This window comes from Priestia sp. GS2 (assembly GCF_036409025.1).
GTDB lineage: Bacteria > Bacillota > Bacilli > Bacillales > Bacillaceae_H > Priestia > Priestia aryabhattai_A.
This window is the reverse complement of record NZ_JAZGJX010000002.1, coordinates 1-114,266: the sequence shown is the minus strand read 5'-3', so window position 1 is coordinate 114,266 and position 114,266 is coordinate 1. Positions and strand designations below refer to the sequence as shown.

Sequence of the window (114,266 nt, the reverse complement as noted above, 5' to 3'; positions counted from 1 at the left end):
AAGGCTGAAGGACAAGCTTGATGTAATACCATAACCGGAGCCTTGCATAATTTTAGGTAGCCATGTGTTTAGGCCGTAAATCATAAGGAGGCAGCTCGAGACAATAAGCCAAAAACATACTGTGCTAACACCTCGTTTGTCAGAAAAAAGCTTTTTAACAGGAACTCCTTTTGCTTTTTCTTTCACGGTTTCATATTCAAAATCATCGGTAGATTGATAATTTCCTCTAGGGCTAACTCTATTAAGAATGTTCGCAATTTTATCACCCTGGTTTCGCAGAATGTAAAATGATAGCGATTCTGGAAACTGCTTCAAAAATAGTGGTAGGGTGAGCAGCGGGATAATCCCTAGCCAATATAAAAAACGCCATCCTAAGCTTTCCATTAAGTACATCCCAATAAGTGAAGCTAGTATTGCTCCAATTGAGTAGCCGCAGTACATGGTAGCAACGGTGAGAGCACGATTTTTTTTAGGTGAGTATTCAGTCATAACTGCAATGACAGCTGGCATTAGGCCACCCATTCCTAGCGCTGCGATGAACCTCATAATGGTAAAGGTAAGTGGGTTTGGTGCAAGCCCTGCTAAAAGAGAAAAAATGCTGAATATAGCCATGCAAATCGCTAAAATCTTTTTTCGACCAATTACGTCTGCCAGAGAGCCGAGTAGGAAAGAACCAAGCATCATACCCACAAGCGTATAGCTGCCAATCGCTCCTGCTTCTACGACGCTTAGTCCGTAATCCTCCATCATAAGTGGTAAACCTATTCCGTAAAGTGCAATATCAAAGCCGTCAAACGCAATGGCATAAAAGCACCATAGAAACACGAGTAAGTGAAACTTATTAAATGTACTTTCAGCAATAACTTGAGAAGTTTGAACAACGCGCATAAAATTCCTCCTGAAATTTTTTTCGTTTAAGTTGCTTTTAAATATCCTTAGAAAACCCAACAATTTATTTTATTGTATGTATCCTACCATGACTAAAGAGGTATAGTGTAACTGATAAAACGCATCAATTGATATAGCCAAAAGATATAACAAATAAAAAACGACTATCGATTTGAACTTTTAACCATTTGAAGTTAAAATACAAACGGATATTATACAGAAAATTTCAAACAAAAAGGAGTCGCATTTATTTAATTATGAAATTACAGCAGCTCAAATATGTTATTGAAGTTGTGAGGTGTGGGTCGATTAATGAAGCAGCTCGCAGGCTCTACATCTCACAGCCAAGCTTGTCAAAAGCAATAAAAGAGTTAGAAAAAGAAGTTGGAATTACGATTTTCACCCGTACTTCAACGGGTATTGCCCTTTCCTCAGACGGAGCTGAGTTTCTAGGGTATGCAAGGCAGGTTGTTGAACAAGCAGAGTTGTTAGAACACAGATACTTAAATGCAGCGCCTTCTCCACAGCTGCTTTCCATTTCCACTCAGCACTATGCGTTTGCCGTCAATGCGTTTGTGGATATGATTAAAAAGTACGGGCAAGACAAATACCAGTTTACGATGAGAGAAACGAGAACCTATGAAATCATTGAAGACGTAAAGAGCTTAAAAAGCGAAATTGGCATTTTATACGTTAGCTCGTTTAATGAAAAAGTAATGCTGCAGCTTTTGAAAGAACAAGGGTTGGAGTTTCATGAGCTGTTTCAAGCTACTCCTCATATCTTTGTGAGTGTCCAAAATCAGCTTGCTAAAAAGAAATCCGTGACGCTTAAAGATTTAGAAGAATACCCACGGTTGAGCTTTGAGCAAGGAGAATTTAACTCGTTTTACTATGCTGAAGAAATTTTCAGCACGATTCCAAGTAAACAAAGCATTCAAGTCAGTGACCGAGCAACGTTATTTAATTTGCTTATTGGCTTAAACGGCTACACCATTTCAACAGGTATTGTAAGTGAAGATTTAAATGGATCAAATATTGTATCGGTACCGCTTGATGAAGGTGAGTTCATTAGAGTAGGATGGGTTGTTCACAACAAAACTCAACTTAGTCGCATGGCTCGAATTTATTTAGAAGAGCTTCATAAAGTAATTGAAAAGTATCACCAAAAATGAACTAGAAGCGATTGGCTTCTAGTTTTTTTGTTTGTTTTCTTGTAAGAGGAAAGTTCAGCTAGGGTAACCGCGTTTGTTCTTAGTTTCTCATAAATTCCCTTTTTATAGTTCAATGATACTTGTAGAACTTTGTCGGTTTTTGGGGATTAATAACTAATCTTTAGAAAAACATTAAATCCTTAGAACTGTATTTCTCTTTCGCTCTATTCATAATTCTCAATCTAATATAAATTAAAAAAGCAGAAAATTAATGAAAGGTTGTAATTAAATGGATAGAATTACAAGAGTTGAAAAATTTTCTAAGCAAAAAGCAAAAGAGAGAAAGAAGCTTATCAAAATTGGTGGAACAGGGTTAGCCATTGTAACAACAATTACTGGATGCAGCGTCTCAAACGCGTTAAACAGCGAACAGACAGAGGCAACAGTCGCACAAGTACAAAAAAGTGCTCAAGATCAGAAGCCTAGCATGAACCCTAAAAAGGTAGTAAACCTGCCAGAAAAGGAGATACCATTTTCTTATAATCAAGCAAACCAACCACTAGAGCAAAGGGTAGTCCATTCTCCTAAGCCGGACGAGCAGGTGCTAGCACAAGAAATCACTGCCGCGTCTAGTGCAAAAGAACAAGATACAGTGAAAGAAGTCACAATTAAGCAAGATCCAGTGGAGCCTGCAGTAAAAGTAGTACCAGTACCGTTAAGCTATCAGGAACAAGAGCCTGTACCTTCGCCCGTAGAAGAAGAAATGAACGTACAAACACCCGTACAAGAGTTACCAACAGAAGAGCTACAAACAGAATTTGAAGAGAGTATAGTGCCAGTTGAAGAGCCACCAATTCAAGAGGAAGCCGCTTTACAAGTAGAGAAAGAGCCAGCACCTGTTCAAAAAGTGGAGTCTAAAGAAGAAGAAGCTTTAGAAGAGGATCAAAGTGCTCCAATTCAGGAAGAGCAAGAATCCTTACAAGAAGAAAAAGTGGCGCCTGTGCAGCAAGAACAAAGTAATTCGTCAATACCTGTTGAAAATAACGTAAGGCAGGAGCAAATTTTAGAAGTTCTTGGAGTTGTAACTGGTTTAGTCGATGCTCATTGTATTGAACTTGACGTTCAAGGACAGATGAAAGCGTTTCATGTTAAAAGCGACATCGATTTACAAAACGAGATTCGCCAGTATGAAGCAGGAACAGCACTGGTTGTTCGTTATGTAGCAAGTCCAAATGGACAAAATCAAATTCGTGATATTGTAGAAGTTGTAAGTCCTGATACGGGCGATCAAACAGTATCTATTGAAGCTGATTATTTTGAAATGGTGAATTGGAATACGGTTCAAGTTTACGTAAACAATCAGCCAACAACGTTCAAGCTATCAGACTATTTGGCACATCATAAAGAGAAATTTGCTCCTGGTACAAAAGTGTTACTGACAGGAGTAAAAACCTCGCAAGGAACAATGATTGAAAGCATCAGTCCATTGTAAAATGTCTATTTGTATAACTAGAAGAATGCGTTAGCATTTGCCTATAGTAATAGATCATATATTCTTTACGGTTAATTCTATTTTCGTGTGGTAGCTAACTATCACACGAAAATAGAAGGCAAGATTACATCTATCTAAATGAACCACATTTTTATCCTCTCAAACTACTTATATTAAATTCCCATTTTTTATTTTTCTCTATGCTATCTAGCATCGTTTCGGTTAAAACAATACAATTTTCTTATCATTTTGCTGTTGCGTACCAAAATGGACTAGGCTATAATGACTTTATCGAAAGCGCTTTCGATAAAGTGGAGACAAGCATGTCTAATGTAAGAAATCCATGGACATAGCGATTTTTTATACCATTTTATATCTGAATTTTTAGAAAAATATAAAGCTTATTTTATCTCAATCACTAAGATTAACCAGAGAGTAGGGACCACATACGTAGAACTTTATAGGTAATAGAAATGTTAATTAAAATGTAAGCGATTACTATATTTTAATAGAAGAGAGGAAATCATAAATGGAAAGTCCTTCTTTAAAACGAAAGGTTTTCGGCTCCATATTATCAGCAGCGTTAATTAGTTATTTGTTTACCCCGGTTGGTCATGCCGAAGAGGAAGAACAAGCTAAAGGGCAAAAAGAAAAAAATAAGCCAATGTGGACTCAAGTGTGGGGAGACGAGTTTGACGATGGAAAGATTGATCCTACGAAATGGACGTTTGATTTAACAAACGGTGCTTCTGTGGGCATACCTGGGTGGGGGAACAATGAGCTCCAGTATTACACCAATCGTTCAAAAAATGTTCGAGAAGAAGGTGGTAATCTTGTCATTCAAGCTCATAAAGAAAGCTACCAAGGCTTTGACTACACATCTGCTCGTGTAAAGACGAAAGGGTTGTTCAGCAAGAAATACGGGAAGTTTGAAATCCGTGCTAGCGCCCCAACAGGTAAAGGCTATTGGCCTGCCGTTTGGATGCTTCCGGAGCATAATCGTTACGGAGGCTGGGCAGCTTCGGGTGAAATTGATATTATGGAAGGCTGGGGTAGCAGGCCAAATACTATTGCGGGCACCATTCACTATGGTCAGCAGTGGCCAAACAATACGTATAGCGGTGAAGAATACACATTTAAAGATGGAAGCACAATTGAAGATTTCCACACATATGCCGTTGAATGGGAGCCTGGTGAAATCCGATGGTACGTGGACGGTGAGCTCTATAGCGTGCAAAACGATTGGTACAGTCAAAGTGATGGACAGCCAGATACCAATGCTTATCCAGCGCCGTTTGACGAAGAATTTCATCTCATTATGAATCTAGCAGTTGGTGGGAATTTTGATGGGAATCCAACGGCAGAGACCCAGTTCCCAAAAGAAATGAAAATTGACTATGTAAGAGTCTATGAGTTAACGGGCAGAGAGTACCGTGAGCCAACTCCTCCAGTCATTCCAAAAGAAGAATATTTGTCAGGTGCTAAGCTTCCTCAAGCAGACGGAAACTTAGTTTATAACAATCAGTTTACAGAAACAAAAGCAGGTGACCCTGGCATGGGAATTGAAGGTACTGCTAACTGGTCCCTTCATAAAGAGCCGGATGGAGATGCAGTTTTATCAGTAGAAGAATTAAACAATAGCCGCTTTTTAAAGGTAAATATACTTCGTCCTGGAGGTCAGCTTTACTCGGTGCAGCCTCAGTCTATTGTGTCACTAGCGAAAGGCCGCTTTTATAAGCTAACGTTTGATGCTAAAACGGAAGTAGCTAGAAGCATGAAGGTACAAGTAACAGGAGGAGCATCAGTTGGATACGCAGGATATTCACCAGCTTTAAATGCTCAGCTGACAAACCAAGTACAAAGCTATGAAGTTTTGTTCCAAATGAAAAAAGAATCCGATAATGCAGCGCGCGTTGAGTTTAATCTTGGAACAAACGACCAGCCTGTATGGATTGGAAACGCAAAGCTTGTAGAGGTTGAAGGAATTCCGTTTAATGACGATATTCCAAAGGTTCCTTTAAGTGATGGAAATCGAGTATACAACGGTACATTTAGCGTGGGAGAAGCAGATGGAATGAGCTATTGGCACGTTGTACAAGCGAGAAAAATAAATGCTTTAGCAACCGTTGACCCTAATGAACGCCAGCTTCATATTGATGTGAAAACAAGCAGCAAATATGCAGATGATTTGAAGTTACTTCAAAAAGGTATTTTCCTGAATGCAGGACAAGGGTATGAATTAAGCTTTGATGCAAGTATTCAACCAAAAGGTGATATGTTTGTTGCGCTGACAGACGAAGATGGAAACGTGTATGAGAAGCAGAAAGTAAAAGTATCTTCCAGAATACAGAAATATCACTTCGCTTTTAAAAATTTACAGCTACCTCATGACGATAAAAATGCTCAGCTTGTCTTTTACTTAGGAGATGTAAAAAAGAGTATAACAATTGACAACATTCATTTACGTTAAGAGGACTCTTCAATTAAAAGAAAGCCTAGGTATAAGCAGGCTTTCTTTTTTTTATTTAATGATGCTATAGTTAACGATAGATTGAAAAGGCATTCATGAGAATGAAGAGGTGGAGTGCATGAGGTTTTTAAATCATTCTTTAGCTCAAGAAATTGTAAATCGAACGAAGAATATTATTCATCGCAACATCAACGTGATGAATGAAAAAGGCGTAATTATCGGCTCAGGGGATCATCATCGAATTGATTCTATTCATGAAGGTGCTGTGCGAGTAATCGAAACACAAAAAGGCTTTGAAATTACGAGTTCTGATTTAACGCATTTTCAAGGAGTAAAAGCAGGAATTAATTTGCCCATTACCTTTCATGATAGGGTTGTTGGTGTGATTGGTATTACAGGTGAACCAGAGGAAGTGAGGAACTACGGTGAGCTTGTGAAAATGGCTGCTGAAATGATTCTACAGCAGGCAGTATTAATAGATGAAATTCAATGGGACGAGCGACTGAAAGAGGAATTAACGAGTCAATTGCTTCACGGCACGGAAACGTTAGATTCCTTTTACTTTGAACGAGTAGAGCGTTTAGGGATTCAGTTGGACCTCCCACGTATAGCAATAATCTTAAAAGCGGAAAATCATTCAAATGGCTATAAGTGGCTGCGAGGAAAGCTCGAAAACGATGACTTGTATGTTGTTCAACCAACTCATATTGTAGTGCTGAAAAGAATTGATATAACGAAGGAACAAGAAGACGGTGCTTTTAACAAAATCAAGAGCTGGATTCAACGTAATCAGCTAGAAGGCAAGATGGCAATTGGAAGGTTCTTGCCTTCAGTGGAAGGAATCGCTACATCTTATCAAGAAGCGCTCTATACGTTAGAAGTAGGTGAAAAATTACACCCTGATCAATCACTTTATCGCTATGAACATTATAAACTAGCTGTTTTTTTAGCTAAAGCGAAAGAATTTGGAGTAAAAGGCGAGCTAAGTCAATCACTTGAAGCGTTAAAAGACTATGACGAAAAAGGCGATTTGTTAGAAACTTTAAGCGTATATGTTGAAGAAAATGGTGATGTAAACAAAGCAGCAAGCAGGCTTTTTATCCACCGGAATACGCTGCGGTACCGATTGGAACGCATTTCGGAGCTAACAAATAAAGATCCCCGCAAACTCAGTGACTTGGTTGAGCTGTACGTAGCAATCCTACAGTATAAAATTCAATAAAGTTGTTCCGATGCACAAAAAGGCTTGCGAAAGACAGGCCTTTTTTTGGTTTCATGAACAATGTAGTCAGTTTAGAAAACGCTTACAATTAGTGTATAACATTCAAGGGGGAACGGGAAATGGATGCTACTATTGAAGTAAGCGCGTTAGGCGCAGTGGTTGCGCTTGTTGTTGCAATTGTATTGATCTTAAAGAAAGTATCTCCTGCCTATGGAATGATTGCCGGTGCTTTAATTGGTGGTCTAGTAGGAGGAGTGGATATAACGAATACCGTGGCGCTCATGATGGAAGGAGCGCAAGGAATTATTCCAGCAGTACTGAGAATATTAGCTGCAGGTATATTAGCAGGTGTGCTCATCGAATCAGGAGCAGCTGCTGTTATTGCAGAAACAATTGTAAAAAAACTAGGGGAAGCGAGAGCTTTGCTTGCGCTGGCGCTTGCAACAATGATTTTAACTACGGTTGGTGTATTTGTTGACGTAGCGGTTATTACGGTGGCACCAATTGCACTTGCAATTGCTCAAAAAGCCAAGCTGTCAAAACCAGCGATTTTATTAGCAATGATTGGAGGCGGGAAAGCTGGGAACATTATGTCGCCAAATCCCAATGCTATCGCAGCTTCAGATGCTTTTAATGTGCCGCTCACATCCATTATGGCAGCGGGCATTATCCCAGCAGCTTTTGGAATTTTTGTGACATATATCATTGCCAAAAAGCTTGTGAAAAAAGGGTCTCCTGTACAGCTTACCGAAATAGAAGTAAACAATGCAGATAAGCTACCAGCATTTTTACCAGCTATTATAGCGCCGCTTGTGACGATTGTTTTACTATCACTGCGACCGCTGTTTGACATTAGTATTGATCCAATGATTGCGTTGCCGGCTGGAGGAATTGTCGGTGCGCTTGTGATGGGAAGAGGCAAAAAGCTAAATGACTATGCTGTTTCAGGGTTAGGGAAAATGACGGGTGTGGCCATTATGCTTCTAGGAACGGGTACGCTTGCTGGAATCATCGCTAACTCAGGTTTGAAAGATGTATTGATTGAAGGATTAAGTGCGCTTGGTTTACCAGGCTACGTGCTGGCGCCAGCATCAGGAATTTTCATGTCTGCTGCAACGGCTTCAACAACTGCAGGCACAGCTGTGGCCAGCCAGGTGTTTAGCTCCACAATTTTAGAGATGGGCGTTTCAGCGCTTGCCGGAGCAGCTATGGTACACGCAGGTGCGACGGTTTTAGATCACTTACCGCACGGTAGCTTTTTCCACGCGACGGGGGGAAGCGTTCATATGGAAATTAAAGAACGCCTTAAGCTTATTCCATACGAATCAGCAGTTGGTTTAACGCTAGCCATTTTATCAACGCTCATTTACGGTGTGTTCAAGCTATTTAGCTAATATTAAAGTGTAGGGAGAGAGTGTAATGAAGATTGTCATTGCTCCGGATTCATTTAAAGAAAGCTTATCAGCTTTAGAAGTGGCTGAAGCAGTTGAAAAAGGTTTTAAACAAGTATTGCCACAAGCAAATTATGTGAAAATACCGATGGCTGATGGAGGAGAAGGAACGGTTCAGTCACTGGTTGACGCAACGGATGGAGAAATTATTTTAAAAAAGGTTACGGGTCCTTTAGGCGAACCGGTTGAAGCTTTCTTTGGCATTTTGGGAACGAAGAAGACGGCCGTCATTGAAATGGCAGCCGCATCAGGACTGCATCTCGTACCCCCAGCTAATCGAAATCCGCTTATGACAACAACAAAAGGTACAGGTGAGCTCATTTCAGCAGCGCTAGATTACGGCGTAAACCATATTATTATCGGGATTGGTGGAAGTGCCACAAACGATGGAGGCGCTGGAATGGCCAAAGCGCTTGGTGCACAGTTACTAGATGCAGAAGGAAACGAAATTCTAGATGGTGGAGGAGCACTCGGAAACTTAGCTTTTATTAATCTAGCAACGTTAGATTCGCGTCTTCAGCACGTCAAAATTGAAGTAGCGTGTGATGTTGATAATCCTCTTACCGGAGAGCGAGGAGCATCTGCCATCTTCGGTCCACAAAAAGGAGCAACACCAGAGATGGTTGCGCTGTTAGATCAAAATTTAAGACATTACGCAGCCGTTCTTGAACGAGATCTTGGTCAAAAGATTGATGACGTACCAGGAGCTGGTGCAGCAGGGGGATTAGGCGCAGGGCTGCTTGCTTTCTTACAAGCGGAATTAAAAAGGGGCGTCGACATCGTCATTGAGGCAACAAGTTTACTAGAAGCCGTGCGTGATGCTGATGTAGTCATCACGGGAGAAGGAAAAATTGATGGGCAAACCATTTACGGCAAAACTCCCATTGGCGTTGCCAAAGCGGCCAAAAAATATGGCGTTCCTGTCATTGGAATTGCTGGCAACGTTGGAGCTGACAGCCAGGTTGTTTATGAACATGGTATCGATGCATTATTTAGCATTGTGCCAGGAGTAACAACGCTGGAAAATGCTTTTGCGAATGCCAGCGAGTATGTGGAAAGAGCCGCAAAGAACGTGGCAGCTGTTTTTATAATTAATAAAAAAACCTGAATTTTAATCATTCAGGTTTTTTGCCTATTTGATTTATTGCCAAATAGCATACTATAAAAAAACTAGAAAGGCCAAAGCTAATCCAAATAGCCGTCAAATTAGAAACACCGTAAATAGGAATATTGCTAAATAATCCACCAGCTAGTGAACAATAGGGAAGGTATTTAGGAACTGTTTTTTTATAAAAGATAACCACCAGCATTGTCGGAATTGCAGCAGCATATATTTTACCGAAAAAGAAGATAATTGATACTAGAGTAGGAGATAACGCAATTGAAGTGAAAAATAAAGCTAGACAAAGTGCTCCTGCTGCTAAGTAAGTTTTCTTTAGCTGTTGTTTACTGTCCCAGTTAAAATAAACAGCAAGTATGTTTCGGACAATCATAATAGATGTGGCATGCAATTCTGCACCAGTAGTAGAAGCAATAATGCTAAAGCAGCACCCGATAAATAATATAATAAGAAAGGCAGAGTCCACTTTCTCAACTAATTGGTTAAGAATAGAGTTGACACCTTCAAAACCTTGATTATGTATGGTAATAAGAGTAATTGATGTGAATGCTAATGGAATAGCAGACCAAATGATTCCTGTCATAAAGAAGGAAGACCTAATCTTGGAAGGTTCAATAACGTAAATTCTTTGCCAAGTTGATCGGTCTATTAGTAATTGTCCAATTGATACAATGAGTCCAGTTAGTACAAATAACAAGATATAAGTATCTTTAAAATATAATAAGTATGGATGATAAAGAGTCAGGCCATCATAAACTGGGTAAATACCTTCTTTAATAAAGAAATAAACAGGTATTAAAATAATAGCAGCGAAAACAATCGAAATGTGAATCGCCTTGAATTTATGTATTCGCTTCATACCACCTAATCCAAATAATACATAACAATATAGTAAAAATATAAGCAAACCTATATATGATGGGATCTTTAGCAGTAAATGTACTATGATTCCAATACTCAAAACTTGAATAAGAAGATAATCAAAGCTGGTAATAACTAAAACTAGCATCGCAAACCAGTATGACCTTCTATCTAATCTTTCATAAAGAATATCCCCAATGGTCAATGCGTTTGGGAAGCGCTTTTGTATAGAAGGAGCAATGAGTCCGAATAGAAATAAAGCGATTGCTCCCATAACAGCATAACCTATCCCTCCTAGTAATCCATATTTCACAAGCGTTTCGGGTGCTGATAAAATCGTATTGCTGTTAATCCATCTAGATAGCAAGGATACGACTCCATAAGCAAGTCCGAATTTAACAATACCTTGTATATAAACGGAATAACTTGAAGTATTCATTGCATTTTAACCTTCAACTTTGCTCTATATTCTGTTGGAGTACAGCCAAGCTGCTTTTTAAATAACGAACTGAAGTAATGTTGACTGCTAAACCCACATTCTTCTGCTATACATAAAATAGATTTTTCATCGTCTTGTATAAGCAATATTTCTGCTTGTTTGATTCTGAAGTTATTTAAGTATTCGGAAAAACCAATATTCATTTCATCATGGAATTTCCGACTAAGATATGTACTATTGACATGAATTTGTTGAGCAACACTAGACAGAGAAAGTTTTGTAGCATATTGATTATGAATAATGGCTAATGTTTGATGAATAATATGTGATTGAATAGTTGAATACCTGTAAGGGTTTAATACTTTAATAAGTTCTTCCTCTATGATTGGTTTTGTAATATAATCTTTTGCACCTAATCTCAGCGAATCCTTTGCATAATCAAAAGATTGAAAAGCGGTTACCATAATAATATCGAGCTTATACTGTGTCTTAATTTCTCTACCAAGTTCAATGCCAGATTTTCCAGGCAGTTGAATATCTAGCAAGACGAGATTAACAGGGTAGTACTTTAAAATTTTCATAGCTTGAGAAGCATCTGCGGCTTTATGAATATTCCAGTATGAAAAATTTTCATTGATGATATATTCTAATTGCTCTAGTTCAAGTGGCTCGTCATCAACTAATAATATGTGCATTGAAACTCCTCCCTCATAGTGTAAAATGGTGTCTATCTTTTACTTTCGGCCATAGGACTTGAACACTAACACCTTGATTTTCAGCATATAAATGTATAAAGACGGTATCAAGAGGAAATAACATTTGTAATCTTTTCTCAATGTTTTCTAAGCCTAACCCTTCTTTTGACTCAGAATTTGTGCTTGAAGTAGCTACACTATTCCATACTTTTAAAAAAACTTGGTCTCTTTCTTCTTTCAGTGTAATAATTAGCTTTCCTGGGCCAGGATTCTTTTCAATACCATGTTTAAAAGCGTTTTCAACAAGTGTTTGTAATAAGAAAGGCGGAATTTGAAAAGGTAAACAATTCTCTTCAATATTCCAAACATATTCTACTCGATTTCTAAAACGTAAGTGTTGAATTGATAAATAGTACTGAGTATATGTAATTTCTTGTTCTAGTGAAATTAGAGGATCAACAGTTGTGTATTTAAGCTTGAAATATTTAGAGAGTATTTCAATAGAAGTAATAAGTTCCTCTTTCTTGTTTAAACGCGCAAGACTAAGAATCACATTGAGCGTATTAAAAAAGAAATGGGGTTGAATCTGCTGGTTCAATTGGTTATACTTTGCAAGCTGAAGCTCTTGCTTTAATAGTAGCTCTTTCTTTTCTTTCTGTAATTGATCTAGCCTTTTTTCAAAAATAAATAAAAATAGTAAACTAAAAGCCCCGATAATAGGGGCTAGTACTGATAGCATAATATAGAAAGAAAATGATTCTAATGTAAACATGTATAGGCTCCTGTAAGAAGAGATATCTTTATTTTAATAGAAAATGATTATTATGAAAATAGGTTTATACATAATGACATTTTGTTAAATGATTCTCTCCACCAATCATAGGAGGGGCAACTAATTTACATTGATCCGTTGCAGCTGGACACCTAGTATGAAATTTACATCCTTCAGGAGGATGTAATGGTGAAGGGATATCTCCTTTTAATAAAATTCGTTGTGCCCGTTTTTGAGCATTAGCACTTGGTATAGCGGAAAGTAACGCTTTAGTATAGGGGTGAGACGGGTTATCAAACAGCTCAGCTTTTGTAGCTATCTCAACAATCTCTCCTAAATACATAACAATCACGCGATCGGATATGTGTTTAACTACGCTTAAATCATGAGAAATAAATAAATAAGTAAGTTTGAGCTCTTTTTGTAAACTTTTTAATAAATTTAGAATTTGAGCTTGAATAGAAACATCTAAAGCTGAAACGGCTTCGTCACAAATAATTACTTTAGGATTTACAGCTAATGCGCGCGCAATGCCAATCCTCTGTCTTTGACCACCGCTAAACTCATGTGGCAGACGATCTAGAGAGGTTAATGGAAGCCCAACGTAATCTAATAGTTCTTTTAGTCTTTTTTCGTGTTGTTCGAATGGTACAACTTTTTGAATTATCATAGCTTCTGTCAAAATTTTTCTTACTGTTTGCCTAGGGTTTAAAGATGCAAAGGGATCTTGGAAAATAATTTGAAGTTCCCCGCGAATTTTTCGAAGTTCTTTCTTTGATAATGTGCTTAGATCAAGCCCTTTATAGTTAATGCTTCCAGCTGTCGGTTTATCAAGTTGAAGGATAGCTCTCCCGGTTGTAGATTTTCCACATCCTGACTCTCCTACAATACTCAATGTTTCCCCTTCAAATAATGAAAAACTAATATCATCAACAGCTTTAATTTGTTGAGGAGGCTTAAATGGCAATCCGTTTTTTAGTGTAAAATACTGTTTTAACCCGGTTACTTCTAATATTGCTTGCTTTTTGATAGGAGATGATACATTCATTTGATATCTACCTCACTTTTCTTTACACTATCTTGAAATAAGAAACATCTAATTTGGCTATTATCTTCTAAAGTGTATAGCGGAGGTTTCTGGTTTTGACACTCTTGTGTTGCGAAATAGCAGCGAGGTGCAAAGCTGCAACCTTTTGGCAAGTTATAAGGTGAAGGAACAGTTCCAGGCATTGTTTCAAGCTCTACTTGTTCTTCTTCAAGTTTAGGCAAAGAGGCAATAAGTCCTTTAGTATAAGGATGTTTTGGATTGGAAAATAACTGCTCCGTATTACTATACTCAACGACTTTTCCTGCATACATCACAGCTACCTTGTCACACAGCTCTGCTACTACACCAAGGTCATGCGTAATAAAGATAATTCCCATCTTTAAATCTTTTTGGAGTTTTTTCATCAATTCTAAGATTTGAGCCTGAATAGTTACATCTAAAGCTGTAGTTGGCTCGTCCGCAATTAGAATTTCAGGGCTGCATGACAAAGCCATTGCAATCATTACACGTTGACGCATCCCACCGCTTAATTGAAAAGGCTCTTGTTTTGCCCGTTCAATAGGTGAGGGAATTCCTACTAGTTCAAGCATTTCAATTGCTTTTTTCCAGGCTTCTTTTCTTCCAAGCCGTTGATGTAGACGTAATGACTCAGCTATTTGTTCTCCGACAGGAATTACCGGGTTAAGAGAAGTCATAGGTTCTTGAAAGATCATTGAGATTTGATTGCCACGAACATGGCGAAGTTCTTCTTCAGACATTGTTAAAATATCTTTCCCTTTAAGCTTAATAGAACCTTCAACAATTTTTCCCGGTGGTGTAGGTACGAGGCGTAAAATGGAAAGGGAGGTCATGCTTTTTCCACACCCTGATTCCCCAACTATACCTAATGTTTCTCCTTCATGTAGAGTAAGGTCTATCCCATCGACGGCTTTTGTAATACCTTTTTTGGAAAAGAAATGTGTATGCAGGTTTTTAATTTCTAAGATAACGTTCTGTGTCATTTAGCTCACTCCTATTTCAAATCGATTCGCTTATTAAAGAAGCGATACGAGATATCGACTAACAGGTTTACAAATACGAATACTAAAGAAGCTACAAGAACGCCACCTTGTACTACAGGTAGGTCTCGGGTTCTTATTGCATCTACGATCATTCGACCAAGCCCATTAATAGCAAATACCGACTCAACTAAAACTGTCCCTCCCAACAAAGCTCCAAATTGTAGTCCGACTACGGTGATTACGGGAATGAGAGCATTACGTAAAGCATGCTTATAAATAATAACGGACCCTCTTAACCCTTTAGCGCGAGCGGTTCTTATATAATCTTGGCGTATGACTTCTAACATGCTAGACCTGGTCATTCTAGCTACAATTGCTGCTCCACCTAATCCCAGTGTTAAAGCTGGTAGTAGGATATGCAAAATGCTATCCCACCCTGAAACTGGTAGCAATTGAAGTTTAATGGAGAATACATAAATTAATAGCAAACCTAACCAAAAGCTAGGTAAAGAAATTCCTAATAAAGCAATTACCATAACTCCAATATCAGTTAAAGAATAAGGCTTGATAGCTGAGATAATACCTGCAGTCATTCCTAAAACAATTGTAATTACAATGCTATAGAAAGCTAATTCAATTGTAATTGGAAGCCTTGTCATAATCTCTTGAAGAACAGGTTGATTATTCTTTAAGGAATTGCCCATATCTCCTTGAAGCAAGCTGAGAATATAGTCGCTGTATTGTACATAAAGTGGTTTATCTAATCCAAGGTCGGTTCTCAGCTGCGCTACTGTTTCTTTGGAAGCTCCTTCTCCTGCTAAAATAACGGCTGGGTCACCAGGGACCATTTGCATAATTAAAAATACGACTAAGGTTACACCAAAGATAACAGGTATAACTTCTATGAGTCTCCGGAAAATATAGAAAATCATGTAACGTCCTCCTTAAGATTTTAATCTAGGGTCTAACGCATCTCTTAAGCCATCACCAAACAGATTAAAGCCAAGAACTAATGTTGATATAGCTAGCCCTGGAAATATAGCAATATAGGGAGCGCTAAAAAGAAAATCCCTGCCGCTAGAAAGCATTGTGCCCCATTCTGGTGAGGGGGGCTGAGCTCCTAAGCCTAAAAAAGATAAGCCAGCTGCAGATAAAATAGCTGTTGCTAAGCGCAAGCTTCCTTGGATAATAATTGGTGATAATATATTTGGCAAGATATGCTTGAAAATAATTGTACGGTCGCTAGCACCTAAGCATCGAATAGCATCAATATACTCAAGTTCTTTTGTTTCTAAAGTAGATCCTCTGACAATCCTTGCAAATAAGGGGATAGAAAAAATTCCAACAGCAAACGTTACATTAATAAGGCTTGGACCCAGGGCGCTAATAATAGCTAAAGCTAGTAGAATGCCTGGGAAAGCAAGCATGATGTCAAGTATTCTACTAATTAAAGTATCAAGCCAACCGCCAAAGTATCCTGCTAATAAACCCATGATAATACCAAAGAATGCGCCAAAAGCTACCGCTGCAAAACCAACCCCCATTGAGAGTCGAGAGCCGTAAAGAATACGAGCTAAAATATCTCTCCCTTTATCATCAGTTCCCATCCAATGTTCTAGGCTAGGGCTTTGCAATTTTTTACTTAAATCGATTTGATAAGGATCATGTATAGATAAGATGGGAGCTAGTAGTGCCATTAAAAGATAAAATAAAATAATAATTCCACCTATAACAGCTCCTTTGTTTTTAGAAAAATCTCCCCAAAATTCAAGGGATTTTGACCAAAAAAGCTTAGACTTAGTGGGTTTGATTATAGAAACGTTTTCTTGCATCTTTAGCGGTGAGCTCATTTTATTTCCTCCTTTTAAAACAAATTCAATTGATTAGTTCAAAGATAGAGGAAGTAAATAAGGAAAAAAAGACAATTTGTTAAAAAAGTCAAAATAATTAAAAAATAGGTAAAGATATTATAAAAAATTCTCTTAGTTCTTTTTTATAATGCAAATAGACAGTTGAAATTATAATTTCGAAAAGGTGGGAGATAAGGAGTGAAAAAAAGCATAAGGAAACAAATGTTTATTGTTTTAAGCTTTATATTTGCAGTGTTATTATTACAAGCTTGTTCTACTGGAACTACTGAAAGTCAACCATCGACTCAAACCACTGAAGGAAGAGAAGGGGGTACATTAAAAGTAGTAAGAGCTACCGATGCTACAAATCTTGACCCTCATTTCATTACGGATATCTCTTCTGCTAATATTATTTATCAAAAAGTTTACGAAACGCTTGTGGGATTTGATAAAGATATGAAAATAATTCCAGGATTAGCTGAGAGTTGGAAGCAGGTTGACAATGTAACCTGGGAATTTAATTTAAAGAAAAATGTTACATTTCATGATGGAACTACCTTTAACGCAGAAGCTGTAAAAAAGACATTTGACAGATTGCTAGATCCTGATACAAAGTCTCCCCAACGAGAAAAGTTAGGTATGATTAAGGAAATTAAAGTTATAGATGATTACAAAGTCCAATTCGTTTTAGATGCCCCCTATGCACCTTTATTGTCAATATTAGCTAGCAATGAAGGAAGTATCATAAGTCCAAAGGTGATTGATGAAAACCCGAAAAGCTTAACAACTACACCAATAGGAACAGGTCCATTTAAGTTTGAGTCTTGGAAATCTGGACAATCAATTAAACTTGTAAAAAATGATAGCTATTCTGGAGAAAAACCAATTATTGATGGTATCGAGTTTTTAGTTGTCCCTGAAGATTCTACACGTCTTGCTATGGTCGAAACTGGTGAAGCTCATATTAATGACCAAGTGCCTGTTACAGAAATTGAACGTATAGAAAGTTCGGATGCGTTAAACCTCTATCGTACAGACGGATTAGCAGTAGAATACATTGGCTTTAACACGGCTAAAGAGCCTTTTGATAATGCAAAAGTAAGAAAAGCTCTCTCAATGGCAATAAAGAGAGAAGCCATCATTGACGGTGTTTACAACGGGGTTGGAACGTTAGCTAACTCATCGATGAGTCCTAAAGTGTTTGGCTATAGTCAAGCTACGAAGCCATATAGCTATAATCCAGCTAAAGCTAAAAAACTGCTCGAAGAAGAAGATTTGGATAATAAGCTGGAACTTACCTTAATTACAAATGATAAGAAAGAACGTGTGAATTTAGCTGAAGTCGTTCAATCACAGCTAAAGGGAATAGGAGTAAAAGTTAATATTCAAGTTATGGAATATGGAACATATATCAACGCTATTAACAAAGGAGACCATGATCTTTTTGTAGGTGGATGGGGAAATGCTACGGGTGATGGTGACTACAATCAATACAATCTATTTCATTCTAATTCTCATGGATCTCCGGGTAATCACTTCTACTATGATAATAAAAAAGTAGATGAACTAATTGTTAAAGCACGTAAAGAACCTAACTCAGAAACAAGAAAACAGCTATATGAAGAAGTTGCTTCTATTGAAATTAAAGATGCTGTTTATGTTCCAATTCGAAACTATGAACATTTAGCAGTCTACAGTAACCAAGTAAAAGACTTTTGGTTGAGCCCAGTAAACTATTTAATGGTTAATCAAGCAATAATTGAATAAGTGTAGTAATATTTTTAAATTTAAAATATGGATGGGGGAATTTTAATGAGAAATTTTTGGCTGAGAAATGTAAGAGTTGAAAGCGGCTTTAAAAAAGATAGAGGGACAGTAGTAGGGACAAAAACTAAGCTTGTACATGTAAAGGTTGAAGGAGATTCGATTGTTCATATTACAGAAGATGACACAGAACTTAACTCAACTTCCTATACAGTCACCGATATGAAAGGTAAATTGTTAATGCCTTCGTTCCGTGAAATGCACATCCATATTGATAAGACTTATTATGGCGGCCCTTGGAAAGCTTGTACACCAATTACAAAAGGAATTTTTACAAGAATTGAAGAAGAAAAGCAATTACTTCCACAGCAGCTGCCGTTCGCGCAAGAAAGGGCAGAAAAAATGATTGAATTATTGCTGAGCAATGGTCACACGCATATACGTACACATTGCAACATTGAACCCACTTCAAAATTAAAACATTTAGAGGTTACAATTAAAGCTTTAGAAAAGTATAAAGATTATTTAACATACGATATTGTTGCCTTTCCACAGCACGGGCTGTTAAAAAGTAATTCAGTGGAATTAGTAAAGGAAGCAATGAGAAATGGAGCTACGATTGTTGGTGGGGTTGATCCTGCCACTGTGGATAGAGACCTCGATAAATCATTGTGGACGACAATGGATATAGCTGTAGAAAATAATGCTGGAATTGACATTCACCTTCATGATCCAAATACATTAGGAGCCTTTACATTTGAGAAGCTTGCTAAGCTTACAGAAGAAGCAAATATGCAAGGAAAAGTAACAATGAGTCATGCAATTGGTCTTGGGGATTTAGAGGGAGACAGTTTAACAGAGATTATGACATTGTTAAGAAAGAATGAGATTGATATAACAACAACAGTTCCAATTAATCGTCCTACAATTCCTATTCCAACATTAGATAAATTCGGTATAAAAGTATCGGTAGGTCATGATAGTTTAACCGATCATTGGTCACCTTTTGGAACAGGGGATACTTTAGAAAAACTTAATATTTTAGCAGAGAGATTTAGGTTAATTGACGAATATTCTATTAATCGAGTATGGAAGTATGCATCTGGAGGAATCACTCCCTTAGACGATGAAGGAAACCAAGTTTGGCCTAAAGTAGGAGATAAAGCAGACTTTTTATTCACAGAAGCAAGCTGTTCAGCAGAAGCAATTGCTCGTCGTACAAAAATTCATTCTGTTTATAAAAGTGGTAGAGAAATAAATACTCACCAATTTGAAGTTGCAACAACTAAATAAGAGAGGAATGATAGTATGAAGTGGATAAAAAATGTGAAATTAGAAATCGGTAATATAATTGATGGTGAACGTATTGAGACAAAAACAGGTTTTTATCATATAGGGATAAAAGATGGAAAGATTGCAGAACACCTTCATCATACTATGCCTATCCCTGAAACTGCTGAAGAAGTATACGATGCTAAAGAATATCTAGCTATTCCAACGTTTAAGGAAATGCATAATCACTTAGATAAGACATATCTTTCGTTAGAATGGAAAGCATCTAAACCTGTTAAAAATCTAAAGGAAAGACTTCAATATGAAGCAGAAGAATTAAAGGATCTTGCACCTACTACTAAACAAAGAGCAACAGCAATGATTGAAGAAATTTTGTCACATGGGGCCACACATATTCGAACTCACGTCAATATTGATCCTTATATAGGCCTTAAAAATTTAGAAGGAGTAGTCGCTGCGCTAGAGGAATACAAAGGTGCTGTTACTGCAGATATTGTTGCTTTTCCGCAACATGGATTATTTAATGGTTCTGTACCAGCATTAATGAGAGAAGCAATGAGAAGTGGCGCCACAGTCGTAGGTGGATTGGATCCATCTGGCATTGACCAAAATATTGAAAAATCATTATATGAAACCATGGCTATCGCAGCGGAATTTGATGCTGAAGTGGATATTCATCTTCATGATGGAGGTGATGTGGGAGTTTATACAATTAACAAATGGTTAGATATTGTTGAAGAAACAAAATGGAAAAGGGCATCTGCTATCAGCCACGCATTTTGTATAGGAGAAATTCCTACATTACAACAACAAAATTTAGCAAATCGCTTAATGAAAAACAATGTGTCAATTATGTCTACTATTCCACTAACAAAATCCCTGCCGCCAATTGAATTATTAGACGAACATGGTGTATCAGTTCATTTTGGTTGTGATGGTTTTTATGACTCATGGAGTCCTTTAGGACATGGAGATTTGATTGAAAAAGTACAAAAGTATTGTCAAATTACCAAAAGAATTGATGAAGTATCGTTGAGAGATAGCTTAAAGTGGGTTACCGGAGGGATAACGCCTTTAGCCAAGGACGGAACGTATCAATGGCCTAAAAAGCAAGATGATGCTAGTTTTATTTTTGTAAACGCTACTTCTTCGGCTGAAGTAGTTGCTAGAAGAAAGCAACGTCTTGCAGTTATGAGTAGAGGTGAGTTTGTATTTGGAGAGTTGGAAAAAGCAGGTTTACATGTTTAATTACCAATGGACAATAGTTCTCTAATTCAAAACTTGCTAGGATAAAAGGATTTTAGTGAGAGCACATCCACATGTTCGTCCGTGTAGAACATATGGATGTGTTCTTTTTGATGGAGATTAAAACCCATAGGAGGATACTAAAGAGCAGTAATTTTGTTGGTAGTTAGTTCTTTTTTAAATATAAATTTAAGCTTATAATAGACTCAACTTAACGTAAAGGAGAGAGCCGTATGGATAAAGTAAACGAGTTAACGTGTGAAAAAAGATCATACTCGAAAGAATTCACGCTCCATCAGCATGATTTTGGACAGTTTCTTTTTCCACTTCAAGGCTCTCTTGATATGGAAATGGCGTTTCAAGAAGTAACGCTTAGCCCTAATCAATGCTTTTACCTACCTCCGGGAGTGAATCATAATTATCGCTCCAGAGATCGAAACGAATTTTTAATCTTAGATATTCCAACTCAGTATCTGCCAAGGGGTACAAGCAGCATGTATATGACGCTTGACAGTCAGTGGTCAGCTATTCGGTATTTATTGTTAGAAGAAGCGAAAAATTCTGTTGATCAGTCTGCTTTAGTTGATTTAACGAGATATGTAACTAAAAAGCTCCAAACGTCTAATCCCCCTTCAATTGACTATATTCATCAGCACTTTAAGGATCCAATCAAGCTAGAAACCCTCGCGGCAATCGAGCATTATCATCCCGTTTATTATTCGACATGGTTTAAAAAGCAAACGGGAAAGAGCGTAAAGGATTATTTATCGGAGCTTCGTTTGAATGAAGCAAAGCGCCTGCTGATATCAACGACACGGTCGATGTCCCAAATTAGCGAAGAGATCGGCTTTGCGAACTCTTCTTCCTTTACAAGATGGTTTGTCAGCCATGAAAGCATGTCGCCACAAAAATATCGAATTCTTAATAATAGATAAAAAGAAGATTAAACTTGGTAAAGAAAATGGATAGTGGATTCTTTATTATAAGAGTAATCGTTCTTTTTATCTTTTTTATTGAGGTGAGCCAATGTGAAAGCAGCTCCTTTTTTTATTTTACTAGCCGGTATTCTATGGGGTACAACTGGTACTACTCAGGCGCTAGCCCCGGACTCAGCACATCCAATTGCTATTGGCGCAACAAGGCTTGCGGTAGGCGGTGGGTTTCTATTACTTCTTCTTCTAATGAGAAAAGACTTACGTTTTAAAGGATGGCCACTAAAAGCTACTCTTGTCGCGGCTCTTAGTATGGCGTGCTATCAACCGCTATTCTTTTCAGCAGTTTCAATTACAGGCGTTGCGATTGGCACGGTCGTGGCCATCGGGAGTGCACCTGTTTTATCTGGGCTTATTGAATGGTTTTATTCAAACAAGCGGCCAAGCATCATCTGGTGGTGCTCTACGTTTTTATCTATCTTAGGCTGCGTGCTGTTATTTCTGAACAAAGAATCGGCAAGTCTAAATATAACGGGAATTTTCATGGCGCTTGGAGCAGGCCTATCCTTTGCTTGCTACACCCTTGCAAGCAGAGGGTTAGTGGAAAAGTATTCGTCACTATCAGCCGTTGCGGTTGTCTTTATTTTAAGCGCGCTTTTTTTATCACCGCTCCTATTTTTATTTGATATGTCATGGTTTGTAAGCTTGAGAGGTATTGGTGTAAGCCTTCAGCTTGGCGTTATGGCCACAGGGATTGCTTATTTTCTATTTGCCAAAGGGCTTGCACACGTTTCATCTTCAACCGCAGTTACTCTAGCATTAGCGGAGCCGCTAACTGCGACGATGCTTGGCGTTTTAGTTGTAGGAGAAAAGCTGACGATGGCGTCTTGGAGCGGAATTAGCTTGTTGTTAATAGGAATTGGGATCCTGATTTGGTCAACACGTGATGTAAGCAGAAAATCTGAAATGGTCACAATCGAAAAATAATAAAAAGGTGGTTCAAGCTAAATGGCAAACATTGAAGACTTTTTAAAATTAGATTTACGCGTTGGTACAATTCTTGACGCCAAACCGTTTCCAGAGGCCAAAAAGCCGGCGATTAAGCTTGAAGTTGATTTTGGAGAAGAGATTGGAGTGAAGCAGTCATCTGCGCAAATTACGCATCGCTATAAGCCAACTGAGCTTCTGAATCGTCAGGTCGTCGCGGTTGTAAACTTTCCGCCAATGCGAATTGCAGGATTTAAATCAGAAGTGCTCGTTTTAGGTGGCGTTCCAGGAGAAGGAGACGTGGTGCTGCTACAGCCGGATGAAAAGTTGCCAAATGGAACGAAGATTTCATGAATAAGAAAAGACAAGCTGAAGGTAGCTTGTCTTTTTACAGCTTTCTTTTATGGCTTAACGAGCTGCATCAATAGCGGTCGCTCATATAGATTTGAATCAATTACGTCAAAGCCGACGAAGTGTTGATAATCAGCGTCTGCAAAGCAAAATTTAATTCCGTTAAAAACAAATGTTGCATGAGCCTCTTGAGATGATAGGCAAAATGAGAACATCTCATCATGCATTGTATAGATATGCTCAGCACCAGAAAGTGGCGCTATCTTCTCTGCAAGCATTCCGAAAAGCTCAATGCCAATAATTCGGCCCTCACTATCAATATCAAGCAGTAAACTAGGATTTACTTCTAATTCTTCCGTTTCTTGAATTTGATAAGAAGCCGAAGCAGGGAAGAGATAAAGGTAAGCTAACTTTGCGTCAGTATCATATGTAATTCTAGCGTCCATGTCTATTTCTCCCATCTATTCTCTGTGTTTATTATTGGTATAAAGATCGGCTGATGAAACCCACTCAACAAATTGATGATATGGATAATACGTCTTGCCTTTCAGCTCAATTTTAGGAGCATCTGGGTATTTATTTAGTAGCTCCTGCATTTCTTCTCGCGTTAAGCTAAAGTGATAGTGAAGATCACGCTCCTTAATTAAATAAGGGTAGGTTGTTTTCTCTTTCGGTTTACCAAAATTTTTTAAACCATCTCCAATAAAGTAACCAAGAGCAGCTAGCCCTATAGCAATCCAAAAAAAGCTGATATCCATGATTTTTAACCTCCTAATCTTTATAGTTATTAATAGTCCATTACACCTTAGTAAGTTTTTGATCTGCGATAAAATTCATTAAAATAACTGTTCCTGATAAATTTAATAGGATACTATTTCCTGAAATACACCAGTTAGATTTAAAGTTAACGCCAAAATCAAACAAATTGCCCCCATCATTATACAAAGTTATCTTGAACTACGATTATTCAATTTCTTCACCATTAACAAAAAGTAAATATAAGTATATTTTAACATAATTTAGATTGTTTTATGTTTCTTTTATAATAGCAGAATAGTCATTCATAAATTTTAAATTTAGGATAATTTAATCAATCTTGCCGAATAGTCTATAGATTTTAGTCAGAATATGGTAGCCTCTAAAATAATAGAAATTTTCAAAAAAGAGGTGGTTTTTGTGAAAATTAGTAAATTCATGATGGCTCTCGTATTTACGTTAGTGATGTCTAGCGCTTTTAGCAACAGTGCTTTTGCTGCTTCCACTAAGACCGTTCCATCCAGTTATAACGGAGCCATTGTAAAAAAGACTTTGATTGATACAAGAGCACAGTGGAGTCAGGATGAACACACCTATTATTTAAAACCTGCCAAAGCCAGAGCATTTGCTTCAAAAATTGAAAGGGGAACTGCGACGCAGGTTTCTCAGTATATTACAAGTACTTTAGTGGGGATTAAGTTCACTACCCCTGGTGCATTAATCGGTGGGGTTACGTTATTAGATAATTTGAGAAGAAGTGAATTGGCAAATGAAATTAGAGCTAAGTCAGAAAAGGGCCCTGTTAAGTTTACGCTGGTTAAGCATCGCTATGGATGGGGATACGGAGCTGTTACAAGTTGGAACGGTAGCTCCATTGATATTAGTGAACCAAAACCCTATGAACTTAAAGGCTATGCATTTATAGAGTAATAGTGGAGAGTGAATGATTGTGATTTACGTTGTTATTTCAGTCGTGACAGGGATACTAGCACTCATCTACAGCTTACGGTTGAAAGGAGACAAAGTAAAACGAATTAGTTTAGTTTTCACAGCAGGTTTTTGTTTGATGATGGCGTTGCTGATCCACTATAACGTAGTAGATGGTGTATACTTCTTGCTAAACGTTGTTTTCTATGGAGTTATTTCAATAGTGGCTCAGGGAATTTTGAAAATGGGAAAGAGTAGCTGAAAAGCTACTCTTTTTGGTATGTTTCTTTTTTCTATCTATCTCTTTCTGTGTAAACCCACAAGTTGTATAGTGCCCAAATAAGAGGGGAGCGAGCATCATATAATGAAGTTGACTCAATGGCAAATAAAACAATAGAAGAGCTCCAATTAGTAAAAAAGGGGGGGGGAAGGATAGCATACTTCTTCCAGTTCATTTCCTTAACCTTTCATCTATCATTATTAAAAATCTTTTATCAATAAAATTAGTCCAATGATGTATAAACTAACGCTAATTAACCATTTTACGCTTAGCGGAAGCTTTACGTTTTCAAACTTCACGGCAATGTAATAAATCATGAGGACTCCTGTGAGGTAGACCCAATTTATTTTCCATTGGTCAGGGAGCAAATTAAAACTAATCCAACCAATCCCTAAACCAAACACGTCTCGGAGGTAAGGCGACGTTCTCTGGGTTTTATATGTTTCTTTTCGTTTAGGTACATGACTCTCTTCCATATGTTTCTCCTACCTTTTCTCGACCTTAAAATACATATAAGCAAAGAATAAAAATAAACAAAGCATAGTAGGGAAAATTATATATGAATCAACTACTGCACTGACGGTAGGCTGTAAATAATGGTTATATAACATATAGATTATACCTGTAAAAGCGATAAGCACTTGGTAAGTTATTTTACGACTGAACACGTATAAGACCACCTTTACATATCTTTAGTACGATACTATTATAACATTAAATACCTTTTATATTAAAATATGGTAATTTATTTTCGTGAAAAGGAGGAAGAATGATGTATTCACCACAAGAAGCTTTGCTTTCTAGTTCCATCTATTTTATGTTCATGGCTTTTTCATTTATTATTAGTTTTTTAATAGGCAGATATATAATCTTAAGAACAAATCGAACACTAGGAGAAGCTCAGGGAATGGCTTTGTTTAGCCATTTTTTATTGTTTTTAATGAACGTGGGAGCCTGGTGGTTTCCACATGCCTTTTATAGCTTGCTGATTTTTGAATTCTTCTTTACTACCTTTATCAGTATCGTAGTTTTTATTGTCAGTGAGTTAGTTCTTTATATTTGGCTAAAAACGATTTATAGAAAGGTCATACATAAAGGAGAAGTTTTTAAAAAATGATTTTTCAAACGGATTAAAACATATATAATAGCTAGGAAAATAGTAAATTAAAAAGGAACGAAACGATGATTGAGATATTTTGGTATATTTATTTAGGGATTTTAGGAACTGCGCTAGTTGGCTTTTTAATTCAAGGAAAAAAGACCGTTGCGTACGTAACCGATTTTCTTATTTCAATTGTGACATGGCTTGGGCTGTTTGGATATGTCACAGGAACTGATTTATTCACGCCTTTTATTTGGAAGATGGTTTTCGTTGGAGGATTGATTTGGGACATTACGTTTACCTTCGTTAAAGGTATAAAGCACGAAGAACTTGAAGAGTTATCCACTCCTGTACAAGCAGCACTATTTATTGGAACAGGAATTATCACGGTAGGTCCGCTTTACTACGGATTGTTTCAGTATGCCTTTTAAAACGCAGAGTAAGAGAAAAAAGAGTTGAGGTTCATTTCAACTCTTTTTTTATTGCTATAAAAGCTCTTTTTCCTCTAGATATTCTTTCAATACGCGAAGTCCAACTCGCAGCTCTTCCAGCGAATTAGTGGAAGAAAGAGCGACGCGCAGGTATTTATTAGGCGTAGTCTGTCCACTTAAGAAACGGTCGGAGTGATAAATGCGAATTCCACGCTCGTGAAGATCTGCTTCAAGCTGGAGTGCGTTATGATAAGGGTTAATTGACAGCCAGCGGAAAAAGCTCAGCGGATGCTCGTAGTGTTTGCGAGCTGGAAAGTATTCAAAATAAAGATCGTTGGCTTCTTGAACAAGCTGTTTTTTCTTCGAGATAATGTCATGAGCTTTTCCAGATAAGATAAGCTCCGTCACGATTTCAGCGTTTAAGGATGACGTTTTGACATTGATATTAAAAATAGCGCGCAAAATCTTCTCTTTAAAACGCTCACCGTATACCATATAAGCAACGCGAAGGCCTGAGTAAAGCGCTTTTGAAGTGCTGCAGATGTACACGGTTTGTTCAGGAAGTAAGTTAAACATGGGCTGTTTATAATCGGTGACTACTCCTGCTGTGAAAAAAGCGTAGATATCATCTTCAATGATAATTAAATCATGTTTTTTGATAACGGATGCCAGTGCTTTTTTACGATTGTCTGTCATCATCACGGTCGTTGGGTTACAGCACGAAGGCATGAGAAATACGCCGTGAATAGAGGTGTGGCTACATTGTTTTTCAAGTTCTGCTGGAGACATTCCGCATTCATCACCAGCAATAGGAACAAGCTGAATATGATACATCTTGGCAATTTCAATAAAGTTTGAGTACGTATATAAATCCGTAGCTATTTTTTGACCAGGCTCAAACAAGGCGGTTAAGCTGATGGCCAGCGCATTTTGAGCGCCTGATACGATGGAAACCTGTTCGGGGGAAGCGTTCACGCCGAGGTTTTCCATCCAGTTCACGGCGGCCATCTTCTGATGGGGAATTCCAGTAGGATCGTTGTAGTTTAAAAGCTGGTCGAAGTAGCGCTTTTCCATTACGGTTGAGAGCACTTCCTTTAAATAAGGGCTCGTTCGTTCAAATGAAGCTACAAATCCAAGATCAATGTTGCACGTGAGCCTATCTGCTGAAATCGTAATAGAGCGAGTGGCGTTTGGAGAAATGAACGTACCGCTTCCCGTTACGGCATAAATCAGGCCTTTCATTTCACAAATTTTATAAGCTCTTGTAATCGTTGTGAAGTTTAGATCAAGAAAATCAGCTAGCTCACGCTGTGGAGGTAGCTTTGTTCCTGGAGCTAAAAAGCCGTTGGTGATATCTTCTTCGAGTAAGTGAGCTAAGGATTGGTAGTAAGGACGCTTTAACGACGAGCGATCAGGCTTCCATGACATGGGATAATGTTCAAATGAGTTTACAGGCATGACGCCACCTCCAGTTCAGACGTTTGGTAATTCTTATTTTAGTATAGCCCAAACCATCGTGCCGGAGAGAATTGTAATCCATACAATTCTTTTATTTTTTGTATGGATTGGGTGTGTTAAAACTAAAATAAGTTACTCAAGCAAGGATGTGAAATCAATGAGCCATCAAGAAAAAATACGCGCACTTCGCGCAGCATTCCCGCACACTCTGCCGATTTTTGCAGGCTTTTTGTTTTTAGGAGGGGCGTACGGCATCTATATGAACTCCCTAGGGTTTCATCCCATATATCCAATTCTCATGAGTTTATTTATCTTCGCAGGATCAATGGAGTTTGTTGCAGGGGGGCTGTTGCTGGCGACGTTTAATCCAGTCAGTGCATTAGTACTTACGCTTATGGTTAATGCTAGACACTTATTTTATGGGCTTTCTCTATTAGAAAAATACAGCGGCGTTGGGAGAAAGAAAGGCTACTTAATCTATGGTCTTTGCGACGAATCATTCTCCATCAGTCAGGCAACGGATGTACCTAAAGGAATTGATAAAGGCTGGTTTTTCTTTTTTATTACGCTGTTGAATCACTGCTACTGGGTACTCGGCTCAGCACTTGGCAGTATCTTTGGCTCGTTTATTACGTTCAGCACGGAAGGAATTGAATTCGTCATGACCGCGCTGTTTGTCGTCATTTTTATGGAGCAATGGAAAAAAGGCAAGCAGTACCACAGCGCACTGATCGGAATTGGTTTTTCGAGCGTAAGCCTGTTTGTTTTTGGCCCAAATAGCTTTATTATTCCAGCTATGATTTTGATACTAGCGGTATTAACGCTCATTCGCAAGCCTGTTCAAAAAGCAGAGGTGACAATGTAATATGACTATTACCCAGCAAGTTATCATGATTATAATGGTTGTTCTCGGAACGATGATTACGCGCTTTTTACCATTTTTACTTTTTCCAGCCAATAAGCCAACCCCTAAGTATGTTCAGTATCTCGGAGTTGTTCTACCGGCAGCGGTCATCGGATTGTTGGTTGTGTATTCGTTAAAGGATATCAGCTTTATTTCAGGAAGTCATGGGTTACCTGAAATGCTAGCAGTTGGCTTTGTGGTACTGCTTCATGCATGGAGAGGAAGCATGCTGCTTTCGATTGGGGGAGGAACGCTTTTATATATGGGATTGGTTCAGCTGGTGTTTTGAAGGGCGCCAGTTTTGTGTCATTTTTTTGATATGAGGCTACACTTTTTGTTCATTGTGGCATGAATAAATAAAAAGTAAGTTGATTAATAGTTCAGCATTTTGGTGCGATGTCGTAGAATAGAGAAAAGCAACTATTACAAACAATGGAGAAAGAATATGAACCATAAATTTGAAAAGCTATTTAACTTTCGAGATGTTGGCGGAGTAATGACAGAGAATGGCGAAAAGCTTAAAGAAGGAGTTTTGTTTCGCTCAGAAGATCTATCAAAGCTAACGAAACAAGATATTGAGACCTTTCGTCAGCTGAATATTAAAGCACTTTGTGATTTAAGAATGCCATCTGAACAAAAATCAAAGGTTAGTCGAGTGGGACCAGGCCCTGGTATGGAGCTATTATCGGTATCTATCCATGACAAGAGCCAAGAGTTTACCCATCTTGAGTTTTTTAAGTTTCTTGTGAGCAAGTCGACTAGCGTTGATTTCGAAAAAATCATGAGAGATATGTATGAGCACATGGCTTTTGGCTGTCATGACGAAATAAAAGAAATTATTTGCTTCTTATCTCATACAAGTCGGATACCTGCTCTTATTCATTGTACGGGTGGTAAGGATCGAACCGGGTTTATCGCGGCTATTATTCAATTATATTTGGGCGTTTCATATGAAACAGTAATAGCTGAATACTTAAAGTCAAATGAGCTAATTGCAGAAAAAATGAAAAGAACTGAGTCGTTTATTCGATGGATGAGCTTATTTCGAATTTCCCCTGAACAAATCAGGCCCGTTCTGGAAGTGCGTCGTGAGTACTTGGAAGATGTTTATCAAAAAATCATGAAGCAGTACGGAGATATTGAAACGTATTTAAAAGAAGGGTGCGATATTCCGAGAAGTTGTTTAGAAGAGCTGAAAAGAAAGTTTCTTTCATCCAGCGAAGGCCAATAACAAAGCAAAAAGAAGCCGAACTCCATTTGAGTTCGGCTTCTTGTGATTTCTATTACTGTTCAAGCTCTACTTTTTCGTTGACGGCTTGTGGCTTAAACGCAGAAAGTAGGATCACAATTCCGCTGATGATTCCAATCCATACAAGTATGGATAGTGGACCATCCCACGTGATGCTCTTTCCAAAAAAGAAGAGATCTCGTAACCCTTCAATCATGAATCGCATTGGCAACCATGAATAAATCCAGTCTCTGTAAAAAGAAGACATCATTTCTGGAGGCAGTGAAAGCAAAGGTGCTCCAAAGAAAAGCATTAGGGCAAATAAGGGTATTCCTTTTATGCCTACTAGTGAAAGAACGGCCGAAATCATTAAAATGAAACTAAAGGACGTAATCGTTAAGAATAAGGCTGCGTCTGTAAACTGTGGAATATGGAAACCAATCATGTGAGCAGCTAACCAGGTTAAGCTAAATCCAATTACAAGTGCTATGAAAGCGCCCATGAATAGTTGGATTAATTTAGCTTTTACAACATCTTTACGGTTTCTAGCCTTTAATTTACGAGTTGCGATGAAAAGAATAGCGGCACTTGCTAGGCAAGCAATCCATAAGGGTTGAAACAAAGAGATTGGAGAATTGCCGTTTGCGCTATTTTTGCCGGTTTCGTGAACATTTTTCATCGTTTTACCAATCGGGTTCGCGAACAGTTCAACTTGCTTTGGCGTTAACGTTGCCCCTTGTTTTTCTAATTCAGTAATGAGCTGAGTGCGTACAGTTGTGTTTATCTGATCAACTACATTGTTTACTATTTGTCCTGCAGCTGTGGATGCCATCGTGTTCATCCCTTGATTAATAAAAACCTCTAATTTAGCTGTTTCCGGGGCAGGTGTCTTGAAAGAAGCTTGCTTTGCGCTGAAGTCTTTAGGAATGACGAGTGCTGCGTAATAGTCTCGATTTTCCAATCCTTTTTGCATATCATTTTCATTTTCTTCAACAATCCACTTCACAGCCGGTTCACTTTCAGCTGTAGCTTTTGAGCTTTTTATCACCATGTCTACAACTTTCTGTCCCATATTTACCTCGGGTTGATTAGGGAGCTGAATTCCTTCATCTGCGTTCACAATCGCGATCGGTAAGTTCTTAAGTTCAGGCTGAACGGATGGATATAATGTTTGTGAAAAAATAAAGATAATGCCAAACACAATAAGAGGTGAAAATAAGAGCAGTTTGTTCTTAAACATGTTTCTTCCTCCTTACACTTTTGATAAAATAATGAACAACCTGTTGTTTATTATGATTCTATTCGAATTCTATACTTTGTATGAGGCGTCATCAATAATCAAAATTCAAGGATGTGTTGGTTACGGGACACTACTTAGCAATCTGTTGGATAAAATAAAGGGGGACATACGATGAAAAATCAGCATTTGGACTTACGAATTGTTCGGACAAGAGAATCTATCCAAAATGGATTCATTGAATTGATTGAGGAAAAAGGGTTCGACGCTATTTCAGTGAAAGATATCACAACGAGAGCCAACATCAATCGAGGCACATTCTATGCGCATTATGAGGATAAATTTGATTTAATGAAGAAATGTGAAGATGAAGTAATGCTAGAGCTTTCAACTATTGTAAAAGAGAACTTCCCAAGCGTTGTTGCTTCTCTAGAGAAAGATTCACCAATAGCGGTCCCGTCTACCATCGCAATCGTAATCTTTGAATATCTAAACAAAAACAGTAGTTTCATGAGAGCGTTATTAGGTCCAAACGGAGATTTATCTTTTCAGACGAGGTTAAAAAAGTTTATGTGGAAAGAAATCTTTGAAAATGAAGCCTTTGACTTTGTTCGGAAAGAAAATTTTCTTGTTCCAGGAGACTACTTGGCTTCTTACATAGCTTCTGCGCATATTGGAGTAATCCAACAGTGGCTTAATAGCGGCCGAAAAGAATCGCCAGAAGAAATGGCTAAAATCTTTTCAATCATTACTTTTAACGGTCCTTTTTTTGCTGCTGGTTTGAAAAAATAAGGTGCCAGAAGGTCTATCTAAGAAGGATCTTCATCTCAAAAAAGCTAAACTGCTGTTAGTTTAGCCTTTTTTTTAAAGATGTTTAATCGGTTAGCCGAAAGATGCAACCCCTCTTTCAAAAGCAGCTAAATGATTGACAGATGCGTTTCGTAGCTGTGAAAAGACCGTTCGTGCATCACTTGGAATATCGTATGTTAAAAAGCGTTCGTACATCTTAATATTATCAATCTCTGCTTGAACACCTGCTGAATATGCAGCTTTGAGGTTTGCTGGAGTTTTGACAAGGTCTTGAGAAGTATCATCAGGAATCGGTGCTTGGTAGCGATCAAATAGTGGCAGTAGTGCATCAATATGGCGTAGTTCCGCTTCCTTGATTTGAACGAATGTTCGTACGGGCCCAAACGTTTGAATAACGTTATTATATCTAGACTGAGCTAGGTACTCGTCTTGAAGTGCATATGTCAGCATTTCTGATAACGATAGCGATGGTGCATTTAATGCCCCTTTAGCACCGTAATTATCAAGCTGCCTTTGAGACGAAGAGGGCTTTGGGTTTTTCATAAAATATAAGAACCATACGGCGTGATTCTGCTCATCTGAGGCTGCTCGTCGAAAACGATCTTTTATCGTAAGGTCTTGCGCTTTGTCTGAAATATCTAAGTAAGAATCCACAGCTTCTTGCTCGTCTTTAAACGCAAACTCAATGCCATCTTTATAATTGTTGGGACATTGTTCAGTGATTTGATAAGAGGGCTGTCTTCCAGCTAACGCTATATAAATTCTGGTGAACTCTTCAAGGTGTCGTTTTTCATCTTTTTGAATTTCACGTATTTTGTTGCGCTCTTCTTTTGTCGGTGCTAGGTTAGCTAACTTTTCGTAGCATGAAATAGCACTATACTCTGCATTGATAGCTTTTTGAATATCGCTTAAAAGCTTTGTATCTGAGGTGTTTCGATAAAAATCATGAAAGTATGAATACATAGATTGTCCTCCTTGTATTTGCAATTCATACATTTTATGTATGTAAAGCGGGCTAGTGTGCATGACTATGTTCTAAGACGTAATGATTAGTTAATTCGTATGATGTTTTTTTCTAATGCTTAATGCCTTTTTCCTGTTTTTACATATCATCCATAATTTTCAATTTATGAATGATATACTTTTTAAGTTAAGAAAAAACGGACGAGTGAGGCGAACAAGATGAAGAAATGGTTACTTGTAACAGCTGCAAGTTTACTACTAGCAGCTTGCGGTAAAGACGAGAGTGCAGAACAAGCGAAAGAAACAGCGGCTGCGGAAGAGCAAAAGAATGAAGAAAAAATAGAAAAAGAAGCTGAAAAGGAAAATTCAAAAGAAGAAACCTCAAAAGTGGAACTATCCCAAGAAGAGACAGACCAGCTTCGAATCCCAACGGTTTCAATTGATTCACCATATTACGAAAAAGATCTTACAGAACAAGAACTAGTTGAAAACTATATGGACGAGACGGGAAGAATTTACTTTAGCTTAACGGAAGAGCCAATCCGAACAATTGTCAGCAGTACGTCATCTTCAAAGGTTTCAAACATCACAAACTACAGTGATGTGTTTATTAATCCAGAAAGCCAACAAGCATATCAGCTTCAAAATCAAGCCGAAAGGGATCAAATCTATAAATTAATTTTAGCCAATCAGCCAACGCAGCTCCAAGGCACGGATCCTTCTGAGTATAGAACATGGGAACAAGCGACGAACTTAGAGCGAGGCATGATGCAGATGCTTTATTTAGTCGGACCGACAATGAATGATATTAAAACTGCGATGGACCGTGACTTATATGATCACCCGGCGTTTGTAGTAGGACAAGAAGAGCTAGAAAAACTAGGCGCACCGCTTGTTTTTGCACCGGCTCCGCAAACTCCGCTAGACTATGAGCTTTTTGAAAACATGAAAATGGTTCAAGCAATGTGGGGACAGGTAGGTAAATTTGAGAATCCTGCTGAAAATAAAGCGGAATTTGAAAAGGTATATGCCCAAGCGAGACAAGAAACCAACAATTTATTCGCGCGCATTAACTATGCGTTAACGGAAGGCGGCTTTAGTGAATAAGCAAATTTGATTTATCAAAAACAAAAGCTGAACCTCATGTAGGCTCAGCTTTTTGTGTTGACACTTTTTAAGTAAAGCAAAGATTACTTAATGGAAAAACCTTCGTCTTCTTTCATGCCAGTTCGATCTTTGAACTCATCAAGCAAATCACGTACTTCATCAGTCGTTTCTGTGCTCATCAGTAAGTTTCGTAACTCACTTGCACCTCGGAATCCACGAACGTAGATTTTGAAGAAGCGACGAAGCGGTTTAAATGGACGTGGCTCTAATTCTTTCGAATATTTATCGTGAAGATCTAGCTGCAAACGAAGAAGGTCTAATAGCTCTTCGCTTGTATGCTCTTTCTTTTCTTTTTCGAACGCGAATGGATTATGGAAGATTCCGCGTCCAATCATAACTCCATCAATACCGTACTTCTCCGCAAGCTCCAAGCCTTGTTGACGGTCAGCAATGTCACCGTTAATCGTAAGAAGCGTATGAGGTGCAATTTCATCACGAAGTTTTTTGATTTCTGGGATCAGCTCCCAGTGTGCGTCCACGTCACTCATTTCTTTTTTCGTACGAAGGTGGATAGATAGGTTAACGATATCTTGTTCTAAAATATGCTTTAACCAGTCGTACCACTCGTCGACTTTTGTATAGCCAAGGCGCGTTTTTACGCTGACAGGAAGTCCGCCAGCTTTTGCTGCTTGGATAATCTCTGCCGCAACGTCTGGACGACGGATTAAGCCAGATCCTTTTCCGTTTCCTGCAACGTTTTGCACAGGACAGCCCATGTTAATATCGATGCCGCGGAAGCCCATTTCAGCCATGCCAATACTCATTTGACGGAAGTATTCAGGCTTGTCTCCCCAAATATGCGCAACGATTGGCTGCTCGTCTTCAGTGAACGTTAGGCGTCCTTTTACGCTATCTTTTCCTTTGGGATGGCAGTAGCTTTCCGTATTTGTAAACTCTGTAAAAAACACATCAGGTCGAGCTGCTTCTGTCACCACGTGACGGAAAACAACGTCCGTTACGGCTTCCATTGGCGCCAAAATAAAGAACGGACGAGGCAGCTCATGCCAAAAATTATCTTTCATTGTATATCTAAACCCTTTCCTTAAAGGGAAACGCGTTCCCGAAATTAAAAAGTGAAATGATTGTTAGAGAGCTGATTTCTACTATAGAAGAAATTCAACACTATATACTTTAATAGTATTAAATAAAAAGTGCAAGGGAACGGGGCATCTTGTTGTGCTGGAAATTGTTATTTAAATCGTTTTGTGGTTCTGATGAAAAGGAAAATGATTGAATTCCCTATAAATGTTTTATAAAATTAAATAGCGCACAATTTTTATGAAGGGGGAAGCGAATGTGGAGACTTTGTACGACTTAACGGTAAAAAAGACAAATGGCGAAGAACAAGCATTAAAGAAGTATGAAGGCAAAGTAGTGCTCATTGTGAACACGGCTAGTCACTGCGGTTTGGCAGGTCAGTTTAAAGAGCTACAAGAGCTATATGACAAATACAACGAGCAGGGCTTAGAAATCTTAGGTTTTCCATGCGGTCAATTTAACAACCAAGAGTTTGATAATATTAATGAAACAACGCAGTTCTGCCAGCTGAATCACGGCGTAACTTTCCCAATGTTTGCGAAGGTTGATGTGAACGGAGAGAATGAAGACCCGCTGTTTACGTTTTTAAAGAATCAAAAAAAGGGTCTCCTATCTAAAAACATCAAGTGGAACTTTACAAAGTTTCTTGTTAATAAGAAAGGTCATGTATTAGAGCGCTATGCGCCGACTGTGGAGCCGAGAAAGATTGAGAAGGAAATTGTAAAGCAGTTAGCGCTGTAGGGAAAGATTAAAAGGAGCTTAGGGATCTGAGCTCCTTCATTTTTTATAGTATTACTGTCCGTCCGTAAGAGGATACAGCTTATACTCCCACTGATGCGTACATTCCTCTAGCATATAATACCCGCGCTCTTCGTTGCGTACAATCCGGGAGCACTGCTGTCTGGGTATTAGCCCTTCGTCACCAGCGCTTACAACATCAATCCAGCGCTGACCTGTTTTTTTATCATACCGAGTGATGAAATCATTCCCGTCAATGGTTATTGCCTCTCCGTCACTGTTGCTGTTTGCTTTTAGTATGAAATTCTCTATTTCTTTTGTACTGACTGACGATGAAGAAGAGGCTAAATACACATCTTTTGCTCCTTTCCATGAGTTAAACCTGACAATATCTTTGGAAACCCATGTTGGATTATGGGCTCCTAATGCTGCTTCAGCTCCTTCTTCAACAGGATATTCGGGTCCTCTCACCATAAATTCCACCGATTGATTGTCGAGAAGCCTACCAATTACTCCAAATCGTGTTTTATAAAAGTGATAAAAATACGTTGTCTCACCTAGAGTGACGTGACGATACTCAATTACAAGAGATTGTTTGTGACTGGGAGAATCAATCTTTGTATAGTCATAATCCATGAACAAGACCATAAACCCATGTATAAATAAGGCCGGAATTCCAACGATTAGTCCTAAACCAACCCACAGCTTTTTGTTAACAAAAAATAGCACGATGATATTGATGACTAAAGGAATGAGATAACCTGTGGGTTTTAAAAAGAGGAAAAAATATCCTGATAGATGCATAGATGTTAGTCCTAAGTCCATTACGAACAGAAAAATCAGTAGCCATTTCGCTTTCGTCATTTTGTTTCCTCGTTTCCATGTATGAAATGCATTAAAACATTTAGAATGATTTTAGCATAGGATTAACAAATTGTGGGAAGTTGTTTGAGGGTAAAGAGGTTGATGATAGTTTATAAGATAGATACTTTAACTCTTGCTGTTTACCAAAAACCCCTTGATCCACCCCATCCAAACCCCTAAACTAAAAGTAACAGTTTAATGGAAAAAGGTGGAGCGGTGGACTACATGAACAATCGATTACTAGTAAACTCAAAAAACACGAATCTTCTACATGAGCTTGTGACTTCTTTGAAAGAGTGTAAGAGCTTTTATTTTAGCGTGGCTTTTATTAATTTTAGCGGGCTGCAGCTGCTTTTAGACCCTTTGAAGGAAGCGGCTAATCGTGGTGTAGAAGGTCGTATTATTACGTCGACGTATTTGAATTTTACGGAAGTGAAGGCGTTAGAGAAGATTAAAAGCTTTGATAATATTGATCTTAAGGTATTTAGCTCGGTAGAAGAAAAAGGGTTTCATACGAAGGTTTATATTTTTGAGTATGAGAGCGACTACAAGGTGATTATTGGATCTGCAAATATAACGCAAAGCGCGCTGAAAATCAATATTGAGTGGAATGTAGAGGTTGTATCAAAGAGCGAAACGCCTTTCATTCAAGATGTACTAAAGGAATACGAGCATTTGTGGGACATTAGCAACGACGCCACGAGCGAATTTCTCGAGGAGTACGGAAAGTTTTTGGCTGCGCTAAAGGAAGCAGCGTACAAGCCTCAGATGATTTTTGAACAGAGTGAATACATCAAGCCAAATAAGATGCAACAGCGCGCGATGGGAAATTTAGAGCGCTTGCGCAGCTTTGGTGAAACGAAAGCTTTAGTCATTGCGGCAACGGGTACAGGTAAGACGTATATGTCAGCATTCGACGTGCAAAAAGTGAAGCCAAAGCGCCTTTTGTTTATTGTACACCGAGAAGAGATACTCCAAAAAGCAAAAGAAACGTTTGAAACGCTGCTTGTGAACGAGGGAGTGACGTTTGGCTTTTTGACAGGAAGCTCGAAAAATCAAGAAGCAGACTACTTGTTTGCGACGATTCAAACGTTAACGAAGCACTATAGTACGTTTGAGCGAGATTCGTTTGATTATATTATCTATGATGAAGCGCACCATGCGACAAGTCCTTCTTATCAGCGAGTAATGGACTATTTTACGCCAGCATTTACGCTAGGCATGACGGCAACGCCAGAGCGAAGCGACAGCATGAGCGTATTTGATTTGTTTGATAACAACGTAGGTATTGAAGTTCGTCTTCACGAAGCGCTAGAAGATCAGTTAGTCGTACCGTTTCACTATTTTGGTATTACGGATATTGAAGATGTTGATTTAAGTGGTATTGACATTGATGATATAGCCGAGGTAACCAAACGGTTAAAAGTAAATGAGCGCGTTGATTTTATTATTGAAAACATGGAGTTTTATGGTCACGACGGTTTAACTCGTAAAACGCTTGGCTTTTGCGCTAGTATTGAGCACGCTGAGTATATGGCAGCACAGTTTAATAAGCGTGGCTACAAAAGTGAAGTGTTACATGGCGGCCATTCCATCCTTCAGCGTCAAGCGTGTATTAAACGATTAGAAGATGATAGAGATGAATTAGAAGTCATCTTTTCAGTAGATATTTTCAATGAAGGTGTGGACATTCCATCGGTGAACTCTGTATTAATGCTTCGTCCAACAAATTCACCAATTGTCTTCATCCAGCAGCTGGGACGTGGTTTGCGCAAGCACGAAAGCAAATCATTCCTAACAGTGCTTGATTTTATCGGAAATCACAGCAAGGTCTTTTTAATTGCCCTTGCCTTAAACGGCAGCCGCTATTACGATAAGGAAAGCTTAAAGGTAGCTATAGCAACGGGATTCCCAAGTATTCCAGGTGCTACGCATATTCAAATGGATGAGATTTCACGCGACAGAATTTTAGCGCAAATTGACCGTGAAAACTTCAATTCGCTGAAGTACCTGAGAGAAGAGTACAACGAGTTCAAAAAATTAAATCAAGGCATGATTCCGTATTATCTCATGGACTATTTAAAGTTCGACGGAGCGCCTGACCCAGTGAAATTTATTAATAAAGAAAAATCATATCTTCAGTTTGTAGCAAAAACCGAAAAAGACGACCAGCTGAAAACTTTGTTGCTTCACGAAGACTTTGAAAGTGCCCTTAAGGAATTGTCTAGTAAGCTACCAATCAAGCGGGTATACGAGTTTGTGATTTTGAAATATTTACTAGGTCATGACAAAGTTTCACTGAAGCAAGCTAATAAGGAAATCTTGAAATACGTAGAGAACGTGGAGGAAGATACGGTAAGGCATGCGTTTGAAGTGTTAAATCAAGCGTACTATGATAGTGGTCAGCTTCGTTCTAAGTTGAAGCTACTTGATTTCAACGGAGAAGAAGCGGTGAAAACGGAGCGCTTTGTGAATGTTTTACATAACGATCAGTTTAAGCCGTTTATTAAAGATGCGATTGATTATGGTATTTTTCGCTACGAAAAAGAGTTTGGTAAACGAGATTACGGCGTACCGCACTTAAAGCTGTATGAACAGTACACGATGATGGACCCAGCTTTACTATCAAACTATCGGAAAACGCACAGCTCGTTTCGTGGTTCTGGCTTATTAACAAGTGAGAAAGAATTCTTCTTGTTTATTGATCTTCATAAGGAAGAAGACATTAAAGAAAGCATTAACTATCAGGATAAGTTTATCGACAAGCGCACGTTCCACTGGCAAACGCCAAACAGTACGACCCAAAAATCTGAGCGAGGAAAGAATATCATTTTTAACAAAGATAGAGGTATTCATCTGCATCTGTTTGTACGAAAGTATCGTAAAATTGATGAAAAAACTGAGCCGTTTATTTATATCGGAAAAGGAAATACGGTTGAGTACCACGGAGAAAAGCCAATTACGGTCATTTTAGAATTAGAAAATGAAATTCCAGCACTTTTGTATACAGAGTTTACGGAAAGAGTATAGCCTTCTCATCATGAGAAGGCTATTTCTTTTCTACTAACAATTCAACCGCCGGAACATCAGCTGGTGCCCAGACAAGTGAATGAAGATTTTCTTTGTTTAACCAAACAAGCTTCGCATGCTCAGTAGGCTGCGGTGTACCTTCAGCAATTTCAGCTTTAATGGCAATAAGCTCAATGATAAACGTATCGTATTCATGCGTATGCTCGTTATGTAATTCGGTTGCTTTGATTTTACAGTGCAGCTCTTCTTCAATTTCTCTCACAATCGCAGAGTAGATGTCTTCGCCTTCTTCTACTTTTCCACCAGGAAATTCCCACATGTTCGGTAGAGACATGTCGTTTGAGCGAAGAGCACATAGCACTTCATTTTGATCATTTTCAATAACGGCCGCAACGACCTTTATTTTTTTCTTCACGGTTCATTCTCCTTACAGCTGTTTTGTTTCATCATAACATAGGAGAGTAGGAGATTATAAGATCGGAATTGATAGGTAGGTTTCATTTACTCGTTCTTACATTAACAACAAGCCATACAATTTGAATCACAAGCGGAATGACAAAGGCAAGCACTAACACAATAAAGGATAATAGTTTAATCTCAGGGGTTTGAATGGCACCCGCTCCGTCCACTTTTCGCGTCCATACCATAATAGTGCCTAAAACAAATAGCATGGCCCAAAAACAGTTTGTAATCCACCAGGAAATCCATCGTTTTTTCATGAAATCGCTCCTTTCATCTTTGGCATAAAGCAAATTTACTTTTAAGTTTTTCCTTTATTATACAGGATTTATTATCCAATAATTAACAAAAACAATCTTTCTATATTTTATTTATGCTTTTGCCAGAGAGGTTATAAATGGATTTATAAGATAAGTGCTTTGAAAAATGAAGTGTTGTACAGTGTTAGCTAAGTGAAATGAAAATAAAAATTGTAAAAATTTATAAAATTTGATATGTTTAAAGTGAATTTAATATCGGTGTAGAAACAGGTGTAGGTGAAAGGTATCTTTTATCTGCTTAAAAGGGAAGTTCGGTTGGAGTCCGGCGCTGTCCCGCAACTGTATTTGGGAGCGATTCGAAAAACGCCACTGTTTTCATGGAAATGAAGATGGGAAGGTTCGAAGAGTGATGATCATAAGCCAGGAGACCTGCCTGTTTTAGCATGCATCAATACCTACGCGGATAGGGGGTGTTAAGTGCGAAGTGACAAACATGTTTTAAAAATGATTTAAATACATGTTTATTTGAGTATTGTCTCGCAGCTTAACAACTTCTTTGAGAAGTTGTTTTTTTATTGTTTTTTTACAGGGTACGCGTGATGGAGGTGAGCAGCTGTGGATGGATCAGTTGAGTATTTTGTGAATTACTTTAAAGCGAGCATTATGAATAACGTAGTGGCAGAGAACCCTTGTACACTTTCAGACTATTATCAGGAGTTAAGAGATTGCGTGGTAGACGAGAGGGGGGATGCTGAAAAGAAGGCTCTTTTTTTACACAATATTGAAAAGGCTTACAAAATAGTAGGTGAAGAGATATTTGGAATGGAGGAAAAGAGATATGGAGACTGAAGCGAGGTTTTTTCCAGGACTTGAAGGGGTTGTAGCTACTGAAACAAAAATTTCATTTCTCGATACCCAGCAAGGGAAAATTATTATTCAAGGATATGACCTGATTGAGCTATCAAAATCAAAGAGCTATCTTGATATGATCTATCTTTTACTAGAAGAAAGGCTCCCCAATAATAACGAGAAGAAATTAGTGGAAGAATTTTTAAAAGGAACGTATGACATTCCAGATGAACTGTTGGATGTCTTCCGCTTACTCCCTAACGGCACGCATCCAATGGATGGATTGCGAACAGGAATTTCGTTTCTTTCTGGCTTTGATACGAGGCTTGATGACCGCTCGCTATCAGTAAATAAAAGCCGTGCTTACAAGTTGTTAGGTAAAGTGCCTGCGATTGTGGCCAACAGCTACCGGTTAATTGAGAAGAAAGAACCTATTCGTCCCCTTAAAGAGTTATCGTATAGCGCAAATTTCTTTTATATGATCACCGGAAAGAAGCCATCGTCTCTGGAAGAGCAAATCTTTGATCGTTCACTTGTTTTATACAGTGAGCATGAGATGCCAAACTCAACGTTTACGGCGAGAGTCATTTCTTCTACTCAGTCTGATTTATACGGAGCGTTGACAGGAGCGGTTGCTTCTTTAAAAGGAAACCTGCATGGAGGAGCTAATGAAGCGGTAATGGAAATGCTTTTAGAAGCTGGTACTGTGGATAAATTTGAAGAGCTGCTGGCCGCTAAGCTTTATAAAAAAGAGCGTATCATGGGATTTGGACATCGCGTGTATATGAACAAGATTGATCCGCGCGCTTTAATGATGAAAGAGTCTCTCAAACAGCTATGCGACCTGCAAAGAGATGATCGTCTTTATCGCATGTGCGAGGCGGGCGAGGAACTTATGAAGCGTGAAAAAGGTCTTTATCCAAACTTAGATTACTACGCAGCACCTGTTTATTGGATGCTTGGTATTCCTATTTCACTTTATACACCAATCTTTTTTAGTGCTAGAACGGTCGGATTGTGTGCGCACGTTATTGAGCAACATGAACATAATCGACTTTTTAGACCGCGCGTACAGTATGTGGGCGAGCGCCGCTTTTAACAATTTGGGGTTGTTCACGGCCGCTCACCGAATGGATATTTTGGCGAATACCCATTTCTATCATAAATAAATTTGAGTAGAAAGGAAAGATGCACATGTTGAAAACGAATGAGCAAGTCAAAGCGGATGTTTTGTTAGAGGAAATTGCAGATTATGTTCTTCATAAAGAGATTAAGAGTTTAGAAGCGTTCCAAACCGCTCGTTATGTGTTGCTTGATACGCTTGGGTGCGGGATGCTGGCGCTTAGTTATCCAGAGTGCACAAAGCTTCTCGGCCCAGTTGTTCCAGGGACGGTTGTTCCAAATGGCAGCCGGGTGCCGGGCACGTCATTTGAGTTAGATCCAATTCGAGCTGCGTTCAACATTGGCTGCATCATCCGCTGGCTGGATTATAACGATACGTGGCTAGCGGCAGAATGGGGACATCCTTCTGATAATCTTGGAGGTATTTTAGCGACGGCTGACTACATTAGCCGCGTACGTATAGCAGAAGGGAAAGAGCCGCTGGTTGTTCGTGATGTACTTGAAATGATGATTAAAGCACACGAAATTCAAGGCGTACTGGCGTTAGAGAACAGCTTAAACCGAGTTGGGTTAGATCACGTGATGTTTGTGAAAATTGCTACGACTGCAGTTGTTACTAAAATGCTTGGAGGAACGCGTGAAGAAATTATTAATGCTTTGTCCAACGCGTGGATTGATACGGTGAGCTTACGTACCTACAGACATGCGCCGAATACCGGTTCGAGAAAGTCGTGGGCTGCGGGAGACGCCACGAGCAGAGGCGTACAGCTGGCTATGATGGCAGTAAAAGGAGAAATGGGCTATCCGACTGCGCTTTCTGCACCTAATTGGGGTTTCCAAGACGTATTATTTAATAAGAAACAGGTAACGCTTGGCCGCCCGCTTGATTCCTATGTCATGGAGCACGTGCTGTTTAAAGTGTCTTACCCGGCAGAGTTTCACGCTCAAACGGCCGCGGAGTGCGCAGTTAAACTGCACGGAGAAGTCGTGAATCGATTAAACGATATTGCGTCGATTACAATTACAACGCATGAGTCTGCGATTCGCATTATTGATAAAGAAGGGCCGCTTCATAATCCAGCGGACCGAGATCATTGCTTGCAGTATATTACGGCAATTGGTCTTCTTAAAGGAACAATTGCTGCCGAAGATTATGAAAACGAAGTTGCAGCTGATCCGCGAATTGACGAGCTGCGCAGCAAGATGAAGGTTGTTGAAAATAAACAGTATAGCGAAGACTACTTGGATCCGAAAAAAAGATCGATTGCAAATGCCGTACAGATTCATTTTAAAGATGGTACCCAAACAGAAGAAGTAGAGTGTGAGTATCCGCTAGGCCACCGTTTTAGAAGAGATGAAGCCATTCCAAAGGTTAAAGAAAAATTCTCGACTAACATCAAAACGCGTTTTCCTCTTAAGCAGCAAAAGCGAATCGAAGGAGTTTGCTATAACCAAGAGGAGCTTGAAAACATGAGCGTAAACGAGTTTGTTCAATTGTTTTTAAGCTAAATAAGGAGGGGTTTACATGACGTGGATTGTCAATCAGCCGTTATCTCAGCAGGAGCTAGCTGCTACGTTTCAACGGCTTATGGATGCACCAGAAATCCTTCAACTTCCGGGTGCGCATGATGCTATGGCCGCACTTGTGGCTAAGCAAGCGGGTTTTTCAGCACTTTATCTATCAGGCGCGGCCTACACTGCAAGTCGGGGGCTGCCCGACTTAGGAATCGTGACATCTACTGAGTTAGCCGACCGAGCGAAGGATTTGATAAGAGCTACAAACTTGCCTGTGCTAGTTGATATTGATACAGGCTTTGGTGGCGTTTTAAATGCTGCCCGTACCGCTAGAGAAATGGTTGAAGCAAACGTAGCTGCCGTTCAAATTGAAGATCAGCAGCTTCCCAAAAAATGCGGTCATCTCAATGGAAAACAGCTTGTAACAATAGAAGAAATGGTGCAAAAGATTAGAGCAATTAAAGAAGTTGCTCCGTCTTTAATTATTGTAGCTCGGACGGATGCTCGCAGTAGCGAAGGTTTGGAGGAAGCTATCAAACGAGCAGCTGCATATGTGGAAGCAGGAGCTGATGCTATTTTCCCTGAAGCACTGGGTTCCGAAGAAGAATTTCGAGCGTTCAAAAAGCAAATTCAAGCTCCTCTTTTAGCTAACATGACAGAGTTTGGGAAAACACCGTACTATACAGCAACAGAATTTAGTAATATGGGTTTTCAAATGGTCATTTACCCAGTCTCGTCACTTCGCGTAGCAGCAAAAGCGTACGAGAGGATATTTGAGCTAATCAAGGCGACGGGTACTCAAAAAGAAGCAACAAGAGATATGCAGACAAGAAGCGAGCTATATGATATTATCTCGTACTATGATTTTGAACATTTGGACAAGAACTTAGCTCAAACCATTCTTACAGAAAAGCATAAGTCGTAAGCGGATAAGGAAGTTAGAATAGTGTGAGCTTGCTGCAACCTGAACTAATTACTGTTCTTATTCTAGTAGACCAGATATAGCAGTTAAATCATTTAGATAAGAAATAAAACAGAAAATTTGTATATAAATAGTAAAAAAGGTCGAGGAGTTGCCCATAAATTGAGCAACTTCTCGACTTTTTTAATGATTTTTTGACAAAATTTTAATGGTTAATTATGTATTAATCTATATTTTTTACCTTTATTGTTATATATTAAAAATATAGTAAATTATAGAGAAAAAGGTCTGTTTGCTACTTGCCTATAAACAGAAAAAAGGGGAGCAGTTACAATGAAAAAAGTGTTAACAAAGGGGATTACTGTTTTAGCATTACTCGTGGTTTTATTAAGTGGACTTCCAACAAATAAAGCAGAAGCTGCTAGTAAAAGCACAGCAAATCAAGATTTAATTATTATCAACAAATACTATAATAAGCTAGCTTATTATCAAGATGGAAGTTTAGAGATGGTGAAATCTGTTGCGACCGGAAAGTCGTGGGAAAATACTCCGGTTGGTTTTTTTAAGGTAGTAAATAAAATAAAAAATCGCCCTTATTATAAAGGGAAAATTCCTGGTGGAGATCCTCGTAATCCATTAGGGAATAGATGGATTGGCTTAAATGCCAACGGAACGTACGGAGATACATATGCAATTCATGGAAATAACAATCCAAGCAGCATCGGAAAATACGTGAGCTTAGGCTGCGTTCGTATGCATAATGCGGATGTAACCAAACTTTTTGATAAAGTAAAAGTAGGTACGCCAGTGGCCATTACGTATTCGTATAAAAGCTTTGAAGAATTAACGGCTGTGTACGGATATGATTTTAAAGGCTACAGCACCAAGTGATAAATGAAATGATTTAAAGAAAACCGCCAGTCCCTTAGTGCACAGGCGGTTTTCTTCTTTGTTTATAATTGACTTTATAATTAATTATGCTCAACATCATCAGAATAAAAGTGCTGATGGCAAAGTAAGTAAATCCGCTTTTATTAAATGAATATAGATAGAAAAAGCCCGAACTGATTATAAATAATAGATACATGACAGTAGTTAGCACCCAATATCCCTTCATAAACACATTTTCTAGTCGCTATTTACTTATTTTACATAAACAAAATATGGCGTTTACATCAAGTATAATAAAATAAGATAGAGTGTAAAAGAGGTCTAAATGGATAAAATGGTGAACAAACTAGAAGTAGGAAAAGGAAATGTTGAATAGAGGTGTAGCGAGTGAAAGAAATAGTAGCTTGGGGTAAATCCATTCTAATTGCAGTTGCCATTGTCTTTTTGGTACGAAACTTTGTGTTTGTTCCAATCATTGTAGACGGCGCGTCGATGATGCCAACGCTAGAAAGCGAAGAACGCATGATTGTCAATAAGCTAGGAGGTGTTGATCGGTTTGATATTGTTGTGTTTCACGTGACAAAGAATAAAGATTACATAAAGCGCGTCATTGGACTGCCTGGTGATCATATTGAATATAAAGATGATACGCTTTATATTAACGGAAAAGCATACGAAGAGCCTTATTTGGACGAATATAAGAAAGGTTTATTGGGACAACCTCTTACAGAAGACTTTAAGCTTGAAGAGTATACAGGTGAGACAGTTGTACCAAACGGACAGCTATTTGTGATGGGGGATAACCGCCGCAACAGCCTAGACAGCAGGTCGCCGATGCTTGGCACGGTTCCGTACGATCAGGTGGTTGGAAAAGCAGAGCTTGCATACTGGCCTTTAGAGAAGCTAGAGGTTATCGGTTCTGATTCAAAAGAGTAGAAAACGATTGTTTAACTAACAAAAATATCCCTTATAAAAAGGGATATTTTTGTTTCACTAAGATATATAGCACGCTTATAGATATGAATTAATGGCATGTCGCAATTCACTATACTTGTTTTTGCTAACTCGAATTTCTGCATTGACATTTTCAAGCTCGATTAAATAAGAGCGCATGTATTCATCAGGCTTAATTTCAGCGACCTTTGATAAAGGAATTACGAATGATTGGTGTGGTCTGAAAAAATGATGTTTGCTTAACATTTTTTCCAGTTCGTTCAGTGTATTGCTGCATTCAATCTCTTTGTTATCCTTTACGCTAATAATACATTTTCGGCCTCGTTTTTCAACAAAATTAATTTCATTGATTGTAATAAAGTGAATGGAGCTTTTGTCTCTTACCGTGATTTTCTTTGTCGCTTGCTCTTGTGTACTATCAAGATTAAGTTCTTGAGAAACCGTTCTGTTTGAGCGCTGGTTACGAAACTGAACCAAGGCTTTTTCAAGTCGTAACGGGCTTACAGGCTTTAATAAAAAGTCGATAGGATATAATTCGTACCCATGTAGAGCATAGTCAGAGTGACCTGTTACAAAAATCAATAAAATATTAGGAAATTGCTGTTTAATGGTTTCCGCTAACTTTAAACCATTGATGTGAGGCATGTCGATATCTAAGAAAACTAAATCAACCGCTGATGTTTGTAGAAATGCTAGTGCGTCTCTGGGATCTGAATAACTATAAATGTTTTCGATAAATGGATATTGTGTTAATAAATTTTTTAACATATCCGTGCAATGGATCTGATCATCTACGGTTAAAACATTATATTTATCCATCTGTCTCTCTCCTTTAAATCGCTTTGTTCTTTTTCATAGCTGGAAGTCTAGCAATAAAAGCCGTAGTATTACTAGTTGTTTCTAGGTAAATCATGCCTTCATATTTCTCGATAATCCGCTTAGTAGCAATTAAGCCAATACCTTCATGATCATTTGACTTAGTTGTAAATTGATTGTTAAATAACTTTGAAGCAACATTAGGGTCTATTTCTCCACTGTTTGTTACTGTAAATATGTATTCGTTGGATGAATGTTCAGCCTCAATTAAAACCTCAATCCATCTGTTTTGTTTTTTATTATGCGTTAGTGCATCCATCGCATTTGAAATTAAATTTCCTAGTATGCGATTAATATCGGTTACTTTGCAGGGAATGTGGGCTAAATTATCTTTTGCGATTACGGACATCTGAATATTTTTGGTATGTGCTTGCTGCTTTAAAGTTAATAGTAAAGCCGAAACGGCTGGGTGATGAATAGGAATGACTTCATTTACTTTTCTCACATCTTCAATGACTTCCTCTATATATGCTTCAGTATCCTGAAACTTTTGCTGGGCAATTAATCCATATAGTGTATGAAGGTGATGAATAAAATCATGCCGCTGAGATTTAATAACTTGAAAGTATCGCTTAATTTCCACCTCATGCTGCTTTTCTAACAGTTTCTCTAATCGTTCAGATTCATGCTTAAGCACAATTTGTGAAAAGAATAGCAGATAAATGATAGATACAACCGTAATGAATAAAATAGATGAATTCGTTTGTTGTAAATAAAATAAATTATACGAAATCGTAAATGCTACAACAATGATAAGTACCATAGTGAAGCAAGTTAAGATGATATACCTTGGCCCATGTTGCTTATAAAAGAATTCATTCTGATCTTTGTAAATAATAGTTAAAGGAATGAAAGATAATTTGTATTTAATAAATAGAAAGCTAATGAAATTAATTAATAGAATATGAGGTAACGCAATGAACATTTTCTTAAAGGACTGAGTTTCCAATAAGCTTATGACATCAAAGGTATTTCCTAAAAAAAGGAGTGCTATCAATTCTCCTAATAATAAAATACATAAACCGAGTACTACTGAAATAAACGCAGCAGAAAAGCTAATCTTGAAAATTAAGCTTCCTAAGATGAATAAAATGAGAAAGCTGCATAAAAAAGTAATGGCGTGTGAAAAGTTGGTCGTTAACTTCAATAGCATAATTGATGCTACTCCGATTGAGTTGGCTGCTATGAACTGTGCTCTTACCTTGGAAAATTTAATACCTAAAAAGGCAATTAAGAAAAACATTAATGAAAAAACTTCTAAAAAGGTGCCTGCTAGTTCAACGAAGAAGTTCATTTTAATTCTTTTTACCTCCTATTTTTATTATGCTAACAACCCTTTACGATATATAAAATAGCATATATTGCATTTTTTTAATATGTTAATTACAATAATTATTTCTAAAAATAACAATACTTGGTTAATTTGATAATTTTAACAGACCGTGTTTTGACCCTGTTAAGACGAAAAAGTGCCTAGATAAGCAGAAGATGTAGACATATATGTATGTTTATTTTAAATTATTGTAAGAAGTTTTCTGAGTTACTATATTGTAATGCAATATAGTGGAGGGGTGAAAAAAATGATAAGCAAATGGCTGAAATGGAAGCTTTTTATTCGATGGAAGAATCAATGGAACTATATTAAAATCTTTAGAGATTTATCAGTTGGAAGAAGCCTCTGGGTCTTATTTTTTATTCAAAATATAATTCATTCATGCTTCATTTTTTTCGGAACGTATTTTCTTTTAAAATACATAGTTCTTAACGAACAGTTAACGACTGGTGAAGCGAAGCAAAGTCTAGTGCTTAATTTAATTTTAAAGATGTTGTCTTCCATACAACAAAATGGGGAGATTCTTTGGTCAATTTTATTTTGTCTAATTATGATTTTTGCCTTTATTTCGGGAGTAAGTTCTTCTAAATGGCAAATACAATCGAAAGATCAAGAATGGTTAATGATTACGTTAAAGATCAAGCAAAGAAAAGCAAACATCTATATCTATTTAGAATCAATTGTATGGGACACGAAGGATTTTATCTTTAACTATATTCCAATTTTAGTAGCTTTAGGCGTTGTTACAGGTGTAAATAAAGTTTATCTTGCTAGCTTACTAATTTTAACGTTAGGTAGCTATTTGCTGCTGACTTTGCTTGTTTCAATATTGCATAACAATTATATTAAGCTACAGCACTATAAATGGAATTTCTTTTTGAGATTGTTAACGAACCTAACTGTTCGCCTTTTGATTGTATATACAGCTTTTTTTGTTGGAAAAGTGACCTCTCCGTGGATTAAGAAATTTCCTTTAACGAGCAATAATGTCAATTATGCACTTTACAATGAATGGATTAATGATGGAGTAGACGTTATTTTTTCTATTTTAGCACCGCTATCAAAAATCTTCTTACATCCTTATATGCCTTATAACGTGTTTTCAGACATTTTGTTTAATGGTCTTCAACTCCATGCCTTAATGAAGCTAGCAATGTTCTTTGTAGCATTGATTGTTCTTTTATTCATTTTATCAAAAATGAATCATCATAGAAGAACTCCATATTATCCGTTTAAAAGAATAGAGGCTTTCAATACTTTTTTAGCTAAAGTTATTCCTGGCACATCTTATACAACTATTTTAGCCAAGCATCATTATCGAACGAATTATTTGCGCTATCGGTTTCCGATTGTTTTAGGATCATTTTTATTTTGGGTAATTTGGGGAGTGATTACAGGCCTCCTGCAAAGCCTTAATCCAAGTGAAGAGATTTACTTTTTAATCATGTCATTTTATTTGTTTTTCTTAACTTATTTCTACGTATATTCAATTTTCTCCGAGTTAAATGGTATGTTTTCTGTGGACGGAGAAGGGAAGCAAGTCATTACTTATTTGTTAAATGGAAAATCATTATGGGATGTGTTTAAATATCGGTTTCATCTATTCGCTTTGACAAGTTTACCTTTGTTTATCATCGCAGATATCGTATTCTTTTTTGTTAATCAAATGTCGCTCATATTAAGTATCATGACTTTGTTATTGCATATTATTAGCTTTTTCTTCTTTGCTTTATTAATGTTCTTGCCTGGAGTACTTAGACCGCATTTTAATTACGAAAATATCGAACAGTTAGACGATTATCCAGATAAGAAAATTGTCGCCGATGTCATCCGCTTTGGGACCGTTGGGTTAATGGTTCCATTATTGATGCTTCCTACGGCTTTGTTTCTAGTGGATAGTATTGGGACTTCAAGCTATCTTGTCATTCAGTGGGGCATGATTGGAATAATTCTTCTTTTATTTGTTGGAACAGCGCTGTGGCTCGTTTCCAAACTATTAGTTAAAAAATCAAGCTTTGAACAAATAAACTTATAGAGAGAAGTGATTGTATGAACTACTCTTTACGCTTTCAAAACGTCAGTAAATCGTTTGAAACCAAACGCATATTAGACCATATCTCATTTGATATTGAAAAAGGGAAAATAACGGCATTTCTTGGGCAGAATGGAGCGGGTAAAACCACAACGTTAAAAATTGCAATGGGACTTCTCACACCGGATGAGGGAAAGGTGCTTTTGCATAGTGAAAGCATAGAGAAAATGAAGAAAGAAGTCACTTTTATACCTGATCATCCGTATTTATATGACGAATTAACAGGTCGAGAATATATAAAGTTTATTATGGAATTAACTGATTTAAATCTATCAAAAGAGGAAGTAGAGAAACAAATTGTTTACTATCATCTAGAGAAAGAAATCGATAAGAAAATTAAAAATTTATCATTAGGTAATAAAAAAAAGTTAGCTTTGATGGGCAGCCTGCTGAATAAGCCTAGCGTCTTACTGTTAGATGAATTCATATCTGGGATTGATCCAATTAATATGAAAAAAATAAAATCCATTTTAAAAGATTATGCATCAATAGGTAACTCTATTTTGCTCTCTACCCATCAGCTAGAAGTGGCACAAACATTTTGTGACTCTTTGGTCTTCATTAACGAAGGAAAGATCTTAAAAATAGAAAGAGATATATCAAGTGTTTTCACAAAAAATGAAAGCTTAGAAGACTACTTTATTTCAATGTTAAGTACGTCAGGAGGCACTTCGCATGACTAAAAAATTCTTTATACTGGCTACTATCGTGTTTTTACTATTCGCTTCACCGCCACTTATATTAGCTATTTATCAAGGAGAGGTAAAGGACATTATGGTTATCTCCTTGATTATAATTATTGTTTTTTCGATTACAACATATGAATTTGTTAGAAGAAAAAAATGAAAAAAAGACTAAGTCCTTAAAAAACTAGGGATTTAGTCTTTTTATTTTAGTCACTAATATTAGCAAAATAACCCCTGAAAATACAAAAAACGACCATAATATCCAAAAAATGTTTATTATTTAGGTTTTTATTGTACTATTTATTCAGGAAGCAACCAACAAACAGGAGGATGAGAAAGTACCATGGTGAATCAATCTGAAGTAATGGAAAATAAACAATCTGTATCACTCTCGACTAACAACCCCATTAGTCTAGTTAGCGCACTATTTAGCCCAGTTAAATTCTTTAGTCAGCTAAAAGTGCAAAGAAAACTGGGGGTTAATATCTTCATTATTTTAGTTTTATATGGAATTATTACATATTTACTTTCTCAACACTTATTAACGAATAATGAAATTGGATCCATGTTGCCAAAAGAACTGCAAAATGGAAAAAGTCAAATGATTATGGTAATTGGCACCACTTTAGTAGGAATATTTCAATTTTTATTTACCGTCTTAATTTCTACTTTAATTTATAAGATTATCTTATCATTTGCACAGGTTCGAGTAACGTTTAAAGGGCTTTTTCATATCGTGATGGTTGCGCAAATCCCCCTTATTATTGGGAAAGCAATTAACCTATTATTTATTAATGAAAACACTATGGAAATGCCAATTACAAGCTTAGGTTTTACGATACAATCTTTGACTGATTCGGTTTTTATCCTTAATTTCTTCTCTAGTCTTGAAATATTCAGCATTTGGAGTTATTTCATCATTGCCTTAGGTGCTAGCGTATGTATTGGATTTAGTAGGAAAAAAAGCATGATCCTTGTGTTCTCTACGTGGCTGGTATTTCTTACCATTTCTTCTATGCTATTGAGCTTTTTAAATTAAGAAAAATGCACTGATTGAAGGAGGTGAGAGGGTGGACGTAATCGCTAATTTAGTCGGAGCATTAGGAATCTCCGAGTATTGGGCTACTTTGATTGTGAATGCCATCATGGCTGGAGATACAGTAACACAGTTATTGGCTGCATTTGGAAGCTTTGGATTAACTGGAACCTTAATTAGTACATTGAGAAAGTTAATCAAACAAATTGGTAAGCAAAAAACAATTGCTTACTAATAAGAAAAGAATGAATTTTATTTAAAGGAGGTGAAAAACATGGAAGTAGTAGCATATATCGCAGGAGCATTAGGAATTTCTGAATACTGGGCAAACGTAATCGTAACAGCAATTGAAGCAGGCAGCACAGTTCTAGCTTTGATCTCAATGTTTGCTAGCTTTGGATTAACATCAGCACTAATCTTAACAGCTAAATCATTATTGAAAAAAGGCGCTAAGAAAACAGCAGTAGCTTACTAATAAATTAAAAATCTTAAAATGAGGTGGAAAACATGGAAGTAGTAGCATATATCGCAGGAGCATTAGGAATTTCTGAATACTGGGCAAACGTAATCGTAACAGCAATTGAAGCAGGCAGCACAGTTCTAGCTTTGATCTCAATGTTTGCTAGCTTTGGATTAACATCAGCACTAATCTTAACAGCTAAATCATTATTGAAAAAAGGCGCTAAGAAAACAGCAGTAGCTTACTAATAAATTAAAAATCTTAAAATGAGGTGGAAAACATGGAAGTAGTAGCATATATCGCAGGAGCATTAGGAATTTCTGAATACTGGGCAAACGTAATCGTAACAGCAATTGAAGCAGGCAGCACAGTTCTAGCTTTAATCTCAATGTTTGCTAGCTTTGGATTAACATCAGCACTAATCTTAACAGCTAAATCATTATTGAAAAAAGGCGCTAAGAAAACTGCAGTTGCCTACTAATACAATTGCAACTACAAATTAAATTGTAGGGAGGGGAACGATGTCGGTCGTTTCCCTTAATTTATTATATCAAAATTCTTACATAAAAAAAATCTTAAGGTGGTAAAAATGGAAAAATTATTAAAAGATAGATATTTATTTCTATTTTCTGTTGGATGTTTTTTCTTAAGCTTAATTTTTGGACTAGGTTTGGTTTTAAGTGCAGATGTGAACGAAGCTATTAGTAACAACAATAATTATTATGCGAAACGAGAAGGGATTTCAGGAGCAACATTCTTTTTTATTCAAAATTTTAAAGTGGTGCTTATGTTACTTTCCGGAATTCTTTGTTTTGGGCTTTCTACTTTTTTAGTATTAGTAATCAATGGATTTTGGCTTGGGGGTGTAATAGCGAGTCAGTATTTAAATGGCACAAGCGTCTGGGAATTATGTATAAGCATATTGCCACATGGAATTTTTGAGATTCCAGCTTTATTATTAGCCGGTTACATAGGATTCGTTGGTTTTAAATTTTATTTTCAAAAAAAGAACTGGAAAAGGAATCTATCAACAGTAGGTATTATTGTTGTGTTACTTTTAATAGCAGGCCTTATTGAAGGATTTGTCACGCCTAAGTATATTTAATAGGCGTGACTTAGTGGTTTCATTAAGAAGTCCTTTAAAAAGTGAAGAGAAGATAACCAATCATCTGTTACTAGTATTAGGAATTTCTTCTGTAGGTTAATATGGCTCTTGTGTTGTTGCTTAGCCATTGTTATGTAGTCTCTAAAACAGAATAAAATGAATGCTACTACCATCGAGACTGTTTTAGCTAATGTTGATAAAAAGGATTTTTAAAAAGTAATATAATACACCTGCAACCTGAATAATGAGAGTTAAAATTAGAATGCTCATGATAGAGCTTGTAAAGGCAAAACGCTTATTCAATTTAAAAAAACCTAGGATGACAACGCTACTTAATATGGAAAATAAAGTTAAATCAACAAATAAAGATGAATCGTTATGTGAACGGCTAAAGATAATAATAGTTGAGATGAGTAGAATACTAAGCCCAAAGGTTATTTTTTCTTTTAAAGAGCTTTTTGGTAGCTGTTCTACAATTTTTTGTGTATATTCTCTGGGGTTTTGACCAAATAAGTCGTGAAAGTCTTTTCCTTGTTTCTCTCCCTCTAAAAGGTGATCAAGTATTTCATCTCTAATTTCGTTACGTTTTTTCGTGTCTAAATCGCTGCTAGATAAATATAGACAAAACTCTTCAAACTGTTGCTTATTGTACTTAGTTAATCTAAGCTTTAATCTTTCAACCTCTTGATAAGTCATACTCGTGAGTGCTCCTCTCTATGTTTTAGAAAATAATTTACTGATTTTTCTAATTTTACCCATTCATCTTCAAAGCCTTGTAAAAATTCTAGACCTTCTGGTGTTATTTTGTAATACTTTCGCCTTGGTCCTGTTTTGGATTCAATAAAGTAGGCAGAAATAAGCTTTTCTTTCTGTAATCTCAGCAATAGAGGATAAATGGTTCCTTCACTTACTTTGTTAAATCCACCTTTCCTCAACTTCTCAATTAATTCATATCCATATATTTCATTTTGCTTAATAAGAGATAGAATACTACCTTCTAATAAGCCTTTAATCATCTGACTATAAATAGACAGTACTTTCACCAGCCTTTCTGAACTATAGTTGAGCAATATAGATGGGTTATAAAAATTATCTTATAAATACTAAATCTAAAATACTAGCATGACGTATAAAGGTTTAAAAATGTACTATAAATTCCAAAATAAGAATTTTTAGGGGAGTTTTTGCGTTTTAATTTAACTGTATTAATTTAACTTAATAGTATTTTTGTGCTAATATAACGATTGTAAATTATAGTTTGTTTGGAGGAGTAAGTGTGAATTGGGGACCAAAAGACTTAGCTCAAGCAATAACCAATGAAGTTATTGCTCACGAAAGTAGCTTTAGAAAAGTAAGCGGAAAAATTCGCTATGGTTTAGAAATGATGATTATTTTACTTTATCAGGTTTTCATTGTTTTACTATTGGGCTCTCTATTTGATCTATTTTTTCTCACATTACTTTGCTTACTGTCTCTATCCATGTTTCGAATGTTTTCCGGAGGAGCACATTTCTCTAAATTTCATCACTGTTTAATTGCAAGCGTTATGCTTATCTTCACCATTTCTTTTACTTCTAAGTATCTCTCACCTATGCTTGATATTATTTATTGGCAGATCATTGCTTATCCAATAGTCATTTTCTTTGTTTGGCGATATGCACCCATTTTATTTAAGAAAGAAGCAGCTTTTAGTAATTCGCAGAAACAAAAAAATAAATGGACCTCTATTTTAATTGCACTATTTCTGATGATTATAAGTTTATTTATTCCCAAGGCATATGCAATTGTCATCATGCAAGTACTGGTTTATCAAACATTTACGATTACACCTATTGGAGTATTTATCATACACTCAATAGATAAAATTTTAATAAAGAAGGAGATTGATTTAAATGAAAAAGTATCTTTATAATTTTGTTGCTGCTACAGGTTTATTTATGACACAAGCTACCTTTACAACAAGTTGTTTTCTAGGATTGTATGAACCTGAACTTCCTGAAGATGAAGACGAAGAACTACAATAAGTTTACAATGATTTTTTTAAAATTATTTCCATTTTTAAAGTAGTTAAATAGCCAGTTTTCGGTACTAAACCGATGACTGGCTATTTACGTTTGTTATGCGTATTATCTGTTAGAGATACCTTAATCTTATAAATGAAGATGATTTTATGATAAAATTATGTGTGTCAAAAAACATTAGAAGTGAGGAATTACATGAATGCGTTAAAACAGCATCGAAAATCGAGTAAAAAAAAGCTGCTGTTTCGAGGCCTTTTAGTCATCATTGGTGGCATTATCGCAGGTTATGGGTTAGAAACAGTATTAATTCCAAATAGCGTATCTGATGGGGGCGTAACGGGACTTAGCATCGTTGGTTCACAGCTTTTTGGAGTTCCACTAGGTGTGTTAATCGCTATTATCAACCTTCCGTTCATTTGGTTAGGATATAAACAAATTGGAAAAAGCTTCGCTATCTTTTCAATCATCGGTATTGCTTCTCTAGCAATTAGTACAACTCTTATGCATCATACTCCAGCAATTATCGAAGGAGATACGCTTTTAGTAACCGTTGTAGGTGGTGTAATCCTTGGTTTTGGAATGGGTTTAGCACTGCGTAACGGAGGCGCATTGGACGGTATTGATATGCTTGCTGTTCTCCTTTCACGAAAGTCCCCGTTTGGAACAAGTGACCTTATTTTATTTTTAAATATGTTTGTTTTTATCGTGGTTTCTTTTGTGTTTGGCTTACAAGGAGCTATCCTTTCTGCAATTGCTTACTTCATTGCTTCAAAGGTCATTCATGTCGTTGAAGTAGGACTAAGCGGTTCAAAAGCGTTTGAAATTATTACAAGTGAGCCTGTCTTAATGGTTAAAACGATTCGTGATCGACTTGGTCGAAGCGCTACATATAAAGAAGTATACGGCGGATATTCTCATGAGAAGTTCAAAGAAATTACGTGCGTCATTAACCGTTTAGAGGAAAGTAAGATGAAGGAAATTATCAACGAGATTGATCCGAACGCATTTGTGCGCGTATATGACGTTGCCGAAGTAAAGGGTGGAAACTTTAGAAAAACCAACATTCATTAAATTAATCTTTTTATTCTGTATAAAATTGGTATTATCTAGAGGTGGAAGGATTATCCAACAACCTATCCAATAAAAACCAGATTGACAGATTAGGAAGAAAGATGTAGACTTGAAACAAATTTAATAAGACCTCACTTTTAGTCAAGTGAGGTAGAGGCGCGGTATTTAACAGTCTTTAGTAGAGTTTGAGAGACGTTGAAGCTAGGGAGAAGGAAATATCGCCGAAGTGAGTAAATTGTTCTCAACGATTGCTTGCTGGGTCTGTAGTGAAGAACTGCAGGACTGTCTCGATAAGTTTACCAGCTTATTGAGTTGTGCTATCTCATCTTTTAAAAGAGAGGACTTTAGGGAACGATGAACGAAACGACCTGAGTATATCTCGGGTCGTTTTTTTATTGTCTTCAAAGCTTAAAAAGATATAAGGGGGAAACAAATTATGAAAAGAAAAGCAGGGTTTTTCTTAACATTATTGCTTTCAGCAGTCGTTTTATTAGCAGGCTGTGGGCAAAGCAGTGAGTCAGCATCAGGTTCAGGAGATGCTGATACGTTTACGGTAGGTTTAGAAGCGGGCTATCCACCATTTAACTGGACTCAGAACGACGATTCAAATGGCGCGGTTAAAATTAAAGGCAGCTCACAGTATGCAGGCGGCTACGATGTTGAAATGGCCAAGAAAATTGCTGATGGATTAGGCAAAGAGCTAGTAATTGTAAAAACTGAGTGGGATGGACTTGTACCAGCCTTAACATCAGGTAAGATTGATGCGATTGTTGCAGGAATGTCACCAACCTCAGAGCGAAAAGAAACAATCGATTTCTCTGATAACTACTATAATTCAAACTTAGTAATGGTTGTGAAAAAAGGTGGTAGGTATGAGGGAGCTACAAAAATTGCAGATTTCAAAGGTGCAAAAGTTACGGCTCAATTAAACACGTTCCACTATTCAGTAATTGATCAAATTAAAGGTGTATCAAAAGAAACAGCAATGGATAATTTCCCAGCAATGCGCGTAGCGTTAGAGTCAGGAGTTATTGATGGTTATGTATCAGAGCGACCTGAAGCAGTAAGTGCTTCAGCAGCAAACGATAATTTTGCAATGGTTGAGTTCAAAGATGGCTTTAAAACATCAGCTGATGATACAGCTGTAGCGGTAGGTCTTAAAAAAGACAGTGAACTAAAAGAAGAAATTAATAAAGCCTTAAAAGGCATTTCAGAAGACGAGCGCACTAACATTATGGATACGGCAATCAAAAATCAACCAGCAGCAAAATAATGATGACATAAAACCGGCTGTATACTGCAGTCGGTTTTGTAATGAGGTAAAGGAGGAAGAACGATGAGTTTTGAATGGATTATCACAATCATCTCAGAAAACTGGCCAATGTTCCTACGCGGAGCTGGGATGACGCTGCTAATTGCGCTAACAGGTACCGTTATTGGAGCGATTATTGGGTTGGTTGCCGGTATTGTCCGCACTGTTCCAACGCCAAAGAGCGGGCTGAAAAAAGCAGGGTTGAAGGTAACGAATTTCGTTTTATCTGTATACATTGAATTTTTCCGAGGTACGCCAATGATCGTGCAAGCAATGGTTATTTACTATGGTTCAGCGCTTGCATTTGGGTTTGATATGAACGTGATGTTAGCAGCGGTGATTGTTGTATCAATTAATACGGGAGCATATATGGCTGAGATTGTACGAGGGGGTATTATTTCAGTTGATAAGGGACAGTTCGAGGCAGCTAAAGCCATTGGGATGAATCATTATCAAACAATGATGAATGTTGTTTTGCCTCAAGTTATTCGTAACATCTTACCAGCAACGGGTAACCAGTTTGTGATTAATATTAAAGATACGTCAGTATTGAACGTTATTTCTGTGTCTGAGCTATACTTTGTTACGAAATCAGTCGCAGGAAACAACTTTAGATATTTTGAATCATTCTTTGTTGCTTGTATGATTTACTTCGTCATGACGTTTGCAGTATCACAGATTCTGCGTTACTTTGAGCGTAAATTAGACGGACCCGATAGCTACACGATGATTAAAACGGACCAAAATCGATAATGAAGGGTAAGGAGGTATAAGAAAATGGAACAAGTAATTGATATTCAGCATTTAAACAAAGCTTATGGAAGTCATGAAGTATTAAAGGATATTAATTTCTCTGTTAACAAAGGAGAAGTCGTGACGATTATTGGTTCTTCAGGATCAGGGAAGTCAACGCTCCTTCGCTGTATCAATTTATTAGAACAGCCAAACGGTGGACAGATTATTTACAAAGGCGAAAACATTTTAGATGACCGTCATAATCTTTTTGATTACCGCAAAAACCTAGGAATGGTTTTTCAACAGTTCAACCTATTTGATAACCATAATGTTTTAAATAACTGCGTGGTAGGACAAGTCAAAGTATTAAAGCGTTCAAAAGAAGAAGCTGAAAAGGTAGCGTTGGGCTATTTAAAGGTCGTTGGAATGGATCAATATATTAATGCAAAGCCAAGACAGCTTTCAGGTGGTCAAAAGCAGCGTGTGGCCATTGCTCGTGCTTTGTCCATGAAGCCTGATGTCCTTTTGTTTGATGAACCAACATCAGCTTTAGACCCTGAGATGGTAGGAGAAGTATTAAAGGTTATGAAGGAACTTGCCGAGTCAGGTCTAACAATGCTTATTGTAACGCATGAAATGGAATTTGCTAAAGAGGTATCAGATCGCATTGTCTTTATGGATAAAGGTGTCATTGCAGAAGAAGGTACTCCTGAGCAAATCTTTAATAATCCAACACAAGAACGTACGCGTGAGTTCTTAAAACGTACGTTAAAAGATAAATAAGAAAAGCCCTTGTAGGGGCTTTTTCTTATTTATATAGCCCTCGAATGTAAACAGATGCAATGTTCCGCGCAATTTCTTCAATGGAGCTTTCATATTCATGCCGAACGATATCCCATAGATACATTTCATTAGTGAAAAACCAGCCTCTTGCTACTAACTCATGATTTAATTCATCTCTAGCAAGCCCCTTCTTTTGAGCATAAGCGATATCTTGTGAGATGCGCTGAATAAATTTCTTTCGAATGTTTTTCCAGCTTTCCGATACGACAGGAGCAATTCCAATTGCTTGTTCGAATACCTGCATCATGCTGCGTTCATGCTCGGCCATATGTAAAAAAGCATTTGTTTGTTTATGAATGATATCCGTTGCTTCCTCTTTTGTTTGTGGAAAAAAGGAGGTTTCTGCAATCTTATAGAATTCCGCCATGACGCTGTCCATGAGAACGATTAATAGCTCTTCTTTTCCTTTAAAATGAACGTACGCTGTTCCGTAGCCAACTTCAGCTTTTTCAATAACCTGTTTAATGGTTGTTTTTTGAAACCCTTCTTCCATAAACACTTCTTTGGCTGCGTGTAATAGTTTTTGGCGCGTTTTAATCGAACGCAAATGTCGCTTATCTTCTATGTTATGTTCTGTCATGATGGACGATCCCTCCCAGCTTTCTTTAATTTCTAGCATATAGAAAATCTGATAAAAGGAAAAGAGGTAGTTTCTGAAAATGTTTATAATTTTCAGAAATATAATATTGACACTGTGTCATATTGTTTGATAATCTTTTGTTAAGATAGCGATTACAAATGCTAAAAGGGGGAGAATACGATGTTTGACTCAACAAAAGAATGCGCAGAGAAGCTGGATGCGCAGGATAAATTAGCGGCTTTTCGAGAAGAATTTTACCTCAAGCCAGGCAGTATTTATATGGATGGAAATTCGCTAGGGCTTCTATCGAAGCGAGCTGAAACAACGCTGATGGAAGTTATCACAGATTGGAAAGAGCAGGGAATTGACGGCTGGACACAAGGGAAATATCCTTGGTTTTCACTATCTGAACAACTTGGTGAAATGATGGCGCCGCTTGTAGGAGGTTCTCCTGAAGAGGTTATTGTAACAGGTTCAACAACGGTAAACCTTCATCAACTCGTTTCAACGTTTTACGAACCAAGCGGAACACGTACGAAAATTTTAGCGGATGAGCTGACGTTTCCATCCGATATCTATGCGCTTCAAAGTCAGCTGCGTACGCGTGGCTACGATCCCGATGAACATTTAGTTTGCGTAAAAAGCCGCGATGGTCGCTTTTTAGAGGAAGAGGATATCATTGAAGCGATGACAGATGAGGTAGCGTTAATTGTCTTGCCAACTGTCTTGTATCGAAGCGGTCAAGTATTAGATATGGAACGCTTGACTACGGAAGCTCATAAGCGCGGAATCATTATTGGATTTGACGGCTGCCATTCCATTGGAGCAATTCCTCATCAGTTTAGCGACTGGGGCGTTGATTTTGCTTACTGGTGCAACTATAAACATTTAAACGGTGGGCCAGGAGCTGTTGGTGGTTTATACGTGAATAAAAAGCATTTTGGGACTCTTCCAGGCTTAGCAGGTTGGTTCAGCTCAAAGAAAGAAAAGCAGTTTGATATGGAGCATACGCTAACACCGGCTCATACAGCAGGTGCTTATCAGATTGGTACGCCACATGTGCTCAGTCTGGCACCGCTAATCGGGTCACTTGAGCTGTTTAAGGAAGCAGGCATTGAACGCATTCGAACAAAATCACTTCGTATTAATCGGTACTTAATAGATTTACTAAACGCAGAGTTAAAAGAATACGGGTTTACTCTTGGCAGCCATACGGATGACAAACGCCGAGGTGGCCACGTGAGTCTTGAACATAAAGAAGCAGCACGTATTTGTAAAGCGTTAAAGAAAGAAGGAATTATTCCTGACTTTCGTGCGCCAAATATTATTCGCTTAGCACCTGTAGCTTTATATACGTCCTATAGCGAGGTGTGGGAAGTAGTTCAAGCATTGAAAAAAATCATGAGTGAGAAGCTTTACGAACAATTTAAAAACGAGCGCGAAGTCGTCGCGTAAATTAACAGCTGCTTACTTGAACGAAGTAAGCAGTTTCTATAGGTAAAAGTTCAATCTAAGAGGAGATGACCTATGAAAACCAATCAATCTCACCTGCATACGAATGAAAATCAAGATAAAGGGTTGAAGCGAAAGTTAAAAACGAGCCAGCTGACGATGATTTCAATGGGCTGTGCAATTGGTACAGGTTTATTTTTAGGAAGTGGACTTGCAATTCAAACAGCTGGGCCAAGCGTATTGGCTAGCTATGCGTTAGGAGCATTTGTTGTACTACTTTTAATGGGATGCTTAGCAGAAATGACCGTTGCTCACCCGACAGCAGGATCGTTTGGTACCATTTCTGAAAAGTATGTTCATCCGCTCGCAGGCTTTTTAGTTCGCTATTCGTATTGGATTGCTAACGTACTGGCAGTAGGAGTAGAGGTGAGCGCCATTGCATTATACATGAAGTATTGGTTTCCAACCGTTCCAGGGGTAGTGTGGATTGTGATATTCGCTGGAGTTTTAATTTATATTAACGCAACGAGCGTAAACACGTTTGCAACGTTTGAATATTGGTTTTCAATGATTAAAATTAGCGCTATCGTAGGCTTTATCCTCTTAGGTTCATACATATTATTTGGTGCAGAGCCAAGTTCAGCCATCGGTACGAAAAATCTTGTCAACGATGGAGGCTTTCTACCGTTCGGCTTTTGGGGTATGTGGGTGGCCGTTTTTATTTCGCTTTTTAGCTTTCTAGGAACAGAAATGATTGCCGTTACTTCTGGAGAAGCAAAAGATCCTGATGTGGCCGTTCCAAAAGCACTCAAAGCAACAGTATTTCGCTTAACAACGTTTTACGTTTTAACAATTGGTATTATGCTGATGATTGTCCCGTGGCAACAAGCCCAGGTTGACAAAAGCCCGTTTGTCAAAGTGATGGAGATTTTAAATATTCCAGCGGCATCTGGCATTATGAACTTTATTATTTTAACAGCGGCTCTTTCTGCGATGAATAGCCAGCTGTATGCGTCGACACGCATGCTGTTTTCTTTGTCAAAAACAAATAATGCTCCGGCATTTTTAGGTAAGCTCAGCAAGAAAAGCGTACCAGTTTGGGCATTAGGTATTTCAACTGGTGGCATCTTTTTAGCTGCGGCTGTCAACGCTTTTATTCCTGGGTCTTCCTATGCCTTTATGATGGGTATTTCCATGTTTGGCGCGATGTTTACCTGGTTTATGATTTTTATATCTCATCTGTTTTTTCGTAAAAAATGGGAGAAATCAGGTGGGCGCGTGCTCCCTGTGCGAATGATGGGCTTTCCGTACTTAACCATTTTAGGAGCTATTTTGCTACTTATCCTTATGATTACAACATGGTTCACAGACTTTAAGATTATGCTTCAATTTGGTATTCCATGGCTTATATTTTTAACAATTGCATATTTTATTGCAAAGCGTAAGAAGGTAGACGTAGGTGCACCTAGAAATATAGTAAAAGATGAATTTAAAGAGATGCAATAAGGGGGACATAACATGAATACGCCAAACGAAAAGAAGAGAACGGCGATAGAATTAGAACAAAACCTACAGACGAACTTTGAAAAAGCAATGTCATACGGAGATTACTTACAGCTTAATTCCATACTATCAAGTCAGCATCGCCTCTCCGATCACCATGATGAAATGCTGTTTATTGTTATTCACCAAGCAAGCGAGCTGTGGATGAAGCTTATTCTGCATGAGCTCTCGGCTGCGATTGCCTGCATTCGTGAAAACAATCTAGAACCTTCGTTTAAAATGCTTTCTCGCGTGTCACGAATTCAGCAGCAGCTCATTCAGTCATGGAGCGTGCTTTCTACGTTGACGCCAGCTGAATACATGGAATTTCGCGATAAGCTTGGACAATCATCAGGATTTCAGTCGTATCAAAATCGTTTAATTGAATTTGCACTTGGTAATAAGAACATTCATGCGCTTTCGGTGTACAAACACGACGAAGCACTCTACGAAAAGATGACTCAGGCTCTTTATGAACCTAGCATTTATGATGCTTCTATTCGAGCGCTTGTAAAGAGAGGATTAAAAGTAGATGAGGAAGCATTGCAGCGTGACTGGTCACAGCCATATGAACCAAATGAAAGCGTAGAAGAAGCATGGCTAACGGTATATCGAAATGTTGATCAGTATTGGGACCTGTACGAATTAGCTGAAAAGCTTGTTGATATTGGTAATCAGCAGCAAACATGGCGCTTTAGCCATATGAGTACCGTTGAACGAATTATCGGCAATAAGCCGGGAACAGGAGGTTCTTCAGGGGTAAACTATTTAAAACGTGCGCTTGATAAGCATTTCTTCCCGGAATTATGGAGTCTACGTACAAAGCTATAAGGATAGATAGAAAGGGTGCTAGATAATGAATAAATGGATCGATGTTTCACAACCGCTTAATAACAAGGTGGCGTGTTGGCCAGGCGATACGCCGTTTTCCTACAGGGTGAGCTGGAGTAAAGAGGAGTCTGGTTCAGTCAATGTAGGTGAAATTACAATGAGTGTACATACAGGTACTCATATTGATGCTCCTTTTCATTTTGATAGTGAAGGGAAAAAAGTAAAGGACTTAGACGTGAACCTTTATATTGGAGAATCGAAAGTTGTGCACCTTCACAATCCTTCCAGCATAAGCGTTGAAGATCTAAAAAAAATCGACTTAGCTGGGGTAACGCGACTGCTTATTAAGACCGGTGCGTGGACGAATCGCGAGACCTTTCCAACGTCTATTCCACCTGTAGATAAAGGGGTAGCCGAATATCTGGAAGAACAAGGCGTTCGTTTGCTTGGTCTCGACCTACCCTCAGTGGACCCGCTTGATAGCAAAGAGCTAGCTGCACATCATGAACTGGCGGCACATAGCGTTCATATTTTAGAAGGACTTGTGCTTGATACTATTGAGGAAGGAGACTATGAGTTAGCCGCTTTACCACTTTCACTAGCGGAAGCAGACGGAAGCCCAGTACGCGCGGTGTTGAGAAAGAAATAATCTAACAAAAGCCACTCGTTTAGAGTGGCTTTTATCGTCTATGCGACTTTTGAAGTTGTTTTTTCAACAGACTTTTTGTTTCCAACATAGATTAATCTTAAAGCAATTAACATTAGCACAATAGCGAGCCCACGTTTCCAGTCTAATGAAATTTGTGTACCGCCAAAGAATCCAAAGTGATCAATAATAATTCCTGCGCTTAGTTGGCCAATAACCGTAGAAATATTGGCTGCAATAACACCAATTTTCGGAACGGCTAAAACAGTTAAGAATAAATAGCCAACCCCAAACCAAACCGCACTTAGCTGCCATTTTGGCGCATCTAAAAGAGCTAATACATCACCTTTGCCAAAAAATAAAATGAGTAAAAATAAAACAAGTGCACCTGTTGCAAAGGTAAGAAACGCGCTTTCATACGTACCGGCTTTTCTACTGAGCGCCCCGTTTACGGAAGACTGAGCACTAAGTAATACTCCACCGATAACAGCTGCAATGAGCAAGATAAAACTCATCGTAAAACCTCCTTTAATTAATTAAAAAACGAGTAGTAAAGCGATGGCCATCAACGCAACGGCCATTACTTTTTCTTTTGTAATAGGTGTTTTACTACTACCTAACCAGCCTTTATGTTCAATAATCATACTCATTGCCATTTGTCCGACAATTACGCTAATCATTGTTAAGCCAACGCCGAGAAGCGGGACGCCAATAACTAAAATTGTTAAATAAATAACGCCAAATACGCCGCCTGTAAGCTGCCATTTCGGTGCTTTTACCGTATAGGAAAGTGATCCTTTTCCTAAAAACAGCACAACGATTCCTAAGATTACAGAACCAACTGCGAAGTTATAAAAGCTGCTTTCTAGTTTACCAACGGATTGACCTAGCACACCGTAAATGGCACCTTCAATACTAAGAGACATTCCAGCTAACACAGCCACAATATAAATCCAAAATTTCATGATTTCACATCCTTATATCGAGATTTATAGATATGTTAAAGCAAAAAAAAGAACTTACAGCTCTTTTTTTATGATTTCAGCAATCTCCGCAATCTTTTTTTCGTTTCTGCGGTAGTAAGTCCATTTTCCATGTCTTTCTGATTCCAATAATCCAATGCGCTGAAGCATTGAGAGATAATGCGAAGTAGTGGATTGTGATAAGTTTGCGCGTTCTTGAATATCTCCCACACAAACACCACCCTTTTCACTAATAGTTTTTGAAAGGTGCGCAGTAGGCTTATCAAAATGCTCCATTGGATCTTTTAACCACTTCAACATTTCTAAACGAGTTTCATTGCCCAAAACCTTAAAAATATCTACAAGTTTATTTTCCATGGCCTTATACTAATCGATAATTCTCGATATGTAAAGTTTTAAGTTTATCTTTTTATAAACCGCATATGCCAAGGTAATACAAAGGCAAACACAATAAAATATAAAATAACTGAAAAAGCAAAAAAGCTCCAGTTTTTGATATGTAAGTAATCCACTGCAATCATTCCCCACTCAATTAATGTGGAAATGACCGTGAAAAGTACTACTAGCGACCAGCGATTCTTGGCTGTAGCATAATTAACGTAGATGACGGCAAGAGCAGAAGGGATGATGGAATAGCTAACAAATTCTCCAATTCCTGTGACGTTTTTGTCCCCTAAATCAACTAAGTCAAACATTCGACCAACTAAAGAGTTGATCACCCATGCGATATAACCGATAAAGCTGAACGTCACATAATAATCAACCCAGTTAATTTCGCGTTTAGGCATAATGAGTGAATAGAGAAACAAAGCGCCGCTTATTACAATAGGAAACCAAACGCCTTTTGCTGATAAATCTATATTTTGCATCCATGAGTTCACGTTGAGACACCTCTTTATGTAAGGGTATCTCTAGTGTTGCCTAAATAATCTATTTTAAAATTAACTCTGTTCTTCTTTTTTCCACATTTTATAGTTATAAAGAACTTGAACAAGAAAGATTAAGCTAATTAAACCAACAAACCCAAAGTACACGGGAAGAGGCCAATGTGAAAGGTAGTACAAAACTCCGCAAGCAATGAAAATGAACGGAATACTTATAAGCGTGAAAATTGAAAAAGTGAGAACCAGCACTCTTTTCTTAATCAGAATACTAATGAAGAATGCTAGAAATAAAATCATGATAAACATAAAGAGGTTTTCAAGAATAAAGTCCAAAACGATATCCATAGCACAGCGTTCCCCCTTAAAGAAAGTAAAATAGTTCCATGTGGAACAGCTATTTTCTACGCTTCATCACTTGAGCAATTGTCATGATGAGTAAAGACAGTACAGCAGCTATAAAAACCATGATGCTCAACGCTCCATAACCAAGCCCTTCCCATCCTCCAACTAGTAAGCTAATTATAAATCCTGCTAGGCTAAGCACTGCTACAGCAAGGGGAATGACATATCGCAACGATTCCTTCTTTCGTCCAATAAGGTAAGAAAAAATAAGAATCACTAAAGTAGTCATAATGATAAAGGTATATGAATTTAGCATAATATCCTCCTTTTCTATTAGTAAAGCTCTATGTGTAAATAAGGATATTAATTCCAATTTAACATAATATAGGATTTGTTGGAAGGGTGTCTTTTATAGATAATTATTATAGATAGAATTACTAAAAAATTCTATTTTATACTATAATAGTAAATGGGTTTGGTGTGTAGAGGAGGGGTTAAATGAATACAGAAGATCGTCTAAGTGAAATAGAAAGAAAGTTAGATGATTTAAATAATAAGCTAGATCAAAGGAACAATAACTCTAGCTCGCGATTTGTTCTTAGAATTGTGCAGGTTATTTCTATTATTTTAATATTCCTAGTACTGATAGGGGTTATTAGCTTTTTTGCAGGATAAGAATACAAAAAGGGTTGAGGGAATTCCTCAACCTTTTTCTATGTAAATGAATCAAAAATACCACCATATAAACGCAGTACATAAAAGAAAAAACCTAAAGATAATCATTTGCTGCAATCAAACAAAGATTGAGTTGATGTATACAGTAGGTTGGAATATTGGAGAGTAAAGCATAATAACGTATTGTATAGGTTAATTAGTCTATCTAATTTTATTTATTTTATAGTATAATTTTACTAGTTTGTTATAAAAAAATAGGTAGGAGGGGCAGGGATGAAATTTTGCACAAACTGTGGAAGTTCACTGGGAAGAGAAGATCAGTTTTGTAGCGGGTGCGGTGCAGTAATTGATCGAAGTGAAAAGATGAGTGAACCTGTACAAAAAAAGCAGAACACGTCAGCGCTGCGTGTAGAAGAAGTGGTACGTATGGGAAAGAATAATAAACAACTTACTATTGCTGGTCTTATTTTAATTATCGGTGTTATCATTTACATAATGATTCCAAAAAAGCTCACGGAAGCAGAATATGAGCAGCTCGCTCTCGATTTATTAGTGAAGGATGTAGCGATACAAGAACAGTTTTCGCGTTCAATTGAAAATAGCTCCATTGACACAAACACGGAATGGGATTCAGAGTTTAAACAGTTAACAAAGCCTGCTGAAAGAGCACAAGGTGAGTTTGAAGACATTTATAAAGAATTAAAAGGCGTAAAGCCACCAGAAATGTTTGAACATGACCACCAACTACTATTGAAGGCGTTTCATATTCATAGTGAACTGATGATTGGAGCAGGTGAGTATTTTAAAAACGGAAATGAGGAAGAACTTGAAAACGCAGAAGAATACCAAAGCGAAGCAGAAGATTATTTAGCTCAAACATCTTTTTCTTCTGGTATATATAAAGAACGATTAATCAAGCGAATTGAGAAGCTAGGCATCGAATAAGTTTTATAAAGTAAAGCACCTTCACTTTCTACATTCTTGGTGAAGGTGCTTTTTGTTCATTATGTCAATCATTCAAAGAATCTTGTTTTGTTTTTTTAACTTTATAGAGAACAACGAGCAAAATAAACCAAAAAGGCGTGACAAATAGTGCAACACGCGTATCTGAAGCGAGAGTTAATACCACTAAAATAAATGCTAAAAATATTAAAACTAAATAGTTAGTATAGGGGTAAAGTGGCATTTTGAACGGATTTTCTTTTGCTAAATCAGGACGTTCTTTTTTGTATTTCATATGACAAATAACGATAATCCCCCATATATAAATGAATGATACGGTTGAAATACTCGTGATTAAAGTAAATACACCTTCTGGCATGGTGTAATTTAAAATAACTCCAATTAAAATGATCACAGCTGAGAAAAAGAGTCCGTTTGCAGGCACTTGTCGCGCATTGATTTTTGCTAGAGAACTTGGTGCATCTTGGTCTTTAGCCAGGGAATAAACCATGCGGCTTGTACTGAATACAGCACTATTTCCTGCCGAAGCAGCTGATGTTAAGACGACAAAGTTAACAATCGTAGCAGCGGAAATGATGCCAATTGCAGCGAACACTTGCACAAATGGGCTTTGAGAGGGGTCTACATCATTCCAAGGGTAGATGCTCATGATGACGAAAAGGGAACCGATGTAGAAAAGTAAAATTCGAATAGGGATATTGTTAATAGCAAGTGGGATATTGCGCTCAGGATTCTCTGTTTCTCCTGCCGTTAATCCTACAAGCTCAATTCCTACAAAAGCAAATACAACCATTTGGAATGAGAGAATAAAACCGTTCATGCCATTTGGAAACATGCCTCCGTGAATCCATAAGTTACTCACTCTAGCTGTTCCATTTGGTGTGGACGCACCTTTAATAATCATAAAAGTACCTATAATAATTAAAGCGAGTATGGCAATGATTTTAATTAATGCAAACCAAAATTCCATTTCACCAAATAGCTTGACCGTTGCTAGGTTCATGATGAGTAAAATCACAAGCGCAATGAGGCCTGGTATCCACTGCGATACGGATGGAAACCAATATTGAGTGTAAAGTCCAATAGCTGTTAAATCAGCCATAGCGATACAGATCCAGCAAAACCAATAGGTCCAACCTGTAATAAACCCAAGCATGTCTCCTAAATAATCACGAACAAAATCGACAAAAGAGTGATAATTAAGGTTGCTTAAGAGTAATTCACCTAGTGAGCGCATAATGAGAAAACCAATTAGTCCTGTAATCATATAGGCAAACAAAATAGAAGGTCCCGCTAAGTTAATGGACTTTCCTGATCCCAGAAATAGTCCCGTACCAATGGCACCTCCAATAGCAATTAATTGGACATGTCTATTTTTTAAACCTCTTGCTAATTCTTGCTCTGGCATAAGCATTCCTTCTTTCGTCGCTTTCTAGTTGGTATAACGTAACAAGTCAGTAACTGAATATGGGACACTATGTATCATACTTTGAAAAAATAACACTATAGGATGTAGGGTTAGCATTTTAAAGATTTTTTATCATGGAGTATATCGGTAGACCATCTAAAAAATAAAAAAACAACCTTTTCACCGTGTTAGGTGTGAAAAGGTTGTTTTTTTAATTATTTATAATAATGCCATCGCTCATACGAATCACCCGATTTGTATAGGTAAGCATTTCTTCATCATGCGTAACGATGAGCGTGGTGATTTTTAGGGACTCTGTTAACTTTTGTAAAAGGACCATGATGTCTTTTGAACGCTTTGAATCAAGGCTTGCCGTTGGTTCATCAGCAAATAATACTTTTGGTTTGTGGATGATGGCTCGAGCAATTGCGACGCGCTGTTTTTCTCCTCCTGATAAAGAAGGAGGGTATGCGCTCTTTCGATGCTCCATTTCTACAAGTTTTAAGATATGCTGTACTTCTTGCTTCTTTTCTCGTTTTGACATTGATACTTCGGCTACGTCTAACATTAAGAGAAGCTGTTCTTCAACCGTCAAAAATGGCACAAGGTGAGCAAATTGAAACACAAACCCAAACTTGCTTGCACGCAGTTTCCGTATTTGTTCAGGTTTCATGGTTACCAAGTCATTTCCTTCAAATATAATGTGTCCGCTCGATGCGGACTGTAGTCCAGCTGCAATTGTGAGAAGCGTGCTTTTTCCAGAACCTGATGCACCAACAAGAGCCGTAATTTCACCTTCTTTTAATGAAAGCTTAATTCCTTTTAAAATATCTTCCGTTTGTTCGCCGCTTAGAAACGATTTTTTTACATCTTTTATTGTAAAAGTCGTCATTTTACATCTCTCCTTGCTGAATTGCTTTTAAAGGTTCAATCTTTTTAATTTGTATACCAGATAACGTCGAGCCGATAAAGCCAATAGTCAAAAACACACCAGCAAGCTGAAGAGTAGTTAGAACAGGTAAGCTAAACGGCATTCCTTCAGGTGCTATTAGGTTGAATAGCTGACTACATGTAATGGCTAATACAATAGAAGCAGCAGTGATAATCAGCATTTGCGTCCACATGATGGTAAACAGCCTGCTCGTTTTCATTCCAATTGCTTTTAGAATTCCGTACAGTCCAATTTTTTGAACGTTCATCATATAAAAGAAAATGGCAAACAGCATACCGCTAATAATAATTAAAAACCAAATGATCATATTCAATGACATTTGTTCAGCACTGTAGCTTGGGATGGTACTTAAAAATTCTTTGTTTGAAAAAGATTGAAGACCATTAAAAGATGGAGCTTCATCTATGTTTGGTAAGAAAATTAGCTGCATCTCTTTTGTGGCAAACATTCTTTGATAGTCTCTCTCATTAATGTAAGCAACGGGTGTATGATTATATTTGGCTTCATCGACAAAGCCTTTCACCATAAACGTCCCATCATATTGGTCGTGAGTAAGGGTGTCGCCAACTTTGATTCCTTCTTTTTTCAAAGAAGCGTCTAGTACAACTTCACCTTGATTTAGATTTGGAAATAGCTTTGAATCCGTTGATGTGACAAAGGAAACACTACGTTGTTTATCTCGTTCATCATTTACAAAACCCATTCCAATTGAAAAAGCTACAGCACCTTTATAATCTTTTAGAACACTCTCCTGAACAGAACGGTCAATTGACGAGAGGTTATACGTTTCTTCTGCTTCTTCCGTCATGTAGAACTGTCCGTCAGGCAAATTTTTAATGAGTGCTGCGTTATCCTGCGATAGACCATTTGCAAGGCCTGAAATAATAAAAGTTAAAAAGCTTACAAGAAAGATAATGGAACCTAGTATAAGAAATTTTGCTTTGTTTTTTTTGATTTCTTTCCATGCGATGTTCATCAAAATCTCCTCCAATTTGATTTCGTACTTTTAGTGTATAAGCCTTTTATGAATGGACGATGAACGGAAGGTTACAAATGAAAAAAGCCACATCCAGTGGGATGTAGCTTCAGGAGATGGGAAGTTCAATTTGAAATAACGTGCCTTTTCCTTCTTGACTGTCTACCGTAATTTCTCCGTTATGAAGCTTCACAATTGTTGAAACAATTGAAAGCCCAAGCCCAGTTCCTTCTACGGTTTGTGAACGAGCGGTATCAGCACGATAAAAGCGATCAAAGATACGCTTTTCCTGTGAAGTGCTTAAACCAATTCCTGTATCTTGGAACGAGACTATCAAATAATCATCAGCAACTTTCATTGAAACATCAATCGTTCCACCTGGTTTATTATATTTCATCGCATTTGTTAATAGGTTATCCCACACCGTGCTTAGCAGCGAAGGGTCTCCTACAATCGTAATGTCTGGAAGAGAATAAGTAATCATCAATTCTCGTTCACGAATTGCCCATTGGTGCGTTTGAATTAAATCTTCAATTTGCTTTCCGATATGAAAGCGTTGAGGCTTCATAATATCTTCGTTTCGATCAAGGGAAGCAAGAAGCAACAGCTGTTGGGTTAAAATCGATAATCGAGTAATTTCACTATTAATAACGGAGATATATTGCCTTTTTTCATCGTTTGTTAAGTTTTCTTGTTCCAAAAGGCCGGTATACCCTTTAATAGTGGACAGTGGAGATTGAATGTCATGAGAGATATTTGAAATAAATTCTTTTCGCATCTCATCAAGCTGTTCTAACTTTTGAGCCATTTGTAAAAAGCTTTTTGAGAGTTCACCAAGCTCATCGTTTCGCTTCATTTGAAGCTTAGGCTGGAAGTTTCCAGCCGCTAATACTTTTGTGGCTGCTGTTAGGCTCGAAATCGGTTTTACCAAATAGTTCGTACTAAATAAAACAAGAATAATACTAAGTAAAATAGTAAGTGCCAATAGCCATGCTAGCAATAGATGCATTTCATTGAACAAAAGCTTGATGTCTGGTCGTAAAAAGAGGGCATACGACTTACTGTCATGCGTAATTGGAACACCGATTGTATTGGTAAGTTCATTTGCAAAAAAGCCTGTTACAAACGTTTGCTTGGGGAACTGGCGCATTCCATGATAGATATCACCATTTAAAACCTTTGCTTTCACTTCATTTTTTAATGCTGTATCTCGGAATGCTGCTCCGAAAAAATGATCGCGTTCATCTGTATCAACAAGATAAATTTGATAGCCTACTTCAGCGATATTCTCAAGGTAATTCGTCAATTGAATATTTGGGTTTTCATTGATGAACTCAGCAATATCGAGAGCAATCTCTGTATTCTTAGCATCGTTTGATGGCTTTAGCTTTTGCTGGTAGTAAAGGTTTGAACCTAAAAAAGCTAATACACTGCTAAGCACCATAATGCTAGCGGTAACAACAACAAATTTACTATAAAGAGATTTCATGATTGTTTTGTCTCCAACGAATAGCCAACTCCACGGACCGTTTTGATATGAAAGTCGTCTGTCAAACCGGCAAAGCGCTCCCGCAGACGCTTAATGTGAACATCTACAGTTCTCGAGTCTCCTTCATAATCAAGGCCCCATACATGTTCAATTAAATTTTCTCTGGAAAAAACGCGCATCGAATTAGTGGCGAGAAAAGCAAGTAGCTCAAATTCTCGCAGGGGTAAAAGCAGTGTTTTTGTTCTCACCTTGACTTCGTAGCTCTTCTTATTAATGCTTGTCTGTCCTAACTTAATAACGAAAGCATCTTCTTCCGTGTCATATCTTCGTAAGAGCGCTTGAATCCTAAACAGTAGCTCTTTTGGTTCAAACGGCTTTACGAGATAATCATCTGTTCCAGCTGAAAAGCCTTGTTCTTTATCTTCAATCTGGCTCTTTGCAGTGAGCAAAATAACGGGAATATCGTATAAGCGACGAATTTCTCTCGTCAGGGTATAGCCATCTACAAAAGGCATCATTACATCAACGACTGCTAAATTAACGTTTTCCTTCTGTAACCTTTCTAGCGCTTCGCTTCCATGCTTCGCTTGTAACACATCATAACCAGCTTGTGATAGGTGAATAGTTACAAGCTTAAGAATATGTAAATCATCATCGACAAGTAGAATTTTTTTCATAGTAGTTCCTCGTTTTCTTTTGAAAAATCTTGTGTCTTAAACATATCGTTTGAGGAAGGAATTTTCAACTGCAGAAGAAGGGCTATAACTTAGAGCGTATGCCCCAAATGACAAGAAGTCCAATGCTAACTGGTAGGCTCAATGCTAAGAAAAGAGGAAAATATCGCTTTGGCTCGTCACCAAATTCTAAAGTAGCAATCAATTCAATAACGAGGTTACCGCATGTGATACACAACATAATGATTAGATAAGAAACGACGTACTCTTGAAAGAGGCGGGTGAACATAGGAGAAAGTAGAAGTAGAATCTTAAGCTACTGAAATGTTCCTCTATAAAATAGATTTAACCTTTTTAAGGACGACTCTGTCTGCATATGTTATTCTCCTTTACAAGAATCTTCTGTTTTGTGGTAACACTATGTAACAAGGGAACAAAAGATAAGATTTGAAAGGTTGAGATGAGAGATACGTAAGAATTATTCTCTCCAACAAAAAAGTGCACAGAATGTTAGGTGTTTTTGTAGATGTAAGGAAGGAAAACAAATTGAATGTATTAGTAGCCATGAATAAAGCAACTTCTTGTAAGATCCAGAGCTATCGTAGAATGAAAGCAATAATACTAATTCATCAACGTTTGGCAGTGAAAGTTGAATTCCTGTCACTGAAAACTAAAGAACACCGTGTAAAAGTTTAGTTGGAATTACTTCTACACGGTTTTTTTTATAAGAATTTATATATCTCTGCGCCAAGCCTCAACAAAAGCAGCTGTAAGAAACGTGCACGCTCCCCATAGAATCCAAGCAGCTCCAAGTGTAATTTCATCGTAGGAAGAACCGTACAAAGTTGGCCCCCATGTGATAAAAATCCCGTCAAAAAAAGTGGCAACTGCTAGACCAAAGCTAACACCGGGCACAATTTGTGGAGCGGATAAGCCAACTAGTTTAACCATGAACCTAACAGATAGCCAAGAAATAAGAATTCCAGCTCCAAATGAGAAAATGCTAGCAGTTGGTCCGAAAAAACCAAAAGCAGAACCAAACTTAACACACATTGCACCGACAAACCAAAAAATAACACCTACAGCTGTTAGTAAAAATATTTGCTTTTGGGTTAATAGATACGGCTTATCGCTTGAAAAAGTAACGCTTTTAACAGGCTGACTCATGTACATAACCTCCAAGTATAATTATGTAGTGTTTGCTACATAATTAAAATGTAGCATATACTACATAAAAACACAAGAAGGAACTGATCGCATGAAAAAAGGAGAAAAAAGAAAAAATCAGATCGTTCAAGATATATCAATATATATTCTTGAAAATGGGGTGCAAACAGCTACTTTACGAAATTTAGCAGAAGCTGCAAGCACGAGTGATCGCATGCTCATGCACTATTTTAGGGATAAGGAAGAACTACTAACAGTAGCTTTAAATTCTATTACTGATGAGTTCATTACAATATTGGATAGTGCACGCACAGAGCAAAAAAATTTTGTTGATTTACTACCTTATCTACGCGAAATGATGAAACACCCGGGCATTAAACCCTACATTAAGCTATGCTTAGAGCTTGCTGCTATTGCAGCAAAAAAAGAAGAACCTTTTTACTCAGTTGGAAATCAAATGTGTGCTACATTTTTGGACTGTATTACACGAGAAATTAAGGTGGATAGTGAAGAGGAGCGAGACGAGCTATCTGCTCTTACGCTAGTGATGATTGAAGGGTTTGTTTTTTTAGATGCGCTTGATTACCATGAACAGATTGACAAATCAATTAAAGGTATTGGTCGACTCATAAAGGGTTAAAAATAAATAATTCGTTTAAGCTTCATCGTAAAGTCGGTGAAGTGACAATTATTAAAAGCTAAATAGTTGTATTCTGCAATCAAATTCATTACCATGACACATAGAAATTGATTAGAGAAGAAAGGTGGATGTATCATGAGCAACGAAGCAAAGAAACAAGAAATTCTAGATGCGTTTCATTTTCGTCACGCAACGAAAGAGTTTGATTCGACAAAGAAAGTGTCAGATGAAGACTTTCGTTTCATTATGGAAACAGGGCGTTTATCTCCAAGTTCATTAGGTTATGAGGCATGGAAGTTTTTAGTGATTGAGAACGAAGACCTAAAACGTCGCTTGAAAGAAGTTTCATGGGGCGCGCAAGGACAACTGCCAACAGCAAGTCATTTTGTTATCATTCTAGCGCGTACGGATGCACGCTATGACTCAGAATACGCAATGAATCATCAAAAAAAGGTTAAAGAGATGCCAGAAGATGTGTTAGAGTCGGTTTTACCACGATTCAGAGCGTTCCAAGAAGAAGACGCTCGTTTATTTGAAAGTGACCGTTCGCTGTTTGACTGGGCAAGTAAGCAAACGTATATCGCACTTGGAAACATGATGACAGCAGCAGCGCAAATTGGTGTTGATTCTTGTCCAATTGAAGGCTTTAATTATGAAAAAACGCATGAGCTTTTAAAAGAGCAAGGACTTCTTGAGAATGGCCAATACGATATCTCTGTTATGGTTGCATTTGGTTACCGTCTTGAAAATCCACAGCGTGAGAAAACAAGAAGAGAATTTGACGATGTAGTGCAGTGGGTAAAATAAGTCATAGTAAAAAGCAGCTTCTATTATAAGATGCTGCTTTTTTTGTTTGAATATATGTTAAAATATAGAAAAAGGGTGATGGACTATTAAAAAAATAACAAATCTTCAAAGGCTATCTGTTATTTCTTCTGTCGTACTTGTCGTAGGAGCATCACTTGTGTTTTCAGAGTCCTACTTTAATAATAAAGAGCTGCGTACGCTAACGAACTCTTGTTTTGATAGTGGTGGAATGCCCAATGTTGAGCTAGGAACGCTCAATGCAGTATTGTCGTTTGAATGCAAATAATACATAGGAGTTTTGACAATGGATTTCTTAATTTGGCTATCTTTTTTAGGAGCAGCTCTATTGCTTACAATTATGCCAGGGCCAGACAATTTATTTGTGCTTGCTCAGAGTATTTCTAATGGGAAAAATGCGGGTATTGCGACGTCGTTTGGTTTATGTACAGGTCTAATTGTTCATATTTCAGCGACGATTTTAGGCGTAAGCGCACTTTTATATCAATCGTCTATTGCATTTTCTATCATTAAATATGCAGGTGCCGCTTATTTACTGTATTTAGCTTATAAAGCATTTACAGCAAAAAGTTCTCCTTTAGAGGTAGAGAAGACTCAACAAGTAAGCTATGGTGCACTCTACAAAAAAGGAATTATCATGAATATCTTGAACCCAAAGGTATCCCTGTTTTTTCTGGCATTTTTACCACAGTTTGTTACTGATAGCCATGGAAGTGCAGCATTTCAAATGCTCGTATATGGCATTACGTTTTTAGTTCAAGCGCTTTTTGTCTTTGTATTAATCAGTTTATTTGCTGGAAAAGTAGGAACAGTCTTACGTAAACGGCCAGCTGTTTCACGAAACGTTAACTGGATTGAAGGCTCGCTATTTGCACTGATTGGATTAAAGATTGCGCTGAGCGAAAAGTGAATGTACTACGCGCTATTTGATTTATTCTTTACTACCAAAAACACCAAGGTGAACATACACCTTGGTGTTTTTTATGATACATACATGTTTGTTTGAAATTCGTCTGAAAGCATGCGATAAGCGAGTACTTTCTTTTTAAATTTTTTCACTACATCCACATGATCGCTGTAGCTGTATATAAACAGTTCAAAGGTATGCTTGCCGTGTACACTGTGAATAATAACGGGAGTTTCATTTTGCTCAAGGTTGAGATAGTGAGTTCGATTCCCATCGTGTACGTAGTACTGATCTAGAAACGTCGCTTTGTTAAAGGCTTCAATAATTTGTGTTTTCTCTTCACCTTCAATTGTGCTGCCATTTCTCTTCACAACAGCTGAATCTATCGATAAGGTAGGGTGTAGCTTAAATTTACCGTGAAGCCACTCTACGACTGGGGTAGGAAGGCATGTAATTAAAAGTTTAAGAGCGCTGACAACAACAATAACAATAACTGTCCAGAACATCTTATGTCATCTCCAATAATTAAAAGTAAGAATGCATCCTTTATTTTACCACGGAATAAATGCACAAATTTAGTCTATTATGTGAAGGTTTTTATCAGAAAATATTTTTAATTTATTTCGAGAGGCTAATTATTTTACAAAACGAGAAAATGAGAGTAAGGTAGTAAAAGTTGCATTAATAAAAGTAGATAACTTTAAGTAAGCACTTATATAAAAATAACCATAAGAGGAGAGATTTAACATGCAAACAACAAATGACTTCAATAAAATTTTAAAAGAGCGACGTTCAATTAAACGCTACGATCCAACTGTAAAAATCAGTCGCGAGGAAATGGAAGAAATTCTAACTGTGGCAACAACTGCACCATCTTCAGTTAACATGCAGCCATGGCGCTTTTTAGTAATTGAAAGCGATGAAGCAAAAGCACAGCTTGCAGAGCTTGCGAAGTTTAACAGTACTCAAGTTGAAACATCTGCAGCTGTTATTGCGGTATTTGGAGATATTCAAAACGTTGAATACTTCGATGAAATTTATGACAAGGCAGTAGAAGTAGGCTATATGCCAAAAGACGTAAAAGACAATATTAAACAAGCATTTTCTTCATACTTTGAAACAATTTCAACTGAAGATATGAAAGATGTTGTCTTAATTGACGGTGGGCTTGTATCTATGCAAATCATGCTAGCAGCACGTGCCTACGGATATGATACAAACCCAATTGGTGGATATGAAAAAGAGAAGGTAACAGAAGTGTTCGGAATGGATAAAGAACGACATGTACCAGTGATGCTTATTTCAATCGGTAAAGCAGCTGATGAAGGTCATCCATCAGTTCGTTTACCAATCAATCGCGTAGCAGAGTGGAAATAATAGTGGAAAAGCCTGAGATAGTTCTCAGGCTTTTTTTAGTATAAAACGTCCTTATGCTTCTAACAGTTTTGTTAGCGCTTTAGTTTGTGTTTCCAAGTACTCAGCATCTTCATCAATTGAGACAAATTTAGCAATTGCTTTTTCAATTTGTTCTCTACTTAATTTAATTGCTTTTTCAGAAGCGTTCGTCTCGTTTAAAATGGTGTGTACAACCGATGTTATTTCTTCTACTTTATTGTGAACCTCTTTTGCTGATTCGTTTGCTCGGGTAGCTAAATGGCGCACTTCTTTTGCAACTACATCGAATCCTTTTCCATGTTCACCAGCATGAGCTGCTTGAATGGCTGCGTTTAATGCGAGTAAGTTCGTTTGGCTCGCGATATCTTGAATCGTTTTGACCATACCACGAATAGAGTCTGTTTGGGTTTGAAGCTCAGACAGTATATCCATATTTTTTTTCACATCTTCGACAATATGCTGAATGCAAGCAGACATGTGCTGAACTGTAGTAATTCCTTCTTCCGCTTTTTTCTTTAAGCTTTCAGACATGAAGTCTAGATCATTAACAAAATGAGATGTAGTTTGTTCACGCTTTGTGATATTTGTAGCAACTTTAATAACAGCTTCTACCTCATTCCGTTCAGTTAAGACTGGAGTATAAGTTGCTTCTAGCCATAAAAGCTCTCCGTGCTTTGTGATTCGTTGAATCTTTTCTTGAAACGCTTTACCTAATCGTAGGTTGTGCCAAAGCTGGGCATATTCCATACTGTTATAAAATGAAGGTGTGCAAAAAGAACGGTGGTTCATTCCAATCATTTCATCGCACCCGTATCCAAGTGTTTGAGCAAAAAGCTGGTTAACCCAAAGGACATTGCCGTTTAAATCGAATTCAATCATCGCTAAAGACTTTTCTAGCGCAGCGAGGACTGAATCTTGTTTCAGCACCTGTGTGCTAGTATTTATATTTATCATTACATGCGCTCCTTTTAAACAAACTCTCTTTACTATTTCGACTATTTTTACTCAAAATCAAGCTATTTGAAATAAAATTATTTTAAATCAGGAGAATGAGGTTTGAAAGAATAAGAAAGTAGGTATTAATGTATGGGGCAAATAAAAAGGAGTATTAACATGACGGATCATTTTTATGACGAGTTGTTAAATATACAAACAATTGGAAATCAAAAAGGCTTTTACGATTCACTGCATTATCATCGCTATGAGCCTACACCATACAAAGGTCTTGACCAGTTATTTGCGAAGGTATCGCTAAGCTCTTCGGATCGAGTTGTCGACTTTGGGTGTGGAAAAGGGCGATTAAATTTTTATCTACATTATCGTTATCAAGCATCTGTAGTGGGTGTTGAGATGAATGAAGAATTTTATAAAGAAGCGCTTCTCAATAAGCAAAGTTACTTGAAGAAATATCACCACCGCCGAGCTGAGCTGTCTTTTCAATGCTGCTTAGCAGAAGAATATGAGATTGATATTCGAGATACTGTCTTTTACTTTTTTAACCCGTTTTCCATTCAGATTTTTATGAAAGTCGTTGGGAATATCTTAGATTCAGTGGGAAACAGCTATCGGCCCGTAACTATTATTCTTTACTATAGCTCAGAGGATTACACGGATTTTTTAACTCGGCGCACGCCATTCCAGCTGAAAGAAGAAATTGAAATTCAAGGTTTATCACTACGAAATTCACTCGAAAGATTTTTAGTGTACGAACTCAAATATTAAAGGGTGCACAGGCAAGGTGTAAACGAATATGCTTAAAAAACAGACATTCTTGTAGAGATATGTTACTATATACTATGGCAATACACCAATCCCCCTTATTACCTAGAGAACGTAATGCTAAAAAGCATGCCCACGAAAAAGCAAGTATAAACTTCTTCACCATACAACCAGTTCTATAAATTCCAAGTCAACAAACCTTCCTGTATATGTAAAGTGCAGGTAGGTCTTGGTTGCTTAGTGTTACATGAGGAATATTAGCTAAGTAAAAATGATGTAGCTTAAGTACGTCTTAACGCAATCTTTAAGGGTTAGTTATTATTGCTTCATAAAAAAATATTGTTTTCTATTTGGTTTTGCATATTGTTTGTGTTCTCCAATTGAAGTAAAGCCCTCTGCGAATTTATCAAAGATGGGAGTTTTTAATTTCAAATGAAAAAAGTTTCAACAGTTTTTTATGTTTCGATTGCCATCATGGCATTATTAGTTATTTTTGGTGTGAGTGCACCTAAAACGCTTGAAAGCGTAACGGGAGCCATTCAAGGTTTTATTACTGATTCATTTGGTTGGTATTATTTAATTGTGGTGTCTTTGTTTGTATTGGTTTGTTTGTATTTATTAGTAAGTCCGATTGGTCGAATTAAACTCGGGAAACAGGAGGACAAGCCTGAGTTTTCACGCCCAACCTGGCTTGCCATGCTTTTTAGTGCAGGAATGGGAATCGGTCTTGTGTTCTGGGGCACAGCTGAACCTATTAGTCATTATGCGATCAGCTCTCCAACAGGAGGAGTAGGGACAGACGCAGGTCTGCAAGACGCAATGCGCTTTACGTTCTTCCACTGGGGAATTCATGCGTGGGCTATTTATGGTATTGTTGCGATGTGTCTAGCATACTTTACGTTTCGAAAAGGAGAGCGTGGATTAATCAGCGCAACATTGAAGCCAATTTTAGGGAAATATGCAGATGGCGTACTTGGTAAAATTATTGACGTTATTGCAGTTATTGCCACTGTCATTGGTGTAGCGACAACGCTTGGGTTTGGTGCGGTTCAAATTAACGGTGGTTTATCTTATTTGTTTGATGTACCATCCAATATTGTCACGCAATTCATTATTATTCTTGTGGTGACAGTGTTATTTATTATCTCAGCTTTAACGGGATTAGGAAAAGGTATTAAGATTTTAAGTAATACGAATATGATTTTAGCATTTGCTTTATTTGCATTAATGTTTATATTAGGTCCAACGCTATTTACGCTAAATATCTTTACGGATACACTTGGGAAGTATTTGCAAACATTAGTGAACATGAGCTTCCGTATTGCACCATTAAATGAAGAAGGCCGTCAGTGGATTAACGGCTGGACGATTTTCTATTGGGCTTGGTGGATTGCATGGTCACCGTTTGTTGGAATCTTTATTGCACGCGTATCAAAAGGTCGTACAATTCGTGAGTTCGTTATCTTTGTGTTAATGGTACCTTCTCTAATTGGTTTCCTGTGGTTCTCTGTATTTGGAGGATCTGCGTTAACGTTAGAACGTAATGGTATTGCACAAATTTCAAAGCTGGCAACAGAAGAATCTCTGTTTGGTGTTTTTGCAAACTATCCGCTAGCAACCCTTATGTCAATTTTAGCGATTATTCTTGTTGCTACATTCTTTATTACATCAGCAGACTCAGGTACGTTTGTGCTTGGAATGATGACAACAAATGGTTCACAAAACCCAGCAAACAGCGTTAAGCTTGTTTGGGGAATTACGCTTACAGTTATTGCGCTAGTGCTTTTATACTCTGGCGGACTTCAAGCGTTACAAAATACCATGATTATAGCAGCGCTACCGTTCTCTGCCGTAATGGCTTTAATGACGGCTAGTCTATTAAAGGATTTAAACAAAGAGGCAAAAGCGCTTGGCATTGGTCAAATTAAAAAGAAAAAAACATCATAACTAGTAAAAAAGCATAGTGAATGATCATCACTATGCTTTTTTTATTATCAGGTTGATAGGTTAATTGAAAAAAAGGTTACAATTCAGCAATTGACATGCAAATGAAATTTTTCTTACGGAGATTTCTGTTAAAATAATAGGAAGAAATCATTGAAAATGTTGAATTTCTATACATAGATGGAGGAATAGATGAATGACAATTGAAAGGCATTTAATTCAGAAGGAGTACTATGAAACCTTGCTTTCAGAAGAAAATTTATCTAATCCAATTATGGCGTTAGGTGAAGCGCTTTTGGAAGAGCAAAAGCAAGAGTTTTATGAACTATCATTTATTCGTTTTTCCCAAGGGGAAGTCTATTTTCATAACAAAGACTTTGAGGCAGCTATTTATAAGTGGGAAAATGTAAGTGGAGAACTTGAGTTATGGGCAAAGAAAAATATTGGGGATGCTTACTATGAGCTTGGACTCTTATCGATTGCTGAAGAGGTGTACACCGCTATCGATTCGGAATCTAGCACGCTCACAGCAGAAGTTGGGTTAAAGCTATTCTCGTTATATAAAGAGCAGCAAAATTCGGAGCGATCTTATGAAATAATAAAAAAACTTGTATCAACTCAGCCTAGTTATCCGAACGTTACCGCGTTAGCACGAGAATTTTACGAAGAGCAGAGCGACTGGACAAGCGCCGTAGAGCTGGCTGTGGACGAAGCAATTCGTACTGAATCGTTAAAATGGTTTGATACATTAAAGAAATATGTCGATAAAGGTTATACAAAATCATTCGCACCCGATTATTTTTATCAGGCCCTTATTACCTTCTATAAAGTCGATCAGCTACATTTTAAGCAGCTGGTTTGTGGCTTGTGGAAGAGCTACGTTGGTCAAGACTCATACCTAGCTTGGGTCAAAACTATTAATAACATTTTCTTAAATGTAGAAGTAGGTTTATATGAATACTGGCAAGAAATTTCTCGCCTGTATGAAGAGACGTATAGAGAGCTGATTAATGGCCAATACGCAATGCGTGATCTTCATGACGTTGTGCCACATTTGCTTGCTAACTGGTTAAAAGTTACGAGTCAAGCACGCTCTTTATTTCCTTCGGCTGCTATCTTGGCATGGAATGAGCAGTTTACATCATCAATTGCTTCACCTGCTTTACAAGAAGCAGAGCGTCTCGTTTTTGAATCATCAAGTGATATAGATGGCTTAACGTACTTCCTTGAACTCGGTGAAAATATTACGAAGTGGGGAAGACGTCATGGACTTGAAGTGGGTTATAAGTTTAATTGGCTAGCCAGTTCATTTGCAGATTTAAAAACGAAATACGTTATGGTGGCGGGTGCGGTGCAAAGTGATAAAGCCTCAATTGTTAATGCTATATTAAACGAGCATGTAGCAGGCGGGAATAATGTACCAATCTTAGTCTCCCATGATGAAGAATTTAAAGTGAATCAGCGTTCGTCAAAAGAAATCAATACGAGTACAGAGTGGCATTCTTTTAGTAAGTTGAAGGAAGTAAGCGAAGCTGATACGTGCTTAGAAGTTCGAGTGCCAAATCGCTTTTTACAAGATCAGCACTACAGTATCATTGATATTCCAGGCTTTAAAGGGCAAATGGATGAAGCTCAGTATATGTTTGAGTATATTCCTATTGCAGACGGGTTACTATTTGTGCTGGATGCAAATCAGCCTTTTACAGAAAAAGAGCGAGATATGTTGTTAGTCGTGAAAAAGCAAGCACCAGAGCTTCCTATTCACTTCGTATTAAACAAAATAAATGCACTGGAAGATGAGCGCGAAATGGAGCGTTTTGTTGAAGAAACGTCTGCTTTTATTCACGCTGACTTTCCAGAAGCAAGCATTCTACCGTATGCTTCGGTATACGAGCTAGATGAGCGAGGTAGCATAGCTCGATTTATGAAAGAAAATTTCCGATTCACTAGCCGCCAAGATAACCAGGAGCGTCGCATTAGCAATTTATTAACGTTTATTCGCAAAACGCTTTCTGATTTATTAAAACAGCGTGCGGAGCAGGAGAGTGGATACGTGCAAGCTATTCACTGGAATGAAGATATGCTTGTTCGCGTTAACGGTTTTATTAATACGCTAGAAGATAAAGAAAGCGAAGCTGTTCACGAGCTGGTAAACGTGTATCAAGGGATTAAAGATCAAATGAAGCAAGCGTTAACGAATAACCTTCCTAAGTTGCTGCGTGAGTGTTCTAGTATGCTAAGCGAAGAGAGTGATTTCCGTCGAATACACCTGGAACTAAACAAGAAGATGAACGAGAAAATTCAAGAGTATATTGAAAAGGAACTTTTACCAGAGTTTAGAGCGTCACTGCATGAGTGGATGAAGCAGTGCAATGATCATTTTCAAGACATGCAATCTTACATTGAAGATATGGGGAATAGCTTCAATGAAATGTATGAAAAAGAACGCTTTTTGCTCCAGTGTGATTTTAAAGTACTGGATGATTGGAAACGTGATATCAATCGAATGACAACGCGCATGCAGTTAGAAGAAGAAAACATCTTCTTACGCGTGAATCCAGCGCAATTTCTCTTGAAAAGTGCAGGAAAGATTTTTGGCTCGTTCTCGCAAAATAAAACGATGCTTTATAATCAGTACAAAAAGTATATTGAAAATGAAGAGTATGAAGATGTTACGGCATCTGTACTAAATAAGTTTTTCCTACAATTTGATTTATTTGAGAAGTCTCTGGAAGTGGATATTCATCTCTTCTTTGAGCCACCTATCCAAGAGCTGCACGGAGCAGTTGAAGAATCTCATGAAACAATTGATTGCAGTAAGGATGCACTTAATGAGATGAAGGAAAGTCTGACGGTGTATAGTGACCCACTTTCTGTATTCCAATTACGTCTTCGTCAATATGAGATCATGCTCCAGGCGAAAGAAAACGTAACCTATGAAGAAATTAAGTCTACTAATGTTAATCATTCTGAGTCATATTCATAACAAAAAGGCAGGGAAACCTGCCTTTTTATTATGCAGGTCATAATATTGTAAGAAAGTAAAAAAGTAGAGGAGGTAAGGATGTTTAGCATAATAGTTATCCACAGTAGAAAAATAATGAAAGTGCATACAAAATGAGGATATTAACAGAGTTATACACATTATCAACAATAATTCTGAAAATTCCTATAAAATATTCACATTGTTATACCAGGTCATAGCGGTTGTTAAATGGAGTTATTAACGACTTATGCACATTATCCACATATATGTTAGTAAGTTATGTGTATATCTTTTGCTGTGCATAATGAGAGTTTATATGTGGAATGTCTTCTTACTGACATAGCAATTTATTATTGTTAAAAAATAACCGCATATAAAAAGAAGGCACCTGTATAAGCTGCCTTCTCTTGCTAAGAGGTTAATGCCTAGATTGCTTTTTAGTATAGCCACCAGCTTGGTCTGCTAACTTAAATTCATGAGAATACGTTACTTCTTGTGCGCTTCGTAGTGTACTTTTCGTTTTTTCATGACGCTTTTTATCAGCCATTAAAATCCCTCCAAGTAGTTCATTTCTGTACTAAGTTTCACCAACTTTGGTACTTTTTAAACCAATAGTCAAACATAAAAAAAGAGCTATCCATGGAGATGGATTTGCTCTCTACGCTTCTTTTAACTGGTGATCTTCATGAACTTCTTGCTCGTGGCGCATATAGTAAAGTGTATATAAATCCTTTGGGATTTCATATAAGTCATATACTTCTTCATTTCGGTTGATCTCATCGTATAAGCTTTTTCTTGTTTCATTAGCAAGGACTGCATAAGGTAGCTTTTCAGCTGCTTTCAGCGAGCGGATATTTACTTTTCGAATTCGCATAAATACGCGCTCAATCTCTAGTTCAAAAAAGAGTTCGTTAAAGAATGCTTCTTTAGCAAGCTGATTATATCCCTTACCATGATATGGTTTGCCTAACCAAGTACCTAAAAAGCCAGCTTGGTCTTCCACGTCAAATAGGTTAATAGTGCCGATTGGGTTACCCCATTCGTCCAAAATTGTACGTGAGATTACTTCCCCGTGCTCTTCTGCTTCCATTGTTTGCTTCGTCACGAATAAAAACTCTTCTTGAGAATACGCTTTATGACGAACAAAAGGGAAGACATCTGGATGCGTCATTAGGTCATAAAGAGATTGACAGTCTTGTAGGTCACGTTTTCTTAACATAACTTTTCCCTCCTGAATGAGGGCATACAAAGGACCTTCAAGTCCCCACCCTCGAAATTTTTTAGTAGTAAAAAAAATTTCGGGGTGGGAATCGAACCCACTAGAACCAGTTACCTGGTGGCGCACCATTTGCCTTCCCATTACAAGTCAACGATTTCAAATGTTAACAAGTGATGTGTATAAATTTGTTTTCTTCATATGTTTCTGTACGTATCATACTAAAAAAACTTGAAAAAGAAAATAGTTATTTTGTTAATTTTTTTTAAATAATATCTTTCCATTAATCATTGTTACCAACGGCTTAGCTAGGTAGTGAAAAGGGTGATAATTCCACAGTACTAAATCAGCGTCTTTATTACGTTCAATGCTGCCCACGCGGTGATCAACGCGCAGGTTTCTGGCTGCTGCAATGGTAATACCTTCAAGTGCTTTTTGTTCATCTAACCCTTCTCTTACGGCAATGGAAGCACAGATGTTTAAATATTGGATAGGCGTGTAGGGGTGGTCAGTTGTAATGGACACTTCGACACCTTGATTCCAGAGTGCTTGATAAGTTTCCCAGCTTTTATTTTTGAGCTCAATCTTTGAGCGTCTTGTTAACGTAGGTCCAACGCAAACCTTTAGGTTTCTAGCAGCTAATTCGTGAGCAATCAAATGACCTTCCGTGCAGTGCTCAATACGGATATCTAAATTAAATTCATCTGTAAAACGTAAAGCAGATAAAATATCGTCTGCACGATGAGCATGAATTCGAACAGGAATTTCACGTCGTAAAGCCTGCACAAGAGGCTTAATTCGTAAACTATCGGTATTGTCACAGTGTTTTGCTTCATAGAATGCTTCGCGAAGCATTCCCATAATACCCATGCGGGTGATTGATTCTTTATTACCATGACTGTGAATGCGCTTAGGGTTTTCACCCAGCGCGATTTTCAGGCCAGCAGTTTCTTGGATGAGCATGCTTGAAATGTTGGTACCAGTAGTTTTAATTACAGAAGTTGTGCCGCCAATTACGTTTGCGCTTCCTGGCATAATATGAGCGGTTGTAATGCCGTACTGAACCGCATCTTTAAATGCAGAATCAAGCGGGTGTACGCTATCCAGTGCTCGAATATGTGGAGTGAGAGGTTCGATGGTTTCATTTGCATCGTTACCAGCCCAACCCGTGCCTTCGTCATAAAGTCCAAGGTGTGTATGAACATCAATAAATCCTGGAAATAAGTATTGGTTTTTACAATCAACGACTTCCACTTGCAGAGGAGGCTGTAAGTTCGGCCCAACATCTTTGATTTTTCCATTAGCAACAAGTACGTCGCAGTTAGGTATTGCCTGTGATGTAATTGGATAAACTGTAGCATTTTTAAATAATGTCGCTTTCATAGCAAACTCCTTATCTGATACATTCATACACCGTTATAATAAATCTTGTAATGCATCTTCTAATTTAGTATATGTAAAATGGTAGTTGTGTTGAATCATTTTTTCAGGAATTACGCGCTGCCCTTCTAAAATAATCATACTCATCTCGCCAAGCATGAGTTTCAAGCCAAAACTAGGGGCAGGAAGCCAGTGAGGACGGTGCAAAACTGCGCCAACAGTTTGGCCAAACTCTTTCATTTGGACAGGGGTAGGGGCTGTGACGTTAACAGGTCCTTGAATGTCTTGATTCACTATTGCAAACTGAATTATTTCGACAACGTCTTTAATGTGGACCCATGAAAGCCACTGATTTCCTGAGCCAACTGTTCCTCCAGCAAAAAAGCGATAAGGCAAGGCAATCATTGACAATGCACCACCGTCTTTTCCTAAGATAACACCAAAGCGCGTAAATACAGTGCGAATTCCTAAATCCTCAGCTTTTGATGCTTCTGCTTCCCATACTTTAACCGTCTCAGCTAAAAAGTCATGCCCAACGGATGGAGACGTTTCTGTGAAAGTATCTTGCTCGGCTGTTCCGTAATAACCTACAGCGCTTGCGTTAATATAAGCAGAAGGTTTTACCTCTAAGCTCTCCATAATTCGAATGATTTCACGAGTAGAAGAAATTCGACTTTGGACAATCGCTTGTTTTCGTTCTTCTGTCCATCTACCGCTATTTAACGAAACACCTGCTAGATTAATAAAGGCATCAGCTTTCTGAATAACGTTTTCAGGGCTAGCATTTTCTTTTAGCCATTCTACATAATGAAGGTTAGGATCGTGAGAGGGTTTATTGGCGTTCCGAGTTAACACGTACACCTCATGCTGTTTTTTTAATAAATCTTGTACGAGTGCTTTTCCCACAAAACCTGTACCGCCAGCAATCACAACTTTCATTTTCATTCCTCCTTTTTGATAAATACCATCTAATACTAGTTCTATTGTTTACCAAAATAATGGTTTCAATCATTGTTCTTATATTAGTACTTATAGTTATAAAACCCTTTCTTTTGTAGAGAAAAACATTTCTTTTTATAAAACCATATACAGAAAACTTTATAAAACATTCAAAGAAATGTTTAGTAGTTGATTTTATTTTTTGAAAATTTTAAAATAAGTATTGTCTATATAAAATGAATACGTTATAATGACGCTATCGAAAGCGCTTTCGTAAAAGAGGAGAAAACAATGGTTACAATTTATGATGTTGCAAAGAAAACAGGTTTTTCAAGTACAACCGTATCAAAAGCTTTAAATAACTATTCAGACGTTAGTGAAAAAACGAAGCAAGAAATTTTACGCGCTGCAGCTGAGATGGGCTATTTACCTAATTCCAATGCTCAATCGCTTTCTACAAAAAAATCTTATATGATTGGCGTTGTGTTTGCTGAAGAAAACGGCGTTGGTATGAAGCATCCGTTCTTTAACGCTGTGATTGAAAGTTTTAGAAAGCATGCAGAGCGTGAAGGATACGACCTCATCTTTGCTTCACGAAATTTGCGCAATCGTGATGTTAGTTATTTGGAACATTTTATGTACCGTGGCGTAGATGGGATTATTGTATTTTGTTCACGAGCTGATGATTCTCAAATTCAAGATTTAATTAATAGCAAGCTTCCTATTGTTGTTATTGATATGATGGAAGCACCATGCAGTACGGTGTATTCCGATAATGTGGAAGGAGGAAAGCTAGCCGTTCAATATTTACATTCGCTCGGTCATAAAAGAATTGCTCACATTGCAGGAAGCTTTATAAATGCTGTGGGAGAAGCAAGGGCAGAAGGATACAAGAAGGCAATGCAAGAAATGGGCTTATCAATTCGAGACGGTTATTTAGTAGACGGTGGTTTCTTTTCAATTGAAGAAGGAAAGCTAGCAATGAATAAGCTTTTAGATTTAGAGGTTCAGCCAACAGCAGTATTTACAGCTGGTGATCATATGGCAATTGGAGCAATCGAAGCCATAAAAGAGCGAGGGCTTGGAGTACCAGAGGATATCTCAATTATTGGGTTTGATGATATTGATATGGCGCAGTATATTACCCCGAAATTGACAACGATTAGGCAAGATACGGATTTAATGGGAGAGCAAGCTGCACAAATCTTAATTGAACAAATTACTCAAAAGAAAAAGGTAATTTCATCTAACATCATTCCAGTTGAGCTTGTCTGTCGAGAAAGCTGTCTAGCATTAAAAGAAAAAAATAATAGCTAATATTATTTTTTACAGTAAATCGAAAGCGGTTTCGATTTACTTATTTTTAACTTATTTCCGAAACCGCTTTCGCGAAGACTTTATGTGATAGAGAAGGAGGAGAAAGAGATGAAAAAGCAGGGGATTTTTTTCATGGTCATGGTGTTACTTTGCGGCGTGCTGGGTGCTTGTTCGAGCGGTAATAAGGCATCGGGCGATAAAGATGTGGATTTACGAATTTGGTCATTCACTGATGAATTAAAAAAGCCAATCAAAACATTTGAAGAAAAGAATGGTGTGAAAGTAGAACTAACAATCGTACCAATCGCAGATTATCCAACAAAGCTGAAGCCTGTACTCGAAAGTGGAGTAGGAGCACCTGATGTATTTACAGGAGAAATCGCGTTTTTAAAACAATGGGTGGACGCTGGGTATTGGGAAAACTTATCCCAGGATCCTTACAACGTAGATAAGATGGAAGACAAATATGTACCTTACACGTTTGATTTAGGAAAAGACAAAGAGGGTAATGTACGCGCTGTTTCTTGGCAAACAACACCTGGAGGGATTTACTATAAGCGTAGTATTGCAAAAGAAGTGCTTGGCACGGATGATCCAAATCAGGTAGGAAGCATGTTAAATTCAATGGAAAACTTGTTTAAAGTAGCAGAGAAAATGAAAGAAAAAGGGTATCGTATGTTCCCAGATGAAGGTGCGCTGCGCTGGTTTGCTCAAGGGACAAATCCTCAGCCATGGGTGAATAAAGACAACGAATTAAAGCTTACAAAAGAGCGCATCGAATATATGGATTATGCAAAGGAGTTACGTGCAAAGAACTATACGGCATTAGCACCTGAATGGTCACCATCTTGGCTGGAATCAATGGATAAGAAGGTAAAAGTAAAAGAAAACGGTCAGCAAATTGAAACGGAAGTATTCTCATATGTACTGCCAACTTGGGGACTGCACAGCGTATTAAAGCCTAACGTAAAAGATTCAGCTGGAGATTGGGCCGTTACTAATGGACCAACGCCTTATTTTTTGGGGGGCACTTGGCTTGGAGTGTACAGTAAATCTGAAAACAAAGAGCTAGCATATAAGTTTGTCAAAATGATGACGCAAGAAGATAAGTTTCTAACGGACTGGGCAAAGGAGACAGGAGATGTATTATCTTACCTTCCAGTAACGGATCAAATTAAAAGCGATTTCAGCGACGAATTTTTAGGTGGACAAAACAACTATGAATTTTTCTTGAAACAATCAGAAGAGATTGATGCAGGGATTGTAACAAAATATGACCAGCAAATTGATACTCTTTTTGGTAACGCTGTCAGAGAATATGTAGAAGGTAAAAAATCGAAGAATGAAGCTATTAAAGAATTTTATGAAAAAGTAAAAAACGCATACCCAGATATTACTGTGCCAAAGAGCTAATTAAATAGGGGTGACACTTGGCGCTGGGTGTCGCCCCCTTTAAAAATTGAGAAAGAAGGTAGAGGGATGAACAAAGTAAATCGATATGGATATCTTTTTATAGCCCCCTTTTGGATTGTTTTTTTAATCTTCAGCATCTACCCCGTAGGACTGACGTTTTATTATAGCTTTACAAACTATACCGGCAGCGGAACTCCTGATGTTGTTGGATTAACCAACTATACACGCTTATTTACGGATCAATACTTTGTGGAAGCTTTTTTTAATACATGGAAAATTTGGGGAGTAAACTTTGTTTTACAAATTGGAATCGCGCTACTGCTAGCAGCAATATTCTCCGATATGCGCGTCAAAATGAAAGGGTTGGCATTCTTTCGTTCCATTTTTTACTTGCCAAATTTAATCACAATCAGTTCCGTTGCGCTTTTATTTGGTATTTTACTAGATTGGCAGCATGGGTCATTAAATATGGTATTAATGAGTTTGGGAATTATCTCTGAGCCCATTAACTGGCTTAATAACCCGACAACGGCTCAGCTTTCGGTGTCTCTTATTTTAACGTGGATGTGGTTTGGGCATTCATTTATCGTCGTGATGGCAGGGGTGTCTGGTATTTCACGAGATTACTATGAAGCCGCTCTAATTGATGGAGCTAACCGCTGGCAAACGTTTACGAAAATCACGCTACCATTATTAAAGCCAATTTTACTATATATCATGATTACGTCTCTTATTGGTGGCCTACAGCTATTTGATTTACCAATGTTACTAACGGATGGAGTTGGTTCTCCAGATGGTGCTCTAAATACGATGGTGCTCTATTTATATAATCAAGCTTTTAAATACAATAACTACGGCTATGCATCAGCAGTTGCCTACGGATTATTTATCATTACCGTTATTTTCTCTATTTTTGTCTTCAAAGGAATGTACGGTAGCCAAAATAAAAAGGAAAAGCAGGTGTAATCAATGATAGAACGACCTGTGGTGAATAAAAGTAAGCAAAGTCAATCGTTAGAGACTAAGGTTTCAGTTAAAGCCCCCGGATCTGGAAAAGCAAAAGCAATCAAGTTGTTTATTTACGCAGCGCTTATCCTTTTAGCGGTCATTTGTTTTATTCCATTCTTTATGATGATGATTAATGCTACGCGATCAAATGAAGAAATCTTGACTGGATTTCAACTTCTTCCAGGCTCTTCATTAATGGAAAACTATGAAACGATGCTGCAATATATCAACATATGGACAGGATTTAAAAATAGCTTAATTATTTCAGTCCTTGTCACTGTGCTATCAGGATACTTCTCAGCTTTAACTGCTTATGGATTTGCTTTTTATACGTTTAAAGGGAAAAATTTCTTGTTTGTCTTCATGCTTGTCATGATGATGGTACCTGGACAGCTTGGTTTAATTGGCTTTTATGAGCTAAGTAAAAATCTTGGAATTCTAGATACGTTTATTCCACTCATTGTCCCGGCCGTTGCAAGCCCGTTTGTAGTGTTCTTTTTAAAACAATACATTCAAACGACGCTTCATCCGAGCTTAATTGAAGCATCACGAATTGATGGAGCGAGCGAGCTAACCATTTTTCATCGAGTAGCCATGCCGATCATGATGCCAGCAATTGCGACGATGTCTATCTTTACGTTCATTGGATCATGGAACAACTATATTACACCATTGGTTGTGTTATTCTCTCCAGAAAAGTTTACTTTACCAGTGCTCATGGGCTTTTTGAAAGGTTCTCAAGTTGCTCAGAACCTAGGTTCACTTTATTTAGGTATTGCGATATCTGTTGTACCAATTATGGTCGCATTTTTATTTCTATCAAAATACATTGTTAACAGCATTTCAGCAGGGTCTATTAAAGAATAGGGGGATTATCGGATGAAATTTCACAAAGGATTTACGTTTGGAACGGCAACATCTGCTTATCAAATTGAAGGGGCATATTTAGAAGACGGAAGAACAGCTTCTATCTGGGACGTGTTTTGTGATATACCAGGAAAAGTACATAAGGGGCATAACGGTAATGTAGCTTGTGACCACTATCACCGCTTTGAAGAAGATGTGGATCAAATTAAAAAGCTAGGAGTCGATACATACCGCTTTTCAATTTCTTGGCCACGAATTTTTCCAAAGAAAGGCGTGTTTAACAAGCAGGGAATGGAGTTCTACAAACGTTTGATTAAAAAACTACGTACAGAAAACATTAAGCCAGCCGTAACGCTTTATCATTGGGATTTGCCGGTGTGGGCCCATGAAGAAGGAGGATGGACGAATCGAGAATCTGTTCAATGGTTTATGGATTATGCACGCGTATGCTTCCAAGAATTAGATGCGGATATCGACTCTTGGATTACTCATAATGAGCCATGGTGCGCAGCTTTTCTCGGTTATCATCAAGGTGTTCATGCACCAGGGCATCAAAACATGGAAGAAGCACTAAAAGCAGCTCATCATATTTTAGTATCTCATGGTCAAGCCGTACGCGTGTTAAAAGAAGAAATACAATCAAATACACCGATTGGAATTACGCTAAATTTATCACCTGTATATGGGAATACAAGCTCTTTAAATGATCAGCTAGCGGCAAATAATGCAGATGGCTATTCAAACAGATGGTTTTTGGACCCAGTTTTTAAAGGACAGTACCCTGTTGATATGATGAATGTTTTTTCAAAATACGTTCACTCCTATGATTTTATCCAAGCTGGTGATTTAGATATAATTTCAATTCCGTGCGACTTTTTTGGAATTAATTTCTATAGCCGTGCGCTAGTTGAGTTTAACGCGGCTTCTGATTTTATGTACCAAGGAGCATATTCTGACTATCCAAAAACAGGGATGGGCTGGGATATCTCACCGAAAGAGTTTAAAGATTTAATCCATCGCTTACGAAAAGAGTACACCGACCTTCCAATTTATATTACGGAAAATGGAGCGGCGTTTGATGATGTTGTCGAAAATGGCCGCGTTCATGATGCAGGCCGTGTGGAGTACGTGGAGCAACATTTGCAGGCTGTACATGAACTTAATGAAGAAGGAATGGGCATTGAAGGTTATTATTTATGGTCATTAATGGATAACTTTGAATGGAGCTTTGGCTACGATAAACGATTTGGAATCCTCTATGTAGACTTTGACTCTCAAGAGCGAATCTGGAAAGATAGTGCATATCGCTATGCTGAAATTATTAAAAGTAATCGCAGCATCTTAATTTAAAAGCAACGGATACGTTCTTCTTGGTTCAGTATGATATGATGAGCCAAGAAGAATTTTTTTGTTAAATTGGATGAGGTGAAAAAATGACAGTTATTACGAAAATCACAACGCAAAAGAATAGCGCAGAGAGATTTAATGTTTATATAGATCAAGGAAAAGGCGAAGAATTTGCTTTTGGTGTTGATGCCAATGTTCTCATTCAGTATGACTTAAAAAAAGGACGAGTATTGGATGAATTTGAACTAGCAGAAATTCAATTTGCAGATGAGGAAAAGAAAGCTTATAACTTAGCGGTAACGTATCTATCGTATCGAATGCGCTCTGAAAAAGAGGTAAGAGATTATTTGAAAAAAAAAGAAGTAGGCGATATGATTGCTCAGCAGGTAATTCAAAGGTTACATTCTCACATGTATTTAAATGATGAAGAGTTTGCCAAAGCCTACGTGCTTACGCAGGTTAACACTACGCCAAAAGGGCCGAGCGTTATTAAACGAGAACTCCAAGAAAAGGGTATTCGATCAGATATCATTCACTCTACGCTTGAATACTTCTCAAAGGAAGAACAAATTGAAACAGTAATGAAACTCATTGCAAAGCTGAAGGGGAAATATAAAAAGTACTCAGAAGTAGTCATGAAGCAAAAAATTGAACAGTTTTTAGTGAACAAAGGCTATTCTTTTAACATTATTAACGAAGCCATGCAGCACGTAGATGTTGAGAAAGATAGTGATGAAGAATGGCAAGCTCTTACACAGCAAGGCATGAAGGCTCATCGTAAATACGCGAAGTATAGCGGCTGGGAGTATGAGCAAAAAATGAAGCAAAATCTTTACCGAAAAGGCTTTTCAATTGATCAAATTGAAGCGTTTATTTCATCCTTGAAAGAAGAATAAAGCCTTGCTGAGAGCAAGGCTTTTGTGGATGTTAGACCATAATGTCTTCCTTTGTCATGCGCTGGTTGAAAATAATGCTAGCTACTTCACTTGGATGTTTTAAGCGGCTTTTATCCGCGATATGATCACTGTTATCCCAAAAAGGTGTATCCATTCCTCCCATATAAGCAGCAGTACATGAAACAGAAGTATGTTCATATTCTACTTTTAAACTTTCAACAAATCCTCTTAGAGCAAATTTACTTGCGACATAAACAGATTCGTTTTTCTTACCTCGTAGACCCGCGGTTGAAATAATAGTTAAAATGGTGGCTTGTTCACGCGTTTGTAGATGAGGCAGTAGGGATTGTGTGAGATAGATTGTCCCTTTAACGTTTGTATTAATTACTTCATCAATCATCTCTTTTGTGTAGCTTGTAAGTGGCCCAAAATGTCCCATACCTGCGTTGTTAATTAAAACGTCAACGGAGTGCAAAGACAAAAGGTTATCCATCTTTTGTGTAAGCTCTTCGTAATTAGTCAAGTCCGCTGAAACAGTGGCAATGCAGCTTGTACCTAGCGCTTCTTGTGCTTTATTCAGTCTGTCTTCATTTCTTCCTAATAAAATGACCTGGTCGCCATTTTGGACATATAGCTTAGCAAGCTCGTTTCCAAGACCTGTTGCTCCACCCGTAATTAAGATTGTTTTCATGTAAGCGCCTCCTTATATTCCTCTCCTTTTAGTTATACCTTTTGTTATAATAAAAAGAAAGGAACAAAAGGGGGAAGCAGCGTGTCAGACAAAAGGTATAGTGAAATGAGTACGTATGAGATTCAGCAAGAGATTAGCGTGCTAAATGATAAAGCACGAAAAGCTGAACAATTAGGAATGATTAATGAATATGCCGTATTAGAAAGAAAAATCGTGATGGCTAAGTCGTACTTGTTGGATCCATCTTCATATAAACCTGGTGAAGTATATGAAATAGAAGGAGCTCCTGGTCAATATTTTAAGATTGATTACATGAATGGAGTATTTGCTTGGGGGTTCCGTTTAGGCTCATCTGACAAAGAAGAAGCATTACCAATCTCAATGCTTAAAAGCAATTCATAGAACAAAGCACGAATTGATGGTGATCAATTCGTGCTTTTATTTTGTTAGCCGTTCGTACGTTGGTTGGAGGCATGCATGCGCTCCTGTGGGTTTGTATTGATAGTACCGTCAGCACGTTTTGAAGCGAATTCAGCTTTAGCGCGCGGTTCGCCTTCTAATTTATTGTTTGATTGGTTTGGAAAGTTTTTTTCTTTATTACGCATTCAAGACCGCCCCTTTTACAAAAGAATTTGTTGTGTGTATGATATAGTAAGTCAGGGAAAGCTATACTTCCCTTGACTTAGTGTAAGTCGAAACCAATCATTTACTCATAAATAATTTGGTAACAGAGGTGTTTGTATGGAAGATATTTTTGAAAGGCTCACCAATCAATTACTTGCAAAAAATGATACGCTTTCTTATGCACAAGCAAGAACGTGGGTTGAATTATTTTGGGAAGATTTCGAGTCAACGTATGCAAAAGCCGGCTATGAATATAAAGGAAAAGAAGCAGCTGAGCAGGTGGTTAAAATGTATATTAACCATTACGGGGATAAGCTTCATGAAGTGGCTGTTAAAAACCCAAAGTATAAGCATTTATTAAATAATGATGATTATTTAAAGCACTAATTTACAAATGAAAAGCCCCCTGGCTCTAGCTTAGGGGGCTTTAGGTGCTCGAATTGATTAGTGAGGAAGATAATCAAGCTTTTTACGAAGCTTCTTCTCACTGAAAATCCAGCCCGTATATGAACAAATAATATTTAAATCGTAATCAAGCTGAACAACTGCTACAAATGGATAGTAATCTTTGCTGCGATAGCGAAGGTCAATGAAGCGAACTTCAATATGATCGCTGTATTCGTCAACTTCCCAACGATAAATTGGAGAAAAGGATAAGAACGCAGCTAAGTTTTCATCTCGTTTAGCAACATCAATTACGTCAGACTCAGGAATGGGAACCTTTTTAAAGGTATCGTAAATAAAGATTTTTGGGCCAACTGCGCGTCCAACGTGAAAGCTTTCTTTTGTTGTGATGGCTAGATGCCAGTGCGTAAAGCGAATTGTTGGCGAGATATTCATTTTCACTACGTCCGGAAATTTCTGACGTATTTTCTTAGCGATTTGGTGTCGCATGTAAAAGCGCCACACGTAGTACAAAGCAATAATACTGTACATGGTAATAAAGGTTGGGCCAGGACTCATCCCTAAGAACCAAATTAAGATGGCAACAACATGGACAAAAAAGATAAAGTAATCAAACGTATTAATAACACCAAGCGCAATCCATTTATCAGTGAAAGGCCTTAAGGCTTGTGTGCCGTAAGCATTGAATACATCAACAAAAACGTGAATAATAACAGCTGCAAAGGTCCAAATCCATAAGTGGAATAAATTAGCGTTTGGAAAAAACAGCGAAACAATTACAATAATAAGCAAGGGCCAAAGCGCCACTGCCGGAATTGAATGCGTAATTCCACGGTGGTTTCGAATGTAGTGAGCATTATTTTTAAGTTTTAAAATTGTATCTAAATCAGGTGCTAATGAACCGGCAATGACGCCAATCATTACGGCTTCTGTGGTGACACTGCTTGATGCGACAACAGGATCTAAAGTAGCAAGTGCACCGATGGCGATTCCCATTGCAATATGTGTACCAGTATCCATTAAAGCAACCTCCTTATTTGCTTAACCTTACTTTTCAGATAGAAGCAAGTGTGTTTAGAGTATAACATGAATAGAAAAAGAACAACATTTCAATACAAATACATTGTATATGTATAGTTCATACCTCGGAGGATATAACGTGAAACAAAGTAAAGATATTGTGAAAGATTTTCAAATAGAACAATTTCAGCACGATCTTATCTCATGGTTTGAGACAGAACAGCGCATTTTACCATGGAGAAAAGATCAAGATCCTTATAAAGTATGGGTTTCTGAAATTATGCTACAACAAACCCGAGTTGATACAGTGATTCCATACTTTAATAATTTTATTGAGAAATTTCCAACGATTGTAGACTTAGCCTATGCGCCTGAAGACGATGTATTAAAAGCATGGGAAGGGCTAGGTTATTATTCACGAGCGCGAAATTTACAAGCAGCTGTCCGTGAAGTGCATGAACAATATGATGGAAAAGTGCCCAATACGCCGGATGAAATCTCGAAATTAAAGGGCGTAGGGCCCTATACCACTGGTGCTATCCTTAGTATTGCATACGGGGTACCTCAGCCGGCTGTTGATGGAAACGTTATGCGAGTATTATCCCGTATTTTATCAATTTGGGACGACATTGCAAAGCCAAAGACTCGTAAAATTTTTGAAGAGATCATTCATGAAATTATTTCAAAAGATAACCCGTCGTTTTTTAATCAGGGCTTAATGGAATTAGGCGCTATTGTATGTACGCCAACTTCTCCGTCCTGTCTTTTATGCCCTGTTCGTGAACATTGTCGAGCATTTGAGCAGGGTGTTCAGCAGGAGTTACCAGTTAAGTCAAAGAAAAAGCCACCAAGAACGGTGCAAATAGCAGCAGCTGTTATTACAGATGAACAAGGTAATTTCCTCATTCACAAGCGGCCTAATAAAGGTTTGCTTGCAAACTTGTGGGAATTTCCCAATGTAGAAGTGGATCTTACCATTGGTCAAGAGCAAAACCAGCTTACATCCTTTATTGAAGCAAATTATGATATAGAAGTAATGCTAGATTCGCCATTTACTGTCATTCAGCATGTCTTCTCCCATATTGTGTGGAACATTAACGTATATAAAGGGGTGTTTACAGGGCATATTTCTAACCAGGATGATATAAAGTTAGTATCGGTTAAAGAAATAGAAGAATATGCGTTTCCAGTGTCTCATCAAAAAATTCTAAAGGAATATCATAAAATTAATTAATGAAAAGAGACTGTGGTTGTTCACAGTCTCTTTATGGTTGTGTTTAATCATATACTACGCTGGTAGAGTGCGTGTAATCAGCTTCATTTCGATGCAGACCGCCACGATTTTCAATTTCTTTTACAATTTGACGATGAATACCTTGGCCTTCAGTATTTAAATAAGGCATGATTTGCTGGAGGGAATGATGAAAATATGCCAGTTCGCTATCTCGCCATTCGGTCTTTGCCATCATTGATAATTCAGTCATATCACGACCTACGTACATGCTTCATCACCTTCTTATCATTAATTAAGCCTCGTTCTTGCATCATGCGCAAATGAATCTAGGCAGACTTATTTTTTCATCTCCCCTTGTTTCTTATACAGAAATATAAGTACAATATGAACAGAACGATACATAAGGAGTAGATAATATGGAACAAAAAGTAGCACTTGTAACAGGAAGCAGCCGTGGAATCGGAAAAGAAATTGCACTAAGACTTGCAAAGGATGGATATAATATTGTCTTAAACTATGCACGTAGTAAAAGCGCAGCATTAGAAGTAGCAGAAGAAGTAAAAGCACTTGGGCGTGAAGTGCTGGTTGTAAAAGCAAACGTGGGTAAAGTTGAAAAAATTAAAGAGATGTTTGAGCAAATTGATGAAGCATTTGGACGCTTGGATGTATTTATTAGCAACGCAGCATCTGGTGTTTTACGACCTATAATGGAACTTGAAGAAACACATTGGGACTGGACGATGGATATTAACAGCAAAGGCTATTTATTCTGTGCGCAAGAAGCTGCAAAAAGAATGGAAAAGGTCGGCGGAGGTAAAATTGTAACCATCAGTTCACTGGGCTCCATTCGCTATTTAGAAAACTACACAACAGTAGGAGTTTCAAAAGCTGCTGTTGAAGCACTAACTCGCTACCTTGCAGTCGAGCTAGCTCCAAAAAACATTATTGTGAATGCAGTATCTGGTGGAGCTGTTGATACTGAAGCGTTAAAACATTTTCCAAACCGTAATGAACTGTTAGATGATGCACGTCAACACACGCCGACAGGTCGTATGGTTGAACCAAATGATATGGTCGATGCGGTTCAATTTTTAGTATCGGATAAAGCCAATATGATTTGTGGTCAAACGCTTATCGTAGACGGCGGCCGTTCTTTATTAATGTAATGTGTTAAAATAAAAAAGAGTGTATATCGCTTTAATCACCTGGACATATTAATTTTTGTGGAGGTGATTACAATGGCAAAACAACCAAACAAAACAAACGCGCAACACGTAAAGCAACAAAACGCACAAGCTGCAAACAACCAATACGGTGCTGAGTTTGCTAGCGAAACAGATGCACAACACGTGAAGCAACAAAACGCACAAGCTGAAGCAAAGAAAAACCAAAACTCTGGTAAATACCAAGGTTAATGGTAAAGCGAAGCCAAGGTTCTTATGAAGGACCGTGGCTTCGCTTTTTAATTTGACAAAAGCTCTCGAAACTTTACATATCTCGTCAAAGGAATTAAAGGTGAAAGAACAGAATGTTAAAAGTGGACTTATACCTAAGAGCGTTCTAATTTCAATTTCAACAGATTCTGCTTTATAAATGTGTTACCTACCTGAAATGAAAGAAGTGAACGACCTGTTTACTATAAGGAGGATTAAGACATGGAGCAATTTACAAAATTAGTGTCTCAACAATTAGAAACGATGGACCAACTTTTGTTTTTACAATCAGAAATAGAACGCTGTCAACAAATTGAAGAAGAGCTCATTAAACTACAGGCAGAAGCAAAGCTGGATTGTATCCGCAACGAAATTAGCGAGATGAAGCAAAAGCTAAAAGAAATTCAGCAAACTTTCGAGGTACAAACAGAAGAGATTATCTCTTCATATAAAAAAGATTCCCACTATCCCGTATCTCGTTAAAGGAAAGCTGTACCTCTCTTTTTAAAGGATGTTTCCTTACTAAAAAGAGAGGTACAGCTTTTTTATTCAACAAGAACCATATCACATTTGTTTTAAAATAGAAGAGAAACCGTTATAATAAATAGGAGAGGACAAGGTATATACGAAATAAGGTCACTGTTTAAAAAGCAGATATGTTACCGCTTTGATAAGAGCATCGATGGTTTTAACTAACAGGAGTAATAACATATAAGAATAGGCTGTGACCACTTAAAAGCGTACGTGAGGTAATTGTGATAGTCAAAATGAAAGTAGGGAGTGGAGATGGGATTTCCAATGGAAGGAGAAACAATTCAAATACACAGTTATAAACATGATGGCAAGCTGCATCGTGTGTGGGATCAGACGACGGTTTTAAAGTCGACAAGTAGCCTGATGATTGGAGGAAACGATCGAACGGTCGTAACAGAGTCAGACGGTAGAACGTGGATTACAAGAGAGCCAGCCATCTGCTATTTCCATTCACAGTATTGGTTTAACGTGATTGGAATGATTCGTGAAGATGGCATTTATTATTATTGCAATATTAGTTCACCATTTACGCATGACGAAGAAGCGCTGAAGTACATTGACTATGATTTAGATATTAAAGTATACCCAGATATGACCTATACGCTTCTAGATGAAGATGAGTACGAAAAACATCGCAAAGAGATGAATTACCCAGAAGCGATAGATCGTATTTTACATACTCATGTTGAGCATTTAAAGACCTGGATTCGCCAACGCAAGGGACCGTTTGCACCAGAGTTTATCGATACGTGGTATGAGCGTTTTTTAACATATCGACATGCATAAGCGCACGTATATAAGCGTCATTATAGGATCTAGAAATTTGACCTATATGATGCTTTTTTATGTTGAATAATGAAGTGTAAAAGCCGTATATGAAAGTGTACGGAATGTTACATTATAAAAGAAACTTAGTAGACATAGCTGAGAAGGAGGAGAGAACAAGTGGGAAGCATCAGGCGATATATGGAATTTGTAAAGCCATATAAGTGGCAAATTGTTGGAACAGTTTTAATTGGTGTGATAAAGTTTTCGATTCCACTATTAATCCCACTGCTGTTAAAATACGTACTTGACGACGTTATTGGTTCAGATACATTATCAGACAGTGAAAAAATAAAGCAGTTGTTGATGATTATGGGTGGTTCTTTCTTTGTCTTTTTAATTTTACGCCCTCCGGTTGAATATTATCGTCAATATTATGCGCAGTGGGTATCAAGTAAAGTATTGTATGATATTCGAAATCAACTGTTTGATCACATTCAAAAGCTTAGCCTTCGCTATTATTCTAATACGCGCGTAGGTGAAATCATCTCCCGTGTTATTAACGATGTAGAGCAAACGAAAAATTTCGTCATTACGGGTTTAATGAACGTTTGGCTTGATATGTTCACCATAGTGATTGCTATTATTATTATGTTTACAATGAATGTACAGCTAACGTTGGTATCTATCATTTTACTACCATTATACGCGCTATCTGTTAGATATTTTTATGGTAGGCTCCGTCAGTTAACTCGTGTACGCTCTCAAGCACTAGCTGAAGTACAAGGGCATTTACATGAGCGGGTACAGGGGATTTCAGTTATTCGAAGCTTTGCGATTGAAAATCATGAACAAGCGCAGTTCGATGACCAGAACCGTAATTTTTTACAAAAAGCAATCGATCATACGAATTGGAATGCTAAGACATTTGCAGTGGTAAATACAATCACGGACTTAGCCCCATTAATTGTTATTGCATTTGCTGGTTATCAGGTTATTAACGGAAGTTTATCGATTGGTACCATGGTAGCGTTTATAGGTTATATTGACCGATTATATAATCCGCTGCGTCGACTTGTGAATTCGTCAACAACGTTAACACAATCCGTTGCTTCTATGGACCGAATGTTTGAATTTATTGATGAGCAGTATGATATTGTCGATTCACCCAATGCAAAAGATTTGCTAGAGATTAAGGGAGCAGTCAAGTTTAATAACGTTTCATTTGCGTATGAAGAAGATGAATATATCCTGCATGATATTAACTTGGATGTTGAACAAGGTAAATCCGTAGCGTTCGTAGGAATGAGTGGCGGCGGTAAGTCAACCATCATCAGTCTTATTCCACGCTTTTACGATGTATCTTCTGGAGAGATTTTAATTGATGGTGTAAACGTAAAAGATTATCAAACAAAAAATCTCCGTGATCAGATAGGAATTGTCTTGCAGGATACAGTACTATTTAGTGATACTATTCGCAACAATATTTTATTAGGAAAACCGGGTGCCACAGATGAAGACGTTGTAGCAGCTGCGAAAGCTGCTAACGCGCATGACTTTATCATGAAGTTGCCCCATGGTTATGATACAAAAGTGGGAGAAAGAGGAATGAAGCTTTCAGGCGGGCAAAAGCAACGGGTTTCCATTGCTCGCGTATTCTTAAAAAATCCACCGATTTTAATTTTTGATGAAGCCACATCTGCACTGGACTTAGAAAGCGAACATTATATTCAAGAAACCCTTGAAAAGCTTGCCAAGGAACGAACGACGTTTATCGTGGCGCATCGCTTGTCAACGATTACACATGTAGATGAAATTGTACTCGTTCAGGATGGAAAAGTAATCGAACAAGGCTCTCATGGAGAGCTAATGAAGAAAAAAGGATATTACTATGATTTGTTTACTGTACAGCAGTTGGGACAAAATTAAAAGCCAGGTAGGGATACCTGGCTTTTTTTAATCTTGTTCTCGCTCATGATTAATTTCAAGTGCATTGTCTTCCTTGTGGTAATTGTGGAAGCTATCGATTAAGCGGTCTAAATGCTCTAGCTCTTCACTGTATTCAATGATACTTGCGATGAGAGGGAATAAGTGATAAAGCATCTTATTATCTTCGTCATCTTCAAGAAGCTTATATTTCATAAATGCATCAATTAATGCGCGCTTTTTTGTATACGCTTCTGTTGGTACGGATGTTGTTAATTGAACTTTTAGTTTACCAATAAATTTTAACAGGGCCTGCTCGTGATACATCAGTAAGCATTCCATTTCAGATTTAATGAGGTTCTGAAACGACTGTGGCATGTGCTGAATATCATTTTCAAGACGATGCAACTGCCTTAATGTTTTAAGAGCATGGGATGTTGTTGTAATCATTTGGCGAAAAAGCACAAGTTTTCGAGACTTTACGAATACTTTTGTCTTTGAATACGTTCGCTCTTCTTTATAGAAATCAAAAAGTTGATTCGCTTTTGTTAGTTGATCTTTGATTTTCTCAATGTCTTCTTTTAAGAGCGTATATTCAGAAGCATGATAAATATTCATACGAATCCACTTAATAATTTCTTCAGTTGTACCAACGATTTTATAATAAAGCTTTGTTTCATACTTTGGTGGTAAAAAGATTAAGTTTACAATAAATGCTGAAAAGACACCTAATAAGACGGTTGCAAAGCGGATAACTGCAAACTGCACAAAATCATCGCTAGGGCTTTCCATAATAGCAATAACGGTTACCAGCGCAAGGCCAATTGTATTGCCGATTTTTAGCTTTAAATTAAGCGTAATTACCATAACAGCCGTTAAACCGATAATAAACGGATGTGTGCCGAATAAAAGTCCAAACCCAACTGCTAGTAACGCTCCGATGACATTAGCTTGAATTTGCTCTAACACTGTCAAATACGAGCGATAAATTGAAGGCTGAATAGCAAAAACTGCTGCGATTGCAGCGAATGTAGGTGATGGCAGATTGAGCAATTCAGCGACTAACAATGAAAGTGTAATGGCAATTCCCGTTTTTAAAATGCGGGCACCAAGTTTCATGCTTTCATAGTCCTTTCTGTACATAAGATTTTGATAAAATCAATAAAAGCTTCTTTATAGTATACATAACCCATCTCGAATTATATAAACAATAACATACTATACAAGGTTTGCATGTGGATATCAAGAGGAAGGAATAAGAAAAATCCCGTTAAATAACGGGATTTTTCGACAAGTATTTTTGCGTTCGAGTAGTTTACAAGAAAATAAAGACTTACAATTCTTTGCTTAGTTGCTCAAAAGCTTTTTCTACAGCTTCTAACGTCATGCGGATATCTTCTTCTGTATGTTCTGTTGTTAAGAACCAAGCTTCATATTTAGAAGGAGCTAAATTGATACCTTGATGAAGCATGAGCTTGAAGAATTTTGCAAACAATTCACCGTCTGTATTTTCAGCTTGTTCGTAGTTAGTGACTGTTTCTGTTGTGAAATAAAGTGTTAACGCACCTTTTAAACGGTTGATAGTAATTGGCATTTTATATGTACGAGCATGTTTTAAAATACCTTCTTCAAGTATCGCACCAAGCTTGTCCATCTTGTCGTATACGCCTTCTTCTTTTAAGATTTCTAAACACGCAATTCCAGAAAGCATGGAAGCAGGATTTCCAGCCATTGTTCCAGCTTGGTACGCGGGACCTAGGGGCGCAACTTTTTCCATAATTTCTTGTTTACCGCCGTATGCTCCGATTGGAAGGCCTCCACCGATAATTTTTCCTAATGCCGTTAAGTCTGGTGTCACGCCAAGTAAGTCTTGGGCACCTCCATACATGAATCGGAAAGCAGTGATGACTTCATCATAAATAACAAGTGCACCTGCTGCATGTGTTAGTTCATTTACTTGTTCTAAAAAGCCTGGGTGTGGCTCAACAATTCCAAAATTCCCTACGATTGGCTCGACAAGAACACCAGCAATTTGGTCTCCCCATTTTTCTAAAGCTTCTTTAAATGGTTCAATGTCATTAAATGGAACGGTAATAACTTCGTTAGCAATGCTTTTTGGCACGCCTGCTGAGTCTGGGGTGCCAAGTGTTGAAGGACCAGATCCTGCTGCTACAAGCACAAGGTCTGAGTGTCCATGGTAGCAACCAGCAAATTTAATGATTTTGTCGCGGCCTGTATATGCTCGCGCTACGCGAATTGTTGTCATTACAGCTTCGGTTCCAGAGTTGACAAAACGAACTTTATCCATGGCAGGCATCGCTTCTTTTAACATCTTTGCAAATTTTACTTCATGGGCAGTTGGAGTACCGTATAATACTCCTGTTTCCGCTGCGTGGGTAATTGCCTTTGTGATATGAGGGTGAGCATGACCGGTGATGATTGGGCCGTATGCTGCTAAATAATCAATATATTTATTCCCATCAACATCCCAAAAATAAGCACCCTTTGCTTTTTCCATTGCAACTGGTGAACCGCCACCTACTGCTTTATATGAACGAGACGGACTATTTACACCGCCGACAATATGTTGAAGTGCTTCTCCGTGAAGCTGTTCTGATTTCGTAAACTGCATAATATGCCTCCTAAAGTATAATTCCACGTTCTATTCTATCAAACTTATTTGTTTCTTGAAAAACATTGTAGAAGGTGTATGATAGAAAACTGTGCATGAGCAATTTAAATAAGTAGATAAAACTAGTTAAATAGATGGAGGAAACGAGATGAAAAATGCAATTGAGGTAAAGGGATTGCGAAAAGAATTTAAGGCTTATTCGAGTCGCTCCGGCTTAAAGGGTGCGTTTCGTGATTTATTTACACGAAATTATAAAGTGCTAAGAGCTGTAAATGATATTTCGTTTACAGTCAAACAAGGTGAGATGGTTGGATACATCGGAGAGAATGGAGCAGGAAAATCGACAACCATTAAAATGCTGACAGGGATTTTAACACCAACTGACGGTGAAATTCAAGTGAACGGAATGAATCCTCACAAAGAGCGTGAACAGTTTACCCGTACCATTGGGGTAGTATTTGGCCAGCGCTCACAGCTTTGGTGGGATATTGCGGTGCAAGAGTCGTTCCGTCTATTAAAAAAAGTATATAAAGTATCAGATGAAGATTATAACAATCATATGGAGCACGTTATTCGAACCCTGGATATTGGTCCATTATTAGATAAGCCGGTGAGAAAGCTATCTCTTGGTCAACGAATGCGATGTGAATTGGCGGCAGCGCTTATTCATAACCCACCGCTACTTTTTTTAGATGAGCCAACTATTGGATTAGATGTGTTAGTGAAACTCAAAATTCGTCAGTTTCTAAAAGAAATTAACGAAAAATACAATACAACAATCCTATTAACAACGCATGATTTAGCTGACATTGAAGCCTTATGTGAACGCGTTGTGATGTTGGATGAAGGAAACATTATTTATGATGGTTCGCTACAAAAGCTACGCTCTAACTGGGGAGATATGAAACAGGTTATATTTGAATTCACAAAAGAACCACTCCAAGAGCAGTTGCATTTAATTACACAGGGATTGCCTGTTACGTGGGTAAGGGGAGACCGCCTCAACAGCTGGGTTGCTAATCTTGAAAACAAAGGGGATAGTATGTCGCAACTGATTGCTAAGGTCGCTGCTAAATATGAAATTGCTGATTTGAGTATTCACGAAATTTCAACTGAAGAAGTTATTCGTAACATCTATGAAGAAGGTGTTGTGAATGGATAAGTATATTGAAATGATACGCATTCGCTTTTTAATGATGCTTGCGTATCGAACAAATTACTACAGCGGTATTTTAATTTATGCCATTAATATTGGAGCTTATTATTTTTTATGGTCTGCAATTTATGGAGGGAAAGAAAATATTCAAGGGCTGTCAATGACTCAGATGACGACATATGTAGCTGTTTCCTGGATGGCACGTGCTTTTTATTTTAACAACATTGATCGTGAGATGGCCATGGAAATTAAAGATGGGAAAGTAGCAGTTGAATTAATTAAGCCTTATAACTATCTTGGAATGAAAATGATGCAGGGGCTTGGAGAAGGGATTTTTAGGCTTTTATTCTTTTCAATTCCTGGAATGGTGATTGTATGGTTTTTATTCCCTATCGATTTATCAGGTCACGTACAGACATGGGTTTATTTTAGTTTTTCAATTATCTTTAGCTTTATTGTAAATACTCAAATTAACTTATTAACTGGAATTACGACATTTTTCTTGTTTAATAATGATGGATTAATTCGAGCAAAGCGCGTTGTCATTGATTTGTTTTCAGGACTTTTATTACCGATTAGCTTTTATCCTCTTTGGGCACAAGACTTAATGGGTTATCTGCCTTTTCAAGCAATCAGCTATATTCCAAGCATGATCTTTACAGAAGGCTTCACGGGGAGTGAAGTGGTAGCTGCATTGATAACACAGCTCATTTGGTCATTGCTTTTATTTGTTCCCATCGTCTTTCTATGGAATTTTGCAAAGAAAAAGATGGTTATCCAAGGAGGGTGAAAAATGTTTTATTTTTCTATGTTCTTTCAATACATCAGCCAATACATGAAAACTAGGCTCCAATATCGAGCTGACATGGTAGTGGAACTTTTATCTGATTTGCTGTTTCAAGCAGTAAACTTAATCTTTATTTTAGTTGTATTTGGTCATACGCAATTTTTAAACGGTTGGTCCCGAGAAGAAATTATCTTTATTTATGGATTTTTCTTAGTACCTTTTGCAGTCTTTTCTTCATTTTTTAATATTTGGGACTTTAATGAGCGCTATATTGTTAAAGGTGAAATGGATCGCATCTTAACTAGGCCTATCCACAGCTTGTTTCAAGTTATTTTAGAAAGAATGGAATTAGAGTCTTTGTTTGGAGCAATCACTGGGGTAGCTGTGATGATTTATGCAGGCTCCATTTTAAATCTTTCGTTTGCTTGGTATGACTTTTTCATCTTCATTCTATTTGTGCTTGGCGGAGCGTTAGTATATGCAGGAATTTTTATTGCACTTGCAAGCATCGGCTTTTGGTCAGACGCTCGGACGTCTATTATGCCAACAATGTATAACATTGGAAATTATGGGCGCTATCCTGTTGATATCTATAATAATGTCATTCGTTATGTACTAACATGGATTTTACCGTTCGCTTTTGTTGGTGTATACCCAGCGGCTTATTTCTTAGGTAGAGAAGAATGGTACGGTTATGCATTTTTAACCCCGGTTATGGGAATTATCTTTTTTACTCTAGCTATTGTCCTATGGAATGTTGGTGTGAAAAGGTATCGAGGAGCAGGCAATTGATGCCTGCTTTTTTTGTGTTATTGAATAGTAATGAGTAGGGAAGGGACAACGTATAGTAATACAAGAACTTTTTTACTTAAAGGAGTATCTGTATGACGGTTTCGTTGATTCTAGTCATTGTGTTTCTAATGGTAGGAAGTATGAAATTTTTGTTTGAAAGAGAGCTGGGTGAATTTCATTTCTTCTCACTTGGGCACTTTTTTGTTTTACTTTATTCATATTTAACGGTTTTACTTGGCTTTAGCTTAATCTACACAGTTTGTGAAATGAGTAATATAGAAGTAATTAGCGGAGGGTTTTACCATCAAGAACACTATTTTTATACATTGTTTAACAGTATGTATTTTAGTGCCATTACCCTGTTTTCTGTAGGGTATGGCGATATGTATCCCGTTGGCATTGGAAAGATGTTTGCGACTATTGAAGCGTTAATTGGATATATGATGCCAGCTGTTTTTGTGATTCGTACTGTAAGTCGAAACGAGAAAGCTTAAAGTTGTCTTAAATCGCGAAATTGGTTACCCTATACTAAAAGAGAACTGTATTAAAGGAGCGATATAAGATGACAGTAATTGTAGGTGAAGTAGCACCAGATTTTAAACTAGCAGCTAACAATGGAGAAGAGGTAGCTTTATCTGACTATAAAGGTCAAAATATTGTACTTTACTTTTATCCCAAAGATATGACGCCTGGCTGTACGACGGAAGCGTGTGATTTCAGAGATGCTCATCAAGAATTTGCAGATTTAGATGCCGTTATCTTGGGCGTAAGTCCAGATCCAATCGACAAACATCAAAAGTTTATTGATAAACACGGACTACCATTTTTATTATTAGCCGACGAAGATCACCAAGTTGCCGAGGCATATGGCGTATGGAAGTTAAAAAAGAACTTTGGAAAAGAGTACATGGGCATCGAGCGTTCGACGTTCATTATTAACAAAGACGGTGAAATTGCGAAAGAGTATCGTAAAGTGCGTGTGAAAGACCACGTAGCAGAAGCTTTGCACTTTATTAAAGAGAATTTAGTATAATTAAGGCATTCGTCTATAGCAAAATCTTTTGTTGTGCGTATGATAACAGTGTAGGGCATACCTCCTCAGGTGTTACGATATAAAACGCGACTTAGATAGTCGCGTTTTTTTTTGCGGAATGAACGAGAAGCTGTTTAAAAATAATATATAGTAGGAATCGCTAATGAGATTGACAAAGTGAAGCAGTAAGAGTTACACTAATTGTAAGAATTATAAAGTAAGAATGCTTATAGAAGAGAGGTGCATGACGTGTCAAATCATTTACAAGAAGCGCTTGAAATGCTGAAAGAAACTGGCGTTCGCATTACACCGCAACGTCATGCTATTTTAGAGTATTTAATCAATTCAATGACACATCCAACTGCTGATGATATTTATAAAGCATTGGAGGATAAATTTCCTAATATGAGTGTGGCAACCGTTTATAATAATCTACGCGTATTTAAAGAAGTAGGAATTGTAAAAGAGCTAACTTACGGAGATGCTTCAAGTCGTTTTGATTATATTACGACAGAGCATTACCACGTAATATGCGAAGAGTGTGGGAAAATCGTTGACTTCCATTATCCAGGATTAGATGAAGTAGAAGCACTTGCAGCGCACATTACCGGGTTTGATATTAGTCACCATCGTATGGAGATTTATGGTACTTGTTCGGATTGTACAACTAAAAAAGCACATTAAAAAGCTGATAGTTATGATATACTATCAGCTTTCTTTGTGTCTTTCCTATTATACTTTTCGTTAAATTCCTTCCCGTCAAGTGCTGGGTCTAAAGTCAAAGGCTCATTACAGTGCATACATAAGTCTACTCTTCCAAGCATTTTTGTATGTTTATTGCAGGTTGGACATGTGACCTGGACAGCTTTAGTAGAAAGCATGCCAATCCAAAAATAAACAACGGTACTAGCGACAATACATAGTAACCCCAATAGCATAAAAATGGTCATAAGCCACATGGAAGATTTAAAAAAGATTCCTCCATACATCACGATGAAGCCAATAAAAATTAAGCTTAATGCAAATGTCCTGATTTTATTGATTTTACTTGAGTATTTAATTCCCATGAAAAATCTCCCTCCCATTTTATAAATATAGCATAATTGTAAGAAAAATAAGTCTTTTAGGTTGAATTAACTGATAGAACTGTTTAGGGAAGGAATACAAGAGAGAATTTGTTATAATAATCTGTGAGGAAATCCGTCACGAACATTCACACTAAATGTGTTTCAATATAAAAGAAGATTAGACCAATATCTTTAATTATGATAGTGAGGAGCTTGTAGAATGGAAGATATTTTACGCCCGCTATACCAAGAGCGTGCAAGTAAAAAAGAAACGTTAGGCATTTTATTGATAGAAAAAAGGAAAACAGATTCACCAGTTACAGATGATCTAGATGCCATACTATTTATTATTACAAGTAACAATGAGCTACCTGTGTTTGTTAAGCAATATGAGTATAAAGAACAAAGAGCAGCTCTTTATGTAGCTTCAGAACAGCAAATCAGCGAATGGATTATGATGGGTACCAACCGACGCACTGTGGATTGGGTGTTGAATGGAAAAGTACTGTTTGATCGTAACGAATACGTAGCAAATTTGAAAAAGAGACTGCTCGATTTCCCCCGCGAAGATCGAGTGAAGAGGATAGGTATTGAGTTTGCTAAGCTTATTCGCCGTTTTAAAGAAGGTAAAGATTTTTATACGTCAAATCATTATCTAGATGCATTCAATCATGTGGTTCATGCTTTGCATCATTTAGCGCGTCTTTCCGTACTAGAAAATGGATTTTATCCAGAGGTTACTGTTTGGAATCAAGTGAAAAAAATTGAGCCTTCTATTTATCGTTTATATGAAGAGCTTGTCGGCAGCCAAGAAGAAATAAACAAAAAGCTTGAGCTATTGTTCTTAGCTAGTGAGCTTTATGTGAATAAAAAGGTTGAAATAGGTTCTACACATCTATTAACAATTATGAGTGAAAAAGAAGAGTGGACGTTTAATGAGCTCATTTCACATCAGCAAGTTAACCCATACGCAATTGATCTAGGAATCTTACTCGAATTTCTCATCCAAAAAGAGATTGTAGTCGTTCATAAAATAGAAACAAAAGGAAAGAGTTTATATCACCGCCATTATGCTATTAATAAGGGGTAATGAAGGAAAAGATAAAAAAACAAATGTTTTTTTATCTTTTTTTAAAAAAACCTGTTGACGTTCATGAAAATGCATGTTAAATTTATATACGTCGCCGATGAGCGATACCAAGTTTATGAAAAACTTGAAAAATAATCTTAAAAAAGTTGTTGACAAAACGTTAACTGCTTGATAAGATAAGAAAGTCGCTTAAGGGCGACGGTTGAA

Annotated in this window: 126 protein-coding genes and 2 riboswitches (1 of these 128 running past the window's edge); of the genes, 78 read left to right on the top strand and 48 right to left on the bottom strand. The window is 37.6% G+C overall.

The window, feature by feature from the left end; genetic code table 11:
* A protein-coding gene (locus V2145_RS19885; protein WP_330988170.1) for an MFS transporter crosses the window boundary here: on the bottom strand, positions 1-888 show its 5' portion. Its footprint begins 474 nt before the window's first position; the window shows 888 of its 1,362 coding nt (coding positions 1-888); the start codon lies at positions 886-888; the stop codon falls past the left edge of the window.
* A gap of 257 nt (positions 889-1,145) precedes the next feature.
* Here V2145_RS19885 and V2145_RS19880 point away from each other — a divergent pair, with 257 nt between their 5' ends.
* The 6 genes from V2145_RS19880 (at position 1,146) to V2145_RS19855 (ending at position 9,782) form a co-directional block, all read left to right on the top strand.
* Complete coding sequence (locus V2145_RS19880) at positions 1,146-2,060, top strand: LysR family transcriptional regulator (protein WP_131887202.1); 915 nt, start codon at positions 1,146-1,148, stop codon at positions 2,058-2,060.
* Positions 2,061-2,328: 268 nt separating this feature from the next.
* Entirely contained in the window at positions 2,329-3,531 is a 1,203-nt protein-coding gene (locus V2145_RS19875; RefSeq protein ID WP_311859617.1) for a hypothetical protein, read from the top strand.
* 529 nt (positions 3,532-4,060) lie between these two features.
* Positions 4,061-6,001: a family 16 glycosylhydrolase gene (locus V2145_RS19870; RefSeq protein ID WP_076512872.1), complete on the top strand. Its 1,941-nt coding sequence runs from the start codon at positions 4,061-4,063 to the stop codon at positions 5,999-6,001.
* A gap of 118 nt (positions 6,002-6,119) precedes the next feature.
* Complete coding sequence (locus tag V2145_RS19865) at positions 6,120-7,223, top strand: sugar diacid recognition domain-containing protein (protein ID WP_330988169.1); 1,104 nt, start codon at positions 6,120-6,122, stop codon at positions 7,221-7,223.
* Positions 7,224-7,342: 119 nt separating this feature from the next.
* On the top strand, positions 7,343-8,617 hold the full coding sequence (locus V2145_RS19860; protein WP_094911371.1) for a GntP family permease: 1,275 nt from the start codon (positions 7,343-7,345) through the stop codon (positions 8,615-8,617).
* A gap of 25 nt (positions 8,618-8,642) precedes the next feature.
* Complete coding sequence (locus V2145_RS19855) at positions 8,643-9,782, top strand: glycerate kinase (protein WP_311859615.1); 1,140 nt, start codon at positions 8,643-8,645, stop codon at positions 9,780-9,782.
* A gap of 7 nt (positions 9,783-9,789) precedes the next feature.
* Here the strand turns inward: V2145_RS19855 and V2145_RS19850 are convergent, their stop codons facing one another.
* From V2145_RS19850 to V2145_RS19820, 7 genes are all read right to left on the bottom strand, one after another.
* Complete coding sequence (locus tag V2145_RS19850) at positions 9,790-11,094, bottom strand: hypothetical protein (RefSeq protein ID WP_094911373.1); 1,305 nt, start codon at positions 11,092-11,094, stop codon at positions 9,790-9,792.
* Entirely contained in the window at positions 11,091-11,789 is a 699-nt protein-coding gene (locus tag V2145_RS19845) for a response regulator transcription factor (RefSeq protein WP_094911374.1), read from the bottom strand. The genes V2145_RS19850 and V2145_RS19845 overlap by 4 nt, the downstream gene beginning before the upstream one ends.
* A gap of 13 nt (positions 11,790-11,802) precedes the next feature.
* Positions 11,803-12,561, bottom strand: a complete 759-nt coding sequence (locus V2145_RS19840; protein WP_094911375.1) for a sensor histidine kinase — start codon at positions 12,559-12,561, stop codon at positions 11,803-11,805.
* A 64-nt stretch (positions 12,562-12,625) separates the two neighbouring features.
* A complete protein-coding gene (locus V2145_RS19835; RefSeq protein WP_094911376.1) occupies positions 12,626-13,609 on the bottom strand; it encodes an ABC transporter ATP-binding protein in 984 nt (327 codons plus the stop codon).
* Positions 13,606-14,610, bottom strand: coding sequence for an ABC transporter ATP-binding protein (locus tag V2145_RS19830; protein ID WP_210611211.1), 1,005 nt, complete (start codon positions 14,608-14,610; stop codon positions 13,606-13,608). Before V2145_RS19830 ends, V2145_RS19835 begins: the two co-directional genes overlap by 4 nt.
* Before the next feature lie 11 nt (positions 14,611-14,621).
* Positions 14,622-15,542: a nickel ABC transporter permease gene (gene nikB / locus V2145_RS19825; RefSeq protein WP_094911378.1), complete on the bottom strand. Its 921-nt coding sequence runs from the start codon at positions 15,540-15,542 to the stop codon at positions 14,622-14,624.
* A 12-nt stretch (positions 15,543-15,554) separates the two neighbouring features.
* Complete coding sequence (locus tag V2145_RS19820; RefSeq protein ID WP_247600598.1) at positions 15,555-16,460, bottom strand: ABC transporter permease; 906 nt, start codon at positions 16,458-16,460, stop codon at positions 15,555-15,557.
* A gap of 210 nt (positions 16,461-16,670) precedes the next feature.
* Between V2145_RS19820 and V2145_RS19815 the strand changes: the two genes are divergently transcribed.
* The 6 genes from V2145_RS19815 to csaA all read left to right on the top strand — a co-directional run bounded on the left by V2145_RS19815 (position 16,671) and on the right by csaA (position 23,035).
* On the top strand, positions 16,671-18,227 hold the full coding sequence (locus V2145_RS19815) for a glutathione ABC transporter substrate-binding protein (RefSeq protein ID WP_432651976.1): 1,557 nt from the start codon (positions 16,671-16,673) through the stop codon (positions 18,225-18,227).
* A gap of 45 nt (positions 18,228-18,272) precedes the next feature.
* Entirely contained in the window at positions 18,273-19,517 is a 1,245-nt protein-coding gene (locus V2145_RS19810) for an amidohydrolase family protein (RefSeq protein ID WP_330988168.1), read from the top strand.
* 15 nt (positions 19,518-19,532) lie between these two features.
* Positions 19,533-20,765: an amidohydrolase gene (locus V2145_RS19805; RefSeq protein ID WP_210611209.1), complete on the top strand. Its 1,233-nt coding sequence runs from the start codon at positions 19,533-19,535 to the stop codon at positions 20,763-20,765.
* Between the two features lie 230 nt (positions 20,766-20,995).
* Positions 20,996-21,697 carry an AraC family transcriptional regulator gene (locus V2145_RS19800; RefSeq protein ID WP_222582546.1) on the top strand — a complete coding sequence of 234 codons (702 nt, stop codon included), beginning with the start codon at positions 20,996-20,998 and terminating at the stop codon, positions 21,695-21,697.
* Positions 21,698-21,790: 93 nt separating this feature from the next.
* Entirely contained in the window at positions 21,791-22,681 is an 891-nt protein-coding gene (locus tag V2145_RS19795) for an EamA family transporter (protein ID WP_222582547.1), read from the top strand.
* 21 nt (positions 22,682-22,702) lie between these two features.
* On the top strand, positions 22,703-23,035 hold the full coding sequence (gene csaA, locus V2145_RS19790) for a chaperone CsaA (protein WP_222582548.1): 333 nt from the start codon (positions 22,703-22,705) through the stop codon (positions 23,033-23,035).
* A 47-nt stretch (positions 23,036-23,082) separates the two neighbouring features.
* Here the strand turns inward: csaA and V2145_RS19785 are convergent, their stop codons facing one another.
* Both V2145_RS19785 and V2145_RS19780 read right to left on the bottom strand, forming a co-directional pair.
* Positions 23,083-23,478, bottom strand: coding sequence for a DUF2283 domain-containing protein (locus tag V2145_RS19785; protein WP_165932518.1), 396 nt, complete (start codon positions 23,476-23,478; stop codon positions 23,083-23,085).
* A gap of 15 nt (positions 23,479-23,493) precedes the next feature.
* The gene (locus tag V2145_RS19780) at positions 23,494-23,790 is read right to left on the bottom strand and encodes a DNA-binding protein (RefSeq protein ID WP_131887193.1); all 297 of its coding nucleotides are present in this window, start codon (positions 23,788-23,790) and stop codon (positions 23,494-23,496) included.
* Between the two features lie 418 nt (positions 23,791-24,208).
* On the opposite strand from V2145_RS19780, the gene V2145_RS19775 reads away from it, so the two are divergent.
* Entirely contained in the window at positions 24,209-24,718 is a 510-nt protein-coding gene (locus V2145_RS19775) for a hypothetical protein (protein ID WP_131887192.1), read from the top strand.
* Positions 24,719-24,731: 13 nt separating this feature from the next.
* Entirely contained in the window at positions 24,732-24,977 is a 246-nt protein-coding gene (locus V2145_RS19770; RefSeq protein ID WP_131887191.1) for a hypothetical protein, read from the top strand.
* 218 nt (positions 24,978-25,195) lie between these two features.
* On the opposite strand, the gene V2145_RS19765 is transcribed toward V2145_RS19770, so the two are convergent.
* Positions 25,196-25,471 (bottom strand): hypothetical protein, encoded by a 276-nt coding sequence (locus V2145_RS19765; protein WP_311859598.1) that lies wholly within the window; start codon positions 25,469-25,471, stop codon positions 25,196-25,198.
* A 293-nt stretch (positions 25,472-25,764) separates the two neighbouring features.
* Here V2145_RS19765 and V2145_RS19760 point away from each other — a divergent pair, with 293 nt between their 5' ends.
* Together V2145_RS19760 and V2145_RS19755 are read left to right on the top strand one after the other, a co-directional pair.
* Complete coding sequence (locus V2145_RS19760; RefSeq protein WP_142299146.1) at positions 25,765-26,112, top strand: hypothetical protein; 348 nt, start codon at positions 25,765-25,767, stop codon at positions 26,110-26,112.
* Positions 26,113-26,177: 65 nt separating this feature from the next.
* Entirely contained in the window at positions 26,178-26,528 is a 351-nt protein-coding gene (locus V2145_RS19755; RefSeq protein WP_330988167.1) for a hypothetical protein, read from the top strand.
* A gap of 54 nt (positions 26,529-26,582) precedes the next feature.
* Here the strand turns inward: V2145_RS19755 and V2145_RS19750 are convergent, their stop codons facing one another.
* Positions 26,583-27,986: an aminotransferase-like domain-containing protein gene (locus V2145_RS19750; RefSeq protein WP_330988166.1), complete on the bottom strand. Its 1,404-nt coding sequence runs from the start codon at positions 27,984-27,986 to the stop codon at positions 26,583-26,585.
* Positions 27,987-28,143: 157 nt separating this feature from the next.
* Between V2145_RS19750 and V2145_RS19745 the strand changes: the two genes are divergently transcribed.
* From V2145_RS19745 to V2145_RS19735, 3 genes are all read left to right on the top strand, one after another.
* Entirely contained in the window at positions 28,144-28,851 is a 708-nt protein-coding gene (locus tag V2145_RS19745) for an AzlC family ABC transporter permease (RefSeq protein ID WP_131887188.1), read from the top strand.
* Position 28,852: 1 nt separating this feature from the next.
* Positions 28,853-29,179 carry a branched-chain amino acid transporter permease gene (locus tag V2145_RS19740; protein ID WP_131887187.1) on the top strand — a complete coding sequence of 109 codons (327 nt, stop codon included), beginning with the start codon at positions 28,853-28,855 and terminating at the stop codon, positions 29,177-29,179.
* A gap of 156 nt (positions 29,180-29,335) precedes the next feature.
* On the top strand, positions 29,336-30,121 hold the full coding sequence (locus V2145_RS19735; RefSeq protein ID WP_330988165.1) for a tyrosine-protein phosphatase: 786 nt from the start codon (positions 29,336-29,338) through the stop codon (positions 30,119-30,121).
* Positions 30,122-30,173: 52 nt separating this feature from the next.
* On the opposite strand, the gene V2145_RS19730 is transcribed toward V2145_RS19735, so the two are convergent.
* Positions 30,174-31,358 carry a YhgE/Pip domain-containing protein gene (locus V2145_RS19730; protein ID WP_222582556.1) on the bottom strand — a complete coding sequence of 395 codons (1,185 nt, stop codon included), beginning with the start codon at positions 31,356-31,358 and terminating at the stop codon, positions 30,174-30,176.
* 171 nt (positions 31,359-31,529) lie between these two features.
* Between V2145_RS19730 and V2145_RS19725 the strand changes: the two genes are divergently transcribed.
* Positions 31,530-32,147, top strand: a complete 618-nt coding sequence (locus V2145_RS19725; RefSeq protein WP_330988164.1) for a TetR/AcrR family transcriptional regulator — start codon at positions 31,530-31,532, stop codon at positions 32,145-32,147.
* Positions 32,148-32,237: 90 nt separating this feature from the next.
* On the opposite strand, the gene V2145_RS19720 is transcribed toward V2145_RS19725, so the two are convergent.
* Positions 32,238-33,128: a ferritin family protein gene (locus V2145_RS19720; protein ID WP_222582557.1), complete on the bottom strand. Its 891-nt coding sequence runs from the start codon at positions 33,126-33,128 to the stop codon at positions 32,238-32,240.
* Between the two features lie 219 nt (positions 33,129-33,347).
* On the opposite strand from V2145_RS19720, the gene V2145_RS19715 reads away from it, so the two are divergent.
* Positions 33,348-34,235, top strand: a complete 888-nt coding sequence (locus V2145_RS19715; RefSeq protein ID WP_311859586.1) for a hypothetical protein — start codon at positions 33,348-33,350, stop codon at positions 34,233-34,235.
* Between the two features lie 83 nt (positions 34,236-34,318).
* Here V2145_RS19715 and V2145_RS19710 read toward each other — a convergent pair whose 3' ends face one another.
* Positions 34,319-35,317: a tRNA dihydrouridine synthase gene (locus V2145_RS19710; protein WP_094911401.1), complete on the bottom strand. Its 999-nt coding sequence runs from the start codon at positions 35,315-35,317 to the stop codon at positions 34,319-34,321.
* Positions 35,318-35,591: 274 nt separating this feature from the next.
* On the opposite strand from V2145_RS19710, the gene V2145_RS19705 reads away from it, so the two are divergent.
* Positions 35,592-36,074: a glutathione peroxidase gene (locus V2145_RS19705; RefSeq protein WP_311859585.1), complete on the top strand. Its 483-nt coding sequence runs from the start codon at positions 35,592-35,594 to the stop codon at positions 36,072-36,074.
* 51 nt (positions 36,075-36,125) lie between these two features.
* On the opposite strand, the gene V2145_RS19700 is transcribed toward V2145_RS19705, so the two are convergent.
* Entirely contained in the window at positions 36,126-36,935 is an 810-nt protein-coding gene (locus V2145_RS19700; protein ID WP_330988163.1) for a hypothetical protein, read from the bottom strand.
* Between the two features lie 225 nt (positions 36,936-37,160).
* On the opposite strand from V2145_RS19700, the gene V2145_RS19695 reads away from it, so the two are divergent.
* Positions 37,161-39,965, top strand: coding sequence for a DEAD/DEAH box helicase (locus V2145_RS19695; RefSeq protein ID WP_330988162.1), 2,805 nt, complete (start codon positions 37,161-37,163; stop codon positions 39,963-39,965).
* 19 nt (positions 39,966-39,984) lie between these two features.
* Here the strand turns inward: V2145_RS19695 and V2145_RS19690 are convergent, their stop codons facing one another.
* Positions 39,985-40,380: a (deoxy)nucleoside triphosphate pyrophosphohydrolase gene (locus V2145_RS19690; protein WP_094911403.1), complete on the bottom strand. Its 396-nt coding sequence runs from the start codon at positions 40,378-40,380 to the stop codon at positions 39,985-39,987.
* A gap of 82 nt (positions 40,381-40,462) precedes the next feature.
* Entirely contained in the window at positions 40,463-40,684 is a 222-nt protein-coding gene (locus tag V2145_RS19685; protein WP_210611184.1) for a DUF3923 family protein, read from the bottom strand.
* A gap of 251 nt (positions 40,685-40,935) precedes the next feature.
* A riboswitch (cobalamin riboswitch) is annotated at positions 40,936-41,135 on the top strand.
* 164 nt (positions 41,136-41,299) lie between these two features.
* Between V2145_RS19685 and V2145_RS19680 the strand changes: the two genes are divergently transcribed.
* The 6 genes from V2145_RS19680 (at position 41,300) to lepB (ending at position 46,919) form a co-directional block, all read left to right on the top strand.
* The gene (locus V2145_RS19680; RefSeq protein ID WP_094911405.1) at positions 41,300-41,533 is read left to right on the top strand and encodes a hypothetical protein; all 234 of its coding nucleotides are present in this window, start codon (positions 41,300-41,302) and stop codon (positions 41,531-41,533) included.
* A complete protein-coding gene (gene mmgD / locus V2145_RS19675) occupies positions 41,523-42,632 on the top strand; it encodes a citrate synthase (protein WP_311859578.1) in 1,110 nt (369 codons plus the stop codon). The genes V2145_RS19680 and mmgD overlap by 11 nt, the downstream gene beginning before the upstream one ends.
* A gap of 95 nt (positions 42,633-42,727) precedes the next feature.
* Positions 42,728-44,164, top strand: a complete 1,437-nt coding sequence (locus V2145_RS19670) for a bifunctional 2-methylcitrate dehydratase/aconitate hydratase (protein WP_330988161.1) — start codon at positions 42,728-42,730, stop codon at positions 44,162-44,164.
* A 16-nt stretch (positions 44,165-44,180) separates the two neighbouring features.
* Entirely contained in the window at positions 44,181-45,095 is a 915-nt protein-coding gene (prpB, locus tag V2145_RS19665) for a methylisocitrate lyase (protein WP_094911408.1), read from the top strand.
* A 330-nt stretch (positions 45,096-45,425) separates the two neighbouring features.
* Positions 45,426-45,983, top strand: coding sequence for a L,D-transpeptidase (locus V2145_RS19660; RefSeq protein ID WP_210611180.1), 558 nt, complete (start codon positions 45,426-45,428; stop codon positions 45,981-45,983).
* A gap of 387 nt (positions 45,984-46,370) precedes the next feature.
* Entirely contained in the window at positions 46,371-46,919 is a 549-nt protein-coding gene (gene lepB, locus V2145_RS19655; protein WP_311859571.1) for a signal peptidase I, read from the top strand.
* Between the two features lie 75 nt (positions 46,920-46,994).
* On the opposite strand, the gene V2145_RS19650 is transcribed toward lepB, so the two are convergent.
* Both V2145_RS19650 and V2145_RS19645 read right to left on the bottom strand, forming a co-directional pair.
* Complete coding sequence (locus V2145_RS19650; protein WP_330988160.1) at positions 46,995-47,756, bottom strand: LytR/AlgR family response regulator transcription factor; 762 nt, start codon at positions 47,754-47,756, stop codon at positions 46,995-46,997.
* Positions 47,757-47,769: 13 nt separating this feature from the next.
* Positions 47,770-49,107: a sensor histidine kinase gene (locus V2145_RS19645; RefSeq protein ID WP_222582564.1), complete on the bottom strand. Its 1,338-nt coding sequence runs from the start codon at positions 49,105-49,107 to the stop codon at positions 47,770-47,772.
* Positions 49,108-49,393: 286 nt separating this feature from the next.
* Here V2145_RS19645 and V2145_RS19640 point away from each other — a divergent pair, with 286 nt between their 5' ends.
* The 8 genes from V2145_RS19640 to V2145_RS19605 all read left to right on the top strand — a co-directional run bounded on the left by V2145_RS19640 (position 49,394) and on the right by V2145_RS19605 (position 54,525).
* Positions 49,394-51,181, top strand: a complete 1,788-nt coding sequence (locus V2145_RS19640; protein ID WP_222582565.1) for a hypothetical protein — start codon at positions 49,394-49,396, stop codon at positions 51,179-51,181.
* 14 nt (positions 51,182-51,195) lie between these two features.
* Positions 51,196-51,921 carry an ABC transporter ATP-binding protein gene (locus V2145_RS19635; protein WP_094911414.1) on the top strand — a complete coding sequence of 242 codons (726 nt, stop codon included), beginning with the start codon at positions 51,196-51,198 and terminating at the stop codon, positions 51,919-51,921.
* 346 nt (positions 51,922-52,267) lie between these two features.
* Positions 52,268-52,963 (top strand): YIP1 family protein, encoded by a 696-nt coding sequence (locus V2145_RS19630; protein ID WP_222582566.1) that lies wholly within the window; start codon positions 52,268-52,270, stop codon positions 52,961-52,963.
* Between the two features lie 31 nt (positions 52,964-52,994).
* Positions 52,995-53,195, top strand: a complete 201-nt coding sequence (locus V2145_RS19625) for an uberolysin/carnocyclin family circular bacteriocin (protein ID WP_094911416.1) — start codon at positions 52,995-52,997, stop codon at positions 53,193-53,195.
* Between the two features lie 39 nt (positions 53,196-53,234).
* Positions 53,235-53,435, top strand: a complete 201-nt coding sequence (locus V2145_RS19620) for a circular bacteriocin, circularin A/uberolysin family (protein ID WP_076512897.1) — start codon at positions 53,235-53,237, stop codon at positions 53,433-53,435.
* Between the two features lie 32 nt (positions 53,436-53,467).
* Positions 53,468-53,668, top strand: coding sequence for a circular bacteriocin, circularin A/uberolysin family (locus tag V2145_RS19615; protein WP_076512897.1), 201 nt, complete (start codon positions 53,468-53,470; stop codon positions 53,666-53,668).
* 32 nt (positions 53,669-53,700) lie between these two features.
* Positions 53,701-53,901 (top strand): circular bacteriocin, circularin A/uberolysin family, encoded by a 201-nt coding sequence (locus V2145_RS19610; RefSeq protein WP_076512897.1) that lies wholly within the window; start codon positions 53,701-53,703, stop codon positions 53,899-53,901.
* A gap of 108 nt (positions 53,902-54,009) precedes the next feature.
* Entirely contained in the window at positions 54,010-54,525 is a 516-nt protein-coding gene (locus V2145_RS19605) for a stage II sporulation protein M (RefSeq protein ID WP_094911417.1), read from the top strand.
* 183 nt (positions 54,526-54,708) lie between these two features.
* On the opposite strand, the gene V2145_RS19600 is transcribed toward V2145_RS19605, so the two are convergent.
* Positions 54,709-55,221, bottom strand: coding sequence for a DUF1129 family protein (locus V2145_RS19600; protein ID WP_222582568.1), 513 nt, complete (start codon positions 55,219-55,221; stop codon positions 54,709-54,711).
* Positions 55,218-55,553, bottom strand: a complete 336-nt coding sequence (locus V2145_RS19595) for a PadR family transcriptional regulator (protein ID WP_094911488.1) — start codon at positions 55,551-55,553, stop codon at positions 55,218-55,220. Before V2145_RS19595 ends, V2145_RS19600 begins: the two co-directional genes overlap by 4 nt.
* A 248-nt stretch (positions 55,554-55,801) precedes the next feature.
* Here V2145_RS19595 and V2145_RS19590 point away from each other — a divergent pair, with 248 nt between their 5' ends.
* From V2145_RS19590 to V2145_RS19565, 6 genes are all read left to right on the top strand, one after another.
* A complete protein-coding gene (locus tag V2145_RS19590) occupies positions 55,802-56,437 on the top strand; it encodes an accessory gene regulator ArgB-like protein (protein ID WP_165932517.1) in 636 nt (211 codons plus the stop codon).
* Complete coding sequence (locus tag V2145_RS19585; RefSeq protein WP_119543731.1) at positions 56,418-56,549, top strand: AgrD family cyclic lactone autoinducer peptide; 132 nt, start codon at positions 56,418-56,420, stop codon at positions 56,547-56,549. The genes V2145_RS19590 and V2145_RS19585 overlap by 20 nt, the downstream gene beginning before the upstream one ends.
* Positions 56,550-56,741: 192 nt before the next feature.
* Positions 56,742-57,617 (top strand): YitT family protein, encoded by an 876-nt coding sequence (locus V2145_RS19580; protein WP_222582569.1) that lies wholly within the window; start codon positions 56,742-56,744, stop codon positions 57,615-57,617.
* Between the two features lie 143 nt (positions 57,618-57,760).
* Positions 57,761-57,945: riboswitch (Lysine riboswitch) on the top strand.
* Positions 57,946-58,053: 108 nt separating this feature from the next.
* Positions 58,054-58,890, top strand: coding sequence for a transporter substrate-binding domain-containing protein (locus tag V2145_RS19575; RefSeq protein WP_330988159.1), 837 nt, complete (start codon positions 58,054-58,056; stop codon positions 58,888-58,890).
* A 63-nt stretch (positions 58,891-58,953) separates the two neighbouring features.
* Positions 58,954-59,682, top strand: coding sequence for an amino acid ABC transporter permease (locus V2145_RS19570; protein WP_094911422.1), 729 nt, complete (start codon positions 58,954-58,956; stop codon positions 59,680-59,682).
* 24 nt (positions 59,683-59,706) lie between these two features.
* Positions 59,707-60,447, top strand: coding sequence for an amino acid ABC transporter ATP-binding protein (locus tag V2145_RS19565; RefSeq protein ID WP_094911423.1), 741 nt, complete (start codon positions 59,707-59,709; stop codon positions 60,445-60,447).
* A gap of 25 nt (positions 60,448-60,472) precedes the next feature.
* On the opposite strand, the gene V2145_RS19560 is transcribed toward V2145_RS19565, so the two are convergent.
* Positions 60,473-61,087: a TetR/AcrR family transcriptional regulator gene (locus tag V2145_RS19560; protein ID WP_131887168.1), complete on the bottom strand. Its 615-nt coding sequence runs from the start codon at positions 61,085-61,087 to the stop codon at positions 60,473-60,475.
* A 180-nt stretch (positions 61,088-61,267) separates the two neighbouring features.
* On the opposite strand from V2145_RS19560, the gene kynU reads away from it, so the two are divergent.
* From kynU to kynB, 4 genes are all read left to right on the top strand, one after another.
* Entirely contained in the window at positions 61,268-62,542 is a 1,275-nt protein-coding gene (gene kynU / locus V2145_RS19555) for a kynureninase (RefSeq protein WP_311859542.1), read from the top strand.
* 72 nt (positions 62,543-62,614) lie between these two features.
* Positions 62,615-64,045 (top strand): amino acid permease, encoded by a 1,431-nt coding sequence (locus V2145_RS19550; RefSeq protein WP_094911425.1) that lies wholly within the window; start codon positions 62,615-62,617, stop codon positions 64,043-64,045.
* 12 nt (positions 64,046-64,057) lie between these two features.
* The gene (kynA, locus tag V2145_RS19545) at positions 64,058-64,912 is read left to right on the top strand and encodes a tryptophan 2,3-dioxygenase (protein ID WP_311859540.1); all 855 of its coding nucleotides are present in this window, start codon (positions 64,058-64,060) and stop codon (positions 64,910-64,912) included.
* A 25-nt stretch (positions 64,913-64,937) separates the two neighbouring features.
* Positions 64,938-65,561 (top strand): arylformamidase, encoded by a 624-nt coding sequence (kynB, locus tag V2145_RS19540; protein WP_311859537.1) that lies wholly within the window; start codon positions 64,938-64,940, stop codon positions 65,559-65,561.
* A 38-nt stretch (positions 65,562-65,599) separates the two neighbouring features.
* Here the strand turns inward: kynB and V2145_RS19535 are convergent, their stop codons facing one another.
* From V2145_RS19535 to V2145_RS19510, 6 genes are read right to left on the bottom strand one after another with little or no spacing between them, the layout of a single operon-like run.
* Positions 65,600-66,073 carry a DMT family transporter gene (locus tag V2145_RS19535; protein WP_094911428.1) on the bottom strand — a complete coding sequence of 158 codons (474 nt, stop codon included), beginning with the start codon at positions 66,071-66,073 and terminating at the stop codon, positions 65,600-65,602.
* Positions 66,074-66,094: 21 nt separating this feature from the next.
* Complete coding sequence (locus tag V2145_RS19530) at positions 66,095-66,523, bottom strand: DMT family transporter (protein WP_094911429.1); 429 nt, start codon at positions 66,521-66,523, stop codon at positions 66,095-66,097.
* A gap of 54 nt (positions 66,524-66,577) precedes the next feature.
* Positions 66,578-66,898, bottom strand: coding sequence for an ArsR/SmtB family transcription factor (locus tag V2145_RS19525; protein ID WP_094911430.1), 321 nt, complete (start codon positions 66,896-66,898; stop codon positions 66,578-66,580).
* A 44-nt stretch (positions 66,899-66,942) separates the two neighbouring features.
* Positions 66,943-67,422, bottom strand: coding sequence for a hypothetical protein (locus tag V2145_RS19520; RefSeq protein WP_311859533.1), 480 nt, complete (start codon positions 67,420-67,422; stop codon positions 66,943-66,945).
* 60 nt (positions 67,423-67,482) lie between these two features.
* The gene (locus tag V2145_RS19515) at positions 67,483-67,770 is read right to left on the bottom strand and encodes a hypothetical protein (RefSeq protein WP_330988158.1); all 288 of its coding nucleotides are present in this window, start codon (positions 67,768-67,770) and stop codon (positions 67,483-67,485) included.
* Positions 67,771-67,819: 49 nt separating this feature from the next.
* On the bottom strand, positions 67,820-68,083 hold the full coding sequence (locus V2145_RS19510; RefSeq protein ID WP_094911433.1) for a YesK family protein: 264 nt from the start codon (positions 68,081-68,083) through the stop codon (positions 67,820-67,822).
* Positions 68,084-68,265: 182 nt separating this feature from the next.
* On the opposite strand from V2145_RS19510, the gene V2145_RS19505 reads away from it, so the two are divergent.
* Entirely contained in the window at positions 68,266-68,442 is a 177-nt protein-coding gene (locus V2145_RS19505; RefSeq protein ID WP_165932516.1) for a hypothetical protein, read from the top strand.
* A 273-nt stretch (positions 68,443-68,715) separates the two neighbouring features.
* Entirely contained in the window at positions 68,716-69,387 is a 672-nt protein-coding gene (locus V2145_RS19500; protein ID WP_094911434.1) for a zinc-ribbon domain-containing protein, read from the top strand.
* Positions 69,388-69,451: 64 nt separating this feature from the next.
* Here the strand turns inward: V2145_RS19500 and V2145_RS19495 are convergent, their stop codons facing one another.
* The 6 genes from V2145_RS19495 to V2145_RS19470 all read right to left on the bottom strand — a co-directional run bounded on the left by V2145_RS19495 (position 69,452) and on the right by V2145_RS19470 (position 76,071).
* Positions 69,452-70,813: an amino acid permease gene (locus V2145_RS19495; protein ID WP_094911435.1), complete on the bottom strand. Its 1,362-nt coding sequence runs from the start codon at positions 70,811-70,813 to the stop codon at positions 69,452-69,454.
* A 211-nt stretch (positions 70,814-71,024) separates the two neighbouring features.
* The gene (locus V2145_RS19490) at positions 71,025-71,705 is read right to left on the bottom strand and encodes an ABC transporter ATP-binding protein (protein WP_311859526.1); all 681 of its coding nucleotides are present in this window, start codon (positions 71,703-71,705) and stop codon (positions 71,025-71,027) included.
* 1 nt (position 71,706) lies between these two features.
* Positions 71,707-72,741: an ABC transporter permease gene (locus tag V2145_RS19485; RefSeq protein ID WP_094911437.1), complete on the bottom strand. Its 1,035-nt coding sequence runs from the start codon at positions 72,739-72,741 to the stop codon at positions 71,707-71,709.
* A 109-nt stretch (positions 72,742-72,850) separates the two neighbouring features.
* The gene (locus tag V2145_RS19480) at positions 72,851-74,230 is read right to left on the bottom strand and encodes a sensor histidine kinase (protein ID WP_222582575.1); all 1,380 of its coding nucleotides are present in this window, start codon (positions 74,228-74,230) and stop codon (positions 72,851-72,853) included.
* A complete protein-coding gene (locus V2145_RS19475; RefSeq protein ID WP_330988157.1) occupies positions 74,227-74,907 on the bottom strand; it encodes a response regulator transcription factor in 681 nt (226 codons plus the stop codon). Before V2145_RS19475 ends, V2145_RS19480 begins: the two co-directional genes overlap by 4 nt.
* A 729-nt stretch (positions 74,908-75,636) precedes the next feature.
* Positions 75,637-76,071: a hypothetical protein gene (locus V2145_RS19470; RefSeq protein WP_311859522.1), complete on the bottom strand. Its 435-nt coding sequence runs from the start codon at positions 76,069-76,071 to the stop codon at positions 75,637-75,639.
* A 91-nt stretch (positions 76,072-76,162) separates the two neighbouring features.
* Between V2145_RS19470 and V2145_RS19465 the strand changes: the two genes are divergently transcribed.
* The 4 genes from V2145_RS19465 (at position 76,163) to V2145_RS19450 (ending at position 78,446) form a co-directional block, all read left to right on the top strand.
* Positions 76,163-76,711 (top strand): TetR/AcrR family transcriptional regulator, encoded by a 549-nt coding sequence (locus V2145_RS19465; RefSeq protein ID WP_094911442.1) that lies wholly within the window; start codon positions 76,163-76,165, stop codon positions 76,709-76,711.
* 135 nt (positions 76,712-76,846) lie between these two features.
* Entirely contained in the window at positions 76,847-77,518 is a 672-nt protein-coding gene (locus V2145_RS19460) for an NAD(P)H-dependent oxidoreductase (RefSeq protein WP_094911443.1), read from the top strand.
* Positions 77,519-77,675: 157 nt separating this feature from the next.
* Positions 77,676-77,804: a hypothetical protein gene (locus V2145_RS19455; protein WP_256993340.1), complete on the top strand. Its 129-nt coding sequence runs from the start codon at positions 77,676-77,678 to the stop codon at positions 77,802-77,804.
* A gap of 18 nt (positions 77,805-77,822) precedes the next feature.
* Positions 77,823-78,446, top strand: a complete 624-nt coding sequence (locus V2145_RS19450; RefSeq protein ID WP_311859520.1) for a LysE family translocator — start codon at positions 77,823-77,825, stop codon at positions 78,444-78,446.
* A gap of 71 nt (positions 78,447-78,517) precedes the next feature.
* Here V2145_RS19450 and V2145_RS19445 read toward each other — a convergent pair whose 3' ends face one another.
* A complete protein-coding gene (locus V2145_RS19445; protein WP_131887157.1) occupies positions 78,518-78,949 on the bottom strand; it encodes a YfmQ family protein in 432 nt (143 codons plus the stop codon).
* Between the two features lie 241 nt (positions 78,950-79,190).
* On the opposite strand from V2145_RS19445, the gene V2145_RS19440 reads away from it, so the two are divergent.
* Positions 79,191-79,820, top strand: coding sequence for a nitroreductase family protein (locus V2145_RS19440; RefSeq protein WP_131887156.1), 630 nt, complete (start codon positions 79,191-79,193; stop codon positions 79,818-79,820).
* A gap of 51 nt (positions 79,821-79,871) precedes the next feature.
* On the opposite strand, the gene V2145_RS19435 is transcribed toward V2145_RS19440, so the two are convergent.
* On the bottom strand, positions 79,872-80,792 hold the full coding sequence (locus V2145_RS19435) for a methyl-accepting chemotaxis protein (protein WP_330988156.1): 921 nt from the start codon (positions 80,790-80,792) through the stop codon (positions 79,872-79,874).
* 159 nt (positions 80,793-80,951) lie between these two features.
* Here V2145_RS19435 and V2145_RS19430 point away from each other — a divergent pair, with 159 nt between their 5' ends.
* From V2145_RS19430 to V2145_RS19420, 3 genes are all read left to right on the top strand, one after another.
* Complete coding sequence (locus tag V2145_RS19430; RefSeq protein WP_311859516.1) at positions 80,952-81,560, top strand: SAM-dependent methyltransferase; 609 nt, start codon at positions 80,952-80,954, stop codon at positions 81,558-81,560.
* Positions 81,561-81,989: 429 nt separating this feature from the next.
* Positions 81,990-83,504: a glycine betaine uptake BCCT transporter gene (locus V2145_RS19425; RefSeq protein WP_094911448.1), complete on the top strand. Its 1,515-nt coding sequence runs from the start codon at positions 81,990-81,992 to the stop codon at positions 83,502-83,504.
* Between the two features lie 193 nt (positions 83,505-83,697).
* A complete protein-coding gene (locus V2145_RS19420) occupies positions 83,698-86,487 on the top strand; it encodes a GTPase domain-containing protein (RefSeq protein WP_330988155.1) in 2,790 nt (929 codons plus the stop codon).
* A 418-nt stretch (positions 86,488-86,905) separates the two neighbouring features.
* On the opposite strand, the gene V2145_RS19415 is transcribed toward V2145_RS19420, so the two are convergent.
* The 4 genes from V2145_RS19415 to V2145_RS19400 form a co-directional block, all read right to left on the bottom strand.
* Complete coding sequence (locus V2145_RS19415) at positions 86,906-87,034, bottom strand: YfhE family protein (RefSeq protein WP_076512909.1); 129 nt, start codon at positions 87,032-87,034, stop codon at positions 86,906-86,908.
* Between the two features lie 111 nt (positions 87,035-87,145).
* Positions 87,146-87,706 carry a GNAT family N-acetyltransferase gene (locus tag V2145_RS19410; protein WP_094911450.1) on the bottom strand — a complete coding sequence of 187 codons (561 nt, stop codon included), beginning with the start codon at positions 87,704-87,706 and terminating at the stop codon, positions 87,146-87,148.
* Between the two features lie 252 nt (positions 87,707-87,958).
* Positions 87,959-89,086 (bottom strand): amidohydrolase, encoded by a 1,128-nt coding sequence (locus tag V2145_RS19405; RefSeq protein WP_330988154.1) that lies wholly within the window; start codon positions 89,084-89,086, stop codon positions 87,959-87,961.
* Between the two features lie 33 nt (positions 89,087-89,119).
* Positions 89,120-90,022, bottom strand: a complete 903-nt coding sequence (locus tag V2145_RS19400; protein ID WP_094911452.1) for a TIGR01777 family oxidoreductase — start codon at positions 90,020-90,022, stop codon at positions 89,120-89,122.
* A gap of 291 nt (positions 90,023-90,313) precedes the next feature.
* Between V2145_RS19400 and V2145_RS19395 the strand changes: the two genes are divergently transcribed.
* The 6 genes from V2145_RS19395 to recX all read left to right on the top strand — a co-directional run bounded on the left by V2145_RS19395 (position 90,314) and on the right by recX (position 96,870).
* Entirely contained in the window at positions 90,314-91,339 is a 1,026-nt protein-coding gene (locus tag V2145_RS19395; protein ID WP_094911453.1) for a LacI family DNA-binding transcriptional regulator, read from the top strand.
* A 108-nt stretch (positions 91,340-91,447) separates the two neighbouring features.
* Positions 91,448-92,752 carry an ABC transporter substrate-binding protein gene (locus V2145_RS19390; protein ID WP_330988153.1) on the top strand — a complete coding sequence of 435 codons (1,305 nt, stop codon included), beginning with the start codon at positions 91,448-91,450 and terminating at the stop codon, positions 92,750-92,752.
* A 66-nt stretch (positions 92,753-92,818) separates the two neighbouring features.
* A complete protein-coding gene (locus V2145_RS19385; protein ID WP_094911455.1) occupies positions 92,819-93,718 on the top strand; it encodes a carbohydrate ABC transporter permease in 900 nt (299 codons plus the stop codon).
* 3 nt (positions 93,719-93,721) lie between these two features.
* Positions 93,722-94,627: a carbohydrate ABC transporter permease gene (locus V2145_RS19380; protein WP_094911456.1), complete on the top strand. Its 906-nt coding sequence runs from the start codon at positions 93,722-93,724 to the stop codon at positions 94,625-94,627.
* Positions 94,628-94,639: 12 nt separating this feature from the next.
* Positions 94,640-95,977: a GH1 family beta-glucosidase gene (locus tag V2145_RS19375; RefSeq protein WP_094911457.1), complete on the top strand. Its 1,338-nt coding sequence runs from the start codon at positions 94,640-94,642 to the stop codon at positions 95,975-95,977.
* A gap of 83 nt (positions 95,978-96,060) precedes the next feature.
* Entirely contained in the window at positions 96,061-96,870 is an 810-nt protein-coding gene (gene recX, locus V2145_RS19370) for a recombination regulator RecX (RefSeq protein ID WP_094911458.1), read from the top strand.
* A gap of 31 nt (positions 96,871-96,901) precedes the next feature.
* On the opposite strand, the gene V2145_RS19365 is transcribed toward recX, so the two are convergent.
* Positions 96,902-97,561, bottom strand: a complete 660-nt coding sequence (locus V2145_RS19365; RefSeq protein ID WP_094911459.1) for an SDR family oxidoreductase — start codon at positions 97,559-97,561, stop codon at positions 96,902-96,904.
* Positions 97,562-97,642: 81 nt separating this feature from the next.
* Here V2145_RS19365 and V2145_RS19360 point away from each other — a divergent pair, with 81 nt between their 5' ends.
* Positions 97,643-97,963, top strand: a complete 321-nt coding sequence (locus V2145_RS19360) for a YfhH family protein (protein ID WP_311859504.1) — start codon at positions 97,643-97,645, stop codon at positions 97,961-97,963.
* Positions 97,964-98,007: 44 nt separating this feature from the next.
* Here the strand turns inward: V2145_RS19360 and V2145_RS19355 are convergent, their stop codons facing one another.
* Positions 98,008-98,166 carry a small, acid-soluble spore protein K gene (locus tag V2145_RS19355; RefSeq protein ID WP_210611148.1) on the bottom strand — a complete coding sequence of 53 codons (159 nt, stop codon included), beginning with the start codon at positions 98,164-98,166 and terminating at the stop codon, positions 98,008-98,010.
* Positions 98,167-98,302: 136 nt separating this feature from the next.
* On the opposite strand from V2145_RS19355, the gene V2145_RS19350 reads away from it, so the two are divergent.
* The gene (locus V2145_RS19350) at positions 98,303-98,572 is read left to right on the top strand and encodes a YfhJ family protein (protein ID WP_025909533.1); all 270 of its coding nucleotides are present in this window, start codon (positions 98,303-98,305) and stop codon (positions 98,570-98,572) included.
* 57 nt (positions 98,573-98,629) lie between these two features.
* Here the strand turns inward: V2145_RS19350 and V2145_RS19345 are convergent, their stop codons facing one another.
* The gene (locus tag V2145_RS19345) at positions 98,630-99,610 is read right to left on the bottom strand and encodes a metal-dependent hydrolase (RefSeq protein ID WP_222582580.1); all 981 of its coding nucleotides are present in this window, start codon (positions 99,608-99,610) and stop codon (positions 98,630-98,632) included.
* 139 nt (positions 99,611-99,749) lie between these two features.
* Between V2145_RS19345 and mutY the strand changes: the two genes are divergently transcribed.
* Positions 99,750-100,844 (top strand): A/G-specific adenine glycosylase, encoded by a 1,095-nt coding sequence (gene mutY, locus V2145_RS19340; protein WP_094911463.1) that lies wholly within the window; start codon positions 99,750-99,752, stop codon positions 100,842-100,844.
* A 43-nt stretch (positions 100,845-100,887) separates the two neighbouring features.
* On the opposite strand, the gene V2145_RS19335 is transcribed toward mutY, so the two are convergent.
* Positions 100,888-101,112 carry a hypothetical protein gene (locus V2145_RS19335; protein ID WP_094911464.1) on the bottom strand — a complete coding sequence of 75 codons (225 nt, stop codon included), beginning with the start codon at positions 101,110-101,112 and terminating at the stop codon, positions 100,888-100,890.
* Between the two features lie 148 nt (positions 101,113-101,260).
* Here V2145_RS19335 and fabL point away from each other — a divergent pair, with 148 nt between their 5' ends.
* The 5 genes from fabL to V2145_RS19310 all read left to right on the top strand — a co-directional run bounded on the left by fabL (position 101,261) and on the right by V2145_RS19310 (position 105,505).
* Positions 101,261-102,010, top strand: a complete 750-nt coding sequence (gene fabL, locus V2145_RS19330; RefSeq protein ID WP_094911465.1) for an enoyl-[acyl-carrier-protein] reductase FabL — start codon at positions 101,261-101,263, stop codon at positions 102,008-102,010.
* Between the two features lie 72 nt (positions 102,011-102,082).
* Positions 102,083-102,259: a gamma-type small acid-soluble spore protein gene (locus V2145_RS19325; RefSeq protein ID WP_094911466.1), complete on the top strand. Its 177-nt coding sequence runs from the start codon at positions 102,083-102,085 to the stop codon at positions 102,257-102,259.
* 240 nt (positions 102,260-102,499) lie between these two features.
* Positions 102,500-102,760, top strand: a complete 261-nt coding sequence (locus V2145_RS19320; protein WP_094911467.1) for a YgaB family protein — start codon at positions 102,500-102,502, stop codon at positions 102,758-102,760.
* 303 nt (positions 102,761-103,063) lie between these two features.
* Positions 103,064-103,597: a nucleoside tri-diphosphate phosphatase gene (gene ntdP / locus V2145_RS19315; RefSeq protein WP_094911468.1), complete on the top strand. Its 534-nt coding sequence runs from the start codon at positions 103,064-103,066 to the stop codon at positions 103,595-103,597.
* A 159-nt stretch (positions 103,598-103,756) separates the two neighbouring features.
* On the top strand, positions 103,757-105,505 hold the full coding sequence (locus V2145_RS19310) for an ABC transporter ATP-binding protein (RefSeq protein WP_094911469.1): 1,749 nt from the start codon (positions 103,757-103,759) through the stop codon (positions 105,503-105,505).
* A gap of 27 nt (positions 105,506-105,532) precedes the next feature.
* Here V2145_RS19310 and V2145_RS19305 read toward each other — a convergent pair whose 3' ends face one another.
* Together V2145_RS19305 and V2145_RS19300 are read right to left on the bottom strand one after the other, a co-directional pair.
* Positions 105,533-106,621: an FUSC family protein gene (locus V2145_RS19305; protein WP_094911470.1), complete on the bottom strand. Its 1,089-nt coding sequence runs from the start codon at positions 106,619-106,621 to the stop codon at positions 105,533-105,535.
* Positions 106,622-106,835: 214 nt separating this feature from the next.
* The gene (locus V2145_RS19300) at positions 106,836-108,134 is read right to left on the bottom strand and encodes a glutamate-1-semialdehyde 2,1-aminomutase (RefSeq protein WP_311859495.1); all 1,299 of its coding nucleotides are present in this window, start codon (positions 108,132-108,134) and stop codon (positions 106,836-106,838) included.
* A 148-nt stretch (positions 108,135-108,282) separates the two neighbouring features.
* Between V2145_RS19300 and V2145_RS19295 the strand changes: the two genes are divergently transcribed.
* From V2145_RS19295 to perR, 6 genes are all read left to right on the top strand, one after another.
* Positions 108,283-109,296, top strand: coding sequence for an ABC transporter ATP-binding protein (locus V2145_RS19295; RefSeq protein ID WP_094911472.1), 1,014 nt, complete (start codon positions 108,283-108,285; stop codon positions 109,294-109,296).
* Positions 109,289-110,080, top strand: coding sequence for an ABC transporter permease (locus tag V2145_RS19290; protein ID WP_094911473.1), 792 nt, complete (start codon positions 109,289-109,291; stop codon positions 110,078-110,080). Before V2145_RS19295 ends, V2145_RS19290 begins: the two co-directional genes overlap by 8 nt.
* 3 nt (positions 110,081-110,083) lie before the next feature.
* Positions 110,084-110,869 (top strand): ABC transporter permease, encoded by a 786-nt coding sequence (locus V2145_RS19285; RefSeq protein WP_094911474.1) that lies wholly within the window; start codon positions 110,084-110,086, stop codon positions 110,867-110,869.
* Positions 110,870-110,961: 92 nt separating this feature from the next.
* Positions 110,962-111,363 carry a potassium channel family protein gene (locus V2145_RS19280; protein WP_094911475.1) on the top strand — a complete coding sequence of 134 codons (402 nt, stop codon included), beginning with the start codon at positions 110,962-110,964 and terminating at the stop codon, positions 111,361-111,363.
* A gap of 68 nt (positions 111,364-111,431) precedes the next feature.
* Entirely contained in the window at positions 111,432-111,902 is a 471-nt protein-coding gene (gene bcp / locus V2145_RS19275; protein ID WP_330988152.1) for a thioredoxin-dependent thiol peroxidase, read from the top strand.
* Between the two features lie 279 nt (positions 111,903-112,181).
* Positions 112,182-112,586 (top strand): peroxide-responsive transcriptional repressor PerR, encoded by a 405-nt coding sequence (perR, locus tag V2145_RS19270; RefSeq protein WP_131887247.1) that lies wholly within the window; start codon positions 112,182-112,184, stop codon positions 112,584-112,586.
* Positions 112,587-112,597: 11 nt separating this feature from the next.
* Here perR and V2145_RS19265 read toward each other — a convergent pair whose 3' ends face one another.
* Positions 112,598-112,969: a YgzB family protein gene (locus tag V2145_RS19265; protein ID WP_094911478.1), complete on the bottom strand. Its 372-nt coding sequence runs from the start codon at positions 112,967-112,969 to the stop codon at positions 112,598-112,600.
* 220 nt (positions 112,970-113,189) lie between these two features.
* Between V2145_RS19265 and V2145_RS19260 the strand changes: the two genes are divergently transcribed.
* Positions 113,190-114,059 (top strand): nucleotidyltransferase-like protein, encoded by an 870-nt coding sequence (locus V2145_RS19260; RefSeq protein WP_311859490.1) that lies wholly within the window; start codon positions 113,190-113,192, stop codon positions 114,057-114,059.
* Positions 114,060-114,266 lie beyond the last annotated feature (207 nt).

Excerpts from the sequence above, each read along its gene's own strand:
- V2145_RS19515 (WP_330988158.1), bottom strand. The coding sequence starts at position 67,770 with ATGGATATCGTTTTGGACTTTATTCTTGAAAACCTCTTTATGTTTATC.
- V2145_RS19610 (WP_076512897.1), top strand. The coding sequence starts at position 53,701 with ATGGAAGTAGTAGCATATATCGCAGGAGCATTAGGAATTTCTGAATAC.
- ntdP (WP_094911468.1), top strand. The coding sequence starts at position 103,064 with ATGGGATTTCCAATGGAAGGAGAAACAATTCAAATACACAGTTATAAA.
- V2145_RS19755 (WP_330988167.1), top strand. The coding sequence starts at position 26,178 with ATGATTGAGATATTTTGGTATATTTATTTAGGGATTTTAGGAACTGCG.
- V2145_RS19265 (WP_094911478.1), bottom strand. The coding sequence starts at position 112,969 with ATGGGAATTAAATACTCAAGTAAAATCAATAAAATCAGGACATTTGCA.
- V2145_RS19730 (WP_222582556.1), bottom strand. The coding sequence starts at position 31,358 with ATGTTTAAGAACAAACTGCTCTTATTTTCACCTCTTATTGTGTTTGGC.
- V2145_RS19335 (WP_094911464.1), bottom strand. The coding sequence starts at position 101,112 with ATGTACGTAGGTCGTGATATGACTGAATTATCAATGATGGCAAAGACC.
- V2145_RS19615 (WP_076512897.1), top strand. The coding sequence starts at position 53,468 with ATGGAAGTAGTAGCATATATCGCAGGAGCATTAGGAATTTCTGAATAC.
- V2145_RS19810 (WP_330988168.1), top strand. The coding sequence starts at position 18,273 with ATGAGAAATTTTTGGCTGAGAAATGTAAGAGTTGAAAGCGGCTTTAAA.
- kynA (WP_311859540.1), top strand. The coding sequence starts at position 64,058 with ATGAATACGCCAAACGAAAAGAAGAGAACGGCGATAGAATTAGAACAA.
- V2145_RS19720 (WP_222582557.1), bottom strand. The coding sequence starts at position 33,128 with ATGTATTCATACTTTCATGATTTTTATCGAAACACCTCAGATACAAAG.
- V2145_RS19490 (WP_311859526.1), bottom strand. The coding sequence starts at position 71,705 with ATGACGACTTTTACAATAAAAGATGTAAAAAAATCGTTTCTAAGCGGC.
- V2145_RS19385 (WP_094911455.1), top strand. The coding sequence starts at position 92,819 with ATGAACAAAGTAAATCGATATGGATATCTTTTTATAGCCCCCTTTTGG.
- V2145_RS19740 (WP_131887187.1), top strand. The coding sequence starts at position 28,853 with ATGACTATTACCCAGCAAGTTATCATGATTATAATGGTTGTTCTCGGA.
- fabL (WP_094911465.1), top strand. The coding sequence starts at position 101,261 with ATGGAACAAAAAGTAGCACTTGTAACAGGAAGCAGCCGTGGAATCGGA.
- V2145_RS19760 (WP_142299146.1), top strand. The coding sequence starts at position 25,765 with ATGATGTATTCACCACAAGAAGCTTTGCTTTCTAGTTCCATCTATTTT.
- V2145_RS19785 (WP_165932518.1), bottom strand. The coding sequence starts at position 23,478 with ATGGACGCTAGAATTACATATGATACTGACGCAAAGTTAGCTTACCTT.
- V2145_RS19865 (WP_330988169.1), top strand. The coding sequence starts at position 6,120 with ATGAGGTTTTTAAATCATTCTTTAGCTCAAGAAATTGTAAATCGAACG.
- perR (WP_131887247.1), top strand. The coding sequence starts at position 112,182 with ATGCTGAAAGAAACTGGCGTTCGCATTACACCGCAACGTCATGCTATT.
- V2145_RS19405 (WP_330988154.1), bottom strand. The coding sequence starts at position 89,086 with ATGAAAGCGACATTATTTAAAAATGCTACAGTTTATCCAATTACATCA.
- V2145_RS19505 (WP_165932516.1), top strand. The coding sequence starts at position 68,266 with ATGAATACAGAAGATCGTCTAAGTGAAATAGAAAGAAAGTTAGATGAT.
- V2145_RS19710 (WP_094911401.1), bottom strand. The coding sequence starts at position 35,317 with ATGAAAGATAATTTTTGGCATGAGCTGCCTCGTCCGTTCTTTATTTTG.
- V2145_RS19850 (WP_094911373.1), bottom strand. The coding sequence starts at position 11,094 with ATGAATACTTCAAGTTATTCCGTTTATATACAAGGTATTGTTAAATTC.
- V2145_RS19575 (WP_330988159.1), top strand. The coding sequence starts at position 58,054 with ATGAAAAGAAAAGCAGGGTTTTTCTTAACATTATTGCTTTCAGCAGTC.
- V2145_RS19860 (WP_094911371.1), top strand. The coding sequence starts at position 7,343 with ATGGATGCTACTATTGAAGTAAGCGCGTTAGGCGCAGTGGTTGCGCTT.
- V2145_RS19500 (WP_094911434.1), top strand. The coding sequence starts at position 68,716 with ATGAAATTTTGCACAAACTGTGGAAGTTCACTGGGAAGAGAAGATCAG.
- V2145_RS19350 (WP_025909533.1), top strand. The coding sequence starts at position 98,303 with ATGGAAGATATTTTTGAAAGGCTCACCAATCAATTACTTGCAAAAAAT.
- V2145_RS19645 (WP_222582564.1), bottom strand. The coding sequence starts at position 49,107 with ATGAACTTCTTCGTTGAACTAGCAGGCACCTTTTTAGAAGTTTTTTCA.
- V2145_RS19580 (WP_222582569.1), top strand. The coding sequence starts at position 56,742 with ATGAATGCGTTAAAACAGCATCGAAAATCGAGTAAAAAAAAGCTGCTG.
- V2145_RS19560 (WP_131887168.1), bottom strand. The coding sequence starts at position 61,087 with ATGACAGAACATAACATAGAAGATAAGCGACATTTGCGTTCGATTAAA.
- recX (WP_094911458.1), top strand. The coding sequence starts at position 96,061 with ATGACAGTTATTACGAAAATCACAACGCAAAAGAATAGCGCAGAGAGA.
- V2145_RS19470 (WP_311859522.1), bottom strand. The coding sequence starts at position 76,071 with ATGAGTCAGCCTGTTAAAAGCGTTACTTTTTCAAGCGATAAGCCGTAT.
- V2145_RS19870 (WP_076512872.1), top strand. The coding sequence starts at position 4,061 with ATGGAAAGTCCTTCTTTAAAACGAAAGGTTTTCGGCTCCATATTATCA.
- V2145_RS19320 (WP_094911467.1), top strand. The coding sequence starts at position 102,500 with ATGGAGCAATTTACAAAATTAGTGTCTCAACAATTAGAAACGATGGAC.
- kynU (WP_311859542.1), top strand. The coding sequence starts at position 61,268 with ATGTTTGACTCAACAAAAGAATGCGCAGAGAAGCTGGATGCGCAGGAT.
- V2145_RS19835 (WP_094911376.1), bottom strand. The coding sequence starts at position 13,609 with ATGAATGTATCATCTCCTATCAAAAAGCAAGCAATATTAGAAGTAACC.
- V2145_RS19820 (WP_247600598.1), bottom strand. The coding sequence starts at position 16,460 with ATGAGCTCACCGCTAAAGATGCAAGAAAACGTTTCTATAATCAAACCC.
- V2145_RS19635 (WP_094911414.1), top strand. The coding sequence starts at position 51,196 with ATGAACTACTCTTTACGCTTTCAAAACGTCAGTAAATCGTTTGAAACC.
- V2145_RS19700 (WP_330988163.1), bottom strand. The coding sequence starts at position 36,935 with ATGACGAAAGCGAAATGGCTACTGATTTTTCTGTTCGTAATGGACTTA.
- V2145_RS19415 (WP_076512909.1), bottom strand. The coding sequence starts at position 87,034 with ATGGCTGATAAAAAGCGTCATGAAAAAACGAAAAGTACACTACGAAGC.
- V2145_RS19805 (WP_210611209.1), top strand. The coding sequence starts at position 19,533 with ATGAAGTGGATAAAAAATGTGAAATTAGAAATCGGTAATATAATTGAT.
- V2145_RS19585 (WP_119543731.1), top strand. The coding sequence starts at position 56,418 with ATGAAAAAGTATCTTTATAATTTTGTTGCTGCTACAGGTTTATTTATG.
- V2145_RS19475 (WP_330988157.1), bottom strand. The coding sequence starts at position 74,907 with ATGAAAAAAATTCTACTTGTCGATGATGATTTACATATTCTTAAGCTT.
- V2145_RS19725 (WP_330988164.1), top strand. The coding sequence starts at position 31,530 with ATGAAAAATCAGCATTTGGACTTACGAATTGTTCGGACAAGAGAATCT.
- V2145_RS19280 (WP_094911475.1), top strand. The coding sequence starts at position 110,962 with ATGACGGTTTCGTTGATTCTAGTCATTGTGTTTCTAATGGTAGGAAGT.
- V2145_RS19650 (WP_330988160.1), bottom strand. The coding sequence starts at position 47,756 with ATGGATAAATATAATGTTTTAACCGTAGATGATCAGATCCATTGCACG.
- V2145_RS19460 (WP_094911443.1), top strand. The coding sequence starts at position 76,847 with ATGAGCAACGAAGCAAAGAAACAAGAAATTCTAGATGCGTTTCATTTT.
- V2145_RS19875 (WP_311859617.1), top strand. The coding sequence starts at position 2,329 with ATGGATAGAATTACAAGAGTTGAAAAATTTTCTAAGCAAAAAGCAAAA.
- V2145_RS19300 (WP_311859495.1), bottom strand. The coding sequence starts at position 108,134 with ATGCAGTTTACGAAATCAGAACAGCTTCACGGAGAAGCACTTCAACAT.
- V2145_RS19465 (WP_094911442.1), top strand. The coding sequence starts at position 76,163 with ATGAAAAAAGGAGAAAAAAGAAAAAATCAGATCGTTCAAGATATATCA.
- V2145_RS19430 (WP_311859516.1), top strand. The coding sequence starts at position 80,952 with ATGACGGATCATTTTTATGACGAGTTGTTAAATATACAAACAATTGGA.
- V2145_RS19525 (WP_094911430.1), bottom strand. The coding sequence starts at position 66,898 with ATGGAAAATAAACTTGTAGATATTTTTAAGGTTTTGGGCAATGAAACT.
- V2145_RS19735 (WP_330988165.1), top strand. The coding sequence starts at position 29,336 with ATGAACCATAAATTTGAAAAGCTATTTAACTTTCGAGATGTTGGCGGA.
- V2145_RS19325 (WP_094911466.1), top strand. The coding sequence starts at position 102,083 with ATGGCAAAACAACCAAACAAAACAAACGCGCAACACGTAAAGCAACAA.
- V2145_RS19435 (WP_330988156.1), bottom strand. The coding sequence starts at position 80,792 with ATGATAAATATAAATACTAGCACACAGGTGCTGAAACAAGATTCAGTC.
- V2145_RS19845 (WP_094911374.1), bottom strand. The coding sequence starts at position 11,789 with ATGCACATATTATTAGTTGATGACGAGCCACTTGAACTAGAGCAATTA.
- mmgD (WP_311859578.1), top strand. The coding sequence starts at position 41,523 with ATGGAGACTGAAGCGAGGTTTTTTCCAGGACTTGAAGGGGTTGTAGCT.
- V2145_RS19510 (WP_094911433.1), bottom strand. The coding sequence starts at position 68,083 with ATGCTAAATTCATATACCTTTATCATTATGACTACTTTAGTGATTCTT.
- V2145_RS19345 (WP_222582580.1), bottom strand. The coding sequence starts at position 99,610 with ATGGATACTGGTACACATATTGCAATGGGAATCGCCATCGGTGCACTT.
- V2145_RS19630 (WP_222582566.1), top strand. The coding sequence starts at position 52,268 with ATGGTGAATCAATCTGAAGTAATGGAAAATAAACAATCTGTATCACTC.
- V2145_RS19355 (WP_210611148.1), bottom strand. The coding sequence starts at position 98,166 with ATGCGTAATAAAGAAAAAAACTTTCCAAACCAATCAAACAATAAATTA.
- V2145_RS19260 (WP_311859490.1), top strand. The coding sequence starts at position 113,190 with ATGGAAGATATTTTACGCCCGCTATACCAAGAGCGTGCAAGTAAAAAA.
- V2145_RS19715 (WP_311859586.1), top strand. The coding sequence starts at position 33,348 with ATGAAGAAATGGTTACTTGTAACAGCTGCAAGTTTACTACTAGCAGCT.
- V2145_RS19550 (WP_094911425.1), top strand. The coding sequence starts at position 62,615 with ATGAAAACCAATCAATCTCACCTGCATACGAATGAAAATCAAGATAAA.
- V2145_RS19375 (WP_094911457.1), top strand. The coding sequence starts at position 94,640 with ATGAAATTTCACAAAGGATTTACGTTTGGAACGGCAACATCTGCTTAT.
- kynB (WP_311859537.1), top strand. The coding sequence starts at position 64,938 with ATGAATAAATGGATCGATGTTTCACAACCGCTTAATAACAAGGTGGCG.
- V2145_RS19395 (WP_094911453.1), top strand. The coding sequence starts at position 90,314 with ATGGTTACAATTTATGATGTTGCAAAGAAAACAGGTTTTTCAAGTACA.
- V2145_RS19285 (WP_094911474.1), top strand. The coding sequence starts at position 110,084 with ATGTTTTATTTTTCTATGTTCTTTCAATACATCAGCCAATACATGAAA.
- V2145_RS19745 (WP_131887188.1), top strand. The coding sequence starts at position 28,144 with ATGAGCCATCAAGAAAAAATACGCGCACTTCGCGCAGCATTCCCGCAC.
- csaA (WP_222582548.1), top strand. The coding sequence starts at position 22,703 with ATGGCAAACATTGAAGACTTTTTAAAATTAGATTTACGCGTTGGTACA.
- V2145_RS19365 (WP_094911459.1), bottom strand. The coding sequence starts at position 97,561 with ATGAAAACAATCTTAATTACGGGTGGAGCAACAGGTCTTGGAAACGAG.
- V2145_RS19660 (WP_210611180.1), top strand. The coding sequence starts at position 45,426 with ATGAAAAAAGTGTTAACAAAGGGGATTACTGTTTTAGCATTACTCGTG.
- V2145_RS19440 (WP_131887156.1), top strand. The coding sequence starts at position 79,191 with ATGCAAACAACAAATGACTTCAATAAAATTTTAAAAGAGCGACGTTCA.
- V2145_RS19400 (WP_094911452.1), bottom strand. The coding sequence starts at position 90,022 with ATGAAAGTTGTGATTGCTGGCGGTACAGGTTTTGTGGGAAAAGCACTC.
- V2145_RS19380 (WP_094911456.1), top strand. The coding sequence starts at position 93,722 with ATGATAGAACGACCTGTGGTGAATAAAAGTAAGCAAAGTCAATCGTTA.
- V2145_RS19800 (WP_222582546.1), top strand. The coding sequence starts at position 20,996 with ATGGATAAAGTAAACGAGTTAACGTGTGAAAAAAGATCATACTCGAAA.
- V2145_RS19295 (WP_094911472.1), top strand. The coding sequence starts at position 108,283 with ATGAAAAATGCAATTGAGGTAAAGGGATTGCGAAAAGAATTTAAGGCT.
- V2145_RS19565 (WP_094911423.1), top strand. The coding sequence starts at position 59,707 with ATGGAACAAGTAATTGATATTCAGCATTTAAACAAAGCTTATGGAAGT.
- V2145_RS19640 (WP_222582565.1), top strand. The coding sequence starts at position 49,394 with ATGATAAGCAAATGGCTGAAATGGAAGCTTTTTATTCGATGGAAGAAT.
- V2145_RS19840 (WP_094911375.1), bottom strand. The coding sequence starts at position 12,561 with ATGTTTACATTAGAATCATTTTCTTTCTATATTATGCTATCAGTACTA.
- V2145_RS19780 (WP_131887193.1), bottom strand. The coding sequence starts at position 23,790 with ATGGATATCAGCTTTTTTTGGATTGCTATAGGGCTAGCTGCTCTTGGT.
- V2145_RS19830 (WP_210611211.1), bottom strand. The coding sequence starts at position 14,610 with ATGACACAGAACGTTATCTTAGAAATTAAAAACCTGCATACACATTTC.
- V2145_RS19695 (WP_330988162.1), top strand. The coding sequence starts at position 37,161 with ATGAACAATCGATTACTAGTAAACTCAAAAAACACGAATCTTCTACAT.
- V2145_RS19420 (WP_330988155.1), top strand. The coding sequence starts at position 83,698 with ATGACAATTGAAAGGCATTTAATTCAGAAGGAGTACTATGAAACCTTG.
- V2145_RS19530 (WP_094911429.1), bottom strand. The coding sequence starts at position 66,523 with ATGAAATTTTGGATTTATATTGTGGCTGTGTTAGCTGGAATGTCTCTT.
- V2145_RS19750 (WP_330988166.1), bottom strand. The coding sequence starts at position 27,986 with ATGCCTGTAAACTCATTTGAACATTATCCCATGTCATGGAAGCCTGAT.
- V2145_RS19685 (WP_210611184.1), bottom strand. The coding sequence starts at position 40,684 with ATGAAAAAACGATGGATTTCCTGGTGGATTACAAACTGTTTTTGGGCC.
- V2145_RS19390 (WP_330988153.1), top strand. The coding sequence starts at position 91,448 with ATGAAAAAGCAGGGGATTTTTTTCATGGTCATGGTGTTACTTTGCGGC.
- bcp (WP_330988152.1), top strand. The coding sequence starts at position 111,432 with ATGACAGTAATTGTAGGTGAAGTAGCACCAGATTTTAAACTAGCAGCT.
- V2145_RS19445 (WP_131887157.1), bottom strand. The coding sequence starts at position 78,949 with ATGTTCTGGACAGTTATTGTTATTGTTGTTGTCAGCGCTCTTAAACTT.
- V2145_RS19620 (WP_076512897.1), top strand. The coding sequence starts at position 53,235 with ATGGAAGTAGTAGCATATATCGCAGGAGCATTAGGAATTTCTGAATAC.
- V2145_RS19410 (WP_094911450.1), bottom strand. The coding sequence starts at position 87,706 with ATGTTAAGAAAACGTGACCTACAAGACTGTCAATCTCTTTATGACCTA.
- V2145_RS19495 (WP_094911435.1), bottom strand. The coding sequence starts at position 70,813 with ATGCCAGAGCAAGAATTAGCAAGAGGTTTAAAAAATAGACATGTCCAA.
- V2145_RS19670 (WP_330988161.1), top strand. The coding sequence starts at position 42,728 with ATGTTGAAAACGAATGAGCAAGTCAAAGCGGATGTTTTGTTAGAGGAA.
- V2145_RS19570 (WP_094911422.1), top strand. The coding sequence starts at position 58,954 with ATGAGTTTTGAATGGATTATCACAATCATCTCAGAAAACTGGCCAATG.
- V2145_RS19305 (WP_094911470.1), bottom strand. The coding sequence starts at position 106,621 with ATGAAACTTGGTGCCCGCATTTTAAAAACGGGAATTGCCATTACACTT.
- prpB (WP_094911408.1), top strand. The coding sequence starts at position 44,181 with ATGACGTGGATTGTCAATCAGCCGTTATCTCAGCAGGAGCTAGCTGCT.
- V2145_RS19600 (WP_222582568.1), bottom strand. The coding sequence starts at position 55,221 with ATGACTTATCAAGAGGTTGAAAGATTAAAGCTTAGATTAACTAAGTAC.
- V2145_RS19880 (WP_131887202.1), top strand. The coding sequence starts at position 1,146 with ATGAAATTACAGCAGCTCAAATATGTTATTGAAGTTGTGAGGTGTGGG.
- V2145_RS19290 (WP_094911473.1), top strand. The coding sequence starts at position 109,289 with ATGGATAAGTATATTGAAATGATACGCATTCGCTTTTTAATGATGCTT.
- V2145_RS19425 (WP_094911448.1), top strand. The coding sequence starts at position 81,990 with ATGAAAAAAGTTTCAACAGTTTTTTATGTTTCGATTGCCATCATGGCA.
- V2145_RS19770 (WP_131887191.1), top strand. The coding sequence starts at position 24,732 with ATGATTGTGATTTACGTTGTTATTTCAGTCGTGACAGGGATACTAGCA.
- V2145_RS19855 (WP_311859615.1), top strand. The coding sequence starts at position 8,643 with ATGAAGATTGTCATTGCTCCGGATTCATTTAAAGAAAGCTTATCAGCT.
- V2145_RS19765 (WP_311859598.1), bottom strand. The coding sequence starts at position 25,471 with ATGGAAGAGAGTCATGTACCTAAACGAAAAGAAACATATAAAACCCAG.
- V2145_RS19480 (WP_222582575.1), bottom strand. The coding sequence starts at position 74,230 with ATGAAATCTCTTTATAGTAAATTTGTTGTTGTTACCGCTAGCATTATG.
- nikB (WP_094911378.1), bottom strand. The coding sequence starts at position 15,542 with ATGATTTTCTATATTTTCCGGAGACTCATAGAAGTTATACCTGTTATC.
- V2145_RS19605 (WP_094911417.1), top strand. The coding sequence starts at position 54,010 with ATGGAAAAATTATTAAAAGATAGATATTTATTTCTATTTTCTGTTGGA.
- V2145_RS19450 (WP_311859520.1), top strand. The coding sequence starts at position 77,823 with ATGGATTTCTTAATTTGGCTATCTTTTTTAGGAGCAGCTCTATTGCTT.
- V2145_RS19485 (WP_094911437.1), bottom strand. The coding sequence starts at position 72,741 with ATGAACATCGCATGGAAAGAAATCAAAAAAAACAAAGCAAAATTTCTT.
- V2145_RS19535 (WP_094911428.1), bottom strand. The coding sequence starts at position 66,073 with ATGAGTTTTATCTTGCTCATTGCAGCTGTTATCGGTGGAGTATTACTT.